We start from the raw sequence: 110,665 nt of genomic DNA on the forward strand, positions 1-110,665 counted from the left end.
GGGGTGGGGGGGGGGTCTTTGGGGGGGGCGGGGCGGGGGGCGGGCCCCCCCGGCCGGCCCCCCCGACGGCGCCCGGCCGGCCAGGTGGCGGTGCGCTCATGCGCGCCCCGAGCACGGCACCGCGGACCGCCACCCTTCCCGGCTCCCCACCGGGGCCACCGGCCGGGCAACGACCCGCGCTCACCAAGGCCCGGACCGGCTTTCCGGTCCCCCGCGACCTCGGCGTCCCCTCGCGGCGAATCGCCTCACCCAAGAGTGATCAACTGGGCACACTACGTCAACGCCTGGTCTGGACTAAATCCGTTACACCCGATTTGCCGTATCCGGCGAGGAGCGACGGTGAATACCCATCGGCTCGACTACGCCTGATGTGTCACGGTGCGTGATGCCGCGCGCGGGTGCTCATACGTCCCCAGATCGGCCCCCGCCGCCATGAGAAGGGGCCGGCTGCGGTCCACTTCGCACCAGATCCGCTTGCCGGCGCCCTCCGGCTGCCAGCCCCAGCGGTCGGCCAGACCGTCGACCAGCTCCAGGCCGCGGCCGTTGGTGTCGTCGCCGTCGGCGTGCCGCTGGCGCGGCGGGCGGCCACTGGCGTCCACCACTTCGACCCGGACCGTCCCCACCACGGCACCCGAGCCGGAGAAACACATCCGCAGCTCGGCCGCCGCGCCGGTGTGCACCACGGCGTTGGTGACGAGCTCGGAGATCAGCAGGATCAATGTCTCCGCCAAAGGCTCATCGGCCCCTATACCCGAGCCCACGAGCCGCGACCGGGCCCACCGCCGGGCCCGCCCCACCTCCGCGGGATCGGGCCGTACGTCCAACTGCACCTGAAGCACCTGCACCGCTCACACCATCCGAACCGGCGGAAACATCGCCTCGCGCCTCCACGAGGTCACGGTGCGTGACCCCGGCGAAGCACAGCATGGTTGACGTTGAGTCACCCCAACAAGCGCTTCGGGCATATTCCAGCGCAAGGGAGTATGCGTCCCGCATACTGTGCGACGCACTTTTCGGGGAGTCGAACAAGGGGGGCGACCGGGCCCCGGCCTTGGGCGAGCGGCGCGCAGTCCGTACCCCGGAGCCGTCCTTCCGACGGCACCGGGTTCGTTGCGCATCGGAACCACTCGCACCCAACGGAGAGTACCCGAGCGGAACGCCGACTCCCGCCTGTGACGAGTCACGCCTAGGACACAACCCGATATCGACACTCCGTGACCGCTTCTGCGTAGTGAGGCCGACATTCCGTACACGGGCTGCCTGAGTCTGACATCACCGGTCACCGCTCACCTCCGCACCGGCCCGCGCGCCCGGACCGTCAGTCGAGCAGGCCCGCGGCCAGCAGTTCCTCCGCCTCGCCCGCCGTGCCCCAGCGTTCGGCGTGCAGCCAGGCCCGCTTGAGGTGCAGATGGACGTCGGCCTCCCATGTGAAGCCCATTCCGCCGTGGACCTGCAGACAGTCCCGTGCGTTGCGCACCGCGGCCTCGTCGGCGAGCAACTTCGCGCCCGCGATGTCGAGAGCACGCTCCGTGACCGACGCCGCATAGACCGCACTCCGGGCCATTTCCGCCCGTACCAGCATTTGCGCGCAGAGCTGTTTGACCGCCTGGAAGGAGCCGATGGGAGCGCCGAACTGCTCGCGCTCGCGGGCGTGACCCACCGCCGTCTCCACCGTGCGGACGGCGCTGCCGAGCTGCTGGGCCGCGGTGAGCAGCGCGGCCTCACGCCGGAGCCGGGCGACGTCCACGGCGACGGGGTCGGTGCGCGGCAGGTCCAGGACGCGGGCGAGCGGGGTGAGGGGATCGACGGAAGCAAAGGGGGCGCAGGCCACCCGGTCCGGTGTGCTTCGGCACGCACCGGCCGTGCGCCCCCGCGCGCCCTCGGCCCCGTCCCCGGTCGCGTCGCCGTCGCCCTCCAGCAAGATCAACTCATCGCAGCCGGCCGGGTGTTCCCACAGCACCGGCTCCCGCGCCGCCTCGCACAGCCCGACGATCCGTTCGCCGGACGCGACACCGTCCACCACCCCGGCCAGCAGCTGGCACGCCACCAGCGGCCCCGGCAGCAGCGCCCGCCCGGCCTCCTCCAGGACCAGCACCGCCTCCGGCAGCCCCAGCCCCACCCCGCCGTCCGCCTCCGGCAGCCGCAGCGCGAAGAACCCGGCCGCGCCCAGCTCGCGCCACAGCGCACGGTCCGGCGCGGGGTCCCCGACGGCCGCCCGCAGCCGCTCCCGGCCGAACCGCCCGGCCAGCAGCTCCCGCGTCCCGCCCTGCAACGCCCGCTGCTCCTCGGAGAGTTGGAAGTCCACCGCCGTTCACCGCCCCTTCGGCAGGCCGAGAATCCGCTCGGCGACGATGTTCTGCTGGATCTGCGAGGTGCCGGCCGCGATGGTGTACGAGAGGGACGACAGCCGGTCCGCGACCCAGGTGTGGTCCGCGTCCAGCGCCCCGGCGCCCAGCACCTCGGCCGCGGTGTCGTACAGCTCCTGGCGGGCGTGCGAATAGCGCAGCTTGAAGACCGAGCCGCCGGTCCCCGGGACACCGCCGCCCGGCCGCCCGCCGCGTGCCGGCCCCCGCATCGCCTCGCTCACATTCCACTGGGTCAGCCGCCACAGCGCCGTGAACTCCGCGCTCAGCCTGCCCAGTCTGCGGCGCAGCACGGCGTCGTCCCAGCGGCCGTTGGCGCGGGCGGCGCGGGCCAGTTCGCCGAGCACCCGGCGGCAGGCCACCACCTCGCCGACGAAGGCGGTGCCGCGCTCGAACGACAGCGTCACCATCGTCACCCGCCAGCCGTCGTTCTCCGCCCCGACCCGGTTGGCGACCGGGACCCGCACGTCGTCGAGGAACACCTCGGCGAACTCCGCCGAACCGGCCAGGGTGCGCAGCGGCCGGACCGTCACCCCCGGCGCGTCCATGGGCATCGCCAGCCAGCTGATGCCGCGGTGCCGGGGCGCGTCCGGGTCGGTGCGGACGAGGAGTTCGCACCAGTCGGCGACCTCGGCGTGCGAGGTCCAGATCTTGGCGCCGTTGACGACGTAGGTGTCCCCGTCGCGGACCGCCCGGGTGCGCAGCGCGGCGAGGTCGGAGCCGGCATCCGGTTCGCTGAATCCCTGGCACCAGATCTCCTCGCCGCGCAGGATCGGCGGCAGCCAGCGGGCTCGCTGTTCGGCGGTGCCCTCGGCGGCGAGGGTGGGGCCCGCGTGCAGCAGCCCGACGAAGTTCGCGCCGACGTAGGGGGCCCCGGCGCGCTCGGTCTCCTCCAGGAAGATCAGGTGCTGGGCGGGGGTGGCCCCCTGCCCGCCGGCGTCCCGCGGCCAGTGCAGGCCGGCGTATCCGGCGTCGTACAGCATCCGCTGCCAGGCCGTGTCGTACGCCCGGCGGCCGGGCCAGTCGGTCGCGGCGGGCGGCACGGGGAGCCGTGGCAGCACCTCGCCGAGCCACCGGCGCAGCCGGGCCCGGAAGTCCTCCTCCTCCGGTGTGCAGCCGAGGTCCATGGCGGCTATCCGGCGGGGAGGGGGCCGGGGAGCGCCGGACCGCGCCCCGGAGGGTGTGCCGCCCGGCCGTCGAGGCCCTCGTCCGGGTCCGCCATGTCCCGCCCCCTCAGCCACATCTGATAGCCCGTCAGAAACAGGCTAGCCGCGCCCCTCTGGACCGACAAGGTCGCCGGCCTCTACTCTCGGCAGGCGAACTGACGCTCCGTCAGTCACGGGAGGGCAGATGACCGGCACCACCCTCTGGGACCTGGTCGCCTGGCGCGCCGCCCGTACGCCCGAGGCGCTCGCCCTCGTGCAGGGGGCCGAGTCCGCTGGGCAGGAACGGCGGATCACCTTCGGCGGACTGCACCGGCAGGCGGAACGGGTCGCGGCCGGGCTGTACGAGCGCGGTGTCCGGCCCGGCAGCCGGGTGGTCTGGCAGCTGCCGACCCGGATCGAGACCGTGCTGTTCAGCCTGGCGCTGGCCCGGATCGGTGCCGTCCAGAGCCCGGTCGTGCCGCTCTACCGCGCCCACGAGACCGGCCAGGTGCTGCGCCGCACCCGCGCGGAGTTCTTCGCGGTCCCCGGCGTCCGGGGCGGCTTCGGCCACCGCGCGACGGCGGAGCGGCTGACCGCCGGTCTGCCCGGTCCGCCCACCGTCATCGAGGCCTACGACACCCTGCCCGACGCCGACCCTGCCGTGCTGCCGCCGCCCCCGGCCGACGCCGACGCGGTCCGCTGGATCTACTGGACCTCCGGGACGACCGCGGCCCCCAGAGGCGTGCTGCACACCGACCGCAGTCTGCGGACGGCCGGCCGCTGGCTGGGCACCGCACTGCGCCTCGGCCCGTCGGACATCGGCTCGATGGCCTTCCCGTACGCCCATGTCGCCGGGCCCGACTACACCGTCATGCTGCTGGAGCACGGCATCCCCGCCGTCCTCCTGGAACACTTCGCGCTGCCCGCCGCGCTCTCCCCCTACCGCCGGCACGGCGTCACCGTCGCCGGCGGCTCCACCGCCTTCTACGCCCTCTTCCTCGCCGAGGCGCGCGCCCTGCCGCCCGGCCGCCGGCTGCTGCCGTCGCTGCGGCTGCTGGCCGGCGGCGGCGCGCCCAGACCTCCCGCGCTGTACCACGAGGTCGTCGCCGGACTCGGCTGCCAACTCGCCCACGGCTACGCCCTGACGGAGGCCCCCATGGTCACCATGGGCGACCCGGACGACAGCCCCGAGCACCTGGCCGGCACCGACGGCCGGCCCCCGGCGGGCATGGAGATCCGGATCGCCCCCGGCAGCGGCGAGATCCTGCTGCGCGGCCCGTGCGTCTGCCGCGGCTACCTCGGCGAGCCCGCCCCGTTCGACGCCGACGGCTTCCTCCGCACCGGCGACCTCGGCCACCTCACCGCCACCGGGCACCTCGTCGTCACCGGCCGCCTCAAGGACATCATCATCCGCAAGGGCGAGAACATCTCCGCCCAGGAGGTCGAGGCGCTCCTCCACCGCCACCCGGACATCGCCGACGCCGCCGTCATCGGCCTGCCGGACCCGGCCCGCGGCGAACGCGTCTGCGCGGTCGTCGAACAGCCCCCGCACGCCCGGGAGCTGACCCTCGCCGCCGTCTCCGCACACCTCCTCGCGCACGGCCTGGCCCGGCACAAGGTCCCCGAACAGCTGGAGGTGCTGCCCGCGCTGCCCCGTGGGGCGACGCTGCGCAAGGTCCTCAAACAGGAGCTACGGGAGCGGTTCGGGGCCGGCGGGGCGGCGGGCTGACTCCCCGCGGGACCGGCGGCCGCCGTCTCAGCCCGGCTGGTAGGCGCTCGTCGCCTGCGCGTAGAGCTGGTCCACCTCGTGCCGGCCGCGGTCCGGGCCGATGACGAGGACCAGGTGGTAGCGGCCCTTGTGGATCATCGCGAGGTTCCGTACGTACACCTCGCGGCCGCTGCTGTCCCGCCAGGAGAAGGTGCCCTCGGCCATCGCCGTCTTCCCGACGTCGATCCGCTGGAGGCCGGAGGCCGAGGCCCAGCCGGACGAACGGTAGGGCGCCAGCTCGGCCTCCTTGTTCTGGAGGTACGCCATCGGGTCGGTGCCGAAGCGCGCCGTGGTGTCCCGGCCGGGCACCACCACCAGCTCGTAGTCCCCGCCGACGTACCGCACCTGGCCGCGGTCGTTCGCACCGCGCCGCTGCCAGCCCTTGCGGACCGCGACCTGGAAGCCCTCCGGGTCGCTGCGCACCTCGAAGCCCTTGGCGACCCCGGCGGGCGTGGTGGTCTGCGGTGCGCCCGGGCCGGCCGAGGCGCGGTCGCCCTCCTGGTCCCCGGACGGCGCGGGGCTCGCACCGGCCTCCGCACCCGAGCTGCCCGTACGGTCCGCACCGCGGCCCGCCTTGGAATCCGGACCGGACCCCGGCAGGAACGCCAGTACGTAGACGACCGCGCCGACGAGCAGCAGCAGGACGGCGGTGAGCAGCAGCCGGCCGAGGTACCGCGGCGCACGCGCCGGGCGGGACGCGGCGGACGGACCGGCCGGAACCTGCGCCTGCTGGTCGTACGGGTCCCGGTCCGCGGGCCCGCTCCCGCCGGGCGGCGGGGCCGTCTTGCCGGGCCGGGCCGGGCGCGCCGGTCTGGACTGGCGCAGCGGCTTCGGCTGCTTCGGGGGGCGGGGCGGGCGGGTGGTCGAGACGAGCGGGACGGGCTGTTCGGGGGCCGGCTGTTCGGGGACGGTCCGCTCCGGGGCCGGGGCACGGGGAACGGGTGGGGCGGGCGGGGCCTGCGCGGCGGCGCCCACGGCGGCCGGGGCCGGCTGCGGCCGGGTGCGGCGCGTCGGCCGGGGCTTCTTGTGCCGCCCCTTGCGGACGAGTTCGCCGCGCCGCCGCACGATCGGCAGCCGCCGCGGATCGCCCCCCTCCGCCGGCATCGTCACCAGCCGGCTGCCCACCTCCGGCTCCGGAGCCGTACGGATCAGCGAGCGCAGCCAGCCGTTCAGCTCCTCGGCATCCGGGCGGTCGGCCGGGTCCGCACGGAGCAGCGACTCGACGACCGGCCGCAGCGCCCCGCACTCCTCGGCGACCGCGGGCGGCTGCGAACAGACCAGCTGCGCCAGCTCGACGGCGCTGTCCTCGGGAAACGGCGGCTGTCCCTGCACACTCCGGTAGAGCAGCGCGCCGACCGCCCACAGGTCGGTGGCCGGGCCGACCGGCGGCGCCAGCTGCCAGTTCTCGTGCACCGGTCCGGCCTGCTCCGGCGCCCAGCGCTCGGTGACCGGGCCGATGACGGTCAGCCGCGCCTGCCGGGCCCGCTCGGCGGCGAGCCCGGCGCTGGGCCGGCCGTACGCGGGAGCCGTCGCGGCATCCGCGGGCGCGGTGGTGTCGTCCGCGGGCGCGGTGGTGTCGTCCGGCGTCGCGGGCTTGGTCAGCGAGGTCTTGGCGGCCGGTGCGTCCGGCGCGGAACCGTCCGGCGGCTCTCCGGCCCCGATGACGGGCGGCTCCACTCCGCAGAGCGCCTCCTGGGCCGCGCCCGCCGCCAGCCCGGTCAGCATGGCCCGGCCGTCGTCGCAGATCAGGACCGTACGGGCGGTGATGTTGCGGTGCAGCAGGCCCCCCGCGTGCAGCACCCGCAGCACGGTGAGCAGATCCGCGGCGATCTCCGCGGCGCGGTGCGGGGACAGCGGCCGCTCGGCGAGCAGCGCGGACAGCGGCCGGGCGACGAGGAGTTCGGCGACGATCCACAGGCTGCCGTCCTGCGCGAAGACGTCGAAGACCTGCTCCAGCCGGGGGTGGTCGGCCAGCTGGGCCGCGGTCGTCGCGGCGTCCAGCGCGCGGCGTACGGCGGGGTCGCGGGGGCTGCGGTCGGCCGCCCCCGGCCCGCCGGCCGCCCGTGCGGCACCGTAACGGCCGCCGCCGGTACCCCGTTCGGCGGGCCCGGCCGGCTCCGCCCCCACGACCTCCGCGTCGACGACCTCCGGCAGCGGCACCTGGCGGACCAGGACCTGCTGTCCGCTGAACGTGTCGAACGCCCGGGACTCGGTGAAGTCGTCGTCGCCGAGGGGCCGCAACGGCAGGCGGTATCGCTCGGCGAGCACCCTTCCCGCGTACTCGTCCACGACGCCTCCCCGCAGCGCGCGCTGTGTCTACCGTCGCGCCGGACGCCATCGGCGCAGGCGCCTTTGGTCACTTCCGGTCGTATTCCCGCCGATTGCGGATGCGTACGGTCTGAGCGGTCTCACGATACGTGCCCGCACGGGAGCGTGCGGGCCGGTCCGGCCAACGACGCGCACTCTGTCCGCCCATCGCCCGGCCCGGGCCCCGGCCCCGCACTCAGTCCTTGATGGCGAAGGTCCTGAACGCGGTCTTCACCACGTCCTGGCACTTCTTGTCCGGCCAGGCACTCTTCTTGCACGTGATCATGATGGCGTAGCCGTGCTGGTCATCGGCCCGGAAGCCGCGGTCGAGGACCCGGACCTGCTGGCCGCTCTGCCGCCGGGTGAAGGACCAGTCGGCGACCGTCGGATAGCCGCGCCACTTCACCGACTTGATGCCGATGAGGTGGTAGTCCTCGCTGGAGCCGCGCACCGCCGGCTCCAGGCTGCGCCAGGAAGCCGCCGCGTCGTCGCCGGGCTTGGCGTTGTAGTCCACCTGGACGCGGGGGAAGCCGCCGGAGGCGCTGTAGATGACGCCGGAGCCCTCGCCCGCGGTGCCGGTCTGCCTGAAGCCCTTGGGCATCGCCATACCGAAGTGGAACCGGCCGTTGGAGACCTTGGCGAAGCCCTCCGGCACCGCCTTGCCCCCCTTGCCGCCCCCGCCGCCGGCGTCGCCCTTCTCCTCGGCCGGGGAGACCCCGCCCGGCGACTCCACCGGGGCCGGCGACGCGGCGCCGTCCTGCGCCGCGTCCTCGCCGTCGTCGGCCGATTCCGTGGAGGGCTTCGCCTTCGCCGCGGACGACGCCTTGTCCGGCTTGCCGGCCGGCTTGCCGCCGTTGTTCGCGGTCTCGTCACCGCTCAGCGCGACGGCCAGGACCGTGCCCAGCACGGCCAGGACGACGACCACGGCCACGAGGACCAGCGTCCGGCGCGGGACGACATCGGTCACCGAGGCACGCGTCGCCGGACGGTTGCCGTCGTCGGGTCTGGAGTCCGTACGGGTCTTCGCCGCGGCGGCGGCCGCACGCACCGTCCGCAGGGCGCCGCGCAGCCGCTCCTTGGCGGCCTCGCTGTCGAACCCGGGGCGGGTGAGCGTCGGACGGGCCGCGCCGGAGTCCGTACGGTCCGGGCCGGCCGCTGCACCGGCGGCCGGGGTGGCCTCCGGCCGCGGGCGCCCGGTCCGCTCCGGGGCGCTCGTCGCGGCGGCCCCGGCGGCAGCGGCACCGGCACCGGCCTTCGCGGCACCGGCCTTGCTCTTGCCCGCCGTCACGGACGTCTGCGCGTCACCGGCCGCCGGCTCCGCCACCGGGGCGGCGGCCGGCTTCGGCTTGCGCACCGGCCGCGACTTCGCGGCGGGCTTGGGCTTCGGCGTGCTCTCGGGCTTCGCCTTCGACCGCTCCTTGGGAGCCGTCGGCAGCACCATCGCCCGGGTCTCGTCCAGCGGGGGCTCGGGCTTCTGCGGCTCGGGGGCGTGCACCACGTCCAGCAGCAGCGCCCGCGCACCGGCGTCGTCCAGCCGGGCGTCCGGGTCCTTCACCAGCAGGCCGTAGATGACCTCTTCCAGCGCACCGGCGCTCTTCGGCGGCTCGACCGGCTCGGTCATCACGGCCGTCAGGGTGGCGATCGCCGAGCCCTTGTCGTACGGCGGCACGCCCTCGACACAGGCGTACAGCAGGCCGCCCAGCGACCACATGTCGGCCGGCGGGCCCGGCTTCTGGCCGCGGGCGCGCTCGGGGGAGATGTAGGAGGGGGCGCCGACGAGCATGCCGGTCGAGGTCACGGAGGGGTCGCCCTCGACCTGGGCGATACCGAAGTCGGTCAGCACGACCCGGCCGTCGTCGGACATCAGGACGTTGGACGGCTTCACATCGCGGTGCAGGATGCCCTCGGCGTGGGCGGCGCGCAGCACGTCGAGCACCGCCAGGCCGACCTCACCGGCCCGCCGCGGGCTGAGCGCGCCGTCGTCACGGATGACCTCGGCGAGCGAGCGGCCCTCGACCAGCTCCATCACGATCCACGGGCGGTCGTCCTCGTCGACCACGTCATAGACCGTCACCGCGCCGTTGTTCCGGATCCGGGCGATCGCCTTGGCCTCGCGCAGCGTGCGGGTGATCAGCCGCCGCTTCTCGTCCTCCTCGACCCCGCCCGGGAAGCGCAGTTCCTTGACTGCGACCGTACGGCCCAGGACCTCGTCGCGTGCCCGCCAGACAGTGCCCATGCCGCCCCGGCCGAGAACATCGGCGAGCCGGTACCGGCCGGCGAGCAGCCTGCCCTCCTTGCCGTCCATCTCGACCTCGTCGCCCACTGAATCCCCTCTGCAATCCAGCCGAGTTGGCAGCTTCGACGTCCCATCGATCACCAAACTGGCCCAACTCGGACAACCCACCCTGGCAGAGCCTTCATTCTCTCTCATCCGCGGCCGTGCGGAAGGCCCGGGTAGGAGCTGGACGACACCGTAATCCCGTCATGATGGCCCCGACGAAGGGGAGTCCCCATGACGAAGCATCCGCGCCGCCCGGACGGGGCCCGCGCCCTCCGCCCGGCGCCGCGCCCGTCCGGCCGCCGGGCCGCCGCGGTCCGCAGCCGCGCCCTGACCGGCCCGGCCGCCCTCGCCGCCCTGGCCGCCGTGTCCCTGACGGCCTGTTCCGGGCTGCTCCGCTTCGCCCCCGCCACCCAGCCGCCCGGACGGCCTCCCGTACGGACGTCCGCCGCACTGCACCGCCTGGTGGCCGACGGGGCCCCGGGCGCGGCCGCCCTCGTCACCCGCCCCCGGTCCGCCGCCGCTTTCACCACGGCCGGGGTGGCGGACCTGCGCAGCGGCCGCACCATCCGGCGCGGGGACCACTTCCGGGCCGGCAGCCTCACCAAGACCCTGGTCGCCACGGTCGTCCTGCAACTGGCCGCCGAGCACCGGCTGACCCTGCACGACAGCGCCGCCCGGCACCTCCCCCGGGGCGTGCCGGCCACCGGGGACGGCGGCCGCAGCGACCTGCGCAGAGTGACGATCCGCCAGCTGCTGGAGCACACCACCGGCTTGTTCAACTACACCGACGACCCCCGGCTCGCGTACCAGCTCTTCGGCAACGGCTTCGGCGCCCACCGCTACGACCACCACACCCCCGCCGAGCTGCTGCGGACCGCCCTCGGCCATCCCCCGGTGGCCGCCCCGGGCACCCGGTACTCCTACTCCAACACCAACTACCTCGTCCTGGGCCTGGTGATCGAGGCCGTCACCGGACACCCGTACGCCACGGAGATCCGCCGCCGTCTCCTCGTCCCCGCCCGGCTCGGCCACACCTCGTTCCCCGGCACCGACCCGGTCCTGCCGGACCCGCACGGCCGCGCGTACACCCGCGTCGGCGACCGGCGGGTGGACGCCACCTCCCTGGACCCCAGCCGGGCGGGCCCGGCCGGCGAGATGGTCACCACCCTGGGCGATCTCAACCGCTTCTTCTCCGCGCTCCTCGGAGGACGGTTCCTGGCCCCCCGCCAGATGGCGGAGCTGCGCGACGCCCGGCCCACCGGCGGCCACGGCCTCGGCCTGCACACGACCGAACTGCCCTGCGGCGTCACGGTCTGGGGCCACAGCGGCCACATCAACGGCTCCTACGTCCGCACCGCCGCCACCGCCGGCGGCCGCCACGTCCTCAGCTACCGCGTCAACACCGACGCGGTGCCCGCCCCGGCCCCCGACAAGGCGGTCCTGACAGCGGAGTTCTGCGCCCCGCACCAGGACGGCCCCCGGCCGCCCCGGCGTACGGACACCGGGCCGGCGCGGCACACCGGGGACAGCTAGCGGGGACGCCTGGACGGGGCTTCGCGGACACGTCCTAGAGCGGCACGATGTCCGGCGCTCCCAGCCGCGCCGCGTCCGCCGTCAGATCGTCCGGCTGCCGCTGGGATTCACGCTCCGCCTCGACCCGCTTGCGGTAGTGCGCGATCTCCTTCTCGACCTGGTCGTCGTCCCAGCCCAGCGCGGGCGCGATCAGTTCGGCCACCTCGCGGGCGCTGCGGGTGCCCCGGTCGAAGGTCTCGATGGAGATCCGGGTGCGCCGGGTCAGCACGTCATCGAGGTGCCGGGCGCCCTCGTGGGTGCAGGCGTAGACCGCCTCGGCCCGCAGATAGTCGTCCGCGTGCGCCAGCGGTTCACCCAGCGACGGATCGGCCACCACCAGCTCCAGCAGCTCCTCGGTCAGCGAGCCGTAGCGGTTCAACAGATGCTCTATACGGGCCACATGCAGTCCGGTGCGCGCCGCGGTCCGGGCGCGCGCGTTCCACAGCGCCTTGTAGCCCTCCGCCCCGACCAGCGGGACGTCCTCGGTCACACAGTCCGCGACCCTCTGGTCGAGCCCGTGCACCGCCTCGTCCACCGCGTCCTTCGCCATCACCCGGTACGTGGTGTATTTGCCGCCCGCCACCACGACCAGCCCCGGCAGCGGATGTGCGACGGTGTGCTCCCGCGACAGCTTGCTGGTGGCGTCCGACTCCCCGGCCAGCAGCGGCCGCAGCCCCGCATACACGCCCTCGACGTCGTCCCTGGTCAGCGGAGTAGCGAGGACCTCGTTCACATGCTCCAGCAGATAGTCGATGTCCGCGCTGGAGGCCGCCGGATGCGCCTTGTCCAGATCCCAGTCGGTATCCGTCGTCCCGACGATCCAGTGCCGCCCCCAGGGGATGACGAACAGGACGCTCTTCTCCGTCCGCAGAATCAGTCCGGTCGTCGAATGGATCCGGTCCTTCGGGACGACCAGATGGATTCCCTTCGACGCCCGGACGTGGAACTGCCCGCGCTCCCCGATCAGCGCCTGGGTGTCATCCGTCCACACCCCGGTGGCGTTGACGATCTGCTGCGCCCGGATCTCGTAGTCGCCGCCCCCCTCGACGTCCTCCACCCGCACGCCGACCACCCGCTCGCCCTCGCGCAGAAAGCCCACCACCCGGGCCCGGTTGGCGACCTGCGCCCCGTAAGCGGCGGCGGTGCGCACCATCGTCGCGACATAGCGCGCGTCATCCATCTGCGCGTCGTAGTACTGCAACGCCCCGACCAGCGCGTCCCGCTTCAGACAGGGCGCCACCCGCAGCGCCCGCTTCTGCGAGAGATGCCGGTGCACGGGCAGTCCGCGGCCGTGCCCCGAAGAGACCGACATCGCGTCGTACAGCGCCACTCCGGAGCCCGCGTACCAGCGCTCCCAGCCCTTGCGCTGGAGCGGATACAGGAACGGCACCGGCTTGACCAGATGCGGCGCGAGCCGCTCCAGCAGCAGCCCGCGCTCCTTCAACGCCTCTCTGACCAGCGCGAAGTCCAGCATTTCCAGATACCGCAGACCGCCGTGGATCAGCTTGCTCGACCGGCTGGACGTGCCCGAGGCCCAGTCCCGCGCCTCGACCAGCCCGGTGGCCAGCCCGCGGGTCGCCGCGTCCAGTGCCGTCCCCGCGCCGACGACTCCGCCGCCGACCACGAGAATGTCCAGCTCCCGCTCCGCCATTCGGGCGAGCGCCTCGGCCCGCTGCGCCGGTCCCAGTATCGCTGTCTTCACCGCTGCCTCCCGCTGTGATCGGGGCCACACCCCCCGTCCGTCGATTCTGTCCACGCCGCGTGCCGGTATCCACCCTCCGCTCGTGACGGCAACACCCCGCCGCCTTGATCCACCAATCCCTATTCTGGGTCAAATATCCGCTTAGTGTATTTATGCGCCCACCGCACACGTCATGCCGCACACGCCATTCGCAGTCGCTCGGGAAGGACGGCCGCAGCATGCCCGCAGACCTCGCCGTCATCGGACTCGGTCACCTCGGCCTCCCACTCGCCCAGGCCGCCACCGCCGCCGGCATCGGCACCATCGGCTACGACCCCGACCCGGACGCCGCCGCGCTCTCCGGCGCCGACGGGCCGCTGTCCGCCACCGAACTCCGCCGGCTGCTCTCGGCCGGCTTCCGCACCACCACCGACCCCACCGCGCTCGGCCGGGTCCGTACGGCCGTCCTCTGCGCGCCCACACCCCTCGGCACGGACCGCGCCCTGGACCTCAGCGCCCTCGCCGACGCGGCCCGCACCCTGGCGGCACATCTGCGCCCGCACACCACGGTGATCCTCGAATCCATCGCCTACCCGGGCACCACCGAGGAATTCCTGCGCCCCCTCCTGGAGGAGGGATCGGGCCTCACCGCCGGACGGGACTTCCACCTCGCCTGCTCCCCCGGCCGCCACGACCCCGGCAACCGCACCCACCACTACGCCAACACCCCCAAGGTCATCGCCGGCCTCACCCCCGCCTGCACGGAAGCGGCCGCCGCCTTCTACGGCCGGCTCACCGACAAGGTCGTCCGCGCCCGCGGTCCCCGCGAGGCCGAGACCACCAAGCTCCTGGAGACCAACTACCGCCACATCAACATCGCCCTGATGAACGAGATGGCCGTCTTCTGCCATGAGATCGGCGTCGACCTGTGGGACGTCATCCGCTGCGCCGAGACCAAACCGTTCGGCTTCCAGGCCTTCCGCCCCGGCCCCGGAGTCGGCGGCCACGCCGCCCCCATCGACCCCAACTACCGCTCCCCCAAAGGCCGTTCACCAGGCCACCCGCTCCGCATGGTGGAACTGGCCCAAGAGGTGAACGACCGCATGCCGCGCTATGTCATCCAGCGCTGCGCCACCCTCCTCAATGAGCACGGCAAGTCCGCCCGCGGCGCGCGCATCCTGCTGCTCGGCGTCACCTACAAGCCGGACATCGGCGACCAGGCGGGCTCGCCGTCCCACGAGATCGCCTCCCGCCTCACGGAGCTGGGCGCACACCTCACGTACCACGACCCCTACGTCCCCCACTGGCACGTCCTCGGCCGCCCCGTCCCCCGCGCCGACTCACTCTACGAGGCCGCAGCCGCCGCGGACCTGACCGTCCTGCTGCAGCCGCACCGCACGTACGACCTCCAGGGTCTCGCCGTCAAAGCACAGCTGCTCCTCGACACGAGGGGCGCCACTCCTTCGGGCGCCGCCCACCGCTTGTAGCCCGCACGATTCGTCCGTAGCCGCGCGTCGGCGCCTGCGACGCCGCGTGTGCCCGCCCGTCGGCGGCGGTGGACGGCTGGGCGGGGGGAGTTGTGAAAGACCAGTAGCTCGGCCGCATCGTGCTGCGGGCCGAGCTACTGGTCTTTGACTTCATCACCCCACCCCACAAACCCCTCCCGCCGCCAGGCGAAACAGAAGAGGTACGGCGGGGTCACCGGACAACGTGGGAAGCGGGGCTACGAGCCCAAATCAGCGCCGAGGCGCGACCGTCACCTCAACCCGCTGGAATTCCTTCAGCTCGGAGTACCCGGTCGTCGCCATGGCCCGTCGCAGCGCACCGAAGAAGTTCATCGAGCCGTCGGGGGTCGTGGACGGCCCGAGCAGCACCTCCTCCGTCGTGCCGACCGCCCCGAGGTCCATCCGCTTGCCGCGCGGCACGTCCTCGTGGACCGCCTCCATGCCCCAGTGGTGGCCGCGGCCCGGCGCGTCCGTGGCGCGGGCGAGGGGGGAGCCCATCATCACGGCGTCGGCGCCGCAGGCGATCGCCTTGGGGAGGTCGCCGGACCAGCCCACCGCGCCGTCGGCGATGACGTGGACGTAGCGGCCGCCGGACTCGTCCATGTAGTCGCGGCGCGCGGCGGCGACATCGGCGACCGCCGTCGCCATCGGGACCTGGATGCCGAGGACGTTACGGGTGGTGTGCGCGGCACCGCCGCCGAAGCCGACCAGCACCCCGGCCGCGCCGGTCCGCATCAGGTGCAGCGCCGCGGTGTACGTGGCGCAGCCGCCGACGATGACCGGGACGTCCAGCTCGTAGATGAACTGCTTGAGGTTCAGCGGCTCGGCCGCGGAGGAGACGTGCTCGGCGGAGACGGTCGTGCCGCGGATGACGAAGATGTCGACGCCGGCGTCCACGACGGCCTTGGAGAACTGCGCCGTGCGCTGCGGGGAGAGCGCGGCGGCGGTGACGACGCCCGCGTCCCGCACCTCCTTGATGCGCTGTCCGATCAGCTCTTCCTTGATCGGCGCGGCGTAGATCTCCTGGAGCCGCTTGGTGGCCGTGGCCCCGTCCAGCTCCGCGATCTCGGCGAGCAGCGGCTCCGGGTCCTCGTACCGGGTCCAGAGACCCTCCAGGTTGAGGACGCCCAGGCCGCCCAGCTCACCGATGCGGATCGCGGTCTCCGGCGAGACCACCGAGTCCATGGGAGCGGCCAGGAAGGGCAGCTCGAAGCGGTAGGCGTCGATCTGCCAGGCGATCGAGACCTCCTTCGGGTCGCGGGTGCGGCGACTGGGTACGACGGCGATGTCGTCGAATGAATATGCCCGGCGGCCGCGCTTGCCGCGTCCGATCTCGATCTCAGTCACGTGTGTGGCCTTTCCTCTACGTCTGCGGTTCCAGTATCCCCGACACGCCGGAGCCCGCGGCCGGGGTGCGGCCGCGGGCTCCACGGTAGGGCCGTGCTAGGGCGTCTCCAATGGAACGGCGCCTAGCGTCGTGAGTAGTTCGGCGCCTCGGTGACCATCTGGACGTCGTGCGGGTGGCTCTCCTTGAGGCCCGCGGAGGTGATCCGGACGAAGCGGCCCTTCTCCTTGAGCTCGGGGATGTCGGCGGAGCCGACGTAGCCCATGGAGGCGCGCAGACCGCCGACGAGCTGGTGGGCGACCGAGGCCAGCGGGCCGCGGTAGGGCACCTGGCCCTCGATGCCCTCGGGGACCAGCTTGTCCTCGGAGAGCACGTTGTCCTGGAAGTAGCGGTCCTTGGAGAAGGACCGGCCCTGGCCGCGGGACTGCATCGCGCCCAGCGAGCCCATGCCGCGGTACGACTTGAACTGCTTGCCGTTGATGAAGACCATCTCGCCGGGCGACTCCTCGCAGCCGGCCAGCAGCGAGCCCAGCATCACGGTGTCCGCACCGGCCGCGATGGCCTTGGCGATGTCACCGGAGAACTGCAGGCCGCCGTCACCGATCAGCGGCACACCCGCGGCGTGCGCGGCCTGCGCCGCCTCGTAGATCGCGGTGACCTGCGGAACGCCGACACCGGCGACGACGCGGGTGGTGCAGATGGAGCCGGGGCCGACGCCGACCTTGATGCCGTCGGCGCCCGCGTCGATCAGCGCCTGGGCGCCGTCGCGGGTGGCGACGTTGCCGCCGACGACATCGACGCTGATGTTGGACTTGACCTTGGCGATCATGTCGAGGATGCCGCGGCTGTGGCCGTGCGCGCTGTCGATCACCAGGAAGTCGGCACCGGCCTCGACCAGCGCCTGCGCCCGGTCGTACGCCGCGTCGCCGACACCCACCGCGGCACCGACGACCAGCCGGCCCTCGGCGTCCTTGGCGGCGTTCGGGTACTTCTCGGCCTTCACGAAGTCCTTGACCGTGATCAGGCCCTTGAGCACGCCCGCGTCGTCGACCAGCGGAAGCTTCTCGATCTTGTGGCGGCGCAGCAGCTCGATGGCGTCCTCGCCGGAGATGCCGACCTTGCCGGTGACCAGCGGCATCGGCGTCATGACCTCGCGGACCTGACGGCTGCGGTCCATCTCGAAGGCCATGTCGCGGTTGGTCACGATGCCCAGCAGCTTGCCCGCCGCGTCGGTCACCGGGACACCGCTGATCCGGAACTTGGCACAGAGCGCGTCGGCCTCGGCGAGGTCGGCGTCCGGACGGACCGTGATCGGGTCGGTGACCATGCCGGACTCGGAGCGCTTGACCAGGTCGACCTGGTTGGCCTGGTCCTCGATGGACAGGTTGCGGTGGAGCACGCCCGCGCCGCCCTGCCGCGCCATGGCGATGGCCATCCGCGCCTCGGTGACCTTGTCCATCGCCGCGGAGAGCAGCGGGATGTTCACCGAGACGTTGCGCGAGACCCGGGAGGCCGTGCTCACCGCGTTCGGCAGCACCTCGGAGGCGCCCGGCAGCAGCAGCACGTCGTCGTATGTCAGCCCGAGCATGGCGAATTTGGCGGGCATACCGTCGACGTTGTCACTCATGACACCTTCCCCAATGCTCTTGCCTCAGCGCGGACTCCCATGCTAACGGCCCAATGAGGTGGCCCATTCCACGAGCGATGAGGGCCTCGTCACTTGTGTATTTCTACGGCGGCTTCCGGCCGGTTTCGCCGGGAGTCGCTACTGTTCGGCCAGCGCCCGCAGCCTGCTCAGCGCACGGTGCTGGGCGACCCGGACCGCACCGGGCGACATCCCCAGCATCTGCCCGGTCTCCTCCGCCGTCAGCCCGACGGCGACCCGCAGCAGCACCAGCTCGCGCTGGTTCTCCGGAAGGTTCGCCAGCAGCTTCTTGGCCCACTCGGCATCACTGCTCAGCAGCGCCCGCTCCTCGGGGCCGAGGGAGTCGTCGGGCTGCTCGGGCATCTCGTCGGACGGCACGGCCGTACTGCCCGGATGCCGCATCGCGGCCCGCTGGAGATCGGCGACCTTGTGGCCGGCGATGGCGAAGACGAAGGCCTCGAAGGGCTTGCCGGTGTCGCGGTAGCGCGGCAGCGCACAGAGCACCGCGACACACACTTCCTGCGCCAGATCCTCGACGAAGTGCCGGGCATCACCCGGCAGCCGGGACAGCCGGGTGCGGCAGTAACGCAGGGCGAGGGGGTGGACATGGGCCAGAAGGTCATGGGTGGCCCGCTGGTCCCCTTCCACTGCGCGTGCGACGAGATCGCCGATTTCCTGCTTCCCGTCATCACGCATCGGACCATGGTGCCTTGGCGCCGCGCGATCCGCGGCATCAGGTCCGCACTTGTGCACTGAAGCGTTATGAGCGGCAGGTGCGCCGGCTGTTGTCATGTCCTGCGCCCTCCCCTCGTGCCCGACCGGCCCGTCCCCGAGGAACTCCATACCTCCAAGGATGCGGCACCGCGCGGCGAATCGGACCGCCGTCGTACGCCGACGGCTGCGGGGCGCCATGGCACCCCGCCCGCCACAGGGCGGGCGGGGATCTTCACTCCCCCGCGTCGCTGCACGTCACAACGCCTTAGCGGACCAGTCCCCAGCGGAAGCCCAGGGCCACCGCATGCGCCCGGTCCGAGGCGCCCAGTTTCTTGAAGAGCCGCCGGGCGTGGGTCTTGACCGTGTCCTCCGAGAGGAACAGCTCACGGCCGATCTCGGCGTTCGAGCGGCCGTGACTCATGCCCTCCAGCACCTGGATCTCGCGCGCGGTCAGCGTCGGTGCGGCACCCATTTCGGCGGACCGCAGCCGGCGCGGGGCGAGCCGCCACGTCGGGTCGGCGAGCGCCTGGGTCACCGTCGCCCGCAGTTCCGCGCGCGAGGCGTCCTTGTGCAGATAACCGCGGGCGCCGGCGGCGACCGCGAGCGCGACCCCGTCGAGGTCCTCGGCCACCGTGAGCATGATGATCCGGGCGCCCGGGTCCGCGGACAGCAGCCGGCGCACGGTCTCGACACCGCCGAGACCGGGCATCCGTACGTCCATCAGAATCAGATCCGAACGATCGGCACCCCAGCGGCGGAGGACTTCCTCGCCGTTGGCCGCGGTCGTCACGCGCTCGACGCCGGGCACGGTCGCAACCGCCCGACGGAGCGCCTCTCGGGCAAGCGGGGAGTCGTCGCAGACGAGGACGGATGTCATGACCGCCCTCCGCAGCTGATGCGCGTCACCTTGAGCCTCCAGGCTGGTACGTATCGTCACCTGTGCGATTGACGGCCTCGGACATTTGCCCGCGGTCTACCTCAGCCAACCGCCTCCGCACTCTCAACGACGGTCACTCGAAAGAGTTACGGCTTCGGCGACCGAGTTCAGCACGCTCCGTGAGGAGCCGGATACGCAGACGACTCATCGGGCGACCGGCATCCGCGCGTGCACCCTATGCCCTATTTGGCTCTCTTTCTTCCATTTTCATGGCGACTATGACTAGATTCGCAATGAGTCATATTTACATCTACTTCGACAGTAGATGTACCGTCGTGAGCACCGAGCCCGAATCAGCATCGCTTCGAGGGGACAAGCAATGGCAGATTTCTCCCGCCTCCCGGGCCCGAACGCAGACCTCTGGGACTGGCAGCTGCTGGCTGCCTGCCGTGGCGTGGACAGCTCGCTGTTCTTCCATCCCGAAGGCGAGCGCGGAGCGGCCCGCAGCGCGCGTGAGACATCGGCGAAGGAGGTCTGCATGCGCTGCCCGGTACGGGCCGAGTGCGCGGCGCATGCGCTGGCCGTCCGTGAGCCCTACGGGGTGTGGGGCGGTCTGACGGAGGACGAGCGCGAGGAACTGATGGGCCGGGCCCGGCACCGTCTGGTCCCCGCCTCTTCCATGACCGGCCACGCGGGCGTCCCCGGCTCCTGAGACGCCGGGAGCGGATCGCTCCTGAAGAAACGTTCCTGCACGACGGCGCGGCCGCCCGTCGGCAGGGCTGTGGCGGGGTTGTTGCCGCCGCCAGGGTTCGGTGCGGCCGTTTTTGCCGCGGACTGCGCTCCGCTCGGGCCGTCAGCGGCGCGCGGCGTCCACCAGCTTTCCGAGGGTGGCCTCGACGGCGGGGACCTGCGCCAGATCCGGCAGCGTGAGCGCGACGATCTCGCGGTGCACGGCGGGTTCGAGGCGTACCGCCGTCGCTCCCTTGGGGCGGACCGACGCCAGGGTGAGTTCGGGCAGCGCGGCCACCCCCAGGCCGGCCCCGACCAGGCCGATGACCGCCGGGTAGTCGTCCGTCGCGAAGTCGATGCGCGGAGTGAAGCCCGCGCTCTCACAGACCTCCACGAGGTGCCGGCGGCAGCGGGGGCAGCCCGCGATCCACGGCTCGCCGGCCAGCTCGGCGAACCGTGCGACACCGGTCCGCGCCAGCCGGTGGGCGTCCGGCACCAGCCCGACGAGGCGGTCCGCCAGGATCGGGCGCACCACCAGGTCGTCCCACTCCGCCCCGGCCGCCGGGTCCGCACCGCGCACCTCGGGGTAGCGGAAGGCCAGCGCGATCTCGCAGTCGCCATTGCGCAGCATCTCGATCGAGCGGGGCGGCTCGGCCTCGACGAGCGAGACCCGGGTGCCGGGGTGGGCGGCGCGCATCGTCGCCAGGGCGGTCGGCACCAGCGTCGAGCTGCCGGAGGGGAAGGACACCAGCCGCACCCGGCCCGCGCGCAGGCCCGCGATGGCGGCGATCTCCTCCTCGGCGGCGGTGAGCCCGGCCAGGATGCCGACGGCATGGCGGACCAGCGCCTCGCCCGCCTGGGTCAGCCGCATCTCGCGGCCCGCGCGGACCAGCAGCGGGGTGCCGGCGGACTGTTCCAGCGCCTTCATCTGCTGGCTGACGGCCGGCTGGGTGCAGCCCAGTTCGCGCGCGGCGGCGGAGAACGAGCCGCTCCGGGCGACGGCGCGCAGCACACGGAGATGACGGGCCTCGATCATGACCCAAGCATAAGCGCGCCTTGGGTTGACCGGGAAAAAAAGCGTCGATGCTTTGGGTAAGGATGGCTAGCGTGGAGTGGATCGAAGAGACACTCCTGAGGGCACACGGGAGGCGGGACGCCCTCGACACGGGCCATTCCCCTGCACGACGTCGATCGAGCAACGGAGCACCACATGAAACTGCTGACCGTGAACCTGGGGCGGCCCACCCCGTCCGAGCACACCGACGCCGAGGGCGGCACGGGCATCGACAAGCGGCCCGTGGACGGCCCGGTGGCGGTCACTGCCCCCGGCCCCCACGGCACGGCCGGCAGCGGGCTGGCCGGTGACGCGGTCGTCGACCTGCGCTATCACGGCGGTGACGACCAGGCCGTCTACGCCTACGCGCGCGAGGACCTGGACGAGTGGCAGCGGGAGCTGGGCCGTGAGCTGCCCAACGGGTGCTTCGGAGAGAACCTCACCACATCGGGCGTCGAGGTCACCGGCGCCCTCATCGGCGAACGCTGGCGGGTCGGCCCGCGGCTGCTGCTGGAGGTCACCGGACCGCGTACCCCCTGCCGTACGTTCAACGGGTGGATCGGCGAGCGCGGCTGGATCAAGCGGTTCACCCAGGCCGCGGTGCCCGGCGCGTATCTACGGGTGATCGAGCCGGGCGAGATCCGCGCGGGGGACGCCGTCGACGTGGTGTACCGCCCCGGTCACCAGGTGACGATCGGGCTGACGTTCCAGGCCCTGACCCTCCGACGGGAGCTGATGCCCCGGCTGCTGGAGACGGGCGAGGCCCTCCACACGGAGGCACGGCGCAAGGCGCTGAAGTACGTGGCGCGACAGGGGAGTTGAGCCGGGGGCGTTGCGGGCCGGCGCCGGGGCCGGGCGGGGCGGCCCCGCGGTGGCCGGGTGGCGACGGGTGGTGCGGGCAGCGGGGCCGGTGGGCCCTGCGGTCCGGTTGCCGGAGTGCCAGACGGCCGTCTTCCGCGGGCGGCCGCGTCACCGGGGGTTGGGACGCGGGCGGTGTGCCCCGGGCGGATAGCGTGCCCGTATGACGACTGCATTGATCACGGGAGCGACGGCGGGCATCGGGGCGGCGTTCGCCCGGCGGCTCGCGAGCGACGGCCACAGCGTGGTGCTGGTGGCCCGCGACGAGAAGCGACTGCACGAGCAGGCCACCGAGTTGCACGACCGGCACGGCATCGAGGCGGAGGTGCTGAGCGCCGATCTGGCCACCGAGGACGGCATCGCGGCCGTCGAGGCCCGGCTCTCGGACCCGAAGCACCCGGTGGACCTGCTGGTGAACAACGCCGGCTTCGGCAACAAGGGCGAGTACCTCGAAGTCTCCATGGCCGACGAGCTGGCGATGCTCAAGGTGCACTGCGAGGCGGTGCTGCGGCTGACCACGGCCGGGGTGCGCGGGATGCGGGACCGGCGCCGGGGCGCGGTGGTCAATGTGGCCTCGGTGGCGGCGTTCGTCCCGCGGGGCACATACGGCGCGAGCAAGGCGTGGGTCGTGCAGTTCACCCAGGGCGCGGCGCGCGATCTGGCGGGGAGCGGCGTGCGGTTGATGGCGCTGTGCCCGGGGTTCGTACGGACCGAGTTCCACCAGCGCGCCGGAATGGGCACGGACAACATCCCCGGGTGGATGTGGCTGGACGCGGACAAGCTGGTGGACGCCGCGATGAAGGACCTGACGCGGGGCAAGTCGCTGTCCGTTCCCGACCCGCGGTACAAGGCGCTCATGGGCGCCGTGAAGCTGACGCCCCGCGGGGTGCTGGGCGGTGTGACGTCCCGTACCGGCCGTAAATACGGGCCACGCTGACGCCGGGTCACCCGCCCCGTTGCCGGGGGCGGGCCCGTGGTGGTGCCATGGCCGTGGTGACGCGAGAGCCGTGACGGTGTGCTCACCGGGGCGGGCCGATGGGGTGCGGGGACGGGCGACGCACCCCACGGGCCGTCCCGGCGCACGCACGGGACGCGCCACCACGGCACGGGACGCACCACAACGGGCAACCCTGCCGGCCGGCGGGCGCCGGGCCGGCAACCGCGAAGGAGGGCCGTTCCGCATCATGCACCCCACCTCTGGCAGTCCCCCGGGGCCCGCGGACCCGCCGCCGGTCCGGCCCGCCCTGTTGCTGGCGATGGGGCCGGGCATCGCGGACCGGCTCCTCGGCGCCCGCCACCGCACCCGCCTCGTGGCCCTCGCCCGTACCGATCCGCACCTCGTCGCCCACGACCTGGCCGACCCCGCCCCCGGGATCGCCGCCGCCCTCGCCGGGGCCGAGGTGCTGCTCACCTGCTGGGGCGCCCCGCCGCTCACCGAGCGGGTACTGGCCGCCGCCCCCCGGCTGCGGGCCGTCGTTCACGCCGCCGGATCGGTCAAGCACCACCTCACCGACGCCTGCTGGGACCGCGGGATCGCCGTCACCTCGGCCGCCGGCGCCAACGCCCTCCCGGTCGCCGAATTCACCCTCGCCGCGATCCTCTTCGCCAACAAGCGCGTGCTGCACGCCGCCCACCGCTACCGCGGCCTGCGCGCGCCCCACGACTGGCCGGCCGAACTCGACGGTGCCGGCAACTACCGCCGCACCGTCGGCGTCATCGGCGCCTCCCGCACCGGCCGCCGCGTCATCGAGCTGCTGCACCCGTTCGACCTGCGGGTCCTGCTGTACGACCCGTACGTGGACCGCGCCGAGGCGACCCGGCTCGGCGCGGTCCCGGTGCCGCTCGACGCCCTCTGCGCCGACAGCGACCTCGTCACCGTGCACGCCCCGCAGCTGCCCGCCACCCGCCATCTGCTCGACGCCCGGCGGCTGGCGCTGATGCCCGACGGCGCGACCCTGATCAACACCGCCCGCGGCTCGCTGGTCGACCCGGCGGCGCTGCTCCCCGAGCTGGTCACCGGCCGGCTGCACGCCGTCCTCGACGTCACCGAGCCCGAACTCCCGCCGCCCGGCTCGCCGTTGTACGACCTGCCGAACGTGCTGCTGACCCCGCATGTGGCGGGCTCGCTGGGCACCGAGCTGCACCGCCTGGCCGACCACGCCCTGGACGAACTCGAACGCTACGGCCGGGGCCGCCCGTTCCGCTCCCCCGTACGCCGCGAGGAGCTGCACCACTCGGCGTGAACCGCGCCCCGGCAGCGGCGAGTCCGGCGCCGGTACGGGTGTGCCGCACTCCCGCGCCCGGCAGGAAAAGCCGGAGACCCGGCCCCCGCCGAAGCGGGACCCGGGTCTCAGGTGCAGCGGGCCGACGCGGTGCGCCGGCGGAGACGACGGACCGGGTCCGTCGCGCGGCTCGCGTCAGTGCGCGTGGCCGTGGCCGTGACCGGCCTCGGCCGCGTCCTCCTCAGCGGGCTTCTCGACGACCAGGGTCTCGGTCGTGAGCAGCAGCGAGGCGATCGACGCGGCGTTCTCCAGGGCGGAACGGGTGACCTTGACCGGGTCGATGACGCCGGCCTTGACCAGGTCGCCGTACTCGCCGGTGGCGGCGTTGAAGCCGTTGCCCTTGTCCTGCTCGGCGACCTTGGCGGTGATGACGTAGCCCTCCAGGCCCGCGTTCTCCGCGATCCAGCGCAGCGGCTCGACGACGGCGCGGCGGACGACGGCGACACCGGTGGCCTCGTCGCCCTCCTTGCCGAGGGAGCCCTCCAGCACCTTGCCGGCGTGCACCAGCGCGGAGCCACCACCGGAGACGATGCCCTCCTCGACCGCGGCGCGGGTCGCGGAGATGGCGTCCTCCAGACGGTGCTTCTTCTCCTTGAGCTCGACCTCGGTGGCCGCACCCACGCGGATGACGCAAACGCCACCGGCGAGCTTGGCGAGGCGCTCCTGGAGCTTCTCGCGGTCCCAGTCCGAGTCGGTGGTCTCGATCTCGGCCTTGATCTGGGCCACGCGGCCGGTGACGTCCTCGGCCTTGCCGCCACCGTCGACGATGGTGGTGTCGTCCTTGGTGACGGTCACCCGGCGGGCGGTGCCGAGCACGTCCAGACCGGCCTGGTCGAGCTTGAGGCCGACCTCCTCGGCGATGACGGTGGCACCGGTGAGGGTGGCCATGTCGCCGAGCATCGCCTTGCGGCGGTCACCGAAGCCGGGGGCCTTGACGGCCACGGCGTTGAAGGTGCCACGGATCTTGTTGACGACCAGGGTCGACAGGGCCTCGCCCTCGACGTCCTCGGCGATGATCAGCAGCGGCTTGGAGGCACCGGCCTGGATGACCTTCTCCAGCAGCGGCAGCAGGTCCTGGATCGAGGAGATCTTGCCCTGGTGGATCAGGATGTACGGGTCCTCGAGGACGGCCTCCATACGCTCCTGGTCGGTGACCATGTACGGCGAGAGGTAGCCCTTGTCGAAGGCCATGCCCTCGGTGAAGTCCAGCTCCAGGCCGAAGGTGTTGGACTCCTCGACGGTGATGACGCCGTCCTTGCCGACCTTGTCCATCGCCTCGGCGATCAGCTCGCCGACCTGCTTGTCCTGCGCGGACAGGCCGGCCACGGCGGCGATGTCGGACTTGTCGTCGATCGGGCGGGCGGTCGCCAGCAGCTCGTCGGACACGGCCTTGACCGCGGCGTCGATGCCCTTCTTCAGGGCGGCCGGGGAGGCGCCGGCGGCGACGTTGCGCAGACCCTCGCGGACCAGCGCCTGGGCCAGCACGGTGGCGGTGGTGGTGCCGTCACCCGCGATGTCGTTGGTCTTGGTCGCCACCTCCTTGACGAGCTGGGCGCCGAGGTTCTCGTACGGGTCGTCGACCTCGACCTCACGGGCGATGGTGACACCGTCGTTGGTGATCGTCGGCGCGCCGAACTTCTTGTCGATGACGACGTTGCGGCCCTTGGGACCGATGGTCACCTTGACGGTGTCGGCAAGCTTGTTGACGCCGCGCTCAAGGGCGCGACGGGCGTCCTCGTCGAACTTCAGGATCTTCGCCATGGGTTGCTTCAAGTCCTCTCAATGCGATCCTCGGCCACGACGTGGGGACCGCTGTCGCTCAAACGAACTGCGCCCCTGCCCCGGGTTGTTTAGACGCGGGAACCAGGGGCGCAGATCACGGCAAAACTGGGTGACTTACTTCTCGACGATCGCGAGCACGTCGCGGGCCGAGAGAACGAGGTAGTCCTCGTTGTTGTACTTCACCTCGGTGCCGCCGTACTTGCTGTAGAGCACGACGTCGCCGACCTTCACGTCGAGCTCGACGCGCTTGCCGTCCTCGACCCGGCCCGGGCCCACGGCCAGGACGACGCCCTCCTGGGGCTTCTCCTTGGCGGTGTCCGGAATGACCAGGCCGGAGGCCGTGGTCTGCTCGGCGTCGAGCGGCTGGACCACGATGCGGTCCTCAAGCGGCTTGATGGCAACCTTGGAGCTGGTGGTCGTCACGATCCGACCTCCCCCTTCGGAGATCTCACGGGGTTAACTGTCTGAGGTGGCGACCAGGTGGATCCGTCGTCGCGGGTGCCGGACCTGCCCGTCGCTGTGTCTGGCACTCCCCACTGGAGAGTGCCAACGCTGAGACTATGACGCGGTTAGCACTCGGTCAAGCGGAGTGCCAGCGCGGCGGGTGGCTTCCCCCGACACCGGCCGACCGGCCGCGGGGAAGCGCGGTTCCCCGGCCGCCCGGATTCGGCGATCATGGTCATTCACAGCGGGGGCGGGGCGGGTCATGAGACGGGGCGGGTTACGAGACAGCCGTGAGGCGGCTTCCCGTCATATCGGACACACCTCCCCCTGCCCTCGCAACCAGGCCACCGGCTGCCACGTCTACCTCCCCGACTGCCGGGTCGACGAACCGGGCCCGCGCCCGACCGGCCGGCGGCCCCGACCACCGATGGCGGAGGAAAACCCGTGCGTGCACCGATCAGAGTTCCCCGGCGGGCCAGGGTGCCGGAGAGCGATGTCGAACGCACCATGACCTTCGAGGCGCTGGCCCAGGCACCGGACCGGCGCAGGACCGAGGCCTGGCTGCTCGCCCTCGTCGCGCTGATCTCGGTCTTCGGCTACGCCTACACCGGCCTGTCGATGGAGGGCCGGCTGACCCTCGGACTGGCCGGCTTCGCCGCCGGCATGGTCCTCATGGCGCTGGTCCCGCACCTGGTCCTGCGCCGCTACGCGCCCCGCGCCGACCCGCTGATCCTGCCGCTGGCGAACCTGCTGACCGGCATCGGCCTGGTGCTGCTGCACCGCCTGGACCTCACCTACGCGCACACCTCACGACCGAAGATCGCCGCGGCGGCCAACGGCCAGCTGGTGTGGACCGCGATCGGGGTGGCGGTCTGCCTCGTCATCCTGCTGGTGCTGCGCGACCACCGCATCCTGCAGCGCTACATCTATCTGACGATGGTGATCGCGCTGGTGCTGCTGATGGCGCCGGCCTTCTTCGGTGCCGACATGTACGGCGCCAAGCGCTGGATCCTGCTGGGGCCGCTGTCGCTCCAGCCCGGCGAGTTCGTGAAGATCATGATCTCGGTGTTCTTCGCGGGCTATCTCACCGTCAACCGCGATGCGCTGGCGCTGGCCGGCCGCCGCGTCCTGGGCATGCAGCTGCCCCCCGGAAAGCAACTCGCCCCGATCTTCACGATCTGGGCGATCAGCCTGCTGGTGCTGATCTTCGAACGGGACCTGGGCACCTCGCTGATCTTCTTCGGGGTCTTCGTGGTCATGCTCTACACGGCCACCGACCGCACCAGTTGGGTGGTGTGCGGTCTGCTGATGGCCGTGGTGGGCGCGGCCGTCGTCGGCTCCCTCGAACCGCATGTCCACGGCCGGGTCACCGCCTGGCTGGACCCCATGCGGGCGTTCACGAAACAGGGCCAGGCGGAGCACATGTCCGACCAGCTCGCCCAGGCGCTGCTCAGCTTCGGCAGCGGCGGCATCACCGGCACCGGCCTGGGCCAGGGCCACCCCGAGCAGATCGGCTTCGCCGGCAACAGCGACTTCATCCTCACCACCGTCGGCGAGGAGTTGGGCCTGGCCGGGGTGATGGCCGTGATCATGCTGTACGTCCTGCTGGCCCAGCGCGGCCTGCGGGTCGGGCTGAGCGCCCGCGACCCCTTCAGCAAGCTGCTCGCCGCCGGGCTTTCCGGGGCGCTGCTGCTGCAGGTCTTCGTCGTCTCCGGCGGCGTGACGGGGCTGATCCCCCTCACGGGCAAGGCGCTCCCGTTCCTCGCCAAGGGAGGCTCCTCGCTGGTCGCGAACTGGGTCATGGTGGCGCTCTTGCTGCGCATCAGCGACCACGCGCAGCGGCGGCGTGAGCCGGTGTAGTTCTTCCCACGTTTTGTCATACCCGCCGTGGTTGTTGCGCGCCGTTTGTGGCCCGCTTCGCGGTGCCCCCGCCGTCTCGCTGCGCTCTGCCTCGGCCTGCGTTTTTGGCTTGCTCGCCGTTGCGCCTGCGGCGGGCCGGGTCCGGACACCCTGCCCCGGAGGCCCGTCACCGCACCCACAAACCACCTGGCCCGCCGCAGGCGCAACGGCGAGCAACAACCACGGCGGGCCGGCCGAAGACGTGGGAAGAAGGCAAGGGCGCAGCCCACGGCGGGCCGGCCGAAAACGCGGGAGGAGAATAAGCACCGTGAACGACCTCGACGCCTTCGCGACCCTCCTCACCCCGGAGGGGCAAGCCCTGCTGGAAACGTTGCGGGATCACGACCCGCAGGATGAGCTCGCGGCAGCGACCCGGCTGCGGCGGGAGCATCCCGCCGCACTCGTTTCCGCGGCGCTCGGGCAGGCTCGGCTCCGGCAGCGGGCGGTGGCGAAGTTCGGGGCGGACGCGGGGCGGATGTACTTCACGCCGAACGGGGTCGAGCAGTCCACCCGGACCGCGGTGGCCGCCCACCGCGCGGCCCGTCTCGCCGCGCTGGGCGTCCGTACGCTGGCCGATCTGTGCTGCGGGATCGGCGGTGACGCGCTCGCGCTGGCGCGGGCCGGTATCCGGGTACTGGCCGTCGACCGCGACCCGTTGGCGTGTGCGGCGGCACGGGCGAACGCCGAGGCGCTGGGGCTGGACGACCTGATCGAGGTGCGCTGTGCGGATGTGACGGAGGTGGACACCGCGGGGTATGACGCGGTGTTCGTCGATCCGGCGCGGCGGGGGAAGGCGCCGGCCAAGGGGGCGGCGCGCAGCGCCTCGGTGAGGGGCGGTGGCCGGGCGACGGGTGGGCGGATCTTCGATCCCGAGGCGTACTCGCCACCATTGTCGTGGGCCGTCGAGGCGGCCCGCCGGGCGCCGGTCGCGGCGTTGAAGATCGCGCCGGGGGTGCCGCACGAGGCGCTGCCGGAGGACGCCGAGACGGAGTGGATCTCGGACGGGGGCGATGTCAAGGAAGCCGTGGTGTGGTTCGGGGCCGGTGTGGGCGGCGGGTCCCGGCCGGTGCCGGGCGGGCGCCGGGCCACGCTGCTTCCCGGTGGGGAGTCGCTGCTCGGCGCCGCGCCACAGGCCCCGGTCGGGCCGGTCGGCGACTGGCTGTACGAGCCGGACGGCGCGGTGATCCGGGCCCATCTGGTCGCGGATGTCGCCCGGCAGGTGGAGGGGCGGCTGATCGATCCGACGATCGCCTACGTCACCGCGGACCGGCTGACGGAGACGCCGTACGCGACCGCCTATGCGCTCACCGATGTGCTGCCGTTCAACGTCAAGAAGCTCCGGGCGCTGCTGCGGGAGCGCGGGGTCGGGATCGCGGTGATCAAGAAGCGGGGCTCCGCGGTGGAGCCCGAGGAGCTGCGCAAGAAGCTGAAGCTCGGCGGCGGCCGCACGTCCTGCACGATCTTCCTCACCCGGGTCGCCGGCGCCCCCGTCATGCTGCTGGGGCACCCGGCCACGGACCGGCTCACGCCAGGTCGGTGAGGTCCTCGGCGTAGATCTGGGAGAGCGGCTGCGGTCCGATGTACTGCTGGCAGGTGCACTGGCCGGCCTCGTACTGCACCGGCCGGTGGTCGGCGTCCCAGGCGACCGCCATCTCCACCCGCTCATGACACTTGCCCTTTTTGTCATGCTTGGCGAGGTGATGGGTGCAGCCGCACACCGGCTCCGGCGGCTTCTGCGCGGCGGCCAGCTCCTGCCGTTCCTGACGGGCGGTCTCCAGCCGCTCCATCGTGCGTTCGTGGCGGGTGCGCAGCGCCGTACGGGCGGTGTCGGCGATCTTCGCGAAGCCGCCCGCCATGAAGAAGATGAAGACCCACCAGAACCAGTCCACGGGCTGCCGCCTCCCCACATGCGCACTCGGTGCTGCAAGTCAGGGTAAGACCTCGGGCCGGCGGGCGGGCCGGGGGTGGCGGCGAGGACTCGCGCTTGGACAAAACGAGCCCTCGCCGGCCGTTACGAGTAGAGGTTGTGCTTGCTCATCTCGTGGACGTGATCGTGGTCGTGGTGGTGCGCGGGGGCGTCCTCGGGGTCCTCGCCGGGCACATGGGGCTCGGTGACCGGGAGCGAGGAGTCCGCGGAGAGGTCCCAGGCGGAGGCCGGCCGGTTGCGGGCCACCATCTCCGCGCCCAGGGCGGCGACCATCGCGCCGTTGTCGGTGCACAGCTTGGGCCGCGGCACCCGCAGGGTGATGCCGGCGTCCTCGCAGCGGCGCTCGGCCATCGCCCGCAGCCGGGAGTTGGCCGCGACCCCGCCGCCGATCATCAGGTGGTCCACGCCGTTGTCCTTGCAGGCCCGCACGGCCTTACGGGTCAGTACGTCCACCACGGCCTCCTGGAACGACGCCGAGACATCCGCCACCGGCACCTCCTCACCGGCCGCCCGCTTGGCCTCGATCCAGCGGGCCACCGCCGTCTTCAGGCCGGAGAAGGAGAAGTCGTAGACCGGGTCGCGGGGGCCGGTCAGCCCGCGCGGGAAGCGGATCGCGTCGGGGTTGCCCTCGCGGGCGTAGCGGTCGATGACCGGGCCGCCCGGGAAGCCGAGGTGCAGCACCCGCGCGATCTTGTCGAACGCCTCCCCGGCCGCGTCGTCGATGGTCGAGCCCAGCGGACGTACGTCGGAGGTGATGTCGGGCGCGAGGAGGAGGGAGGAGTGGCCGCCGGAGACCAGCAGGGCCATCGTCGGCTCCGGCAGCGGGCCGTGTTCGAGCTGGTCGACGCAGATGTGCGAGGCGAGGTGGTTGACACCGTAGAGCGGCTTGCCGAGGGCGTAGGCGTACGCCTTGGCGGCCGAGACGCCGACCAGCAGCGCGCCGGCCAGACCCGGTCCGGCGGTGACCGCGATCCCGTCCAGGTCGGAGGCCGCGACCCCGGCGTCCTTCAGGGCGCGCTGGATGGTGGGGACCATCGCCTCCAGGTGGGCGCGGGAGGCCACCTCCGGCACCACGCCGCCGAAGCGGGCGTGCTCGTCGACGCTGGAGGCGACCGCGTCGGCCAGCAGCGTGTGGCCGCGGACGATGCCGACACCGGTCTCGTCGCAGGAGGTCTCGATGCCGAGGACGAGCGGTCCGCCGCGTGAGTCAGCCATGGTTCTCAAGTTCCTTGTACGGAGGGTGCTTCGGAGGAGGTCTGGGTGGTGCGGCGCATCACGAGGGCGTCGATGTTGCCGGGCTGGTAGTAGCCGCGGCGGAAGCCGATCGGCTCGAAGCCGAAGCGTTCGTAGAGGCGCTGGGCGCGGAGGTTGTCGACCCGGACCTCCAGCAGCACCTCATGGCACTCGAAGTCCGTTGCGGCGCCGAGGAGTTCGGTCAGCAGCCGGGCGCCGAGACCGGTGCCCCACCGGTCCCGTGCGGTGGCGATGGTCTGGATGTCGCCGGTGCCGTCGACGGCGGCCAGCCCGCCATAGCCGACCAGCCTGCCGTCCTGCTCGGCGACGAGATAGCGGCGGGTGGCGAACGGCCCGCGGGCATGCGCCAGCTCGGACCAGAACATGCCCCGCGACCAGGCGTCCTCGGGGAAGAGCGCGCGCTCCAGCTCCAGCACCGGCGCGATGTCCCACCAGCGCATCTCACGCAGCACGGGGTCCGGCCCGGCGGCGCCGCCGGGCGGCGGCGCCGGGGCGCGCTGGTCGGACGGCGGGCGGGAACTCACCGGGGAGTGACCACCTTGTAGTTGGCGGGGACCTGGGCGTCCGGGCGCCGCAGGTACAGCGGCTGCGGCGGCAGCAGCTCCTCGCCCGCCGCGAGCTTCCCGGCGGCCAGCGCGGCCAGCGCGGCGGCGGACTGGTGCTCGGGCGCCTCGCGCCGTACGCCGGTGAAGACCGTGTCGTAGAGCACCGCGCCCGCGCCCACGGCCGGGACGCCGGCCACCTGGTCGGCGAGGTCGGCGGGGCGGTCGACGGCCGGGTCGGTCAGCCGGGCGACCGAGCGGGGGGCGGCACCATCCCCGGATGCCGGGCCGCCCTCGTAGCGCGCCCAGTACACCTCTTTGCGGCGGGCGTCGGTGGCCACGACGAACGGCCCGGTCAGGCCGGAGGCGTAGGCAAGGCCGTCCAGCGTGCACAGCCCGTGGACGGGCACGCCGAGCGCGGCGCCGAAGGTGGCGGCCGTCACCAGGCCGACGCGCAGCCCCGTGTACGGCCCCGGGCCGACGCCGACCACGAGGTCGCTGACCGCGTCGAGCTTGAGGCCGGCCTCGGCCAGGACCCGGTCGACGGCGGGCAGCAGCAGTTCGCCGTGCCGGCGCGCGTCCACCTGGCAGGACTCGGCGAGGACGCGGGTGCCGTCATGGAGCGCGACGGTGACGGCGGGGGTGGCGGTGTCAAGAGCTAGCAGCAGCACGCCCTCAAGACTACGGCTCGGCGAGCGGTCCCCGTTCCCGGTGCTACCGTCGCCCCTGGCCCAGCAGCAAGCAGCCCGGCGCCCAGGCCCGGGGCTCCCCGCCGGTGGTGGGGAGAGGGAGGAAAGGTGGCACAGCGGTGCCCTCTAGGAGCAGCTCGATCGTCACCGCGCTGACCACGGCGGCCCTGGTCGCGGTCGGAGTGCTCGGCTACCAGGCCGCGGCGTCCGCCCCGGACACCCTGGCCGAGGCCCGCAAGGACACCCGCCATGCCCCCGGGAAGCACGCGCCCCGGCCCGGCAAGAAGGAGAAGACCCCCGCTCCGGCCCCGGTCCCGGCGGCGTCCGGCACGGGCCAGCGGATCGTCTACTCGCTGGGCGCCAAGCGGGTCTGGCTGGTCGGGGCGCAGGACAAGGCGCTGCGGACGTTCGCCGTCACACCCAGCACGGTCAGCCCGCCGCCCGGGACGTACGCGGTCGGCACGCGGTCGGTCAGCGTCACCGGCTCGGACGGGATCGCCATCGAGCACGTGGTGCGGTTCGCCACCGTCAGCGGTGTCACGGTCGGCTTCAGCGCGGCCGTCGACGGCTCCCGGCCCGACCCCGGCGCGGCGAAGAAGACCGGCGGTATCCGTGAGTCGCGCGCGGACGGCAAGGCGATGTGGGACTTCGCGCCCAGCGGCACCAAGGTCGTCGTGGTCTCCTGACCGCGCGGACGCCGGCCGGTCCGTTCTTCGCCCCTACGGGCTACGCCGCGTCGCGGCCTCCGGTGGACGCCGGCCCGGCCCCGGGCTCATCGTCCGCCTCCGGCTCGTCCGCCGGTGCCGGCCTGCCCTGCCGGCCTGCCCTGCCGGGCTTCCTCGGCGGCGTCGGGGGGCGTGGACACCGCGCTGGCCGCGGCGCCGGCCGCCAGCAGCTCGTTCATGCTCGGCGTCTCGGGCACCTCGCGGCCGGCCGCCGCGCCGGTGGTGTCCGCACGCCCTTCAGGCGTGGGGAAGGGCTGGTGGGCCGACATGGACGCCTCCCGGGGCTCCTGGGGCAAGCGACAGAAGCTAGGCTGGCTACTTAGGCACACCTAACTGGGGTCTCCACCCATGTCACCACGCCCGGCACCGGGTACGCAACATCTTACCGACGGCTTGTCGGAAACTACCGGACGCCCGGCCGCATCACCGGCCGGCGGAACCGCCGCCGCGGCCGCCCCGCCCAGCCGTCAGCAGGTCTCCAGCGCGGGCAGTCCGGCGTCCGCCCAGCGCGGGCCGAGGCCGGTGACCGTCACCTCGCGCACATCGTCGACGTCGGCCGCCAGGGCCTCTTCCGGGCCGTCGTCCCCCATGGCACGGCCGATGACCACATGCAGCCGGTCCTCGGACAGCTCCTCGACCTTGCCGTCGCCCCACTCCACGACCACCACCGACTCCGGCAGCGAGACATCGAGGTCCAGGTCCTCCATCTCGTCCAGCCCGCCGCCGAGCCGGTAGGCGTCGACATGCACCAGCGGGGGGCCGCCGGCCAGCGAGGGGTGCACCCGCGCGATGACGAAGGTGGGGGAGGTGACGGCGCCGCGTACACCCAGGCCCTCGCCCAGGCCGCGGGTCAGCGTCGTTTTGCCGGCGCCCAGCTCACCGGTGAGCAGTACCAGGTCGCCGGGGCGCAGCAGCGGGGCCAGACGGCGGCCCAACTCCTGCATCTGTTCGGGGGACTTGACGGTAACGTGCGCCATCGCGCCGGTGGTGCTCATGCCGCAAATGGTACGGCCTGCCCCTCCCCCGGCCACATCCCTCAATGACGCCGATGGGCGGCGGCCCCTGACCGCCACCCGGCCGCCACCCCTTCATCGACGCCTCTGCGCGGCGGCAGCCTGTCTCTCCCGCCCGCCAACCCCGCGGGACACCGTGAGAGACGGCCTGCCGGGCCCGGCGCCCGGCAGGCCGGGGGCTCAGGCGCGGGCGGTCCGGGAGCTGCGGGCCGCCGCGCTCGCCCGTTCCACCAGGGAGACCAGATGCTCATTGACCAGCTCGGGGCGCTCCAGCATCACCAGATGGCCGGCGTCGGGGACACACACCAGCGCCGCGTCGGGCAGCACCTCGGCGATCGTCCGGCTGTGGTCGGCCGGGGTGATCAGATCGCTCTCCCCGGCGAGCACCAGAGCGGGCACCGCGTCGTACGCGACCAGCGCCTCGGTCTTGTCGTGCACCGCGAACGCCGGGAAGAACTCGGCGACCACATCGATCGGGGTCGCCTCGATCAGCCGCTCGCCGAACCGCGCGATGCCCGGGTCCACCTTCTCCGGCGTCCCGAAGGAGTAGCGCTTGACCAGCCCCGCGAACAGATCGGCGGTGGCCCGCCGGCCGCGCTCGACGATCTCCCGCTGCCAGCCCAGCGCCTTCAGCACATTCGGCGCGAGCCAGTGGAAGGCCTTGACGCCCAGCGACGGCAGCCCGAAGCCGACCTCGCTGAGCCGGCCCGCCGAGGTGCCGATCAGGGCCACCCCGACCACCCGCTCCGCGACGTACTCGGGGAACTGGTCGGCCAGCGCCATCACCGTCATCCCGCCCATGGAGTGCCCGACCAGCACGATCGGCCCCTCGGGCACGGCGGCGTCCAGCACCGCCTTCAGGTCCCGGCCCAGCAGGTCGATGGTGACCGGTTCCGTGCCGTCGATCTGGCCGTGGCCGCGCGAGGAGCGACCGTGGCTGCGCTGGTCCCAGTGGACGGTGCGGACCGTGCCGCGCAGTGCGGAGCGCTGGAAGTGCCAGGAGTCCTGGCTGAGGCAGTAGCCGTGGCTGAAGACGACCGTGGGGGCCGCGGCGCGGCGGCCCAGCGCCGCCGACAGCCGCTTGCGCAGCCCGCCCTGGGCCTCCTGCGCGGCCCGCGCCTCCTTCCCGCGGACCGGCTTGGCGGACCCGTCGGCCTTGCCGCCCTTGCCGTTCCTGGCCTTGCCCGTCCGGTCGTCCTTCTCCGGCCGGGCCGACTCCACGCCCGGCTCGTCGACCTCGTAGTACAGCTCGGTGCCGTCCTCGGCGATCGCCGCGCCCGGTGTGCCGCGCAGCGTGCCGTACGGACCGGCGGCGTCCAGCGCGAGCCGGGCCCGGCGGCGCATCCCGCGGCCGACCGTCATCCGCTCTATCGCCACGCCGGCCGCGGCGCCCGCCGCGACCACCCCGATCGCGGCACCGGCCACACCTGCGTGCCGGCCCGCCCGTGCCCAGTTCCCGGCCGCCTCGACGGCCGTCTCGACCGCCTCCGCGGCGGCGTCCTGTCCCTCGGTCATGCCGTACCCCCCGTGAGCGCGCTGTCTCCTTCGGCTTCGTTCCGTATGCCGCTGTCCACGTAGACGCGCGGGACCCGGGTTCCGATCCGGGTGACGATCTCGTAGCCGATGGTTCCGGCCACCCTGGCCCAGTCCTCGGCGGTCGGCTCACCGCGGTCCCCGGGGCCGAAGAGCACCGCCGGGTCGCCCGGCTCGGCGCTGTCCCCGCCCAGGTCGACCACGAACTGGTCCATCGCGATCCGCCCGGCGACCGTCCGCCACTTGCCGGCGACCAGCACCGGGCCGGTGCCGGAGGCGTGCCGCGGGATGCCGTCGGCGTAGCCGAGCGGGACCAGCGCGAGCGTGGTCTCGCCGGGCGTCGTGTACTGATGCCCGTACGAGACGCCGTGGCCGCCCGGGACGCGCTTGACCGAGGCGAGCGAGGCCTCCAGCGTCATCACGGGGCGCAGCCCCAGCTCCTGGGAGGTGCCGACCTCGGGGCTGGGCGAGATGCCGTAGATGCCGATGCCGGTGCGGACCAGGTCGAAGTGCGCCTCGGGGAGGGTGAGCAGCGCCGGGGTGTTGGCGATGTGCCGCACCTCGGGGCGCAGGCCGGCCCGCTCGGCCGTCCTCAACGCCTCTTGGAAGGCGGCCAGCTGGGCGGCGATCGACGGGTGTCCTGGCTCGTCGGCGCAGGCGAAGTGCGACCAGACGCCGGTGACCGTCAGCACGCCCTCGGCCTCGGCGGCCCGGGACGCGGCGGTCAGCTCCGGCCAGTCGGCGAGCGCGCAGCCGTTGCGGCCCAGCCCGGTGTCGACCTTGAGCTGGATGCGGGCGGTCCGGCCGCACCGCTTCGCCGCGGCCGTCACCTCGCGCAGCGCCCACAGCCCGCTCACCGAGATGTCGATGTCCTGCTCGACGGCCCGGCGCCAGGGGCCGCCCGGGGTCCACAGCCAGCACATCAGCCGCCCGGTGTCACCGGCCGCACGCAGCGCGAACGCCTCCTCGGGCAGCGCCGTGCCCAGCCAGCCGGCACCGGCCTCACGGGCGGCGCGCGCACAGCGCACCGCCCCGTGTCCGTAGCCGTCGGACTTGACCACGGCCATCAGCTCTGCCCGGGGTGCGCGGGCCCGCAGCGCACGGACATTCGACCGCACGGCGGCGAGGTCGATGGCGGCACGGGCGCGCTTCGCTGTCTCGTTCATCCCCCTCAGTGTCGCAGGCGACGCCGCGGGGCCCCGGGGGACGGGCGGGGAAACCGTGCTCACACGCCGGGCTTCCGCCCCCAGACGTACACGGTGTCGCCCTTACTGAGCACTTCCCAGGCCCTGCGCGCGTCCGTCATCGTGAGGTTGACGCAACCGTGCGAACCCGCCCCCGAGAAGAGGTCCTCGTAGACGCCGTGCAGCGCCTCCCCGCGGTCGAAGAACTGGGCGTACGGCATCCGCGTGCCGTACAGGTTCGAGATGTGCCGCCGGTGCCGCAGATAGATCCGGTACGAGCCGGTGCGGGTCTCCATCGTCGGCGCACCGGAGCGGATCACCACCGGGTCGAGGAGCACCCGGCCGCTCTGCTGCACCCACATCAGCTGCCGGTTCAGGTCGACGCACGCGGTCCGCTGCGCGAGGTCGGGGCAGTGGCCGGCCCGGTTGGGGTCCTTCCTGGCCTGCATCATCCGCACCGTCGCCCCCGTGACCGGGCCCGCGAAGCCGGTGGCCGGCGCGATGCGGTGGGCCTGCTGGAACCGCCGGATCGCCCGGCAGTCCGCCGTGCTCTGCCGCCCGTCCACCTGCCGTCCCAGGTAGTCCTCCGCCAGCCGCTGGTAGGGGCCGGTGGCGGCGCTGCACCGCGGCGTCCGGACGCCGGCCGGCGCCACCTCGGACCGCGGTACGTACTCGGTGTACCGGGGCCGGACGGTCTCGCGTGCCGCACGCGGGAGTCCGGGGACCAGGGCGGGCAGCCGGGACGGGGACGCCACGGCCGCCGGGGCCACCACGGGCGACGGCGCCACGGCCACCGCGGGCGGCCCGGCGATGACGAGGAGCGAGGCGCAGGCCAGCAGCGCCGGAAGGGTGCGTTTCATGACCTCACGCATGCCGTGGGCGCGCGGCCGTACCGCCCGCCGGGCGGCAGGTTCGCCCTGGTGCCCGCGGCATTCCCCCGCGGGGCGTAACGGCTGCCCCGTCAGCTGTCAGCCCGTCACATCACGCCAGGCGGCGCCCAGATGGGCGGCCACCTCGGAGGCCAGGATCGGCGCGCCGGCCGGCCCGGCCGCCCGGCGGGCCGCCAGCCCGTGCAGATACGCGCCGATGGACCCGGCGTCCCGCGCCGTGAGCCCCGCGGCCAGCAACGACCCGGTCACCCCCGACAGCACGTCCCCGCTCCCGGCCGTCGCCAGCCAGCTGGTCCCGGTGGGGTTGACCCGCACCGGGCCGTCCGCCTCCGCCACCAGCGTCGTCGAGCCCTTGAGCAGCACCGCGGCGCCGTACCGCGCCGCCAACTCCCGTACCGAGGACAGCCGCGCCGCCTCGATCTCCTCGCGCCGGCGGCCGAGCAGCGCGGCGGCCTCCCCGGCATGCGGCGTCAGCAGCGTCCCGGCCGTACGCGCCCGCACCCGCTCCGGCGTCAGGAACCGCAGCCCGTCCGCGTCCACCAGCACCGGCACGTCCGCCGAGAGCACGTCCTCCAGCGCCTCCGCCTCCTCACCGATGCCGGGCCCGATCACCCAGGCCTGCACCCGGCCCGCCTTGTCCGGCGGCCCGGGATGCACCAGCGTCTCCGGGAAGTGCGCCAGCACCGCGTCGGCGGCCGGCCCGACGTACCGCACGGCCCCCGCGCCGCCCCGCAGCGCCCCCGCCACCGCCAGCACGGCCGCCCCCGGGTACCGCGCGGAACCGGCGACCACCCCGACCACGCCCCGCCGGTACTTGTCGCTCTCCGGCACCGGACGCGGCAGCAGCTCCGCCACGTCCGCGTGCTGCAGCGCCTCCAGCGCGGCGTCCGCCGGCAGCGTCAGCCCGATGTCCACCAGCCGCAGCGCCCCGGCCCGTTCCCGCGCCGGATCGATCAGCAGCCCCGGCTTGTACGCCCCGAACGTCACGGTCGCATCGGCCCGTACGGCGTCCCCGTGCACCTCACCGCTGTCCGCGTCCACCCCGCTGGGCAGGTCGACGGCCAGCACCCGCGCCGACTCCCGTGCCGCCCGGGCGAGTTGGGCGGCCTCCGGGCGCAGTCCGCCGCGTCCGCCGATCCCGACGATGCCGTCCACGACGAGACCGGCCCGTGCGATGTCGCGCTGCGCGTCGTCCGACACCCGGCCCCCGGCCGCCCGCAGCGCGGCCAGCCCGCCTCGGTGGGCCCGCTCGGGCGACAGCAGCACCGCCGCCACGCCGGCCCCGCGCCGGGCCAGCCGGGCTCCCGCGTACAGCGCGTCCCCGCCGTTGTCGCCGCTGCCCACCAGCAGCACCACCCGGCTGCCGTACACCGTGCCCAGCAACTGCGCGCAGGCGACGGCCAGTCCGGCCGCCGCCCGCTGCATCAGGGCCCCTTCGGGCAACCGGGCCATGAGCTCCTGCTCGGCAGCCCGTACGGTCTCCACGCTGTAGGCAGTCCTCATGCCCCCAGTCTCACCCCTCGGCGATCACCACGGCGGAAGCGACCCCGGCGTCATGGCTCAGCGAGAGGTGCCACGACCGCACCCCCAGCTCCACGGCCCGCGCCTCGACCGTCCCCCGGACCCGCAGCCGCGGCTGCCCGCTGTCCTCGACGAACACCTCGGCATCGGTCCAGTGCAGCCCGCCCGGCGCCCCGAGCGCCTTGGCCACCGCCTCCTTGGCGGCGAACCGCGCCGCCAGGGAGGCGATGCCGCGCCGTTCACCGCTCGCGAGTATCAGCTCCTCATCGAGGAACAGCCGCCGCGCCAGCTCCGGCGTCCGCTCCAGCGCCGCCCCGAAGCGGTCGATCTCGGCGACGTCGATCCCGACCCCGATGATCATTCCACCGTCACCGACTTGGCGAGGTTGCGCGGCTGGTCGACCTCGTTGCCCCGGGCGGTGGCCAGCTCACAGGCGAAGACCTGGAGCGGGACGGTGGACACCAGCGGCTGCAGCAGCACCGGCGTCCGCGGAATCCGTACGAGGTGGTCCGCGTACGGCACCACCGCCTCGTCCCCCTCCTCCGCGATCACGATGGTCCGCGCGCCCCGGGCCCGGATCTCCTGAATGTTCGACACGATCTTGTCGTGCAGCACCGACCGCCCACGCGGCGACGGCACGACCACCACCACCGGCAGATCCTCCTCGATCAACGCGATCGGCCCGTGCTTGAGCTCCCCGGCCGCGAAGCCCTCCGCGTGCATGTACGCGAGCTCCTTGAGCTTCAGCGCGCCCTCCAGCGCCACCGGATAGCCCACGTGCCGCCCGAGGAACAGCACCGTGTTCTTGCCGGCGAGGGAACGCGCCAGCTCCCGCACCGGCTCCATCGTGCCCAGCACCTGTTCCACCTGGGTCCCGATGGCCGCCAGTTCACGCACCACGGCCCGGATCTCGTCGCCCCACTTCGTGCCCCGCACCTGCGCGACGTACAGCGCCACCAGATAGCAGGCCACCAGCTGCGTCAGAAACGCCTTGGTCGACGCCACCGCCACCTCGGGCCCGGCGTGCGTGTAGAGCACCGCGTCCGACTCCCGCGGGATGGTCGACCCGTTGGTGTTGCAGATGGCGAGCACCTTCGCGCCCTGCTCACGGGCGTGCCGCAGCGCCATCAGCGTGTCCATGGTCTCCCCGGACTGGCTGATCGCGATCACCAGTGTGTGCCGGTCCAGGATCGGATCGCGGTAGCGGAACTCGCTGGCCAGCTCGGTCTCGCACGGAATCCGCGTCCAGTGCTCGATCGCGTACTTGGCGATCATCCCCGCGTGGTACGCCGTCCCGCAGGCCACGATGACGACCTTGTCGACCTCCCGCAGCACCTCCGGCGGAATCCGCACCTCGTCCAGGGACAGCACCCCCGACCCGTCGATCCGCCCCAACAGCGTGTCCGCGACGGCCTTCGGCTGCTCGGCGATCTCCTTCAGCATGAAGTAGTCGTAGCCGCCCTTCTCGGCGGCCGAGGCGTCCCAGTCGACGTGGTACTCCCGCACCTCGGCGGGCGCCCCGTCGAAGTCGGTGACCGTCACACCGTCCCGCCGCAGCTCCACGACCTGGTCCTGCCCCAGCTCGACGGCCTCCCGCGTATGCGCGATGAACGCCGCCACATCCGACGCGAGGAAGGCCTCACCATCCCCGACGCCCACCACCAGCGGCGAGTTCCGGCGCGCCCCGACCACCACATCCGGCTCGTCGGCATGCACCGCGACCAGCGTGAACGCCCCCTCCAGCCGCCGGCACACCTGGCGCATCGCCTCGGCCAGCTCCCCGCAGGACGAGTAGGCCTCGGCGAGCAGATGCGCCACCGCCTCGGTGTCCGTCTCGGACGTCAACTCGTGCCCGCGGTCGGTGAGTTCGGCGCGCAGCGCGGCGAAGTTCTCGATGATGCCGTTGTGCACCACCGACACCCGCCCGGCGTTGTCCAGATGCGGATGGGCGTTCGCATCGGTGGGCCCGCCGTGCGTGGCCCACCGGGTGTGCCCGATCCCCGTCGACCCCGCCGGCAGCGGACGGTCCGCCAGCTCCTTCTCCAGATTGGCGAGTTTCCCGGCCTTCTTCGCCGCCGCCAGCCCCCCGTCCGCCAACACGGCCACCCCCGCGGAGTCGTACCCGCGGTACTCCAGCCGCTTCAGCCCGGCCAGCACGACATCAAGGGCGCTCTGCCCGCCCACGTATCCCACGATTCCGCACATGGGGGCAGGGTACGCCGTGGGCCTGCGCAGGGTCCGCGGCGTACCGCGCGTACGGCGGATCAGCGGCCGAGGCGGCCACTCTTCAGCGCGCCCAGGAAGGCGCCCCAGGCCTCCGGCCCGTGGAACTGCGTCCCCGCAGCACGATCCTTACTGTCCCGCACGGCCCGACCGCCACCGGCGGTGTGTGCGACCTCGACGCACTCATTGGCCGACCCGCCCCCGGAGTACGAGGACACCACGAAGTGACTGACGATCTCCTGGCCGCTCATGCCTCTTCCTTCTCTTCGGCGATGCCGTTCATGGTTTTCTTGATGAAGGTGATGCTTTGGCTCGGCGTGAGAGCAGCGGACCGCAGCGCGTCGAAGGCATGCACGTACCCGGCCATGTCTTCCTGACCATCGAGGATGACACTGGTGACCATCGTGTCCTGCACGATGACGTCAGGAGCAGCTTCGTTCGCGTACGAGAGTGCCACGAAGGCTGGGGCAACCCTGGCGGCGGCCCATTCACTCTGCGGCAAAACCTGGATCGTTTTCCGAGGCTGCTCGGCGGTCTCCATCAGATGGGCGAGCTGCGCCCGATGAGCAACAGCCGACGGCATAGGGCTGGTGAGCGCCGGTTCCCAGATCACCGCCGCGAACCGGGCTCCGGAGTTTTCGAAGACCCGGCGACGCTCTTGCCGGACCGTGACAATCGCATCCGCCGCCCCTTCGTCAAGTGATTCCGGATTCGCCTCGGTCAACGCCCGGGTGTATTCAGGCGTCTGAAGCAATCCAGGAATGAAGACCGGCTGCCAGGTCCGGATGTAGGTCGCGTCCGTCTCCAACGAGAGGTAGTCCCCCAGGCGCTCCATGCTCGGCGCCTGGAAGTCGAAGTCGAGCCACCAGCCCCGCTTGCTGCTGTTACGGGCAAGCGTCTCCAGCCGCCGACGCTCCTCCGCGCTCTCGACCCCGTACAGGTCGAGCAACATCCGTACGTCGCCGACACGGGCGCTGACAGCACCCGACTCGATCCGACTGATTTTTGCGGTCGAACACACCACCGCTTCCGCCGCATGCTCCTGGTCGAGGTGCGCGTCCAACCGGAGCCGCTTGAGCGCCTGCCCGAGCCGCCGGCTGTGGACAGTGGGCTTCCCACCTGCGGGCATGCCACCCCCCTCTTTCGTCAGGCCCAGTCTGCACGGCAACTTCCCACAGATGCCACCCACTTGAACACGGGACGTAGCTGCAATTCTTGCACTACGTTCTTCTTGCATTCCGCCGAAGCCCGGGTCTAGCGTGGCCTTCGTCACAGCATGTCGCCAGCCAAAGACACTCTGTGACCGCAACTTCGCCTGCCCAACACCCTTGGGGGACCCATGTCCGGGCGCACATGCATCAAGAGGTTCCGGGTCCGCGCACGTTCCGTCTCCGCCGTACGGCGGCACGTCACAGCGACCCTCACCGACTGGAAACTCGGCGGTCTCATCGAGGACGCCGTCCTCATCGCCAGCGAACTGACCACCAACAGCATCCGCCACACCAAGGGCACGGGCGACTACTTCGAACTGGCCTTACGCCGCCGCAACGGCATCCTGGTCCTGGAGGTGACCGACTCCTACCAGTGGCGGATGCCGGAACTCCACAAGCCCGCCCCGGACGACCTCTCCGGCCGCGGCCTGTTCCTCGTCGACGCGCTGTCCGAGAACTGGGGCGTACGACCACGCGACCCCGGCAAGACGGTGTGGGCCCACCTTCCAGTGCCCCAGACCGGGCAGCCATGAGCCGGCCCCACCACCCCAACTCCCCTGTCCGGATGGCGTGGGTGGTGCGAGTTCACACGCTCACCGTGAGCCCCGGCGGAACGGGGTCACCCTCCGGTTCCGGCTCCGGTGTCGGTGCCAGCTCCGGTACCGACACCGGCACCGGCACCGGCATCCGGAAGGAAGCCCTTCAGATACCGCGCACGGCTGTCGTTGATCACCATGCGCGCTATGAACAGCACGCCGTACGCGACGACGCCCAGAGCGAGCGACACCCAGCGCCCCACACCGAAGGCGACAACGCCTAGCGCGAGCACCCCCGCCATCACCCAGCACAGCCCCTCGGCGTGCAGCGCCCGGTCCCAGGCCGGGTACGTCCGGATCGCCCGCAGACGGTCTCCCTCGGGGAGGGACCCGGCGGCCGGCACGACGGTGCCCTCCGGTCGGTCTGAGGCCCGGCCGGCCATGAGATCACCCCGCAGACACCGCTGCCCCTCCAGCACCACCATCGCGCGCGCCCCGAGCGGGCCGGGGTGCTCTGCCGCCCGTTGCCCCCAATAGAGCTGCGCGGGAAGGCCGTTGATGTCCCGGGACAGGTGCAGCGGATCGATCACCGGGGCGAGCAGGACATCCAGCCGCTCCCCGTCGGCCCCTTCGAGCTTCAGCACGGGCCTCAGCTGGCGGGAGACCACCCCCTGGTGACCGGTGGTCCGGTGCTCCACCACCGCCACGCTTCGCACGGTGACAGATGCGACGCGGCACCAGCCCTTCTTCAGCGGACGCCGCAGCCCCCGGGGCGCCCGGGAAAAGCCGCCGAAGACGACAGCCAGGCACAGCCCCACGCCCGCCGCCACCAGGACAAAGACGAGGACGTCACCTTGCGCGGGCCCGCCCGCCTTCGCCCGAAGGTCGTCCCGGTCGCTGTCGACGAGCACACCGAGCTCCGCCGAGGCCGGCGCGAAGAGGGCCCACACCGTGTCACCGCGCCCCGTACGGTGCTCCGAGGTGAAGGCTGCCCTCTCGGGCCTGGTTCCGGTGTCGAACGGTACGGCGACCCGGGCGACCACCTCGTAGTAACCGGAGTTCTTCCTCCGCACGTACTCGGCGGAGAGCACCTTGCGGACGGACACCTCTCGGATACCGCCGCCGGCCTCGGTGATCCGAGCGGCTTCGGGTGAGTAGGCAAGGGACCCGTACAGGAAAAGCACCACGGGCACGGCCGCCGCCCAGAGGCCGGCGACGGACCACCCGTAGTTCCGGGCAGGCCACCAGAACCGGCTGCTCCCCACCCCCGCGCGCGGAACCGGGCCGCGCCGCAGGCACCGCAGCGCACCCATGAGTCCCACCACGGTCAGCGCGAGACAGCCGAGCAGATCCCACCGCGGCAGCGCCGCGGCGGGCCTCATCAACACCCGCACCACAACGGCCAGTACGCCCGCACCGGCCGCCGTGAGGCAGGCATGGATCACGCGGGTCCGAGTCATCTGAAAGTCCTTCACGCTGCGCTCACGAGGAGCCGGCCGGGCTGCGAGGCTCACTCTTTCCGGTCATGAGCATGACCGATGGCCTCGCCCTCCGGGGACGCGTCCCGTACAGCGTGGCAGGGCTCACGTACCCGGGTGCCTCAGTACCCCCGCGCTATCCGCTCCTGCGCCTCCCGCACCGCCTCCAAAGACTCCTCGTCCGCCTCCACGTCCGCGCCGGGCCCGCTGCCCGGCTCGAAGCGTTCCAGGAAATCGGCGAGATCCTCGCCCAGGTCCTCGTCCGGCAGTTCCTCGGTCAGCTCGGCGTGCACCAGGGCGGCAAAGCCGTCCGCGGTGCCGTCGGCTCCGTCGGGGTCCGTGCCGGCGGTCCTCCCCCATGGCCGCTGTCGCAGCCGACCGGCCTTACGCGTGCGCACCTGCACCCCCTGGTTCGTCCCCGGCCCGGCGTCCGGGCCCTTCCCCGCCGCCGACCGTACCGGGCAAAATCTGCCCGGTACAGACAGGGTGGCTGAGAAACACCCAAGCCCACCCCGACATCCACAAGACCACCTACGGACCACCGGCCGGGCACCCCGAGATGAACGGCGGGTGTCGGCTGCGCACAATGGGCGCGTGCCCTTGACGACCGATCCGCAGCAACGACGCCGCGCCGACAGCTCCCCGTACGTCGACCTGACGCGCGCGCAGTGGAGCGCCCTGCGCGAGAAGACCCCGCTGCCCCTGACGGCCGACGAGGTCGAGGAGCTGCGGGGCCTGGGTGATGTCATCGACCTCGACGAGGTACGCGATGTCTATCTCCCGCTGTCCCGGCTCCTCAACCTCTATGTCGGTGCCACCAGCAATCTGCGCGGTGCGCTGAACACCTTCCTCGGTGACGTGGGCGGCGGCCCCCAGCCCGGAACCCCGTTCGTCATCGGGGTCGCGGGCAGCGTGGCGGTCGGGAAGTCGACCACCGCCCGGCTGCTGCAGGCGCTGCTGGCCCGCTGGCCCGAGCATCCGCGCGTCGAGCTGGTCACCACCGACGGCTTCCTCTTCCCCAACGCCGAGCTGCACCGGCGCGGCCTGATGTCCCGTAAGGGCTTCCCGGAGTCCTACGACCGGCGGGCGCTGACCCGCTTCGTCGCGGATGTGAAGTCCGGCCGGGCGGAGGTCACCGCACCGGTCTACTCGCACCTGATCTACGACATCGTGCCGGGCGAACAGCTCACCGTGCAGCGCCCCGACATCCTCATCGTCGAGGGCCTGAACGTCCTCCAGCCGGCGCTGCCCGGCAAGGACGGCCGCACCCGCCTCGGGCTCGCCGACTTCTTCGACTTCTCCGTCTACGTCGACGCCCGCACCGAGGACATCGAGAAGTGGTACCTCGGCCGCTTCCGCAAGCTGCGCGAGACCGCCTTCCAGAACCCGTTCTCGTACTTCCGCAAGTACACCCAGGTCTCCGAGGACGAGGCCCTCGACTACGCCCGCATGATCTGGCGCACCGTCAACAAACCCAACCTCCAGCAGAATGTCGCCCCGACCCGCGGCCGCGCCAACCTGGTGCTGCGCAAGGGGCCGGACCACAAGGTGCAGCGGCTGTCGCTGCGGAAGCTCTGAGGAGTGCGAACACTGTGCTGCATCTGCGCCTGATCGTCCCCACGGACCGTACGGACGAGGTGCTCCAGCTGCTGGAGAAGACCGTCGGGACGACCCATCTCGTGGTGCTGGACGGGGCGGCCCGTGAACCGCGGGGCGATGTCGTGCTGTGCGACGTCGCGCGGGAGGCCGGTGACGGACTGCTGGCCCGGCTCCGGGAGATGGGCCTCGACAGGACCGGCTCGATCGCGCTCGAACACATCGATCTGTCGGTGTCCCGGCGGGCCGACCGGGCGGAGGACGAGGCGCCCGGCGAGGGCGCGGACGCCGTGCTGTGGGAGTCGCTGGCCGACGCCACCCACGAGGAGTCGACGCTCTCGGCCACCTACCTCGCGTTCCTGACCCTGGCGACGATGATCGCGGCCTGCGGTGTGGTCCTGGACAACGCCATTCTGATCGTCGGCGCGATGGCGGTCGGCCCCGAGTTCGGCCCGTTGGCGGGCATCTCCACGGCCCTGGTCCAGCGTGTCCCGCGGCAGGCCTGGCGCTCGCTGGTGGCGCTGGTCGTGGGCTTCGCCGTGGCCATGGTTCTCACCTGCGGGTTCAGCTACTTCATGGACGCGGTCGGGTTGTTCACCAAGCACCAGGTGAAGGGACCGCGGCCCAACACGTCGTTCATCTGGCAGCCGGACTTGATGTCGTTCGTGGTGGCCTTCCTCGCCGGTGTCGCCGGCACCCTCTCGCTGACCTCGGCGAAATCCGGTGCTCTGGTGGGGGTGGCCATCTCCGTGACCACCGTCCCCGCCGCCGCCAACGCCGCCGTCGCCTTCACCTACGGCGACTACGCGCAGACCTGGGGCTCCTCCACCCAGCTGGCGCTGAATCTGGTGGGCATCGTGGTGGCAGGCACCCTCACCCTGGCCACCCAGAAGCTCCTGTGGGCCCGGCACGGCACCGTTCCGGTCGCGCGGTAGCACACGGGCAGCACGGGGCGCCGCCACGACCACGGCCCCGCCCCGGAGCGGCACGGTGGCCACCCGGGGCGGGGCCGCAGATCCGCGGAACCCGTGGTGCGGTCCGGTGCGCTCAGCGTCCGCTGTGCCAACGGCCGCCGCCCAAGCCGCTCAGCCCAGCGCCGACTTGACCGCGTCCGCCAGCCGCTCGGCCACCGCGCGGGCCTGCTCGATGTCCGCGGCCTCGACCATCACCCGCACCAGCGGCTCGGTGCCGGACGGCCGCAGCAGCACCCGCCCGGTGGCGCCCAGCTCCCGCTCCGCCTCGGCGACCGCCGCGGTCACCTCGGGCGAGGTCGCCACCCGGGACTTGTCGACGTCCGGGACGTTGATCAGGATCTGCGGCAGCCGCTCCATGACACCCGCCAGCTCGGCCAGCGTCTTGCCGGTCGCGGCGACCCGGGCGGCCAGCATCAGACCGGTCAGCGTGCCGTCGCCGGTGGTGGCGTGGTCCAGCACGATGACGTGCCCGGACTGCTCACCGCCCAGCGCGAAGCCGTGCGCCTTCATCTCCTCCAGGACGTACCGGTCACCGACCGCGGTCTGGACGAGGTCGATGCCCGCGCGCTCCATGGCCAGCTTGAAGCCGAGGTTGGACATCACGGTGGCGACGACGGTGTTCTTGCGCAGCGCGTCCGCCTCGCGCATGCCGAGCGCCAGGACGGCCAGGATCTGGTCGCCGTCGATCTCGTTGCCCTCGCGGTCCACGGCCAGGCAGCGGTCCGCGTCGCCGTCGTGGGCGACGCCCAGGTCGGCGCCGTGCTCGACGACGGCGGCGCGCAGCAGCTGGAGGTGTGTGGAGCCGCAGCCGTCGTTGATGTTCAGGCCGTCGGGGTCGGTGCCGAGTGTGATGACATCGGCGCCGGCCCGCGCGAACGCCTCGGGCGAGACCCGCGCCGCCGCACCGTGCGCACCGTCGATGACGATCTTCAGCCCGTCCAGGCGGTTGGGCAGCACGCCGACGAGGTGCGCGACATAGTTGTCGAAGCCCTCGTCATAGACGGTGACCCGGCCCACGCCGGCGCCGGTCGGCCGCTCCCAGGGCTCCCCGGAGCTGTGCGCGCGATAGGTCTGCTCAATACGGTCCTCCAGCTCGTCGGCGAGCTTGTGGCCGCCGCGGGCGAAGAACTTGATGCCGTTGTCGGGCATCGGGTTGTGGCTGGCGGAGAGCATCACACCGAGGTCAGCGCCCAGCGAGCCGGTCAGATACGCAACCGCCGGCGTGGGCAGCACGCCGACCCTCAGAACGTCCACGCCGGCACTGGCGAGGCCCGCGACGACCGCCGCCTCCAGGAACTCCCCCGAGGCCCGTGGGTCCCGCCCGACCACGGCCACCGGCCGGTGACCCTCGAATGTGCCCGCTTCCGCGAGCACATGCGCCGCAGCGACCGACAGACCGAGCGCCAGCTCCGCCGTCAGATCCGCATTGGCGACACCGCGCACACCGTCCGTGCCGAAGAGTCGTCCCACTGGTGTCCTCCGAGTAGATGAGCTTGGACCAGAGCATTAAGTCCAGGTATACGCCCCTGGTCCCGGATAGCCGAACGCCCCGGCAGCACGGAGGTGCCACCGGGGCGTTCGCCAAGATGCTGCACGCTGCAGCGAGCGATTAACGCTTGCTGTACTGCGGCGCCTTGCGGGCCTTCTTGAGACCGGCCTTCTTGCGCTCGACCGCACGGTCGTCACGCTTGAGGAACCCGGCCTTCTTCAGCGCGGGGCGGTTGTTGTCGACGTCCGCCTCGTTCAGCGCACGGGCCACGCCCAGGCGCAGCGCACCGGCCTGGCCGGAGATGCCGCCACCGGCGATGCGGGCGACAACGTCGTAGCGGTTGTCGAGCTCGAGCACCTTGAAGGGCTCGTTGACTTCCTGCTGGTGCACCTTGTTGGGGAAGTAGCCCTCAAGGGTGCGACCGTTGATCTTCCACTGGCCGGTGCCCGGAACGATCCGGACGCGGGCGATGGCGTTCTTGCGACGGCCCAGGCCGGCCGCCGGCTGCGGGTCGCCGAAACGGGACGCGAGGGACTCGGAGGTGTACTCCGACTCCACGACCTCGGTCTCGGTGGTGTACTCCTCGACCTCGACCTCGTCCAGCGGGGTCTCGGGGGTGGTCTCAGCCACGATGCTCCTCAGATTCTCTGTCGTCTTAGGGGGTGGCCGGACTTACTGCGCGACCTGGGTGATCTCGAACGGGACCGGCTGCTGCGCAGCGTGCGGGTGCTCGGCGCCCGCGTAGACCTTCAGCTTCGAGAGCATCTGACGGCCGAGGGTGTTCTTGGGGAGCATGCCCTTGATGGCCTTCTCGACGGCCTTCTCGGGGTTCTTGTCGAGCAGCTCGTCGTAGCGGACCGAGCGCAGACCACCCGGGAACCCGGAGTGGCGGTAGGCCATCTTCTGGGTCCGCTTGTTGCCCGACAGGTGCACCTTGTCGGCGTTGACGATGATGACGAAGTCACCCATGTCAACGTGCGGCGCGTAGACCGGCTTGTGCTTACCCCGCAGGAGGGTCGCGGCCTGGCTGGCCAGACGGCCCAGGACAACGTCCTGCGCGTCAATGATGTGCCACTGGCGCTGGACATCGCCGGGCTTGGGGCTGAACGTACGCACGTCTTAGCCTTCGCTTCTTAAGTGAATGGGTCCTGTACTGGTCGCCGTGACCGGTCCCGCAGCAGTGCGGCACTACGGGTGACGCAACCCGATCGTCCGCCGCTGGTTACCGGCCCAGGAACCGGCGTAAGGGCCCCTCACGTGAGATAGAGCAAGCCAATACGCATAACGAACCAGTAGAATACCGGGCCGTCCCCAGCGGGGTCAAAACGCGCCCCGAACCGGCGTGCGGTTCCGCCCGGGGCCGCCGCCGGGCCACCGGCCCGGTCACCGCCCCTCCGCCGGGCCGCGTCCGGCAGCCGCCCGCCCGGCTACCGCGCCCGCTCCACCCGCCGCTCGTCCCACACCGGCTCCGCCGTCTCCCGCACCCGCCCGTCCGACCCGAAGACCAGGTACCGGTCGAAGGACCGGGCGAACCAGCGGTCGTGGGTGACCGCCACCACCGTCCCCTCGTACGCCTCCAGCCCCTCCTGGAGCGCCTCCGCCGACTCCAGGTCCAGGTTGTCGGTCGGCTCGTCGAGCAGCAGGGCGGTGGTGCCGGACAGCTCCAGCAGCAGGATCTGGAAACGGGCCTGCTGGCCGCCGGAGAGCCGGTCGAAGGGCTGCTCGGCCTGCCTCTCCAGCTCGTAGCGGCGCAGCGCGGACATCGCCTGTCCCTTGTCCTTGGCGTGCTCGGTCCACAGCACGTCGAGCAGGGTGCGGCCCATCAGCTCGGGGTGGGCGTGCGTCTGCGCGAAGTGGCCGGGGACGACCCGGGCGCCCAGCTTCCAGGCGCCGGTGTGCGCGACGGGGTTCGCGGCGGGGTCGTCGCCCCCGGCCAGCAGCCGCAGGAAGTGCGACTTGCCGGAGCCGTTGGAGCCGAGGACCGCGACCCGCTCGCCGTAGAAGATCTCCAGCGAGAAGGGCTTCATCAGCCCCGTCAGCTCCAGGTCGTGGCAGGTCACCGCCCGTACGCCGGTGCGCCCGCCGCGCAGCCGCATGGTGATCTCCTGCTCGCGCGGCGGCTCCGGCGGCGGCCCGGCCTCCTCGAACTTCCGCAGCCGGGTCTGCGCCGCCTGATAGCGGGAGGCGAGACCGTCGTTGAACGCCGCTTTGTTCTTGAGCGTGTTCACCAGCTGCTTCAGCTGCGCATGCCGCTCGTCCCAGCGCCGCCGCAGCTCCTCGAAGCGGGCGAAGCGCTCCTTGCGGGCCTGGTGGTAGGTGGCGAAGCCGTCGCCGTGCACCCAGACGTCGGAGCCCGCCGGCCCCGGCTCGACGCTGATGATCTTCTCCGCGGCGCGGGCCAGCAGCTCCCGGTCGTGCGAGACGAACAGCACCGTCTTACGGGTCTGCCGCAGCTGCTCCTCCAGCCAGCGCTTGCCCGGCACGTCCAGGTAGTTGTCCGGCTCGTCCAGCAGCAGCACCTCGTCCGTGCCGCGCAGCAGCGACTCCAGCACCAGCCGCTTCTGCTCGCCCCCGGACAGCGTGCGCACCTTGCGCCACTGCGCCTTCTCGTACGGCATCCCCAGCGCCGCCGTCGTGCACATGTCCCAGACGGTCTCGGCCTCGTAGCCGCGGGCCTCGGCCCAGTCGCTGAGCGCCTGGGCGTAGGCCATCTGCGCGGCCTCGTCGTCGTCCTCGGCGGTCATGATCGCCAGCTCGGCGGCGTCCACCGCCGCCGCGGCCTCCCTGATCCGCCGCTGCGCCACCGAAACCAGCAGGTCACGCACCGTGCGCTCATCGCGTACGGACCCCACGAACTGCGGCATCACGCCCAGCCCGCCGCTGACCGTCACCGCCCCGCCGTGCGGTGACAGCTCCCCGGCGATCAGCCGCAGCAGCGTCGTCTTGCCGGCGCCGTTGGCACCCACCAGCGCGACCGACGTGCCCTCCCCCACCCGGAAGGACACATCCCCCAGCAGGACCCTGCCGTCCGGCAGGTAGTACTCCAGATGTCCGGCCTCAAGATGTCCCATGAACGGGATTGTGACCGGCTGCCAGGGCTTCCACCAACCGCATTAGGATGCGCGGCATGAGCTTTGGGCAAGGCGGGCCGTTCGACGGCCCCGGGGGTTCTTCGTCGTCCACGCCGGACTGGGGCGCACTCGCCGAGGAGACCGAGGCGGAGACCCGACGCAAACGGTGGTTCTGGATCGGCGGCGGGGTGCTGGCCGCCCTCGCGGTGGCCGGCATCGTCACCGCCGCCGTCATGAACAGCGGCGGCTCCCGGGGCGGCAAGCCCACGGCGGCGCCCACCGCCTCCGAGGAGGCCGTCCCGGACGACAAGCCGTCCTTCCCCGACGTCTCCGTGCCGCCCCCACCCAACCCGCGGGATTACATCTCCGACCCGAAGAAGGACAAGGCACCGCTGACCCCCGCCACCCTCTTCCCGCAGAAGAGCATGGTCGTCGGCGGGCACTCCTACCCGCGCGCCAAGACCGCCACCACCAAGGACTGCACCGCCGCCGCCCAGGGTGCGCTGGTCTCCTCGCTGTCCCACAACGGCTGCCGGCAGCTGCTGCGCGCCACGTACGCCAAGGGCGGCGTCGCGGTCACCGTCGGCATCGCGGTCTTCGACTCGCCCGCCAAGGCCGCCAAGGTCATGAACGAGAACAAGGCCAACCTCATGCCGCTGCCCGGCGGCGGGGTCCCCGCGGACTTCTGCCAGGGCACCAAGTGCCGGATGGCGACCAACGCCACCGGCCGCTACGCCTACTTCACCATCGCCGGCTACCTCAACGGCAAGGACGTCACCGACGCCGAGACCAAGGCGCAGCAGATCGCCCGGGACGGCGGCGCCTACGCGTTCAGCCGGATCACCCAGCGCGGCCGGGACCAGGCCGCCAAGGCCGGTGAGCAGCAGCTCAAGGACGCGCAGAAGAAGGCCGGCCGGTCCTGACGCCCGCGGGCGCCGCCCCTTCGGACGGCGGCGCCCCGGCCGCACCCGCCACTCCTCAGCAGCAGCCGCCCGCCGGCAGCGTCCGCCTGTTCCGCGCCTCCTGGTTACGCGCCATCAGCAGGTCATCGGCCGGATAGCCGACCTCTTCCAGCGTCAGCCCGTGCGGCCGTACGACATGCACCGCGGAGTCCCGCACCCCGGCGGCCAGCACCTTGCCGGGCCACTCCACCGGCCGGTGCCCGTCCCCGACGAACAGCATCGCGCCCACCAGCGACCGCACCATGTTGTGGCAGAAGGCGTCCGCCCGCACGGTCGCCGTGATGATCCCGTCCGCCCCGCGCACCCAGCTCAGCTCCTGAAGGGTCCGGATCGTCGTCGCGCCCTCCCGCCGCTTGCAGTACGCCGCGAAGTCGTGCTCGCCCAGCAGCGGCCGGGACGCCTCGTTCATCGCCTCGACGTCCAGCGCCCAGTCGTGCCACAGCACATGGCCGCGCAGCAGCGGGTCCACCCCGCCGTGGTGATCGGTCACCCGGTACGCATAGCGCCGCCAGATCGCCGAGAACCGCGCGTTGAACCCGTACGGCGCCTCGTCCAGCCGCCACACCCGGACGTCCTTGGGCAGCCGCCCGGCCAGCCGCCGCAGCAGCTTGTCCCGGTGCTCGGCCCACAGCTCCGCGGGCAGATCCACATGCGCCACCTGGCCGCGCGCATGCACCCCCGCGTCCGTCCGCCCGGCGACGGTGAGCTCGTACGTCTCCGCGGACCGCGTCACCGTCCGCAGCGCGTCCTCGATCTCCCCCTGGACGGTCCGCCGCCCGCCGGCCTGCTTCGCCCACCCGGAGAAGTCCTTTCCGTCGTAGGAAAGGTCCATCCGTACCCGGACCGCGCCCGGCTTCACTTCGTCACTCACACCGCAATCCTCTCAACCCCGCGCGGCCCGACCCGCACCCGAATGCGAAAAGCGGGCCCGCCCCGGAGGGCGGACCCGCTCACGCGTCGGTCGGGACTCAGGCGTCCTTCGACTCCTCGGTCGCCTCGGCAGCCGCGGCCGCCTCCGCGTCCTTGGCCGCACGCTTGGTCGCGGCCTCGGCCTCACCGGTGGCCTGCTGGGCCACGGTCAGCGCCTCCACCAGCTCGATGACGGCCATGGGAGCGTTGTCGCCACGGCGGTTACCGATCTTGGTGATACGGGTGTAGCCACCCGGACGGTTCTCGAACCGCGGGGCGATCTCGGTGAAGAGCGTGTGGACGACGCTCTTGTCCGAGATCAGCTGCATGACCTGACGGCGGTTGTGAAGGTCGCCCTTCTTCGCCTTGGTCACCAGACGCTCCGCGTACGGACGCAGACGACGGGCCTTGGCCTCGGTCGTCGTGATGCGGCCGTGCTCGAAGAGCGAGGTGGCCAGGTTGCGCAGCATGAGGCGCTCGTGCGCAGCGCTGCCGCCCAGACGGGCACCCTTGGCGGGCTTCGGCATTTTTTTCTCCTCGGTATCTGCCCCGGCCGTATCAGGTACCGGGGTCAGGACCCGGTGAGCGGTTGCTCACCGGCAACAACCAGCGCCCCCGTAAGGGGCGCGGGGAACTGCGCGACCAGCCAGAGCGGCCGCGCAGTCACAATCCAGCCGTCTCGACCGAGCTCTCAGTACTGCTCGGTCTCGACGAAGCCCGCGTCCGCGTCGTCGTCCGCGCCGAAGGCGTCGGCGGCGGCGGTCGGGTCGAATCCGGGCGGGCTGTCCTTGAGGGCCAGGCCCATGCCGGCCAGCTTCGCCTTGACCTCGTCGATCGACTTCGCACCGAAGTTGCGGATGTCGAGCAGGTCGGCCTCGGAGCGCGCCACGAGCTCACCCACGGAGTGGATGCCCTCACGCTTGAGGCAGTTGTACGACCGAACGGTGAGCTCCAGCTCCTCGATCGGCAGCGCCAGGTCGGCGGCGAGGGCGGCGTCCGTCGGGGACGGGCCCATGTCGATGCCCTCGGCGTCGATGTTGAGCTCACGCGCCAGACCGAACAGCTCGACCAGGGTCTTACCGGCCGACGCCATGGCGTCGCGCGGACGCATGGCCTGCTTGGTCTCGACGTCGACGATCAGCTTGTCGAAGTCGGTGCGCTGCTCGACACGGGTCGCCTCGACCTTGTAGGTGACCTTGAGCACCGGCGAGTAGATGGAGTCGACCGGGATACGGCCGATCTCCTGGCCCACCTGCTTGTTCTGGACGGCGGAGACATAGCCGCGACCGCGCTCGACGGTCAGCTCCATCTCCAGCTTGCCCTTGCCGTTGAGCGTGGCGAGGACCAGGTCTGGGTTGTGCACCTCGACACCGGCCGGGGGCGCGATGTCAGCGGCGGTGACCAGCCCGGGGCCCTGCTTGCGCAGGTACATCACGACGGGCTCGTCGTGCTCGCTGGAGACGACCAGCTGCTTGATGTTCAGGATGAGGTCGGTGACGTCCTCCTTGACGCCCGGCACGGTGGTGAACTCGTGCAGGACACCGTCGATGCGGATGGACGTGACCGCCGCACCCGGAATCGAGGACAGGAGGGTACGGCGCAGGGAGTTGCCGAGGGTGTAGCCGAAGCCCGGCTCCAGCGGCTCGATCACGAACCGGGAGCGGTATTCGTCGACGACCTCTTCGGTCAACGAGGGACGCTGAGCAATCAGCATGTTCTTCGATCCTTCAGTCGTGGACGCCCGCTATTTGACGCCCGCTGTACTGACAAGGGTACGGGCGGCACGGCGCCATCGGCTCCGTACCGCCCCCACCGGTCAGCTCTTACTTGGAGTAGAGCTCAACGATCAGCTGCTCCTGCACCTGGGTGTCGATCACCTGGCGCTCGGGCATGCTGTGCACGAGAATCCGCAGGTTCGACGGAATCGCTTCCAGCCAGGCCGGAACCGTCTTCTCGCCGGCCTCGGCCTTGGCCACCTCGAAGGGGGTCAGGTTCCGAGAGCCCTCGCGGACCTCGACGATGTCGTTCACGGCCACGCGCGCCGACGGGATGTCGGTCTTGCGGCCGTTCACGTTGATGTGTCCGTGACGGACCAGCTGACGGGCGTGATCACGGGACTTGGCAAAGCCGGCCCGGTAGACCACGTTGTCGAGGCGGGTCTCAAGGATGCGCAGAAGGTTCTCACCGGTCTTGCCGGTCTTCTGGTTCGCTTCCTTGTAGTAGTTCACGAACTGCTTCTCCAGGACACCGTAAATACGGCTGCACTTCTGCTTCTCACGAAGCTGGAGCAGGTACTCGCTGTCCTTGGTGCGCCCGCGACCGTGCTCACCCGGGGGGTAAGGACGGATCTCGATCGGGCACTTTGCGCTCTCGCACTTGCTCCCCTTGAGGAAGAGCTTCTGCTTCTCCCGACGGCAACGCTTGCAGTCGGCCCCGGTGTAACGCGCCATTTTCCAGTTGTCTCCGTTACCTCAGTGCGTCAGACGCGCCGGCGCTTGGGCGGGCGGCATCCGTTGTGCGGGGTGGGGGTGACGTCCTGAATGGAGCCGACCTCGAGGCCGGTCGCCTGGAGCGAACGGATCGCGGTCTCACGACCGGAACCCGGGCCCTTGACGAAGACGTCAACCTTGCGCATGCCGTGCTCCTGCGCGCGGCGGGCGGCCGACTCGGCGGCCATCTGCGCGGCGAAGGGGGTGGACTTGCGCGAGCCCTTGAAGCCGACGTGGCCGGCAGAGGCCCAAGAGATCACGTTGCCCGTGGGGTCGGTGATCGAGACGATCGTGTTGTTGAACGTGCTCTTGATGTGAGCGTGCCCGTGGGCGACGTTCTTCTTCTCCTTGCGGCGCACCTTCTTGGCGCCGGCCGTACGGCCCTTCGGAGGCATTCAAATTCTCCCGTGGAGGTGGTCGGTCCTACAGCGAAGACCGCTGGTGAGCGTCCTGCTGAGGACTACTTCTTGCCCGGCTTCTTCTTGCCGGCGATCGCGCGACGCGGGCCCTTGCGGGTACGGGCGTTCGTGCTGGTGCGCTGGCCGTGCACCGGCAGACCGCGGCGGTGACGCAGACCCTGGTAGCAGCCGATCTCGACCTTGCGGCGGATGTCGGCCTGGATCTCGCGACGGAGGTCACCCTCGGTCTTGAGGTTGTTGTCCACGTACTCGCGGATCTTGACGAGGTCTTCCTCGGCCAGGTCGCGAACGCGGGTGTTCGGGTTCACGCCGGTGGCGGCGAGAGTCTGCTGAGACAGCGTCCGCCCGATACCGAAGACGTAGGTGAGGGCGACCTCCACACGCTTTTCGCGCGGGAGATCAACGCCTGCGAGGCGTGCCATTGATGTGGCTCCTGATGGCTATTCGGAGGTCTTCCGCAGCACCGTTCCCGTAAGACTCTGCAGAATTACGAGCCGGGTCCCCGGCCTCCGAGCCGGGGGTGTCGTCCCACGCGATGATGCGGGGGTCGGGTGACTGCGTATGTACGTATGTGCTTGCGTCGCGCGAAATCTGCGTAATGCAGGTGGTCGGCGTGCGTCAGCCCTGGCGCTGCTTGTGGCGCAGGTTGTCGCAGATGACCATGACCCGGCCGTGGCGGCGGATCACCTTGCACTTGTCGCAGATCTTCTTGACGCTCGGCTTGACCTTCATGGGATGTGAGGTTCTCCGGGTCAGTGCCGTCACCCCACGGGAGCGGGGCGCCGACAAGATCTACTTGTAGCGGTAGACGATCCGGCCACGCGTCAGGTCGTACGGAGAAAGCTCCACGACGACCCGGTCATCCGGGAGGATACGGATGTAGTGCATCCGCATCTTGCCGCTGATGTGCGCGAGGACCTTGTGACCGTTCTGGAGCTCCACCTTGAACATGGCGTTCGGGAGGGACTCGATCACGGTGCCCTCGATCTCGATGGCACCTTGCTTCTTGGCCACGCTTCGCCCTTCGAATCGGCTACCTTGATCGACTATCCCGCACCACGCCCTCAAACAAGAGGGCATAGGGATGCACGAGAGCCGACGCGTCAGTCTACGCCAGCGTCCAGGAAAAGACGAATCCAGGATTATTGCCCATCGGGCGTGATCCTTACGCCAGGGCGACGGGCCCGGCTCAGGCCAGAGGGTCCGGCGCCGCCGTGATCCCCAGCTCGGCGAGCTTGGCCTTGCCGCCGTCCGGCGCGGTCAGCACCAGCGGGCCCTCCTCGGTCAGCGCAACCGAGTGCTCCCAGTGCGAGGACCAGCTGCCGTCGTTCGACTTGACCGTCCAGTCGTCGTCGAGGACATGGGTCTTGGCCGTGCCGAGGTTCACCATCGGCTCGATCGCGATGCAGAAGCCGGGCACCAGCTTCGGGCCGCGGCCGCGCTTGCGGTCGACGTAGTTCAGCAGATGCGGGTCCATGTGCATCTGCGAGCCGATGCCGTGGCCGCCGTAGTCCTCGACGATGCCGTACTTGCCGCTCGCCGGGCGCGGCTGGCGGCGGATGTAGCCCTCGATCGCCCGGGAGATGTCCACCAGGCGGTTGCCCTTGGCGACCGCCGCGATGCCCGCCCACATCGACTCCTCGGTGACCCGGCTCAGCTCGACCAGCTCCGCGGAGTGACCGGAGCCGACGAAGGCGGTGTACGCCGCGTCGCCGTGCCAGCCGTCGATGATCGCGCCGCAGTCGATGGAGATGATGTCGCCGTTCTGCAGCACCGTGCCGTCGGGGATGCCGTGGACCACGACATCGTTGACCGAGGTGCAGATCGTCGCGGGGAAGCCGCCGTATCCGAGGAAGTTCGACTTCGCTCCGTGTTCGGCGAGCACCTTGCGTGCCGCGTCGTCCAGGTCCTTGGTCGTGGCGCCGGGCACCGCGGCCTTCCGGGTCGCCGCGTGAATGGCGGCGACCACCAGCCCCGCCTCGCGCATCTTCGCGATCTGCTCGGGGGTCTTGATCTCCACCATGCGGGCTGGCGCCTTCCTGAACCGACTACAACGCTTTTGCGGCGGCCGTCACGACCACCCCGTACACGATACGGCCGCGGTACCCGTTGCGGGCACCGCGGCCGTAGGCACGCCGTTCTTACTGCTACGCGTCCCGGGACGGCAGCGCCGCCATCGCACGCTTGGTGACCTCGTCGACCTTGCCCATCGCGGGGATGGTCACCACCAGGCCCTGGGCCTTGTAGTAGTCGATGATCGGCTCGGTCTCCGTGTGGTAGACCTCCAGGCGCTTGCGGACGGTCGCCTCACGGTCGTCGTCGCGCTGGTACAGCTCGCCGCCGCAGACGTCACAGACGCCCTCGGCCTTCGGCTTGTTGTACTCGGCGTGGAAGACATGGCTGCTGTCGTTGCGGCAGATACGCCGGCCGGCGATCCGCTTGACGACCTCGTCCTCGGGGACCTCCAGGTCCAGGACGGCATCCAGCTTGAGGTTGTTGTCCTTGAGGTACTCGTCCAGCGCCTTGGCCTGGCCAAGGTTGCGGGGGAAGCCGTCCAGGAGGAAGCCGTCGGCTGCGTCGGGCTGCTCCATGCGGTCCTCGGCCATGCCGATCGTGACCGAGTCGGGCACCAGGTTGCCGGCGTCCATGTACGACTTCGCCTCGACACCCAGGGGCGTGCCCTGGCTGATGTTGGCGCGGAACAGGTCCCCCGTGGAGATGTGCGGGATCGCGAGGTTCTTGGCAAGGTACGCAGCCTGCGTACCCTTGCCGGCCCCCGGGGGTCCGACGAGGACGATTCGCATCAGCGGAGGAACCCTTCGTAGTTGCGCTGCTGAAGCTGGCTCTCGATCTGCTTCACGGTCTCCAGACCCACACCCACGATGATGAGGATGCTTGTCCCGCCGAACGGGAAGTTCTGGTTCGCGTTGAAGAGCACCAACGCCACTGTTGGTACGAGCGCGATCAGCCCCAGGTACAGCGAGCCCGGCCACGTGATCCGGTTGAGCACGTAGCTGAGGTACTCGGCCGTCGGGCGACCAGCCCGGATACCCGGGATGAAGCCACCATACTTCTTCATGTTGTCGGCAACTTCTTCGGGGTTGAAGCTGATGGCCACGTAGAAGAAGGCGAAGAACACGATCAGGAGGAAGTACGTAACGATGTAAACCGGGTGATTTCCCTTGGTGAAGTTGGTGGCGATCCACGTCGCCCATTCCGCCTTCGACCCGCTGAACTGTGCGATGAGGGCCGGAATGTAGAGCAGCGATGACGCGAAGATGACAGGAATCACACCTGCCTGGTTCACCTTGAGCGGGATGTAAGTGGACGTACCGCCATAGGACCGGCGGCCGATCATCCGCTTCGCGTACTGCACCGGAATGCGCCGCTGAGCCTGCTCGACGAAGACCACCAGGGCCACCATCGCCAGGCCCACCGCGATCACCGCGAAGAACTCGATCCAGCCGTCGGCCAGCTTGCCGGTGAGCTTGATCTGCCACAGCGCGCCCGGGAAGCCGGCGGCGATCGAGATGAACATCAGGATCGACATGCCGTTGCCGATACCGCGGTCGGTGACGAGCTCACCGAGCCACATGATCAGGCCGGTGCCGGCGGTCATCGTGATGACCATGGTGATCGTGGTGAAGATCGACTCGCTCGGCACGATCTGGCTGCCGACCGAGCAGTTCTGGAAGAGCGCACCGCTGCGGGCGGTGGCCACCAGGCCCGTCCCCTGCAGGATGGCGAGCGCCACGGTCAGATAGCGGGTGTACTGGGTGATCTTCGCCTGGCCGGTCTGCCCCTCCTTCTTCAGGGCCTCCAGCCTCGGGATCACCACGGTCAGCAGCTGGAGGATGATGCTCGCCGTGATGTACGGCATGATCCCCAGCGCGAAGATCGTGATCTGCAGCAGCGCACCACCGCTGAACATGTTCACCAGGGCGAACAACCCGCTGTTACCGCCGGCCTGCTTCATGCAGGTCTCGACGTTCGCGTAATTCACCCCGGGGACCGGGACATGCGCGCCGATCCGGTAGAGCACGATGATGCCCAATGTGAACAGCAGCTTCTTGCGCAGGTCGGGCGTCTTGAACGCTCGGGCGAACGCGGTGAGCACGGTGCCTCCTGCGCCTCCCGCCTGTGCGAGAGGTGACGGTCTTGAGGATCGACGAAATAGTTAGCGGCCAAAACCGCACGGGCACGGCCCGTGCGGCGAACGTCCGGGCTGGTCCCGGACAAAACAACACTGCCTGCCACCTTACCGGCGACCGTACCCCCGTGGAACGACCAACCGGGGATGCCCCAATCGATGGGCATCCCCGGTCAGTTGAACCAGCGAACTCAGATGAGCTCGGTGACGGTGCCGCCGGCAGCGGCGATCTTCTCCTTGGCGGAGCCGGAAACGGCGTCAACCGAAACCTGCAGCGCCACGGAGACCTCGCCCTGGCCCAGGACCTTGACGAGCTCGTTCTTGCGCACCGCGCCCTTGGCGACCAGATCGGCCACCGTGACCTCGCCACCCTGCGGGTAGAGCTCGGCCAGCTTGGCCAGGTTCACGACCTGGAACTGCTTGTGGGCGGGGTTCTTGAAGCCCTTCAGCTTCGGGAGGCGCATGTGGAGGGGCATCTGCCCACCCTCGAAGCGCTCCGGAACCTGGTAACGGGCCTTCGTGCCCTTGGTACCACGACCAGCGGTCTTACCCTTGGACGCCTCACCACGACCGACACGGGTCTTGGCGGTCTTGGCGCCCGGGGCGGGCCGGAGGTTGTGGACCTTCAGCGGGTTGTTCTCCGCCATGTCAGTCGACCTCCTCAACCGTCACGAGGTGGCGGACGGTGTGCACCATGCCGCGGAACTCGGGGCGGTCCTCCTTGACAACCACGTCGTTGAGCCGCTTGAGGCCCAGCGAACGGAGGGTGTCGCGGTGGTTCTGCTTGCTACCGATGTAGGACTTCGTCTGCGTGATCTTGAGGTGCGCCATTACGCGGTCACCCCGGCACGCGCCCGCAGCAGAGCGGCGGGAGCAACGTCCTCCAGCGGCAGACCACGACGGGCGGCGATCTCCTCGGGCCGCTGCAGGCCCTGGAGCGCCTCCACCGTGGCGTGCACGATGTTGATCGGGTTCGACGAACCGAGCGACTTGCTCAGCACGTCGTGGATGCCCGCGCACTCCAGAACGGCACGCACGGGGCCACCGGCGATCACACCGGTACCGGGGGAAGCCGGCTTGAGCAGGACGACGCCCGCAGCCTTCTCGCCCTGGATGGGGTGAGGGATGGTGCCCTGGATACGGGGGACCTTGAAGAAGTTCTTCTTGGCCTCTTCCACGCCCTTGGCGATGGCAGCCGGAACTTCCTTGGCCTTGCCGTAACCGACACCTACGGTGCCGTCACCGTCGCCCACCACGACCAGCGCGGTGAAGCTGAAGCGACGGCCACCCTTGACAACCTTGGCGACACGGTTGATCGCGACAACGCGCTCAACGTATGCGGTCTTCTCGGCGGCAGCGCCACCGTCGCGACCCTTCCGGTCCCGCCGCTCGCCGCCACCGGCACCGCTCCCGCGGCGCTGGGGTCCAGCCATTGGATTTACCTCTCTCTGTTACGTCCGCTAGCTCCGGAACCGGGGCTTAGAACTTCAGCCCGGCTTCGCGGGCGGCGTCGGCCAGAGCGGCAATCCGCCCGGCGTACTGCTTGCCACCACGGTCGAACACGACGGCCTCGACACCGGCGGCCTTGGCACGCTCGGCGACCAGGGAGCCGACCTTCTGGGCCTGAGTGCTCTTGTCGCCCTCGCCACCGCGAATCGACGCGTCCAGGGTCGACGCGGAGGCCACGGTGTGGCCCTTGATGTCGTCGATGACCTGAGCGGTGATGCCACGGTTGGTCCGCGTCACCACCAGACGCGGGCGCTCCGGCGTACCCGAAATCCGCTTACGGATGCGGATGTGGCGACGCTTCGCGGCGGCGCGCTTGTAGGCGTCGCCCTTAGCGATCTTCACACCGTATGCCATGGCTTACTTACCAGCCTTTCCGACCTTGCGGCGGATGACCTCGCCGGCGTACTTGACGCCCTTGGCCTTGTACGGGTCAGGCTTGCGCAGCTTGCGGATGTTCGCCGCCACCTCGCCGACCTTCTGCTTGTCGATGCCCTCGACGCTGAGCTTGGTGGGCGACTCGACCTTGAAGGAGATCCCCTCGGGGGCCTCGATCAGGATCGGGTGGCTGTAGCCCAGGGAGAACTCCAGGTTGGAGCCCTTCGCCTGGACGCGGTAACCAACACCGCTGATCTCGAGCGCCTTGCTGTAGCCCTGGGTCACGCCGGTGATCATGTTCGCCACCAGCGTGCGGGACAGGCCGTGCAGGGCCTTGTTCTGACGCTCGTCGTTCGGGCGGGAGACGCTGATGGCGCCGTCCTCACCCTTGGCGACCTCGATGGGCGCCGCGACGGTGTGCGAGAGGGAACCCTTGGGGCCCTTCACCGCGACCGTCCGGCCCTCGATGGTGACGTCCACACCAGCGGGAACCTGGATGGGCAGCTTGCCAATGCGCGACATTAGCTATTCCTCCGTTCCCTGGTTACCAGACGTAGGCGAGGACTTCCCCACCCACGCCCTTCTTGCTGGCCTGCTGACCGGTCAGGAGACCGTGGGACGTGGAGATGATCGCCACGCCCAGGCCGCCGAGGACCTTCGGCAGGTTGGTGGACTTTGCGTAGACCCGGAGGCCCGGCTTCGAGATCCGCTTGATGCCGGCGATCGAGCGCTCGCGGTTCGGGCCGAACTTCAGCTCGAGGACGAGGTTCTTGCCAACCTCGGCGTCCTCGACGCGCCAGCCGGTGATGTAACCCTCCTGCTGGAGGATCTCCGCGATGTGCGACTTGATCTTGCTGTGCGGCATCACGACGGTGTCGTGGTACGCCGAGTTCGCGTTCCGCAGACGGGTCAGCATGTCTGCGATGGGATCAGTCATGGTCATGAATTGGCCTTCGGCCTCTCTCGCCGGGGTTTCCTATGTGCGCCATCCCTCTCCCCGATCAAGGTCGGGACGGGTGCGGCGCGGGGACCTACGGCGTAGTAAGCGACGTTATGCGGGCTCGGCCCGCGGTCGGTCTCGGGCGGCGGGGCGCCCAAACCCTTCTACCCTACGGGAAAAAGGGGGTGGGTGCGCCCGCCGGCCGATTGCTTACCGAGAGCCCCGGTCATCCCTACCCAAAATTCCTGCCGCCTGCCAAGGCGCCCTTGAGGGGCGGTGGTTGGGCGACGGGTGGGCGGAATTACCAGGAGCTCTTGGTCACGCCCGGCAGCTCGCCACGGTGAGCCATCTCACGAAGGCACACGCGGCACAGGCCGAACTTGCGGTAAACGGAGTGCGGACGGCCGCAGCGCTGGCAGCGGGTGTACGCGCGCACACCGAACTTCGGCTTGCGAGCAGCCTTGGCAATCAGAGCCTTCTTCGCCATCTCGCTCACGCCTCCTTGAACGGGAAGCCGAGGTGACGAAGGAGAGCGCGGCCCTCATCGTCGTTGGTCGCCGTGGTGACCACGGTGATGTCCATACCCCGGGTACGGTCGATCTTGTCCTGGTCGATCTCGTGGAACATGACCTGCTCGGTGAGACCGAAGGTGTAGTTGCCCCGACCGTCGAACTGCTTCGGGGACAGACCACGGAAGTCGCGGATGCGCGGCAGCGCGAGCGACAGCAGGCGGTCCAGGAACTCCCACATGCGGTCACCGCGGAGGGTGACGTGGGCACCGATCGGCTGGCCCTCACGCAGCTTGAACTGGGCGATGGACTTACGGGCCTTGGTGACGGCCGGCTTCTGGCCGGTGATCGTGGTGAGGTCGCGGATGGCGCCCTCGATCAGCTTGGAGTCGCGGGCGGCGTCGCCCACACCCATGTTGACCACGATCTTGGTCAGACCGGGGATCTGCATGACGTTCTCGTAGGAGAACTCGTCCTTCAGCTTCCCGGCGATCTCTTCGCGGTAGCGCGTCTTGAGACGCGGCGCGTTGGTGGTGGCAGTCATCAGATGTCCTCACCGGTCCGCTTGGCAACGCGGATCTTGTTGCCCTCGTCGTCGAAGCGGTATCCGACGCGGGTGACGACCTTGTTGCCGTCCTTCTCCACGACCAGCTGAACGTTGCTGACGTGGATGGGGGCCTCGGTCGTCACGATGCCGCCGGTCTTCGACCCACGAGCGGTCTGTCCGGCCTTGGTGTGCTTCTTGACCCGGTTGACACCCTCGACCAGGACGCGGTCCTCGCGGGGGAAGGCCTGGATGACCTTGCCCTGCTTGCCCTTGTCCTTACCGGTGATGACCTGGACCAGGTCGCCCTTCTTGATCTTCATCGGTTACAGCACCTCCGGCGCGAGCGAGATGATCTTCATGAACTTCTTCTCGCGCAGTTCCCGGCCCACGGGGCCGAAGATGCGGGTGCCGCGGGGGTCGCCATCGTTCTTGAGGATGACGGCCGCGTTCTCGTCGAAGCGGATGTACGAGCCGTCCGGACGGCGGCGCTCCTTGACGGTGCGAACGATGACCGCCTTGACGACGTCACCCTTCTTCACGTTGCCACCGGGGATCGCATCCTTCACGGTGGCGACGATGACGTCACCGATGCCCGCGTAGCGGCGACCGGAACCACCGAGAACACGGATGCAAAGGATCTCCTTCGCACCAGTGTTGTCGGCGACACGCAGTCGCGACTCCTGCTGGATCACGTCTATCTCCTGAATGTCTGCCGGTTCCCGGCGAGAAGCGCGAGTGCTTCGCGCTTCTCGCCGAGCCTGGCGGAACTGTTCCTAGGGCGTCCCCCTAGGAGGGATTACTTGGCCTTCTCGAGGATCTCGACGATGCGCCAGCGCTTGGTGGCGGACAGCGGCCGGGTCTCCATCAGGAGGACGCGGTCGCCGACGCCGGCAGCGTTCTGCTCGTCGTGCGCCTTGAGCTTGTTGGTACGGCGGATGACCTTGCCGTACAGCGCGTGCTTGACGCGGTCCTCGACAGCGACGACGACGGTCTTGTCCATCTTGTCGCTGACGACGAGACCCTCACGGGTCTTGCGGAAACCGCGCTCGTTCGTCTCAGTCACATTCTTCTCGCTCATCAGGCGCTCTCCACCGTCTCGATGCCCAGCTCGCGCTCACGCATCAGGGTGTAGATCCGGGCGATGTCCTTGCGGACGGCCTTCAGCCGGCCGTGGTTCTCGAGCTGTCCGGTCGCCGCCTGGAAGCGGAGGTTGAACAGCTCCTCCTTGGCCTCACGCAGCTTGGCAACGAGGTCCTCGTTGTTCAGCTCGCGCAGCTCGGTCGCCTTGGTACCGGCCGCCATCACGACTCACCTGCCTCGCGCCGCACGATGCGGCACTTCATCGGAAGCTTGTGGGCGGCGCGGGTCAGCGCCTCCTTGGCAACCTTTTCGTTCGGGAAGGACAGCTCGAACATCACCCGACCGGGCTTGACGTTCGCGACCCACCACTCCGGAGAACCCTTACCGGAACCCATGCGGGTCTCGGCCGGCTTCTTCGTGAGCGGGCGGTCCGGGTAAATGTTGATCCAGACCTTGCCGCCACGCTTGATGTGACGGGTCATGGCGATACGAGCGGACTCGATCTGCCGGTTCGTCACGTAGGCCGGGGTGACGGCCTGGATTCCGTACTCACCGAAGGCCAGCTCGGTGCCACCCTTGGCCATGCCGTTGCGCTTCGGGTGGTGCTGCTTGCGGTGCTTGACCCTGCGAGGGATCAGCATGTCGGTCAGGCCTCCGTTCCGGGGGTCTCCGCCGGAGCAGCGGCAGCGGCCTCGGCCTTGGGGGCCTCGGCAGCGGCGGACTGCTGCGGCTTGCGGCCGCGGCCGCCACGCTCGCCACCACGGCGCGGGCGGTCGTTGCCACCACGGGCCGGGCGGTTGCCCGCACGGGCGGCGGCGTTCTCGGCGCGAACCTCGGCGATGTTCTTGACGTCGCCCTTGTAGATCCAGACCTTCACGCCGATGCGGCCGAAGGTGGTCTTGGCCTCGAAGAAGCCGTAGTCGACGTTCGCACGGAGCGTGTGCAGGGGCACACGGCCCTCGCGGTAGAACTCCGAGCGGGACATCTCGGCGCCGCCGAGACGGCCACCGCACTGGATCTTGATGCCCTTGGCGCCGGCCTTCATCGTCGACTGCATGCTCTTACGCATGGCGCGACGGAAGGAGACGCGGGAGGACAGCTGCTCGGCGACGGCCTGGGCCACCAGCTGAGCGTCGGTCTCGGGGTTCTTGACCTCGAGGATGTTCAGCTGAACCTGCTTGCCGGTCAGCTTCTCCAGCTCGCCGCGGATGCGGTCCGCCTCGGCGCCGCGGCGGCCGATGACGATGCCCGGACGAGCGGTGTGGATGTCAACGCGGACGCGCTCACGGGTGCGCTCGATCTCCACCTTGGAGATACCGGCGCGCTCCATGCCCTTCGTCATCATGCGACGAATGGCGACGTCTTCCTTGACGTAGTCCTTGTACAGCTTGTCGGCGTACCAGCGGGACTTGAAGTCCGTCGTGACGCCGAGCCGGAACCCGTGCGGGTTTACCTTCTGGCCCATTACCGGGTTCCTTCCTTGCTGCTGACGACCACGGTGATGTGGCTGGTCCGCTTGCGGATCCGGTAGGCACGGCCCTGAGCACGCGGACGGAACCGCTTCAGGGTCGGGCCCTCGTCGACGTACGCCTCGCTGATAACCAGCGTGGAGGCGTCCGTGTGGTCGTAGTTGTGCGCGGCGTTGGCAATGGCGCTGTCCAGCACCTTGCCCACGGGCACGCTCGCGGCCTGCGGGGCGAAACGCAGGACCGCCTGAGCCTCCGTGGCATCCATGCCACGGATAAGGTCCACCACGCGGCGGGCCTTCATGGGCGTGACGCGGATGTACCGCGCCTGGGCCCTGGCTTCCATGGTTGTCCCTTCGGTGTCAGTCATAGTCTTCGCACTCCGGTCGATCAGCGACGACGCGACTTGCGGTCGTCCTTCTCGTGGCCGCGGAAGGTGCGGGTCGGCGCAAACTCGCCGAGCTTGTGGCCGACCATCGACTCGGTGACGAACACCGGGACGTGCTTGCGGCCGTCGTGCACCGCGATCGTGTGGCCGAGCATGGCCGGGACGATCATGGAGCGGCGGGACCAGGTCTTGATGACGTTCTTGGTGCCGGCATCGTTCTGAACATCCACCTTCTTGGAAAGGTGGTCGTCGACGAAGGGCCCCTTCTTGAGACTGCGCGGCATCTAAACCCGCTCCTAGCGCTTCTTGTTCGTCTTGCGGCGGCGGACGATGTACTTGTTGCTCGCCTTCTTCGGCGAACGAGTACGACCCTCCTTCTGACCCCACGGCGAGACCGGGTGGCGACCACCGGAGGTCTTGCCCTCACCACCACCGTGCGGGTGGTCGACGGGGTTCATCACGACACCACGCACGGTCGGGCGGACGCCCTTCCAGCGCATACGGCCGGCCTTACCCCAGTTGATGTTCGACTGCTCGGCGTTGCCGACCTCGCCAACGGTGGCGCGGCAGCGGACGTCGACCAGGCGGATCTCACCGGACGGCATACGAAGGTGAGCCATGCGGCCCTCCTTCGCCAGCAGCTGCACGGAGGCACCGGCCGAGCGGGCGAACTTCGCACCGCCGCCCGGACGCAGCTCGATCGCGTGGATCGTCGTACCCACGGGGATGTGACGCAGCGGCAGGTTGTTGCCCGGCTTGATGTCGGCGCCAGGGCCGTTCTCAATCCGAGCACCCTGGACCAGGCCACGGGGCGCGATGATGTAGCGCTTCTCGCCGTCTGCGTAGTGCAGCAGCGCGATGCGCGCGGTGCGGTTCGGGTCGTACTCGATGTGCGCGACCTTGGCCGGCACGCCGTCCTTGTCGTGACGACGGAAGTCGATCACGCGGTAGGCGCGCTTGTGGCCACCGCCCTGGTGGCGAACGGTCACACGACCGGCGTTGTTACGGCCGCCCTTGCTGTGCAGCGGGCGGACCAGCGACTTCTCCGGCGTGGACCGCGTGATCTCGACAAAGTCGGCGACGCTGGAGCCACGACGGCCCGGGGTCGTCGGCTTGTACTTGCGGATACCCATTTCTCAGTCCTCGTCCGATTCCGGACGACTCGGACTCCGTTAGGAGACCGGGCCGCCGAAGATGTCGATACGGTCGCCCTCGGCGAGGGTCACGATGGCGCGCTTGGTGTTGGCGCGCTTGCCGTAACCGGTGCGGGTGCGCTTGCGCTTGCCCTGCCGGTTGATCGTGTTGACCCCGGTGACCTTGACCGAGAAGACCGCCTCGACGGCCTGCTTGATCTGGGTCTTGTTCGCGCCGGGCGCGACGATGAACGTGTACTTGTTCTCGTCCAGCAGCGCGTAGCTCTTCTCCGAGACAACCGGCTTGACGAGAACGTCGCGCGGGTCCGAGAAGGTCTTGCTGGTGACGACGGCCTCAGTCATCAGGCGTCGCTCCCTTCGGTCTCAGCGGCCTTGGGGCCAGACACGAAGGACTCGAAGGCGGCCTTGGTGAAGACCACGTCGTCGGAGACGAGCACGTCGTACGTGTTCAGCTGGCCCGGCTCCAGGATGTGAACCTGGGGCAGGTTGCGGGCGGACAGCCACGCGGCCTCGTCGCTGCGCTCGGCGACCAGGAGCACGTTCTTGCGCTCGCTGACCTTGCCGAGAAGAGCCTTGGCGGCCTTGGTGGAAACCGCGCCCTCGACCACGCCGGAAACGACGTGGATGCGGCTGTTGCGGGCCCGGTCGGTGAGGGCACCGCGCAGGGCGGCGGCCTTCATCTTCTTCGGGGTCCGCTGGCTGTAGTCACGCGGCACGGGGCCGTGGACGATGCCACCGCCGGCGAACTGCGGCGCACGGGTCGAACCCTGACGGGCGCGGCCGGTGCCCTTCTGGCGGTACGGCTTCTTGCCACCGCCGCGGACCTCGCCGCGGGTCTTGGTCTTGTGCGTGCCCTGACGGGCAGCGGCCAGCTGCGCGACAACGACCTGGTGGATCAGCGGAACGCTGACCTTGGCGTCGAAGATCTCCGTGGGGAGCTCGACGGACCCGGCCTTGTCGCCTGCCGGCGAAAGGATGTCAATGGTGCTCATCGGTTACCTCAGGCCCCCTTGGCCGCGGTACGGACCAGGACGAGGCCGCCGTTCGGACCAGGAACTGCGCCCTTGATGAGCAGCAGACCCTTCTCCGCGTCAACGGCGTGGACGGTCAGGTTCTGGGTGGTGACCCGCTCATTGCCCATACGGCCGGCCATCCGCATGCCCTTGAACACGCGGCCCGGGGTGGCGCAGCCACCGATGGAGCCCGGCTTGCGGTGCACACGGTGGGCACCGTGGGACGCCTTGCCGCCGTGGAAGCCGTGACGCTTCATGACACCGGCGAAGCCCTTGCCCTTGCTCTTGCCGGTCACGTCCACCTTGACGCCGGACTCGAAGGTCTCAGCGGTCAGCTCCTGGCCGAGGGTGTACTCACCGGCGTCGGGAGTACGGACCTCGACGAGGTGACGACGGGGGGTGACGTCGGCCTTCGCGAAGTGGCCCTTGAGGGGCTTGTTCACCTTGCGCGGGTCGATCTCGCCGAAGGCGATCTGGACGGAGTCGTAACCGTCCTGGTCATTGGTGCGCACCTGGGTAACGACACAGGGGCCGGCCTTCACCACGGTCACCGGGACGACACGGTTGTTCTCGTCCCAGACCTGGGTCATGCCGAGCTTCTCGCCCAGGATGCCCTTGATCTGCTTAGCCATCTCTTCCGCGCCTCTCAGAGCTTGATCTCGATGTCAACGCCGGCCGGAAGGTCCAGGCGCATCAGCGAGTCAACGGTCTTGGGCGTCGGGTCGAGGATGTCGATCAGGCGCTTGTGCGTGCGCATCTCGAAGTGCTCGCGCGAGTCCTTGTACTTGTGCGGCGACTTGATGACGCAGTACACGTTCTTTTCAGTGGGCAGCGGCACCGGGCCCGCGACCGACGCACCAGTGCGGGTCACCGTCTCGACGATCTTCTTCGCCGAGGAGTCGATGACCTCGTGGTCGTAGGCCTTGAGCCGGATGCGGATCTTCTGTCCCGCCATGGCTACTTCGTAGTCCTGTCTCTCGTAACGCTCTGGGACCCGGTGTGCTGTGCTTCATCGAAAAGCACCGCTCTTCTCCGACCCACGCGGTCGGGCGTGTCGCACCCCTTCTCGTAAATCCCCCGAAAGGGGATCCTTCAAGAAGGAGATGGCAGGGGAAGAACACCCACCGGGCGCCTGGCCGAGGCACCCCGCTGACGCTTCCCGGAAGATTCCCGTATTTCCGGCCCTGAGAAGGGACGACGAATACCTGGGACTCGCTTCCAGTCCTCCCGGCGGGAGGCGCGCAGCATCGGCACTCAACCGAGCAACCTGGACAGTGTGCCATACCCGGGACGCTCAAGGCCAATCGGGCCCCAACTGTCAAGGAGCCCCGCCCACCTGATGGTGAGCGGGGCTCCTTGTGAGCTCCGTGGAGCTACGACCGGATCAACCGGATCAGCGAATTACTTCGTGATCTTGGTGACCTGGCCGGCGCCGACGGTCCGGCCACCCTCACGGATGGCGAACTTCAGGCCCTCTTCCATCGCGACGGGCTGGATGAGCTCAACGGTCATCTCAGTGTTGTCGCCCGGCATGACCATCTCGGTGCCCTCGGGGAGGGTCACGACGCCGGTCACGTCCGTGGTACGGAAGTAGAACTGCGGGCGGTAGTTGTTGAAGAACGGGGTGTGACGGCCACCCTCGTCCTTCGACAGGATGTACGCCTGGGCCTCGAAGGAGGTGTGCGGCGTGACCGAACCCGGCTTGATGATGACCTGGCCGCGCTCGACGTCCTCGCGCTTGATGCCACGGAGGAGCAGACCGACGTTCTCACCGGCCTGGCCCTCGTCGAGGAGCTTCCGGAACATCTCGATACCGGTGACCGTGGTGGTGGTCTTCTCGGTCTTGATGCCGATGATGTCGACGGTCTCGTTGACCTTGAGGACACCACGCTCGATACGACCGGTGACAACGGTGCCACGGCCGGTGATCGTGAAGACGTCCTCGATCGGCATCAGGAACGGCTTGTCGACGTCGCGCTCGGGCTGCGGGATCGACTCGTCGACGGCGGCCATGAGCTTGAGGACGGAGTCGCCCCACTCCTTGTCGCCCTCGAGCGCCTTGAGCGCCGAGACCTTGACGACCGGAACGTCGTCGCCGGGGAACTCGTACTCGGAGAGGAGCTCACGGACCTCGAGCTCGACGAGCTCCAGGATCTCCTCGTCGTCCACCATGTCGGCCTTGTTCAGGGCGACAACGATGTACGGAACGCCGACCTGGCGGGCCAGGAGCACGTGCTCCTTGGTCTGCGGCATCGGGCCGTCGGTCGCGGCGACCACGAGGATGGCGCCGTCCATCTGCGCCGCACCCGTGATCATGTTCTTGATGTAGTCCGCGTGACCGGGGCAGTCGACGTGGGCGTAGTGACGGTTCTCCGTCTGGTACTCGACGTGCGCGATGGAGATGGTGATACCGCGCTGGCGCTCCTCAGGAGCCTTGTCGATCTGGTCGAACGCCGAGGCCTCGTTCAGCTCCGGGTACGCGTCGTGCAGCACCTTGGTAATGGCGGCCGTGAGGGTCGTCTTACCGTGGTCGATGTGACCGATGGTGCCGATGTTGACGTGCGGCTTAGTCCGCTCGAACTTCGCCTTCGCCACTGGGGTCCTCCTGTGGAGTGGTTCTGTACGCCTTACTCATCGGCGCCAGGTGATCTTTGCTGGGGTGCCGGCTGACGGGGCAATCCTCACGGTTGCGGGGATTACCCCATCAGACGGTGTCAAGCCTAAAGCGTGTTCCGACTCAGCGGAGACGGGACTACTCGCCCTTGGCCTTCGCGATGATCTCCTCGGCGACGTTCCGGGGAACCTCGGCGTAGGAGTCGAACTGCATCGAGTAGCTTGCGCGACCCGACGTCTTGCTGCGGAGGTCTCCGACGTAGCCGAACATCTCCGACAGGGGAACCAGGCCCGTGACGAGCTTGGCGCCGCTGCGGTCCTCCATGGACTGGATCTGACCGCGGCGGGAGTTGATGTCGCCGATCACGTCGCCCATGTAGTCCTCGGGCGTGGTGACCTCGACCTTCATCATCGGCTCGAGCAGGGCCGGGGAGGCCTTGCGGGCGGCCTCCTTGAAGGCCATCGAACCGGCGATCTTGAACGCCATTTCCGACGAGTCGACCTCGTGGAACGCACCGTCGAGCAGGGTGACCTTGACGCCCGTGAGCGGGTAGCCGGCGAGAACACCGAACTCCATGGCCTCCTGGCAGCCCGCGTCCACCGACGGGATGTACTCCCGCGGGATACGGCCACCGGTGACCTTGTTCTCGAACTCGTACCCGTCGCCCTCGAGCGGCGCGATCGCGATCTGCACCTTGGCGAACTGACCGGAACCACCGGTCTGCTTCTTGTGCGTGTAGTCGAGACGCTCGACGGCCTTGCGCAGGGTCTCGCGGTACGCGACCTGCGGCTTGCCGACGTTGGCCTCGACCCGGAATTCACGCTTCATACGGTCGACCAGCACATCGAGGTGCAGCTCGCCCATACCCGCGATGATGGTCTGGCCGGTCTCCTCGTCGGTGTGCACCTGGAACGAGGGGTCCTCTTCGGCGAGACGCTGGATGGCGACACCCAGCTTCTCCTGGTCGCCCTTGGACTTGGGCTCGATGGCGACCTGGATGACCGGGGCCGGGAACTCCATCGACTCCAGGATGACCTGGTTCGACGCGTCGCAGAGGGTCTCACCGGTGGTGGTCTGCTTCAGACCCATGACGGCGACGATGTCACCGGCACCCACCGACTCGATCTCCTCACGCTTGTTCGCGTGCATCCGGTAGATCTTGCCGATGCGCTCCTTCTTGCCCTTCACCGAGTTCTGCACCTGCGAGCCGGCCTCAAGGCGGCCCGAGTACACCCGGATGAAGGTGAGCTTGCCCAGGTGGGGGTCGCTCGCAATCTTGAACGCCAGAGCGGAGAGCGGCTCGTCCTCGGACGGCTTGCGCTTGATGACCTCTTCCGGGTCGTTGACCGCGTGGCCCTCAATGGCCTCGACGTCCAACGGGGAGGGGAGGTAGCGCACGACCGCGTCGAGCAGCGGCTGCACACCCTTGTTCTTGAACGCGGTACCGCAGAACACCGGGGTGACGGTGGTGTTCTCGGCCTTGCCCGAAGCGATCGTGATCCGGCGGATCGCCGCGTAGAGCTGCTCCTCGGTGGGCTCCTGGCCCTCCAGGTAGAGCTCCATGATCTCTTCGTCGTTCTCGGCGACGGCTTCGAGCAGCTTGCCGCGCCACTCGTCGGCCGCCTCGATGTGGGTGTCCGGGATGTCGACGGTGTCGTACATCTCGCCCTTGGCGGCCTCGGCGGACCAGACCAGGGCCTTCATCTTCACGAGGTCGACGACGCCCTTGAAGTCCGCCTCGGTGCCGATCGGCAGCTGCATCACGATCGGGGTCGCGCCCAGGCGGTCCACGATCATGTCGACGCAGCGGTGGAACTCGGCACCCGTGCGGTCGAGCTTGTTGACGAAGCAGATACGCGGCACGCCGTAGCGGTCCGCCTGACGCCAGACGGTCTCGGACTGCGGCTCGACACCGGCAACGCCGTCGAACACCGTCACCGCACCGTCCAGGACGCGCAGCGAGCGCTCCACCTCGACCGTGAAGTCGACGTGGCCCGGGGTGTCGATGATGTTGATGGTGTTGTCGACGTCTTCCAGCGGCCAGTGGCAGGTCGTCGCGGCAGACGTGATCGTGATGCCGCGCTCCTGCTCCTGCTCCATCCAGTCCATCGTGGCAGCGCCGTCGTGGACCTCACCGATCTTGTACGAAACACCGGTGTAGAACAGGATCCGCTCGGTGGTGGTCGTCTTGCCCGCGTCGATGTGGGCCATGATCCCGATGTTGCGGACCTTGGCCAGGTCAAGCGAAGTGGTGGCCATAGTGGCTCAATCTTCTCTCGGTCTCGATGTGGGTTGCGACTACCAGCGGTAGTGCGCGAAGGCCTTGTTGGACTCGGCCATCTTGTGCGTGTCCTCACGCTTCTTGACCGAAGCGCCGAGGCCGTTGGAGGCGTCGAGCAGTTCGTTCATGAGGCGCTCGGTCATGGTCTTCTCGCGGCGGGCGCGGGAGTAGCCCACGAGCCAGCGGAGCGAGAGGGTGGCGGCACGGCCGGGCTTGACCTCGACCGGAACCTGGTAGGTCGCGCCACCGACGCGGCGGGACTTGACCTCAAGGGTCGGCTTGATGTTCTCGAGCGCGCGCTTGAGCGTGATGACCGGGTCGTTGCCGGTCTTCTCGCGCAGACCCTCCATGGCGCCGTAAACGATGCGCTCAGCGGTGGAGCGCTTTCCGTTCAGCAGCACCTTGTTGATGAGGGAGGTCACCAGAGGAGAGCCGTAGACCGGGTCGATGATGACCGGGCGCTTCGGGGCGGGGCCCTTACGAGGCATTCTTACTTCTCCTTCTTGGCGCCGTAGCGGCTGCGAGCCTGCTTGCGGTTCTTGACGCCCTGCGTGTCGAGGGAGCCGCGGATGATCTTGTACCGAACACCCGGCAGGTCCTTCACACGGCCGCCACGCACGAGCACGATCGAGTGCTCCTGGAGGTTGTGGCCCTCACCCGGAATGTAAGCGGTGACCTCGATCCCGCTGGTCAGACGCACACGCGCGACCTTACGCAGGGCCGAGTTCGGCTTCTTCGGGGTGGTGGTGAAAACACGCGTGCAGACGCCACGGCGCTGGGGCGAACCCTCGAGCGCGGGCGTCTTGTTCTTCTCGACCTTGTCCTGCCGGCCCTTGCGGACCAGCTGCTGGATCGTAGGCACCGTTTCTCCGGTTTCTGTGTGCCAGTCTCGGTAAAGCTAACCTGGAACATCCCCGACCCACGCGGTCGGGTGTGTCGAATACTGCAGTCCGGTCCCTCGCTGGAACGAGTGAGGCGGCAGATTGCGGTGTCAAAACCCGGCTTCCGCGCTGCTTGCCCTCCGACAGCAGCTCCCTGTGGGCCTCGCGACCCGGCGGGAACTCCGGTGGGAGAATGCGCGCACGGCAGCCCAGGGACACCCCAGGCACAAGGTCAGAGCGTACCTACCGCATTGGCTGCGGTCAAAACAAATGCACACGCGAAGGACACGCCGGACTCCACACGGCGTTGCGGTCACCGTAGTGCGATCCACGGCCGTACGGAAGAAGGCGCCACGCCCTCTGCACCGGCCCTCCCCGGCGCCACCGGGAACCCCGGACGACCGCCGGCCAGTCCCTAGAGGCCGACCGCGGCGGTCAGGATGAACACCAGCAGGAACAGCGCCCAGCCGCCGATCGCCAGCCAGCCCAGGATCAGACCCGTCAGCGCCTGCCCGTCGCCGCGCTCACCGGACCGCCGGATCTCGGCCCGCGCCTTGTGCCCCAGGATCACCGCCGGGAGGGCCGTCAGGCCCCACGTCACCGGCGTCATGATCCCGCAGACCAGCGCACCCGTCGCCGAGCTGTTCGTCGACACCGGCATCGGCATCTGCATCGGCATGAAGGTCGCCGGCACCACCGGCCGCTGCGGCACGAACTGCGCCTGCGGCACCGGCCCCTGCGGCAGATCCGCGACCAGCATCTGGAGCTCGGCATGCGTCTGCGCCTTGTAGGCGCGCGCGATCCGCTGCTCGTACTCCGGCTGCTGCAGCCGCCCTTCGGCGAATCCCGCCTTGAGCACATCGATCGCCCGCTCACGATCGGCGTGCGAGGCACGCATGGCAGGCACCTGATGCGACGGCTGAGCCGGCTGACCACCCTGCCACGGCTGGAATGCCACTTCGCGCCCCTCCCCCAGCTCGACAGTTCTCCCCATCTTCTCATCACAGACGCAGGGATGGGAGGACAAGTTCCCCCGCGCGGCCCTCTACTCGAAGAGACCCGCCCCGCGCGGGGTTTCGCGGCAACGCCGCAGGGCGGCCACCCCAAGGGGTGACCGCCCTGTTGCTGTCGTACGGACTGCCGTCGTACGGACCAGGATTACTGGTTGTACGGGCCGTAGTCGTAGTCCTCCAGCGGGACCGCCTGGCCGGAGCCGGTGCCGAAGGGCGAGTAGTCGATGTCGTCGTAACCGACGGCCGAGTACATCGCGGCCTTGGCCTCCTCGGTGGGCTCCACCCGGATGTTGCGGTAGCGGGACAGGCCCGTACCGGCCGGGATGAGCTTACCGATGATGACGTTCTCCTTGAGGCCGATGAGCGAGTCGGACTTGGCGTTGATCGCCGCGTCCGTCAGGACTCGGGTCGTCTCCTGGAAGGAGGCGGCCGACAGCCAGGATTCCGTCGCCAGCGAAGCCTTGGTGATACCCATCAGCTGCGGACGGCCGGAGGCCGGGTGGCCGCCTTCCGCCACGACCCGACGGTTCTCACCCTCGAACTTCGTGCGCTCCACGAGCTCGCCCGGCAGCAGCTCCGCGTCGCCGGACTCGATGATCGTCACACGGCGCAGCATCTGCCGGATGATGATCTCGATGTGCTTGTCGTGGATCGCCACGCCCTGGCTGTTGTAGACCTTCTGGACCTCGCCGACCAGGTGGACCTGGACGGCACGCTGGCCGAGGATCCGCAGCACGTCGTGCGGGTTGACGGCACCCACGGTCAGCGGCTGGCCGACCGTGACGTGGTCGCCCTCGCCCACCAGGAGACGGGCACGCTTGGAGACGCCGTAGGCGGTCTCGTCGCTGCCGTCGTCCGGGGTGACGATGACCTTCTTGGTCTTCTCGGTCTCCTCGATCCGGACGCGGCCGGCCGCCTCCGAGATCGGGGCGACACCCTTGGGCGTACGGGCCTCGAAGAGCTCGACGACTCGCGGCAGACCCAGGGTGATGTCGTCACCGGCCACACCACCGGTGTGGAAGGTACGCATCGTCAGCTGGGTGCCGGGCTCACCGATGGACTGGGCGGCGATGATGCCGACCGCCTCACCGATGTCGACCAGCTTGCCGGTGGCCAGCGAACGGCCGTAGCAGAAGGCACAGGTGCCGACCGCGGACTCACAGGTCAGGACCGAGCGGGTCTTGACCTCCTCGACACCCGCGTTGACCAGCGCGTCGATGAGCACGTCACCGAGGTCGACGTTCGCCGGGGCGACGACCTTGCCGTCGACGACGACATCCTCGGCCAGCATGCGGGCGTAGACGCTGGACTCGACGTCGTCCGCCTTGCGCAGGACACCCGCGGCGTCCTTCGAGGCGATCCGCAGCTTGAGGCCACGCTCCGTGCCGCAGTCCTCCTCGCGAATGATGACGTCCTGGGAGACGTCGACCAGACGACGGGTGAGGTAACCGGAGTCGGCGGTACGAAGGGCGGTGTCCGCCAGACCCTTACGGGCACCGTGCGTGGAGATGAAGTACTCCAGCACGGACAGACCCTCGCGGAACGACGCCTTGATCGGACGCGGGATGGTCTCGTTCTTCGCGTTCGACACCAGACCACGCATACCGGCGATCTGCCGCATCTGCATCATGTTTCCTCGGGCACCCGAGTCAACCATCATGAAGATGGGGTTCGTCTTGGGGAAGTTCTCGTTCATCGCCTCGGCGACCTCGTTGGTCGCCTTGGTCCAGATGTTGATCAGTTCCTGAGTGCGCTCGTCCTTGGTGATCAGACCGCGCTCGTACTGCTTCTGGACCTTCTCGTCCTGGGCCTCGTAGCCCGCGACGATGGCCTTCTTGGCCTCCGGGACGACGATGTCCGAGACGGCGACGGTGACGCCGGAACGGGTCGCCCAGTGGAAACCGGCCGCCTTCAGGTTGTCGAGCGTCGCCGCCACGATGACCTTCGGGTAGCGCTCGGCCAGGTCGTTGACGATCGCGGAGAGCTGCTTCTTGCCCACCGAGTAGTCGACGAACGGGTAGTCCTCGGGCAGCAGCTCGTTGAAGAGCGCACGGCCCAGGGTCGTCCGCAGCCGGAAGCTGTCACCCTGCTGCCACTCGGGCTCGCCCTCCTCGGGAACCGGCGGGGTCCAGCCGCGGGGCGGGACGGTGCCGATCGGGAAGCGGATGTCGACCTTCGCCTGCAGCGAGAGCTCACGGGCGTCGAAGGCCATGATGGCCTCGGCGACCGAGCCGAAGGCCCGGCCCTCGCCCTTGACCTCGCGCTCCTCCTCATCCGTGGTGAGGAAGAAGAGGCCGAGCACCATGTCCTGGGTCGGCATGGTGACCGGACGGCCGTCGGCCGGCTTGAGGATGTTGTTCGAGGACAGCATCAGGATGCGGGCCTCGGCCTGGGCCTCCGCGGACAGCGGGAGGTGGACGGCCATCTGGTCACCGTCGAAGTCCGCGTTGAACGCGGTGCAGACGAGCGGGTGAATCTGAATGGCCTTGCCCTCGACCAGCTGCGGCTCGAAGGCCTGGATGCCCAGACGGTGCAGCGTGGGTGCACGGTTCAGCAGCACCGGGTGCTCGGCGATGACCTCTTCGAGCACGTCGTAGACGACCGTGCGGCCGCGCTCGACCATGCGCTTGGCGCTCTTGATGTTCTGCGCGTGGTTCAGGTCCACCAGGCGCTTCATCACGAACGGCTTGAAGAGCTCCAGCGCCATGGCCTTGGGCAGACCACACTGGTGCAGCTTGAGCTGCGGGCCGACGACGATGACGGAACGCGCCGAGTAGTCGACTCGCTTACCGAGCAGGTTCTGACGGAAGCGGCCCTGCTTGCCCTTGAGCATGTCGGACAGCGACTTCAGCGGACGGTTGCCGGGGCCCGTCACCGGGCGGCCACGACGGCCGTTGTCGAAGAGCGCGTCGACGGCCTCCTGGAGCATGCGCTTCTCGTTGTTCACGATGATCTCGGGCGCACCGAGGTCGAGAAGCCGCTTCAGGCGGTTGTTGCGGTTGATGACGCGGCGGTACAGGTCGTTCAGGTCGGAGGTCGCGAAGCGGCCACCGTCCAGCTGCACCATCGGACGCAGGTCCGGCGGGATCACCGGGATGCAGTCCAGCACCATGCCCTTGGGGCTGTTGCGGGTCTGCAGGAAGGCGGAGACGACCTTGAGGCGCTTGAGCGCACGGGTCTTCTTCTGGCCCTTGCCGGTACGGATGATCTCGCGGAGGCGCTCGGCCTCCTCGTCGAGGTCGAAGGTCTCCAGGCGCTTCTGCAGGGCAGCCGCACCCATGGAACCGTCGAAGTAGGTGCCGAAGCGGTCCCGCAGCTCGCGGTAGAGCAGCTCGTCGCCCTCCAGGTCCTGGACCTTGAGGTTCTTGAAGCGGTTCCAGACCTCGTCGAGACGGTCGATCTCGCGCTGCGCACGGTCACGCAGCTGCTTCATCTCACGCTCGGCGCCCTCACGCACCTTGCGGCGGACGTCCGCCTTGGCGCCCTCGGCCTCCAGCTCGGCCAGGTCGGTCTCGAGCTTCTTGGCGCGGGCCTCCAGGTCGGAGTCGCGGCGCTGCTCGATCTGCTGACGCTCGACGGAGACGTGCGCCTCCAGCGAGGGCAGGTCGCGCGTACGGCGCTCCTCGTCCACCCACGTGATCATGTAGGCGGCGAAGTAGATGACCTTCTCGAGGTCCTTGGGGGCGAGGTCCAGCAGGTAGCCCAGCCGGCTCGGCACGCCCTTGAAGTACCAGATGTGGGTCACGGGAGCGGCCAGCTCGATGTGGCCCATCCGCTCACGCCGCACCTTGGCGCGAGTGACCTCGACGCCGCAGCGCTCGCAGATGATGCCCTTGAAGCGGACGCGCTTGTACTTACCGCAGTAGCACTCCCAGTCCCGGGTCGGACCGAAGATCTTCTCGCAGAAGAGTCCGTCCTTTTCGGGCTTGAGCGTGCGGTAGTTGATGGTCTCGGGCTTCTTGACCTCGCCGTGGCTCCACTGACGGATGTCGTCAGCGGTGGCCAGACCGATCCGGAGCTCATCGAAGAAGTTGACGTCGAGCACTATGCGTCAATCCCTCTCAGGGTTGTAAGTCTTGGGGTCTGAAACGGGGGTCCTGGGGCCGGCCGGGGGAGCCATCGCTGACTCCCCGGCCGGACTCCCGTCAGACCTCTTCGACGCTGCTCGGCTCGCGCCGGGACAGGTCGATGCCGAGCTCCTCCGCAGCGCGGAAGACGTCCTCGTCGGTGTCGCGCATCTCGATGGACATGCCGTCCGAGGACAGCACCTCCACGTTGAGGCACAGGGACTGCATTTCCTTGATGAGCACCTTGAAGGACTCGGGAATGCCGGGCTCGGGGATGTTCTCGCCCTTGACGATGGCCTCGTAGACCTTCACGCGGCCGGTCACGTCGTCGGACTTGATCGTCAGCAGCTCCTGGAGGGCGTACGCGGCGCCGTAAGCCTCCAGCGCCCACACCTCCATCTCACCGAACCGCTGGCCACCGAACTGAGCCTTACCACCCAGCGGCTGCTGGGTGATCATCGAGTACGGACCGGTCGAGCGCGCGTGCAGCTTGTCGTCGACCAGGTGGTGCAGCTTGAGGATGTACATGTACCCGACCGAGATCGGGTCCGGGAACGGCTCACCGGAGCGGCCGTCGAAGAGCTGGGCCTTGCCGGAGGACTTGACCATCCGCTCGCCGTCGCGGTTGGGGAGCGTCGAGTCGAAGAGACCCGCCAGCTCGTCCTCGCGCGCACCGTCGAAGACCGGGGTCGCGACATTGGTGCGCGGCGCGACATCGTCGGCGCCGATCGCCTGCAGCCGGCGCTGCCAGTCCTCGCCGCCCTCGACCTTCCAGCCCTGGCTGGCGAGCCAGCCGAGGTGGATCTCCAGGACCTGTCCCGGGTTCATTCGGGACGGGACACCCAGCGGGTTGAGGATGATGTCGACCGGGGTGCCGTCCTCCAGGAACGGCATGTCCTCGACCGGCAGGATCTTCGAGATGACGCCCTTGTTGCCGTGACGGCCGGCGAGCTTGTCACCGTCGGTGATCTTGCGCTTCTGCGCGACGTAGACGCGGACCAGCTGGTTCACGCCCGGGGGCAGCTCGTCGCCCTCTTCGCGGTCGAAGACACGGACGCCGATGACCTTGCCGATCTCACCGTGCGGCACCTTCAGCGAGGTGTCGCGCACCTCGCGCGCCTTCTCGCCGAAGATCGCGCGGAGCAGGCGCTCCTCGGGGGTCAGCTCGGTCTCACCCTTGGGCGTGACCTTGCCGACGAGGATGTCGCCGGCGACGACCTCGGCACCGATCCGGATGATGCCGCGCTCGTCGAGGTCGGAGAGGACCTCCTCGGAGACGTTCGGGATGTCCCGGGTGATCTCCTCGGGGCCCAGCTTGGTGTCACGGGCGTCGACCTCGTGCTCCTCGATGTGGATCGAGGAGAGGACGTCGTCCTGCACGAGGCGCTGCGACAGGATGATCGCGTCCTCGTAGTTGTGGCCCTCCCACGGCATGAACGCCACGAGCAGGTTCTTGCCGAGCGCCATCTCGCCTTCGTCCGTGGACGGACCGTCGGCGAGGACCTGGCCCTCGATGACCCGCGCGCCCTCGTCCACGACGACCTTCTGGTTGAAGGAGGTGCCCTGGTTGGAGCGGGTGAACTTGGCGACGCGGTACGTGGTGTACGTGCCGTCGTCGTTGGCGACGGTGATGTAGTCCGCGGAGACCTCCTGGACCACACCGTCCTTCTCGGCCTTGATGACGTCACCGGCATCGACCGCGCAGCGGTACTCCATGCCGGTGCCGACCAGCGGCGACTCCGCCTTGATCAGCGGAACGGCCTGGCGCATCATGTTCGATCCCATGAGCGCGCGGTTGGCGTCGTCGTGCTCGAGGAACGGGATCATGGCGGTCGCGGCCGACACCATCTGGCGCGGCGAGACGTCCATGAAGTCGACCTCGTCGGCGGGGACCAGGTCGACCTCGCCGCCACGACGGCGGACCAGGACACGCTGCTCGGCGAAGCGCATGTCGTCGGTCAGCTTCGCGTTGGCCTGGGCGATCAGGAAGCGGTCCTCCTCGTCAGCGGTGAGGTAGTCCACCTCCTCCGTGACCTGGCCGTCGACGACCTTGCGGTACGGCGTCTCGATGAAGCCGAAGACGTTGACCCGGCCGTACGACGCGAGCGAACCGATCAGACCGATGTTGGGACCTTCAGGGGTCTCAATCGGGCACATGCGGCCGTAGTGCGAGGGGTGCACGTCACGGACGTCCAGGCCGGCCCGCTCGCGGGAGAGACCACCCGGGCCCAGCGCCGACAGACGACGCTTGTGGGTCAGACCCGACAGCGGGTTGGTCTGGTCCATGAACTGGGACAGCTGGCTGGTGCCGAAGAACTCCTTGATGGAGGCGACGACCGGCCGGATGTTGATCAGGGTCTGCGGCGTGATCGCCTCGACGTCCTGGGTGGTCATGCGCTCGCGGACGACGCGCTCCATACGAGCCAGACCCGTGCGGACCTGGTTCTGGATGAGCTCGCCGACGTTGCGCAGACGACGGTTGCCGAAGTGGTCGATGTCGTCGGTCTCGACAACGATGGAGTTGCCGTTCTCGCCGATCGTCTCGGTCTCACCGGCGTGCAGCTTGACCAGGTACTTGATCGTCGCGATGACGTCATCGGTGGTCAGCACACCGGCGTCGAGCGGCTCGTCGCCACCGAGCTTCTTGTTGACCTTGTAGCGGCCGACCTTCGCGAGGTCGTAGCGCTTGGGGTTGAAGTACAGGTTCTCCAGCAGCGTCTGCGCGGCCTCGCGCGTCGGCGGCTCGCCCGGACGCAGCTTGCGGTAGATGTCGAGCAGCGCGTCGTCCTGGCCCTGGGTGTGGTCCTTCTCCAGGGTGGCGCGCATCGACTCGTACTCGCCGAACTCCTCGAGGATCTGCTCGGTGGTCCACCCGAGCGCCTTGAGCAGGACGGTCACGGACTGCTTGCGCTTGCGGTCGATACGGACACCGACCATGTCGCGCTTGTCGATCTCCATCTCCAGCCACGCACCCCGGGAGGGGATGATCTTGGCGGAGAAGATGTCCTTGTCGGACGTCTTGTCGATGGAGCTGTCGAAGTACACGCCCGGCGAGCGCACCAGCTGCGAGACGACGACACGCTCGGTGCCGTTGATGCAGAAGGTGCCCTTGTTCGTCATGAGCGGGAAGTCGCCCATGAAGACCGTCTGGGACTTGATCTCGCCGGTCTCGTTGTTGGTGAACTCAGCGGTGACGAAGAGCGGAGCCGCGTACGTGAAGTCGCGCTCCTTGCACTCGTCGATGGAGTTCTTCGGGGGCTCGAAGCGGTGGTCGCGGAACGTCAGCGACATCGACCCGGAGAAGTCCTCGATCGGGGAGATCTCTTCGAAGATCTCCTCAAGACCGGACTTGGTGGGGACTTCCTGCCCACTCTCCAGCGCAGCCTCGACGCGACCCTTCCATGCGGCATTGCCGAGCAGCCAGTCGAAGCTTTCGGTCTGCAGCGCAAGGAGGTTCGGAACCCCGAGGGGCTCCTTGATCTTCGCAAAAGAGATGCGCAGCGGGGCGGTGCTGTCGCCGTTGTTCGTATTGGCAGTCGAGGCGTTGCGCGAGGCGGCCAAGAGGGGGTCCTTCCGAGGGCTCGGACTCACTACGCGCGTACCGGTCCCGAATCGAGCAGACTGAGGGAAAGCCCAGATCAGGGCGGATCATTCAGCTTTGCTCGGGCTCGGGTATGCCCCTGGTGACGGGCAGGGAGCAGCTAACAGGCAGCGCAAAGGGTCAGTGTAGCCACTTGGCACACTGATGTCCAGAGCGAGTTTCCGGAGACCGGTTCAGCACCGTGATACCGATCTTCTCCCTCCGGGAAGTCACGTCCTCCGCACCGGAGGAAGACCTCGTCATTTGTTCTGCTCAATGCCATGCGCCTGCCGAAAGCCCTGCGCCAGTGGCGCACACCGATGCTTCCCTCTTCGTCCGCGATCCATGCCTCGAACCCTGGATCGCTTCTGCGTCGCGTCCCGAGAATTGCGCGCCGCGTCCGGTTCGTCAAGGCCCCCCACCTCTGGGAGATCGTCACATGGGGGCACGTCCGGGCAACGAAGATCACCATACTCGCACTCAGGCGCGAGGCAATGCAGCCGTGGCGAGTACGCCGAAGGGCGACCACCCGCATGGGTGATCGCCCTTGGCTGATGTCCGGCGCGCCCGAGGCGCTGTGGACGTGAGTCAGAGACTCAGTGGGGTCACTTGACCTCGACGGAGGCGCCGGCGCCCTTGAGGGACTCGGCGGCCTTCTCGGCGGCGTCCTTGGCGACCTTCTCGAGGACGGGCTTCGGGGTGCCGTCGACGAGGTCCTTGGCCTCCTTCAGGCCCAGGGAGGTCAGCTCACGCACGACCTTGATGACCTGGATCTTCTTGTCGCCCGCACCGGTGAGGATGACGTCGAACTCGTCCTTCTCCTCCTCGGCGGCGGCGGCCGGGGCGCCCGGGGCACCGGCGGCGGCAACGGCGACGGGGGCGGCGGCCTCGACGTCGAACTTGTCCTCGAACGCCTTCACGAACTCGGAGAGCTCGATGAGGGTCATCTCCTCGAACTGCGCGAGCAGGTCTTCCTGGCTGAGCTTCGCCATGGTGGCGGTCCTTCCACTAATTCGGCTGGTGCCGGATGTACATGTCTGGCGGGCGTACTACGGGCCCGCTGGGCGTCCGAGTGATTACTCGGCAGCCTCGGCGGGAGCCGGCGTACCGGCACCGCCCTGCTCGACCTTGCTGCGAAGGGCGTCCGCGGTGCGGGCGAACTTCGTGAGCGGGGCCTGGAAGGTCGCCGCGGCCTTGGCCATGGACGCCTTCATGCCACCCGCCAGCTTGGCGAGCAGAACCTCACGGGACTCGAGGTCCGCAAGCTTCTTGATCTCGTCGGCGGACAGCGCCTTACCCTCAAGGACACCGCCCTTGATGACGAGAGAGGGGTTTTCCTTGGCGAAGTCACGAAGACCCTTCGCCGCCGTGACCGGGTCACCGGTCACGAAGGCAACAGCGGTCGAGCCCTTGAGGTGCTCGTCCAGCTGGATCCCGGCCTCCTTGGCCGCGATCTTGGTCAGCGTGTTCTTCACCACACGGTACTGAGCGTTCTCGCCGAGAGAACGACGCAGCTCCTTGAGCTGCGCCACAGTCAGTCCGGTGTAAGAAGTCACAACAGCTGCGTTGGAGTCACGGAGCTTCTCAGTGATCTCCTCAACGGCTGCGATCTTGTCAGACGTCGCCATGAGCCTCGGCCTCCTTCCGGGTGATGAGGACCGCGCAGAAGGGGCTGGGCAAAACAAACGCCCCGGCGCAGGCGCACGGGGCGTACTCGACCAGGACGGAAATCCGCCCGGGAGTTTCTTCCATACACACCTGCGCAGGCCGTCCGCAGCTAGCGGATCCTTCGGCCACTACACGCCCGGGTTCGGACGCGCAGAGACAACCAGCGGTCTTTGGCTTCCGCATACGGTACGGGAGAGCCCCGCGTCAGGCAAATCGGCCGAGAGGGGGCGCCGACCGCGCTCCCGGGCCGTAGGAGCGCGCCCCCGAACCCGCCCGCCCCGGAGGGGACATGGGGCCCGGAGAGGCGCCACAACAGGCGTCAGGCCCCGCCCTCCGTGCGGGAGGGCGGGGCCTGACGGCAGTCACACGCTATGAGGCGTCGATCCGGGAGATCAGACGGCCTCGTCCTCGACGAGGAGGTTGCGGGTGCGGTTGGAGTCAACCGGGATGCCGGGGCCCATCGTGGTGGTGATGGTGGCCTTCTTGATGTAGCGGCCCTTGGCGGCGGACGGCTTGAGGCGGGTGATCTCCTCGAGCGCGGCGGCGTAGTTCTCCACCAGCTTGGCCTCGTCGAAGGAGACCTTGCCGATGATGAAGTGGAGGTTCGCGTGCTTGTCCACGCGGAACTCGATCTTGCCGCCCTTGATGTCGGTGACAGCCTTGGCGACATCCGGGGTGACCGTGCCGGTCTTCGGGTTCGGCATCAGACCACGCGGACCGAGCACGCGGCCGAGGCGGCCGACCTTGCCCATGAGGTCCGGGGTGGCGACGACGGCGTCGAAGTCCAGACGGCCCTTGGAGACCTCGTCGATCAGTTCGTCCGAGCCGACGATGTCGGCGCCGGCGGCTTCCGCGGCCGCAGCACGGTCACCGGTCGCGAAGACCAGGACCCGGGCGGTCTTACCGGTGCCGTGCGGGAGGTTCACGGTGCCACGGACCATCTGGTCGGCCTTGCGCGGGTCGACACCCAGACGCATGGCGACCTCGACGGTCGCGTCGAACTTGACGGACGCGGTGTCCTTGGCGAGACGGACGGCCTCGAGGGGGGCGTACAGACGCTCCCGGTCGATCTTCGCGTCCGCGTTGCGAAGAGTCTTGCTGCGCTTCACTTCTGCTCCTGATGCAGTGGGGTGGAGTCGTGGTGCGGACCAGCGCCTGGTCCTGCCACGTGTGGTGCCTGAAGGGCTGGGATCAGCCCTCGACCGTGATGCCCATGGAACGGGCGGTGCCGGCGATGATCTTCTCGGCGGCGTCCAGGTCGTTGGCGTTCAGGTCGGGCATCTTGGTGGTGGCGATGTCACGGACCTGGTCACGCGTGATCTTCGCGACCTTGGTCTTGTGCGGCTCGCCGGAGCCCTTCTCCACGCCCGCGGCCTTCAGGATGAGCTTCGCGGCCGGCGGGGTCTTGGTGATGAAGGTGAAGGAACGGTCCTCGTAGACCGTGATCTCCACCGGCACGACCATGCCACGCTGCGACTCGGTCGCGGCGTTGTAGGCCTTGCAGAACTCCATGATGTTGACGCCGTGCTGACCCAGCGCGGGGCCGACCGGCGGAGCCGGGTTTGCGGCACCGGCCTGGATCTGGAGCTTGATAAGCCCCGTGACCTTCTTCTTCTTGGGAGGCATGCTCTCTCCGGGTCCTAGTGAGAGGTGTTTCGCCATTCCACCCGGTCATCCGGATGGAGGCATACCGCACAACGATAACGGGTATGGTCGTGCGGCCAAAAACCGAGCAGGTCAGACCGGCAGTGAGCCCGTCTGACCTGTGCGGTGGCTGCTGTTCCGGAAGAACCTAGTTCTTCTGGATCTGGTCGAAGCTCAGCTCGACCGGGGTCTCGCGGCCGAAGATCTCGACGAGGCCCTTGACCTTCTTCGAGTCGGCGTTGATCTCGTTGATGGTGGCCTGCAGCGTCGCGAACGGGCCGTCGGTGACGGTGACGGAGTCGCCCACCTCGAAGTCCAGCACCTGGACCTCGACCTTGCGGGACGGCGCCGGCTTGCCCTCGGCCGCGGCGGCCTCCTTGGCGGCCTTCTCCTCGGCCTCCGGGGCGAGCATCTTGACGATCTCGTCCAGGGTCAGCGGGTAGGGGTCGTAGGCGTTGCCGACGAAGCCCGTGACGCCCGGCGTGTTGCGGACGACGCCCCAGGACTCGTTCGTCAGGTCCATGCGCACCAGCACGTAGCCCGGGAGCTTGTTCTGGCGGATGGTCTTGCGCTCGCCGTTCTTGATCTGGGCGACCTCTTCCTGCGGCACCTCGGCCTGGAAGATGTAGTCCTCGACGTTCAGCGAAACGGCACGCTGCTCGAGGTTGGTCTTCACGCGGTTCTCGTAACCCGCGTAGGTGTGGATGACGTACCACTCACCGGGGAGGCCGCGGAGTTCGTCACGGAGGGCGGCCACCGGATCGACCGGCTCCTGCTCCTCTTCCTCGGCGGCTTCGCCGGCGATCTCGTCCTCGGCGTGCACCGCGGCTTCCTCGGCGGGCTCGCCGGCGGCGGCTTCCTCGGCGTCCGGCTCGTCGACCTCGTCGGCGGCCTGGACGATCTCGAGTTCGGTGTCGTCGCCCTGGACCTCGGCCGAGGCAGCCGCGTCCACGTCGGCCGCTGCCGTCTCGGCGGAGTCGGCGGCGTCGTTCAGGTTCGGGTCAGACACGGTGGCTGCTTCTTCCTGGCTTCAAGGGGTTGAACATGCGAAATGGGCGCCCGCTGAGGCGCCCTCCGCGGGATCAGCCGAAGACGTACCCGACGACTCGGTTGATTCCCAAGTCAATCACGGTTACGAGACCGATGATGATGACAACGAAGACGATCACCACGGTGGTGTACGTCGACAGCTGGCTGCGCGTGGGCCAGACGACCTTGCGGAGCTCCGCCACGATCTGGCGGTAGAAGAGCGCGAGACGCGCGAAAGGGCCCTTCTTGCCGCGCTTGCCGCCACGACGGGGCTTCTTCTGGGATTCCGCGGTCTCGTCCTCGGAACGACCGCGCTCAGGCATGTCGATGGAGCCCAGGGCGTCCGTCACTCGTCCTCACCTGAATCCGGGTCGTGGCCGTGCCGCGCCCGGTTGAGCCGCACGGCGGTGCATTTCATACGTACGCGTGCACGCACTGTGGTGACGAAGTGCGTGTAGCAGGGCCGGAGGGACTTGAACCCCCAACCGCTGGTTTTGGAGACCAGTGCTCTACCAATTGAGCTACGACCCTTTGTGGTTCCCCCAACCTACCGCATGCGGCCGACTGCACTACGTGCGTGACCGCGGCGACCTGTCGGAAGCCAACGATCAGCGAGTGTACGTGCTTCGGAGCCAGGCGTCGAACAGAAACGTCCCGGGTGGTGCCCGCCGAGCAATGTGCCGGGGTCCTCGGGGGTCTGGGACGATGCAGGTATGAGCGCTGCCACTCCTCCCGCTTCGTCCCCCCGTGACCGCCGGGTATCGGCCCGCGTCGGTGCGATCTCCGAGTCCGCGACCCTCGCCGTGGACGCCAAGGCGAAGGCCCTCAAGGCCGCCGGGCGCCCGGTGATCGGCTTCGGCGCCGGTGAGCCCGACTTCCCCACGCCCGACTACATCGTCGAGGCGGCGACCGAGGCCTGCCGCAACCCGAAGTTCCACCGCTACACCCCGGCCGGCGGCCTCCCCGAGCTGAAGACCGCGATCGCCGCGAAGACGCTGCGTGACTCCGGCTACGAGATCGAGGCCGCGAACGTCCTGGTGACGAACGGCGGCAAGCAGGCGATCTACGAGGCGTTCGCAGCGGTCCTCGACCCGGGCGACGAGGTCATCGTCCCGGCGCCGTACTGGACCACCTACCCCGAGTCGATCCGTCTGGCCGGCGGTGTGCCGGTCGATGTGGTCGCGGACGAGACCACCGGCTACCGCGTGACGGTGGAGCAGCTGGAGGCGGCCCGTACGGACCGCACCAAGGTGCTGCTGTTCGTCTCGCCGTCGAACCCGACCGGCGCGGTGTACACCCGCGAGCAGGTCGAGGCGGTCGGCCGCTGGGCCGCCGAGCACGGGCTGTGGGTGCTGACCGACGAGATCTACGAGCACCTGGTCTACGGCGAGGCCGCGTTCTCGTCGCTGCCGGTGGTGGTGCCCGAGCTGCGCGACAAGTGCATCGTGGTCAACGGCGTGGCGAAGACGTACGCGATGACCGGCTGGCGGGTGGGCTGGGCGATCGGCCCCAAGGACGTCATCAAGGCCGCCACGAACCTCCAGTCGCACGCCACGTCCAACGTCTCCAACGTCGCGCAGGCCGCGGCCCTCGCGGCGGTCTCCGGCGATCTGACGGCCGTCGAGGAGATGAAGGTCGCCTTCGACCGGCGCCGCAAGACGATCGTGCGGATGCTCAACGAGATCGACGGGGTGCTGTGCCCGGAGCCGGAGGGCGCGTTCTACGCCTACCCGTCGGTGAAGGAGCTCCTGGGCAAGGAGATCCGCGGCAAGCGCCCGCAGTCCAGCGTCGAGCTGGCCGAGCTGATCCTGGAGGAGGCGGAGGTCGCCGTCGTCCCGGGTGAGGCCTTCGGCACGCCCGGCTATCTGCGGCTGTCGTACGCGCTGGGCGACGAGGACCTGGTCGAGGGCGTGTCGCGGATCCAGAAGCTGCTGGCGGAGGCCAAGTAGGCCCAGGCCCTCAGGTCGCGCCCGTACGGGCCCCGGAAGCGGTTCCGGGGCCCGTACGGGCATTCCCCCGGACGCCCCTTCGGGAAAGGCCCTACCGGCGTCCGCTCCGATACGGCAAGATCTTCGGATGGAGAGCGTTCGTGCCCGCGGCGAAGCCGCTGTTCGAGATCTGCGCCGACTGCCGAAGGCCCATCTGCATCTGCACTTCACCGGGTCGATGCGGTCCGCGACCCTGCTGGACCTGGCCGACAAGTACGGCGTCCATCTGCCGGAGGCGCTGCGGAGCGGTGAGCCGCCCCGGCTGCGGGCCACGGACGAGCGCGGCTGGTTCCGCTTCCAGCGGCTGTACGACATCGCGCGGTCGTGCCTGCGGACGCCGGAGGACATCCAGCGGCTGGTGCGCGAGGCCGCCGAGGAGGACCTCCGCGACGGTTCCCGCTGGCTGGAGATCCAGGTCGACCCGACCTCGTACGCGCCGCGGCTGGGCGGGCTCATCCCGGCCCTGGAGATCATCCTGGACGCGGTGCACAGCGCCTCCCGCGACACCGGTCTCGGCATCCGTGTCCTGGTGGCCGCGAACCGTATGAAGCACCCCCTGGACGCCCGTACGCTGGCGCGTCTCGCGGTGCGCTACGCCGACCACGGCGTGATCGGCTTCGGGCTCTCCAATGACGAACGCCGGGGTTTCGCCCGGGACTTCGACCGTGCCTTCGCCATCGCCCGGGAGGGCGGCCTGCTGGCGGCGCCGCACGGCGGGGAGCTGTCGGGGCCGGCCAGCGTCCGGGACTGCCTGGACGATCTGCACGCCGGCCGGGTGGGGCACGGCGTACGGGCCGCGGAGGACCCCGTGCTGCTGCGCCGGCTGGCCTCGCGCGGGGTGACCTGCGAGGTGTGCCCCGCGTCGAATGTGGCGCTGGGGGTCTACGAGAAGCCGGAGGACGTGCCGCTGCGGGCGCTCTTCGACGCGGGCGTGCCGATGGCGCTGGGCGCGGACGACCCGCTGTTGTTCGGCGCGCGGCTGGCCGCGCAGTACGAGATCGCCCGCACCGCGCACGGCTTCAGCGACGACGAACTGGCCGAACTGGCCCGGCAGTCGGTCCGCGGCTCGCGCGCCCCGCAGGACGAGCAGCGGCGGCTGCTGACGGAGATCGACGCCTGGCTGGCCGGCTGAGGGGCCGGTCGGCGCGCGGTGGGGCGAGGCGTCTCAGAGGCTGACGCCGACCGTGACCGGTTCGTTGACGAGCGTGACGCCGAAGGCCGCGTGCACCCCGTCGCGGACCTCGCGGGCCAGGGCGAGCAGGTCCTCGGTGGTGGCCGCGCCGCGGTTGGTGAGCGCGAGGGTGTGCTTGGTGGAGATGCGGGCGGGGCCGCTGCCGTAGCCCTTGGTGAAGCCGGCCCGGTCGATCAGCCAGGCCGCCGAGGTCTTCACCAGGCCGTCGCCGGCCGGGAAGGCGGGCGGGGCGGTGTCGGTGCCGAGGCGGTCCCGGACGCGGCCGAGGAAGGCGGCGTGCTCGGCCTCGGTGAGGATCGGGTTGGTGAAGAACGAGCCGGCCGACCAGGTGTCGTGGTCCTCGGGGTCCAGCACCATGCCCTTGCCCGCGCGCAGCGCCAGCACGGTCTCCCGGGCGACGGCGGCCGGGACCCGGTCCCCGGCCTCCACGCCGAGGGCCCGGGCGGTCTCGGGGTACTTCAGGGGCGCGGAGAGGCCTCCGGCGTCCTCCAGGGCGAAGCGCACCCGCAGCACCACGAACCGGTCGGGGTGCTCCTTGAAGCGGCTGTGGCGGTACGAGAAGCCGCACTCCGCGTTCGGGATCGTGACGGTCTCGCCGCGGCGGCGGTCGTAGGCGACGACCTCGGTGATCGTGGTGGCGACCTCCTGGCCGTACGCGCCCACGTTCTGGATCGGGGTGGCGCCCGCGGAGCCGGGGATGCCGGCCAGGCACTCGACACCGGCCAGCCCCGCCTCGACCGTGCGGGCGACCGCATCGGACCAGTTCTCGCCCGCGGCGAGGGTGAGGGCCGTGCCGTCGAGCGCGAAGCCGCGGGTGGCGATGCGCAGGGCCGTGCCGTCGAAGCCCTTGTCGCCGATGACGAGGTTGCTGCCGCCGCCGATGATCAGCAGCGGGGTCCCGGAGTCATCGGCCGCGCGGACGGCCGCGATCACCTCGTCGTCGGTCGTGGCCGTGACGAGGCGGGTGGCCGGGCCGCCGAGGCGGAAGGTGGTCAGCGGGGCGAGGGGGGCGTCGTGGAGTTCCTGCACGCGCCCCAGGGTACGGGGGCGGTCCGGCGGCTCTCGGCCGGACGCCCCCGTCGGGCCCGGCTCAGGCCAGGCGGACCACGGCGCGGGACATGCCCAGCACCTTCTGGCCGGCGCTCATCGCGGTGAGGTCGACGCGGACCGTACGGTCGTCGTCGTCCAGCTTGGCGGCGACTTTGGCGCTGACCTCGATCAGGGCGCCGGTGTCGTCGTTGGGGACGACGACGGGCTTGGTGAAGCGCACCCCGTACTCCGCGACCGCGCCCGGGTCGCCGGCCCAGTCGGTGACCACCCGGATCGCCTCGGCCATCGTGAACATGCCGTGCGCGATGACGTCCGGCAGCCCGACCTCCTTGGCGAACTTCTCGTTCCAGTGGATCGGGTTGAAGTCACCGGAGGCACCCGCGTACCGCACGAGCGTGGCGCGGCTCACGGGGAAGGACTGCGCCGGGAGTTCCGTGCCGACCTCGACGTCGTCGTAGGAAATCTTGGCGGTCATCTCAGGCCTCCTTCGCGGCGCGGGACACCAGCTTGGTGAAGGCGGTCACGACGTGCTCGCCCGCCTCGTCGTGCACCTCGCCGCGGATGTCGATGATGTCGTTGCCGGCCATGGTCTTGACGGCCTCGATGGTGGAGGTCACCGACAGCCGGTCGCCGCTGCGGACCGGCCGGGTGTAGGCGAACTTCTGGTCACCGTGCACCACCCGGCTGTAATCCAGGCCGAGTTGGGGGTCCTCGATGACCTGTCCCGCGGCCTTGAAAGTGATGGCGAACACAAAAGTCGGCGGGGCGATCACATCGGAGTACCCGAGTGCCTTGGCCGCTTCGGCGTCCGTATAAGCGGGGTTGGGGTCACCGATCGACTCGGCGAATTCGCGGATCTTTTCCCGGCCGACCTCGTACGGGTCGGTGGGCGGGTACGTGCGTCCGACAAAAGACTGGTCGAGCGCCATGGGCTCGCAACCTCCCTGTACTGATGGTGACAACGCCGTGAGGCCGCCCCCACGAATGGGGACGGCCTCACGGTCGAGCCTGTGTTATCGCGTCTCGCGGTGCGCGGTGTGCGAGTTGCAACGGGGGCAGTGCTTCTTCATCTCAAGACGGTCCGGGTCGTTACGCCGGTTCTTCTTGGTGATGTAGTTCCGCTCCTTGCACTCCACGCAGGCCAGCGTGATCTTCGGGCGGACGTCGGTGGCAGCCACGTGAGTGCTCCTTGACGGACGGATGGTCGGATTAACGCATAGAAGAGTAGCCGATCGGAGGACCGACCCCACAATCGGCTACTGTCAGTAGCGGTGACCGGACTTGAACCGGTGACACAGCGATTATGAGCCGCTTGCTCTACCGACTGAGCTACACCGCTGTGATGCGAGGGGACCCCGCCCGAAGGCGGGAACCTCACACATCAGAGCCCCAATACGGAATCGAACCGTAGACCTTCTCCTTACCATGGAGACGCTCTGCCGACTGAGCTATTGGGGCGAGCGATGAAGACATTACACGGCCCGCCGCCAAACGTGAAATCCGTATCCGGGCCGTGCCCCGGCGGCCTCGCGCACCACACCGGTACGACTATTTCGCGCCTGCGCAACGCTCTCCCGGCAGCGGCCTAGGCTCGGAAGATCGCTGCGTGATCTTGCACGCCGGGTGCCTTCGAGGAGCGCGATGTCCGACAGCAGTTCGCCGCAGCCGCAGCCGGGAAAACCCGGCGGGCCCGGCCGGTTCGCCAGGCCGGAGAGCGGGGCGCTGGTGCTGTGCGGCGCCCGGCTCGCCGACGGGCGGACGGTGGACGTGCGGCTCGGCGGCGGACGCATCGAGGCCGTCGGGACGGCCGGCAGCCTCGCCCCGCAGGGCGCCCGTGTCGACCTCGCCGGCTACCTCCTGCTCCCCGCCCCCGCCGAACCCCACGCGCACTGCGACACCGCCCTGACGGCCGACTCCGACGGGCCCGCCTCCAGTTCGCCCGAAGACGTCCAGCGGCGGACGACCGAGGCCGCGCTGCTCCAGTTGGGGCACGGCGCCACCGCCTCGCGCAGCCACGTACGGATCGGTGACGTCCAGGGACTGCGCTCGCTGGAGGCGGTCCTGCAGGCCCGCCGGTCGCTGCGCGGGCTGGCCGACCTGGCGGCGGTCGCGGTGCCGCGGGTGCTGACCGGGGTGGCCGGGGCGGACGGGCTGGCGATGCTGCGGGACGCGGTGAAGATGGGCGCCTCGGTCATCGGCGGCTGCCCGGACCTCGACCCCGATCCGGCCGGGTACGTCGAGACGGTGCTGGAGCTGGCCGGGGAGCACGGCTGTCCGGTGGATCTGCACACCGACGGCGACGATCCGGCGCGGCTGGCGCGGGTCGCGGCGATGTCCGGCGGGCTGCGGCCGGGCGTCGCGCTCGGGCCGTGCGCCGGGATGGCGCGGATGCCGCGGAGCGTGGCGGCGCGGGTCGCCGAGCAGCTGGCGGCGGCCGGGGTCGCGGTGGTCTGTCTGCCGCAGGGCGACTGCACGGGCCTGGAGCGGTACGGCTCGCGGGTGTCGCGCCCGGCGCCCGTACGGCTGCTGCGGGCGGCCGGGGTCCGGGTGGCGGCGGGCAGCGGGGCGCTGCGGGACGTGGCGAACCCGGTGGGACGCGGCGACCCGTTGGAGGCCGCGTATTTGCTGGCCTCCCTCGGAGAGGCCACGCCGGAGGCGGCCTACGGGACGGTGAGTTCGGCGGCGCGGGCGACGCTGGGGCTGCCGGAGGTACGGGTCGAGGCGGGGTTCCCCGCGGAGCTGCTGGCGGTGCGTGGGGAGCGGATCGCGGGGGTGCTCTCGCTCGCGTACAGCCGGATCGTGATCCACCGCGGGCGGGTGGTCGCCCGGACCAGCGCGGTGCGGGAGTACTGCGACTCGGCGGCGGACGTGGCGCTGGAGCTGCCGCGGCAGTCGCAGCGCTGAGCCGCGGCGGGGAGAAGGGCCGCCCTCCCCGGCCGGTCCCGTGCTCCGCGGCGGTGCTTCGGCGTACGGTCGGGATCATGCGCATTGTCATCGCAGGTGGACATGGTCAGATCGCGCTGCGGCTGGAGCGGTTGCTCGCCAAGCGCGGGGACGAGGTCGCGGGCATCATCCGCCGGCCGGAACAGGCCGGTGACGTGCTGGCCGCGGGGGCCGAACCGGTGGTCTGCGACCTGGAGTCGGCGTCGGTGGAGGATGTCGCCCGGCACATGGACGGCGCCGACGCGGCCGTCTTCGCGGCGGGCGCCGGGCCGGGCAGTGGCATCGAACGCAAGGACACCGTGGACCGCGGCGCGGCGGCGGTCTTCGCCGACGCGGCCGAGGCGGCCGGGGTGCGGCGCTTCCTGGTCATCTCGTCCATGGGCGCGGACCGCGAGCCGCCCGAGGGCACCGACCCGGTCTTCGCCGCGTACCTGCGGGCCAAGGGCGCCGCGGACGCGGACGTACGGGCCCGTGCCGGGCTGGACTGGACGATCCTGCGGCCGGGCCGGCTGACCAACGACCCCGGTACGGACCTGGTGGCGCTGGCCGACGCGACCGGCCGCAGCGAGGTGACCCGGGACGATGTGGCGGCCGTCCTGGCGGAGCTGCTCGACGAGCCGGGCACCATCGGCCGGACGCTGGAGCTGATCGGCGGGGACGTGCCCGTGAAGGAGGCGGTGCGGGCGGTGGCGGGGCGCTGAGGGCGCGGCGCTCCGGGCCTCTCCGGCCGTGGCTGCGCCCCGGGGCGACGGCGTGGGCCGCGGGTTCCGCTCGCGGCCGCGCGGTCGAGGCGAAAGCGCATGACAAAGGGCCCCTGGTCTGCGGAAATCGCAGACCAGGGGCCCTTGTACTCCTGTGGCGGCGCCAGGATTCGAACCTGGGAAGGCTGAGCCGGCAGATTTACAGTCTGCTCCCTTTGGCCGCTCGGGCACACCGCCAAGGTTTGCTGCCGGGAGATCCGCTCTGGGGCGGTGCTCCGTGGCAACGACGTAAACCATACCCGATGGCTGGGGGTGGTTCGCCACTCGATTCGTGAGCGCTGGATCTTGGCCGGGTGGCTAGGCTTGGCAGGCGGTCCGGGGACGGGCCGCACCCCTGATGGATCTACGTACGAGGAGCCAACTCAACATGGCCGACTCCAGTTTCGACATCGTCTCGAAGGTAGAGCGGCAGGAGGTCGACAACGCGCTCAACCAGGCCGCCAAGGAGATCTCGCAGCGCTACGACTTCAAGGGCGTGGGCGCGTCGATCGAGTGGTCGGGCGAGAAGATCGAGATGCGGGCCAACGCCGAGGAGCGGGTGAAGGCGGTACTCGACATCTTCCAGTCCAAGCTGGTCAAGCGCGGGATCTCCCTGAAGGCGCTGGACGCCGGCGAGCCGCAGGCCTCGGGCAAGGAGTACAAGATCTTCGCCTCGATCGAGGAGGGGATCTCGCAGGAGAACGCCAAGAAGGTCGCCAAGATCATCCGCGATGAGGGCCCGAAGGGCGTCAAGGCGCAGGTGCAGGGCGACGAGCTGCGGGTCAGCTCGAAGAGCCGGGACGACCTGCAGGCCGTGCAGCAGCTGCTGAAGGGCAAGGATCTGGACTTCGCGCTGCAGTTCGTGAACTACCGCTAGGAGCCCGGTTTCCGGGTGCCACAGGATGGGGCGGCGCGCTTCGGCGTGCCGCCCCACCTGTGTGCCGGGCGGCGAAGTGGGCGTCCCGGTAGGAGGCTTGACCTCAATCGTGGCTGAGCTTGCCGGGTCGTGGCACGAAGCGGCCCGGGGGCTCGTCGACGGGGCTGAGGCGGGGCCGGGTGCGGCGGGCGGTCAGCGCGTCGCGAAAGGCTCGTCCGTGGGGACGATGTCGCGGCCCAGGGGCATGAGGGAGATCGGGATCATCTTGAAGTTGGCGATGCCGAAGGGGATGCCGATGAGCGTCACGCACAGGGCGATGCCGGTGATGATGTGCCCGAGGGCCAGCCACCAGCCCGCGAAGATGATCCAGATGACATTGCCGATCATCGAACCCGCGCCGGCGTCCTGGCGCACGACGGTGGTCCGGCCGAAGGGCCACAGGGCGTAGCCGGCGATCCGGAAGGACGCGATGCCGAACGGGATGCTTCTCTGACGGGCAGGATCGCGTAACAAAGCCGATCCGGTTCTCCGTCACGGTCTGACCAGGGGATTTGCCAGTGAGGGCGGGTGCACCGGGCACCCACCCTCACCCATTCAGCGGGTCGCGAAGGGCTCGTCCGTCGGGACGATGTCGCGGCCCAGCGGCATCAGGGAGACCGGGATCATCTTGAAGTTGGCGATGCCGAAGGGGATGCCGATGATCGTCACGCACAGGACGAGGCCCGTGACGATGTGCCCGAGAGCCAGCCACCAGCCCGCGAAGATGATCCAGATCACGTTGCCGATCAACGAGCCGGCGCCAGCATCGCGGCGCTCCACGGTCGTCCGACCGAACGGCCACAGCGCGTAGCCCGCGATGCGAAAGCTGGCAATGCCAAATGGAATGGTAATGATCAAGACGCAGCAGATGATGCCCGCGAGGACGTAGCCGAGCGCCAGCCAGAAGCCGCTGAGGACCAGCCAGATGACGTTGAGGACGGTTTTCATGATCGGCAGCCTTCCACGGGCACATCGGAGAAACGATCTGCCCTGCTAGACGCACCCACACCGGTAAACCGTTGCGGGCGGTGACCCCCATCTCGAATGTCTCGCATCCCTGTGGGCGCGGCCACTCGCTGCCCGGTCACGTGACGCCAGCGGTCGCCCTCAGCTCGCGGGGAGCTGGCCGTGCTCAAGGTACTGCGGGTGTGCCTGCGCACGCGCTGCGATCGCTGCCTTCACTCGGCGGGCGAGACGAGGGATCAAGAGGTCGTCGAGCTCTTCGGCCGGGTGGAACTCAGCGGCCAGCAGTTCGTCAGGTGCAAGGGTGATCGCGGCCGCCTCGTCTGCGAGGAGCTGGCCGCCGTTGAAGACGTACAGAACCTTGTCACCCTCGGCATCGCTCGGCGCCCAGTCGACTACCAGCAACGGGCCGATGCCGGGACTGATGCCCAGCTCTTCCTTGACCTCACGACGGCAGGCGGCCAGCGGGGACTCGCCGTGCTCGATGTACCCGCCTGGAATCTCCCACTTCGGCTTGTACGACGGCTTGACCAACAGGACCTGGTCCTGGCCGTCGAAGAACAGCGCGCCCGCTGCCATCCGAGGGGTTGCCATGCGCTGTTCCTGCTCGTTCTCGGCCATGTCGCCGACCCTATCGGCCGTCGTCTGGCGGTCGAGAGATGCCTTGACCTCTGTCATTCGTTGTGCACAACGTGTGACACTCGGTTGGGCAGAGTGAGGGGAGCGCAGCCATGCGCGGCATGACTGACCATCTTGAGTTCGGCAAACGCGTGAAGTTCTACCGCAAGCGTCGGGGGCAGAGTCAGCTGCAACTCGGCGAACTGGTGAGGCGATCCGAAGACTGGGTGTACCGGGTCGAGTCCGGCCGGATTCCCGTGAACAACGTAAAGATGCTGGCTGATCTGGCCGATGCACTGCGCGTTCCCATCGAAGATCTGCAAGGTGTGCCAGTGCTGCTGGAGGACCACGACGGGTTCGCCGGCAGCGTGCCCGCCATACGAGCCGCGCTGATGCAGTCCCGGCGATTGGCCGGGTCGCTGGTCGCCGACCGGGAACCGATGCGGCTGGAACGGCTGGCGGTGGAGGTCGCAGACGCATGGGAGCGGTATCAGGCCGGGGAATTCGCCGCGCTGGCCGAGCGGCTGCCCGGATTGCTGGCTGATGCGCGGCTCGCGATGAATGAGCGGGGGTCTGGGAACGAACGCGTTCAAGCGCTTCGACTGTTCGCGCTGACGTGCCATGTGGCGACGGCGGTACTGAGGAAGCTGGGCGAGACCAACTTGGCGTGGACGGCTGCGGATCAAGGTGAAATCGCGGCGCTTGAGTCGGGCGATCCCGCAGTCCTCTTGTCTCTGAGGAGGGCAATCGCCCACGTCCAGCTCGGGGCGAGCATGGCGGCGGAAGCGGTGAACAGCACTCTGGACAGTACTGACGACCTGGAGCAGCACTGGTGGAAGTCCTCGCCGACGGCGTTGTCGTTGTACGGCTCACTATTCCTCAACGGCTCCATTGCTGCCGCCCGGATGGGGAATCGGTCGATGACCGACTACATGATCGGCAAGGCTCAGGAGGCGGCCGACCGGCTGGGCACTGACGCGAATGAGATGTGGACTGCCTTCGGCCCTGCGAACGTGGGGATTCATCGGCTGGCGACCGCTCTTGAGTTCCAGGACGTACAACTGGCCGTGGACATAGCGCCCACAGTGCGGGCGGTCGGTCTTCCCAAGGAGCGGCGGGCTCGGCTACGACTGGACGTCGCTCGTGCCTACGGGGAAGCTGGCCAGACCGATGACGCGGTGGACAATCTGAAGCGCGCATACGCCACTGCTCCGGAGCAGATGAGGGCCCATGAGTTCGCGCGGGACCTGGCGCGTAGGCTGCGCAAGCGCACCCGGCGACGGGATGCGCAGCAACTCGCCGTCGCCCTCGGGGCGATCGCGTAGCGCGACACCGAAGAAGAATCACGGACCCGGAATTTCCTTCCGGGTCCGCTCCTGTTTGAGGGCTTACCGTCACGCCATTCGATGTCCCGTTGGCGTCTGGAAGGCGGTGAGCGACGGTGAATCGCGGGGTGACGGTCGCCCGAAGCAGCACAACTTGCGCCGGGAGCCGGCCGGTGGTGAGCCGCTGGGCTCGGCATCCGCGCTGCGTCGCACTGGCACGGGCTGAGTTGCGCAAACTGCTGGCTCGTTGGGGCCTGGCCATCGTTACCGACGATGCCCTCTTGGTGCTGTCCGAGCTGCTGACCAATGCCGTGCGCCATGCATGTGTCTCCCGCGGTCGGGAGATCGAGACGCGGTTTTCCCGGGAGCCACAAGGCGTTCGTATCGAGGTGCATGACGCTGCCGAGAACTGGCCGCAACCGCGTATGCCCGACGACTGCGGCGGCCGGGGCCTGACGATCGTCGCCGAGCTGGCTGCTTGCTGGGGCACGGAAGTGCGGGATGGCGGCATCGGGAAAGCAGTATGGGCCGTTGTCGCGGCCCGCGGCGGAGGTGAGGCGTGATGGCGCGGTTGTCGGTGCTGAGGGTGCGGGATGGCGACATGGTGCGCGTCGGCGGTCGGTGGCGAGAGGTCAGGGGCGTCCGTTCCGGCCTTCGTGCGTCGGGGCGTCCTGCGGTGGTGCTGAGTTTCAAGGACGGGCCGTCGCTCCGTTTCGATGCCAGGGAAGAACTGGCCGTGTGTCGTGACGGACGGAGGCGGCGGTAATGGCGCTCACCAAGATCTGGCGCTTCGCGGACTGGGTGCTGAAGCTGGAGACGTCCCACAGCGTGCCCATGTACGAGATGGAGTGCGTGTCGTGTGACGAAACCTCGGAGGTGGCGGAGGAGCCGGGCGACCCGCAGGACTGGGCGCTTAAGCACGCCGGGCGCACCCACCACAAACTGTTCCGCGCCGTGCACACCTGCTTCTTCCACGCCGTTCCGAAGGCATTGCGGGAGTGAGCACGCGCGCTCTGTCCGGCGCGTCGCGGCCGGGCTCGTAGATCTGTGACCGGACCACCCCTCGAACCTTGGCCGGCGGGGGTGGTCCGGCGTGGAGTCCCTGTTCAGGACCCCGGTGCCGATGCTACCGGGGCCGTCGCCATGCGTTCACCCCACGGGCGTTGGTGGTCGGTCTTCTGCCAGCGAACAGCGAAGGGACTTAAAGCGAATGGACAACCCGGGGGATGCGGAGTTCGAGGGTGCGCAGTTCGACCCTGACGCGGTGCTGTGGGTGCGTGGGGTGGACTACGTGACCGGCTGGCGTGAAGCGTCGCAGGCGGCGGGGGAGTTGGGCGACGCGCTGACTGAGGCTGGTGTGGATGTGGCGCGAGCGAAGCTTCGGGCCAGCACGACCACAGACGGTTCCGGGGTGGTACGGCTGGAGCTGTCACCCGCGACTGCGCGCGAGGTGGCCAAGTTGGTGCACGTGGCGGCGACTCGGTGGCGTGAGGCGGGGTGACGGGGTAGGGCTGCCACGGGGCGAGAGAACCGGGGGCCTTGCGCTGGCCGCGACTCGGGCTGGCTCCTCTGATGGAGACACTGCTGCCGCACTGCACCCTTCTACCCACGCCCCTCAGCCGAACGCGTCACCACGACGACGCCGCGCTGAGCGGAGCGCCCACGACGGGCTCAACCACAGCGCGGCAGCTGCCCGCTCCCCCGCAGCCACAGCCGGGCCGTTCGGTCTCCTCGCGCGCCTGCATCGGTGACGGCGGGAGTACGGTGCCCAGCTTTCACGGCCGGGGCAGTGCGATCTCCGGACCCGCGCCCCCCACCTCTCCCCTCGTAGCCGGCCTCTTTGATGCGCGCAACGATGAAAGCGGCACTCGGCAGAGCACCCGCCATGTGAGCCGCTCGATGGTTCCGCCGTGCCTGAGGCGAGAAGGCGCTTCAGACGTTAAGGGCCGTGCCGGCGCGGGCGGTGGGGCGTCCGCCGGGACCGGCCGGCAGGCCGCAGCCCGGCGGGGCGGCCGGACCGCCCGGCGCGCCAGGGGCGCGCCCTTGAGTAAGTGAAGACAGGTTTCGACAGTTGCCGGGCGGCGGGCTCAGACGGCGTGGAGGGCGCGGGGGCTGTCGGCGGTGAGGTGGTAGGCGAGTTGGGCGCGGTCGGCGCCGGTGCGCAGCTCTTCGAGGATCAGGGGGCGGCGGTCGGTTCCGAGGGTGACGCGTGAGGCTTGGAGGATCGGAGTGGCGTCGGGGACCCGCAGCGTGTTGCGCTCGTCGGGCAGGGGCATGCGGGCGCTCACGGTCTCGTCCCAGGTGAGCTTGTGCCCGGCCGCGGTGAGAAGGGCGTAGATCTGCTCCGGTTCGGTGTCCGGTGCTTCGCCTAGCTGGTCGGCCTCGTCGGCGGCCGTAGCGAACGGGATGAGCACGCGGTGCAGGGCGCGCGTGTCGGTGTGCGGGTCGGACAGCAATCGATCGACGGCGAACAGTGCTTCCCCTTCGGCGAGTTTGAGCAGCGGGCCCGTGGTCGCCGTGGTCGTGGTGCGGTAGACGGTGGGGTCCTCGATCTGCTGCCAGCTGTGGTGGCCGGTGCGGAAGTTCTTGCCGCTGCGGGTGATGGTCCGCTCGATGTTCACCGCCGGAGCGGGGAGCGCGCGGACGTAGCTGCCCTTGCCGTGGATCACCTCGATCAGTCCTTCAGCGCGAAGTGCGGAGATGGCCTTGCGCACGGTCGGGCGGCTGACCCCGTACCGCTCGATGAGCTGGGCTTCGGAGGGGAGAGGGGCACCGGCCTTGTACTCGCCTTCGACGATGCCGTTACGGATCTCGGCGGCAACCTGCTGGTACAGCGCGCCGGGTCGCTGGATCTCTCCCATGGCGGGTCTCCTCATCAACTGTTGTCGTCTTCCATGACGTTATCTGACGTCACTCGTAAGCATAAGTTCTTGCCCTGGCGGGTCAAGAGATGCATAGTGGAGGCAACTCGTAAGCACGAGTGACGTCACGTGACGTCTAATCTCTGAGTGCCCAAGGAGGCCCAGACTCATGCAGTCCATCCCTGTGGACACCTCTCGACTCGGCGTACTGCGGTGCGCCGTCGGGCCTGAACCGAAGATCGGGAACTTCGAGACCAAGGAGGTCAAGAAGGACCGGGACGGAAACACCATCTACACCGTCGGTGTGACGGTTCGTCAGGACCGGCGGCGGGTCTCGGTGATCGAGATCGCCGTTCCCGGCGAACCCAAGGGCATCGTGGAAGGCACCGAAGTGCGCGTGACCGGCATGGAAGCCTTCGCGTGGGCCATGGGCGACCGGCACGGAATCAGCTTCCGAGCATCCGCCATCACCCCCGTACCTGCTGCGTCTGCTGCGACTGCCGGTTCCGCCGGCAAGGGCGGTGGCGCCTGATGGAGTCGATCCTGTTCACCTGTGCCCTCGCGCTGCTGATCTGGGTGCTGGTTTTCGGCAACGAGCTGCAACGGCGGCGGCCGCAGTGGCACTGGTACCTCGTCGGCTACCCCCTCACCGCGCTGCGCCTGGTGATCACCTGGCACCGGGTCGCCTATCTCAACGGCCTGACCGTCTCCCACAAACCGAACAGGCGCGTCCTGGGTGACCTGGAGGTCAAGGGCGAGCCGCTGCGCACGCGCACCCCGCGCCTGTCGTTCCCGCGTGCCACACCGTATGGGCTGGAAGTGCGCGTCCGGCTGCATGCTGGGCAGACTCCGGCACCCTTCCTCGCGTCGTCCGACGCCTTCGCGCACGCTTGGCGGGTCCATTCGGTGCGCGTCGTCTCCCCGGAACGCGGCGTCGTGTTGATCACGGCAACGGCTCGCGACCCGCTGGAGAGCACGGACAGCCCTGCGGCGGGGTCGGCGGAGCTGTTGTCGGCGATCGTCGGCACGCTGGAGAGCGGCCGTGCCTGGGGGATGGACTTCAGGCGGGTGCCGCACTGGTTGATCGTCGGCGCGACGCAATCGGGGAAGTCCACGTTGGTGGCGCGGCTGGTCACCGAACTTGCTCCGCAACCGGTCGCCCTGGTCGGTGTCGACTGCAAGGGCGGTATGGAACTGGGGCTGCTGGAAATGCGGCTCTCGGCTCTGGCCACCTGCCGCAGCGAGGCGGTCACCGTGCTGGCTGCGCTGGTCGCCGAAATGCAGGACCGCATGAGGAAGTGCCGCTTCGCTGGAGCCCGCTCGATCTGGGAACTGCCCGAGAAGGCGCGACCCGTCCCGGTCGTCGTGATCGTCGATGAACTGGCGGAGCTGTACCTGACCAACGGCAGCAAGGAACAGCGCGCCGAAGCCGAGGAGTGCACGACCTACCTCCTGCGGCTTGCGCAGCTTGGTGCAGCCCTGGGCATGCACCTGGTGGTGGCCGGCCAACGCGTGGGCTCGGACCTCGGGCCCGGCGTCACCGCACTACGGGCACAACTGAGCGGCCGGATCTGCCACCGGGTCAACGACCCCGGTACCGCCGAGATGGCGCTGGGCGACTTGAACAAGGACGCGGTAGTGGTCGCGCAGTCCATCGGTGAGGCGGAACGCGGAGTCGCTGTCACCACTGGCGACATGGGCGGCTGGATGCGTGGCCGGTCCCATCTGACCACGCCGGCTGAAGCACGAGCGGCGGCGGCAGAGTTCGCCAGGATGACGCCTCGCCCGCCGTTCCTGGCACACACACCTGGAGGGGGGACGCTCGTATGAGTGAGCAGTCAGCCGTACTGCTGGCCCTGGTCTTCGGGATCATCACCGTGCTCCTCGTCCGCTCCCGCGACGTCAAGTGGTGGGAGGCGGCCCTGATCGCCCTGTTCGGCATGTACGTGGGCCAGACCCCCTTGGTCTTCGCCGCAGACGGCCTCGTGCACTGGTTCATCTCCGTCGTCACCCGCACCTGACAACCAGAAAGACGCCAAGCCATGCCCATGCGCCGCGTCCGCTGCCCCGTCTGCAAGGGGCAGCGCTCCTGCAAAACCCGCTCTGGCCGCCGACAGCGCTGCCGCTGCTGCCGGGGCACCGGAACCATCCGCTAACCACCCGTCCAACCGAGCCCAAGGAGTGACCGCCGTGGACCCATCCCACCCAACCGCCAGCATCCGTGCCGCTTCGGCGGCCCACCCCGGGAGGTCCCCACCATCACCGCCGAGATCACCTCGGCTGACCGGCGCGCCGCACTCAACCGCGCGGCGCGCCTCCGTCAGCTCTCAGAAGTCGACCAAGACCTGATCCGCCTCGTCCAAAACCCTGACTTCGGCCGCTGGATGGCACAGATCACCGCTACCGGCGGCTGTGCCCACCCGATCCACCTCAAGGGCGCCACCACCACCCGCGACGGCGTGACCAGCGAGATCCTGCACCACTACGACACCGCCCATGAACCCGGCGAACGGCTGCTCGTCCGGTGCCGAAACCGCCGAGCAACCGTCTGCGCCCCCTGCTCTCGGCTACACGCGGGCGACACCTTCCACCTGGTCCGCGCGGGACTGGTCGGCGGCAAGGCAGTACCGGTGGATGTACGGGAGCGTCCCCGGCTGTTCGTGACCCTCACCGCCCCCTCATTCGGGCCCGTGCACCGCGTCACCACAGACAACGAGCGGTGCCACCCCCGCCGTAAAACCGGCCGCTGCGAACACGGTCGGCCGCTCGGCTGCCCGGCCACCCACGACCCCGCCGATCCGCTCGCCGGACAACCCCTGTGCCCGGGCTGCTACGACTACCCGGCACACGTCCTGTGGCACGCGCACGCTGGACGGCTATGGAAGGCATTCACGGACAACCTCTACAACCACCTCGCCGCCCGCACTGGACGCACCCGCACTGGCCTGCGCCGCACGCTCCGCATCTCCTACGCCAAAGTCGCCGAGTACCAAAAGCGCGCCGCCCTCCACGTACACGCGGTCGTACGTCTCGACGGCGCGGAGGGGCCTGGTGATCCGCCGCCGGCGTGGGCGACGGCTGATGTCCTCGGCACCGCTGTACGAACTTCCGCCGCAGCGGTCAACCTGCGCACTCCGTACAGCCGGGCTCTGGGAGAACACGAACTGCGCTGGGGCTCCCAACTCGATGTCCGGCCGCTCCGCGCTTTCGGCGGACATGAGGGCCTGGCCGACGACGCCGTAGCCGCTTACGTCGCCAAGTACGTCACCAAGGGAGCAGCCGACACCGCCATCGGCCTCGACCACCCGATCACCAGCCCGGATGACATCCCCACCGGCCGGTTTTCAGCTCACGTCCGGACCCTCATCCACACCTGCTGGCGGCTCGGCGGCCTCCCCGAGTCGGCGCCGTTGCGCTTGCGCGCTTGGGCTCACACCCTCGGCTACCGGGGACACATCCTCACCAAATCCCGTGTCTACTCCACGACTTATGCAGCTCTGCGCGCCGAGCGTGCCGAGTACCAGGGTGCCACCGCCAGGGAGGGCGCCGCCGGAATTCCCGATGCCATAACTGATGCGCACTGGCGCTATGCCGGCTCCGGCCACTCCCCCGGTGCGGCCCTCATCGCCGCCGGTGTCGCCGAAGACCTCGCCCGCAGTCGCGAGATAGCGCGAGAGGAACGCCTTCCAGACCGGCATGGACGGTGCGGAGCGGTTGACGGGGGTCGGCATGCAACGAGTTGAGGTAGTGGTCAAGAAGGGACAGAAGCTCACTCCAGCTGAGTGGCAGCGACTTTTGCGGTTGCTCTTCGGCTCCAGCACACGCAGCGCGGGCAATGTCCGATAGTCCCAACTCAGCGTCAGTTCTTGGCGATACGCTGTCGTACAACAACGCGCCCCGGCGACGGCTGCAACCGTCCCGGGGCTGGCCGACTGGTAGGAGTCGACATGGCCAATAGAACCACATTGAAGCGCGGAGCAACCGATGTAGCCTCCCGCGCGATCGCCGGGCGTACTCTCAGGGCGGTTGACTACCTCCGGGTGTCGACCGAAGAACAGCGGAAGGGTTACGGCGTCGCGAGCCAAGGCCGCAAGACCGCCAAGTACATTGCGAGCAAGCAATGGGAGCACATCGACACATACGTCGATGACGGCGTCAGCGGAAGCCTGGCGGCGGAAGACCGCCCGCAACTCAACCAGCTAATGGCAGAGGCCCGAGAAGACGCTTTTGACGTAGTGGTCGTTAAAGAAGGGCGCGCGATCGGACGTAACGGGCGCGCCTTCTGGCGGTGGGTCTGGGCGCTCGAAGATATCGGCATCTTCGTCGCCATCGCGGAAGACGACATCGACAACACCACTGCCGGTGGCCGCAAGGAAATGCGGCGGCAAGCGGACTACGCCGAAACCGAGTGGGAAACGATCCGCGCGCGCACGCAGGGCGGCCTTCAGGAAAAGGCGGAAGATCCGAACTCCCCGCACATCGGGGGGCGGCCTCCTTACGGCTACCGAATCGAAGATCAAGGAAAGGTCGGGCTCTCACGCCTCGTCATCGACTCGGCGGAGGCAGCGGTAATCGGCCGTGTTCATGATCTGGTGGTGAACGACGGACTGAACTTGCGGCAGGTCGCGATCCGGCTGAACGCCGAGGGTGTCACTACTCGCTCCGGGCGACCGTGGTCCCACGCAAATCTCCGCGATCGGATCATGTCGCGCCCGGTGCTCGACGGGGTGGTGCTATTCCGCGGCAATCACGCGGCGACCGACGCCGAGGGCGACACCGTGTGGGGCGACCGTGTCGTCATCCCCCTCCCCCGCATCCTCTCCGAGGAGGAAGCGGCGGCGCTGCGTCGAGGGGTGGCTTCGACAGCCAAGAAGAGTTCCGGGAACCGTGCCTTCTACCCCGTGTCCGGCCGGGTCATCGGCCTGTGCGGGTCTCCTTATACCGGGCACAGCCGCGAATCGATGGAGCCGAGAGGTCGCTTCTACCGGTGCAGCGGGAAGAAGGACAAGGACCTCACGGCTGAGGTGTGCGACTGCTCGTACATCGACGCCCCGGCCCTGGAATCCGCAGTGTGGGCCGCGATCGTGAAAGCACTCGGTGACTCCAACCAGCTGGAAGAGCTGGCTGCTGAATGGGTGGGGATGGCCGACGGCGACGTCTCGGCACACGGACAGCGCATCGCTGACCTGGATCAGCAGATCGCGCGTCTTGACTCCTCCATCACGGCGGTGATCGTCGCCACCGCCAAGAGCACGGCCGGGCAGGACGACGCTCCCCAGGCCATCCAGGCTGCTACCGCTGCCCTGCAAACCGAGCGTGCGCAGTTGCAGGCCATGCGCGACGATGCGGCCGACTGGCTGGCGGAGAAGGAGGCCGCGGGAAACAGGGCTCGTGAGCTGGCAGAGATCGCCAAGATGGCTCGCGAAGAACTCGCCGCAGTGGACGCATACCGGCAAGCGGACTACATGTCGCTGCTCAAAGTGCAGGTGTTCATCAAGGGGCCGGTACCCGTGCGCAAGGGCGGCGTGCCCTGCCCCGTCCAGCGGTGGTACCGATCGGCCGGCTTCACCACGGTTCCGGACGCCGACCTCTCCGACGCCGACTGGGAACGGATCGCGCTTCTGCTGCCGAAGGGACGCCGGGACACCGTCCGCCGTTCGGTGAACGCGATCTTCTGGAAGGCCCGTACCGGGAAGTCGTGGAACGCACTTCCCTCCGAGATCGCCCGCCCGCACTCGGCCGCCAGTCACTTCCTGGCCTGGTCCAAGAACGGCATCTGGGCCCGAGTCTCAGCAGCGCTCAGCGGGACCACCCAATGCCCGCTACCCGCCGATGAGTTGCTGCCTCCTATGCGGGTAAAGGTGGAGCTCGACCCGCGTCTGATGCTGCTACCCGAGGAACTATCCCGAACGGGATCGTGATGATGAGGATGCAGCAGATGATGCCCGCGGCGACATAGCCGAGCGCCAGCCAGAAGCCGCTGAGGACCAGCCAGAGGATGTTGAGGATGAACTTCATGATCAGCAGCCTTCCACGGGCGCAGCGGAGAACGTAACTGCCGGGCAAGACGCCCTGGACCGGGTGAAGCGTTGCGTTCATGATGCGGCGGACGGGCAGCGGCGGCCACCGCTCCCCGCGGCGGACGGCCCTTCAGGGCCGGTGGTGGCCCGCCATCCGCTCCAGACGGGCGATGCGCTCGCGCATCGGGGGGTGGGTGGAGAACAGCCGGGACATGCCGTCGCCCGTCCGGAAGGGGTTGGCGATCATCATGTGGCCGGCGGTCTCCAGCCGCGGCTCCGGCGGGAGCGGCAGCTGCTGGGTGCCCGCCTCCAGCTTGCGCAGGGCGGAGGCCAGGGCCAGCGGGTCGCCCGTGAGCTGGGCGCCCGAGGCGTCCGCCTGGTACTCGCGCGAGCGGCTGACGGCGAGCTGGATAAGCCCGGCCGCCACCGGCCCGAGGATCATGATCAGCAGCATGCCCAGCAGGCCGGGGCCCTCGTCGTCGTCGGAGCGGCCTATGGGGATCAGCCAGGCGAAGTTGACGAGGAACAGCACGACGGAGGCCAGGGCGCCCGCGACGGAGGAGATCAGGATGTCGCGGTTGTAGACATGGCTGAGCTCATGGCCGAGGACGCCGCGCAGCTCGCGTTCGTCGAGCAGCTGGAGGATGCCGTCGGTGCAGCAGACCGCGGCGTTGCGGGGGTTGCGGCCGGTGGCGAAGGCGTTGGGCGCCTGGGTCGGGGAGAGGTACAGGCGCGGCATGGGCCGGCGGGCCGTGGTGGAGAGTTCGCGGACCATGCGGTAGAGCTGCGGGGCCTCGAACTCGCTGACCGGGCGGGCGCGCATGGCCCGCAGGGCGAGCTTGTCGCTGTTCCAGTACGCATAGGCGTTGGTGCCCAGGGCGACGACGACGGCGATGATCAGGCCCGTACGGCCGAAGAAGCTGCCGATGACGATGATGAGGGCGGACAGTCCCCCGAGGAGTACGGCGGTCCTGAGCCCGTTGTGCCGGCGGTGCACGGTACGCCCTCCAAGCGGTGCGGCAGGGGAACCCTGTGCTGCGTGTCTCCACTGTCCAGTGGACCCTTACTCACTGGTCAACGCGGGATGAACGAGCCTGGTTCCCCGGTGCACGCGCGGCGGGGCCGGGCGCGGCAGGAACCGCGCCCGGTGGGGTCCGCCGCCGTAGGGGCGGGCCGGGAGCCGCTGTCGGCGGCCGGGGCGTGCGGGGACCGTCCCCGGCCTGTTTCGACCGGCCCGTCAGAGCAGCGCCCCGGA

Annotated in this window: 116 protein-coding genes, 4 tRNA genes and 1 pseudogene (1 of these 121 cut by a window edge); 28 read left to right on the forward strand and 93 right to left on the reverse strand. The window is 69.9% G+C overall.

The features are described from left to right. Nucleotides 1–359: 359 nt before the first annotated feature. From ACFW5B_RS06100 to ACFW5B_RS06110, 3 genes are all read right to left on the reverse strand, one after another. Nucleotides 360–845 (reverse strand): ATP-binding protein, encoded by a 486-nt coding sequence (locus ACFW5B_RS06100; RefSeq protein WP_386433973.1) that lies wholly within the window; start codon nt 843–845, stop codon nt 360–362. Between the two features lie 473 nt (nt 846–1,318). After that, the gene (locus ACFW5B_RS06105; RefSeq protein ID WP_386433976.1) at nt 1,319–2,305 is read right to left on the reverse strand and encodes an acyl-CoA dehydrogenase family protein; all 987 of its coding nucleotides are present in this window, start codon (nt 2,303–2,305) and stop codon (nt 1,319–1,321) included. 6 nt (nt 2,306–2,311) lie between these two features. After that, nucleotides 2,312–3,490, reverse strand: a complete 1,179-nt coding sequence (locus ACFW5B_RS06110; protein WP_386433979.1) for an acyl-CoA dehydrogenase family protein — start codon at nt 3,488–3,490, stop codon at nt 2,312–2,314. A gap of 223 nt (nt 3,491–3,713) precedes the next feature. Between ACFW5B_RS06110 and ACFW5B_RS06115 the strand changes: the two genes are divergently transcribed. Continuing rightward, nucleotides 3,714–5,237 (forward strand): class I adenylate-forming enzyme family protein, encoded by a 1,524-nt coding sequence (locus ACFW5B_RS06115; RefSeq protein WP_386433982.1) that lies wholly within the window; start codon nt 3,714–3,716, stop codon nt 5,235–5,237. 27 nt (nt 5,238–5,264) lie between these two features. On the opposite strand, the gene ACFW5B_RS06120 is transcribed toward ACFW5B_RS06115, so the two are convergent. Both ACFW5B_RS06120 and ACFW5B_RS06125 read right to left on the reverse strand, forming a co-directional pair. After that, complete coding sequence (locus ACFW5B_RS06120; protein WP_386433986.1) at nt 5,265–7,565, reverse strand: protein kinase; 2,301 nt, start codon at nt 7,563–7,565, stop codon at nt 5,265–5,267. 214 nt (nt 7,566–7,779) lie between these two features. Further along, a complete protein-coding gene (locus tag ACFW5B_RS06125) occupies nt 7,780–9,906 on the reverse strand; it encodes a serine/threonine-protein kinase (RefSeq protein ID WP_386433989.1) in 2,127 nt (708 codons plus the stop codon). Between the two features lie 189 nt (nt 9,907–10,095). Between ACFW5B_RS06125 and ACFW5B_RS06130 the strand changes: the two genes are divergently transcribed. Beyond that, nucleotides 10,096–11,397, forward strand: coding sequence for a serine hydrolase domain-containing protein (locus tag ACFW5B_RS06130; protein WP_386433992.1), 1,302 nt, complete (start codon nt 10,096–10,098; stop codon nt 11,395–11,397). A 34-nt stretch (nt 11,398–11,431) separates the two neighbouring features. Here the strand turns inward: ACFW5B_RS06130 and ACFW5B_RS06135 are convergent, their stop codons facing one another. Further along, the gene (locus tag ACFW5B_RS06135) at nt 11,432–13,138 is read right to left on the reverse strand and encodes a glycerol-3-phosphate dehydrogenase/oxidase (protein ID WP_386433995.1); all 1,707 of its coding nucleotides are present in this window, start codon (nt 13,136–13,138) and stop codon (nt 11,432–11,434) included. Between the two features lie 218 nt (nt 13,139–13,356). Between ACFW5B_RS06135 and ACFW5B_RS06140 the strand changes: the two genes are divergently transcribed. Beyond that, entirely contained in the window at nt 13,357–14,604 is a 1,248-nt protein-coding gene (locus tag ACFW5B_RS06140) for a nucleotide sugar dehydrogenase (protein WP_386434000.1), read from the forward strand. 249 nt (nt 14,605–14,853) lie between these two features. Here the strand turns inward: ACFW5B_RS06140 and ACFW5B_RS06145 are convergent, their stop codons facing one another. The 4 genes from ACFW5B_RS06145 to ACFW5B_RS06160 all read right to left on the reverse strand — a co-directional run bounded on the left by ACFW5B_RS06145 (nt 14,854) and on the right by ACFW5B_RS06160 (nt 19,203). Then, on the reverse strand, nt 14,854–15,969 hold the full coding sequence (locus tag ACFW5B_RS06145; RefSeq protein WP_386434002.1) for a GuaB3 family IMP dehydrogenase-related protein: 1,116 nt from the start codon (nt 15,967–15,969) through the stop codon (nt 14,854–14,856). A 122-nt stretch (nt 15,970–16,091) separates the two neighbouring features. Continuing rightward, nucleotides 16,092–17,594, reverse strand: coding sequence for an IMP dehydrogenase (gene guaB / locus ACFW5B_RS06150; RefSeq protein ID WP_386434006.1), 1,503 nt, complete (start codon nt 17,592–17,594; stop codon nt 16,092–16,094). A 138-nt stretch (nt 17,595–17,732) separates the two neighbouring features. Beyond that, complete coding sequence (locus ACFW5B_RS06155) at nt 17,733–18,308, reverse strand: sigma-70 family RNA polymerase sigma factor (RefSeq protein ID WP_018090849.1); 576 nt, start codon at nt 18,306–18,308, stop codon at nt 17,733–17,735. A gap of 283 nt (nt 18,309–18,591) precedes the next feature. Next, the gene (locus ACFW5B_RS06160) at nt 18,592–19,203 is read right to left on the reverse strand and encodes a response regulator transcription factor (protein WP_003948568.1); all 612 of its coding nucleotides are present in this window, start codon (nt 19,201–19,203) and stop codon (nt 18,592–18,594) included. A gap of 379 nt (nt 19,204–19,582) precedes the next feature. On the opposite strand from ACFW5B_RS06160, the gene ACFW5B_RS06165 reads away from it, so the two are divergent. After that, complete coding sequence (locus ACFW5B_RS06165) at nt 19,583–19,915, forward strand: WhiB family transcriptional regulator (RefSeq protein ID WP_386434009.1); 333 nt, start codon at nt 19,583–19,585, stop codon at nt 19,913–19,915. A 141-nt stretch (nt 19,916–20,056) separates the two neighbouring features. On the opposite strand, the gene ACFW5B_RS06170 is transcribed toward ACFW5B_RS06165, so the two are convergent. Then, nucleotides 20,057–20,968 carry a LysR family transcriptional regulator gene (locus ACFW5B_RS06170; protein WP_386434012.1) on the reverse strand — a complete coding sequence of 304 codons (912 nt, stop codon included), beginning with the start codon at nt 20,966–20,968 and terminating at the stop codon, nt 20,057–20,059. A 174-nt stretch (nt 20,969–21,142) separates the two neighbouring features. Between ACFW5B_RS06170 and ACFW5B_RS06175 the strand changes: the two genes are divergently transcribed. The 3 genes from ACFW5B_RS06175 (at nt 21,143) to ACFW5B_RS06185 (ending at nt 24,087) form a co-directional block, all read left to right on the forward strand. Next, nucleotides 21,143–21,808, forward strand: coding sequence for an MOSC domain-containing protein (locus ACFW5B_RS06175; protein WP_386434015.1), 666 nt, complete (start codon nt 21,143–21,145; stop codon nt 21,806–21,808). Between the two features lie 199 nt (nt 21,809–22,007). Next, the gene (locus ACFW5B_RS06180; protein WP_386434019.1) at nt 22,008–22,781 is read left to right on the forward strand and encodes an SDR family NAD(P)-dependent oxidoreductase; all 774 of its coding nucleotides are present in this window, start codon (nt 22,008–22,010) and stop codon (nt 22,779–22,781) included. Nucleotides 22,782–23,028: 247 nt separating this feature from the next. Continuing rightward, complete coding sequence (locus tag ACFW5B_RS06185; RefSeq protein ID WP_386434022.1) at nt 23,029–24,087, forward strand: hydroxyacid dehydrogenase; 1,059 nt, start codon at nt 23,029–23,031, stop codon at nt 24,085–24,087. 174 nt (nt 24,088–24,261) lie between these two features. Here the strand turns inward: ACFW5B_RS06185 and groL are convergent, their stop codons facing one another. Beyond that, nucleotides 24,262–25,887, reverse strand: coding sequence for a chaperonin GroEL (gene groL, locus ACFW5B_RS06190; RefSeq protein WP_386434025.1), 1,626 nt, complete (start codon nt 25,885–25,887; stop codon nt 24,262–24,264). 135 nt (nt 25,888–26,022) lie between these two features. Further along, on the reverse strand, nt 26,023–26,331 hold the full coding sequence (groES, locus tag ACFW5B_RS06195; protein ID WP_018090856.1) for a co-chaperone GroES: 309 nt from the start codon (nt 26,329–26,331) through the stop codon (nt 26,023–26,025). A gap of 528 nt (nt 26,332–26,859) precedes the next feature. Between groES and ACFW5B_RS06200 the strand changes: the two genes are divergently transcribed. Next, entirely contained in the window at nt 26,860–28,212 is a 1,353-nt protein-coding gene (locus ACFW5B_RS06200; RefSeq protein WP_386434573.1) for an FtsW/RodA/SpoVE family cell cycle protein, read from the forward strand. 307 nt (nt 28,213–28,519) lie between these two features. Further along, on the forward strand, nt 28,520–29,791 hold the full coding sequence (locus ACFW5B_RS06205; RefSeq protein ID WP_386434028.1) for a methyltransferase domain-containing protein: 1,272 nt from the start codon (nt 28,520–28,522) through the stop codon (nt 29,789–29,791). Here the strand turns inward: ACFW5B_RS06205 and ACFW5B_RS06210 are convergent. From ACFW5B_RS06210 to tsaB, 4 genes are all read right to left on the reverse strand, one after another. Beyond that, nucleotides 29,775–30,140 (reverse strand): hypothetical protein, encoded by a 366-nt coding sequence (locus tag ACFW5B_RS06210; protein ID WP_386434031.1) that lies wholly within the window; start codon nt 30,138–30,140, stop codon nt 29,775–29,777. The genes ACFW5B_RS06205 and ACFW5B_RS06210 overlap by 17 nt on opposite strands. A 122-nt stretch (nt 30,141–30,262) precedes the next feature. Further along, nucleotides 30,263–31,393: a tRNA (adenosine(37)-N6)-threonylcarbamoyltransferase complex transferase subunit TsaD gene (tsaD, locus tag ACFW5B_RS06215; RefSeq protein ID WP_386434034.1), complete on the reverse strand. Its 1,131-nt coding sequence runs from the start codon at nt 31,391–31,393 to the stop codon at nt 30,263–30,265. A 5-nt stretch (nt 31,394–31,398) separates the two neighbouring features. Next, entirely contained in the window at nt 31,399–31,956 is a 558-nt protein-coding gene (rimI, locus tag ACFW5B_RS06220) for a ribosomal protein S18-alanine N-acetyltransferase (protein ID WP_386434037.1), read from the reverse strand. Next, nucleotides 31,953–32,645 carry a tRNA (adenosine(37)-N6)-threonylcarbamoyltransferase complex dimerization subunit type 1 TsaB gene (gene tsaB, locus ACFW5B_RS06225; protein WP_386434040.1) on the reverse strand — a complete coding sequence of 231 codons (693 nt, stop codon included), beginning with the start codon at nt 32,643–32,645 and terminating at the stop codon, nt 31,953–31,955. Before tsaB ends, rimI begins: the two co-directional genes overlap by 4 nt. A 137-nt stretch (nt 32,646–32,782) precedes the next feature. Here tsaB and ACFW5B_RS06230 point away from each other — a divergent pair, with 137 nt between their 5' ends. Then, nucleotides 32,783–33,349 (forward strand): hypothetical protein, encoded by a 567-nt coding sequence (locus tag ACFW5B_RS06230; protein ID WP_386434043.1) that lies wholly within the window; start codon nt 32,783–32,785, stop codon nt 33,347–33,349. 86 nt (nt 33,350–33,435) lie between these two features. Here ACFW5B_RS06230 and ACFW5B_RS06235 read toward each other — a convergent pair whose 3' ends face one another. The 10 genes from ACFW5B_RS06235 to ACFW5B_RS06280 form a co-directional block, all read right to left on the reverse strand. Next, entirely contained in the window at nt 33,436–33,657 is a 222-nt protein-coding gene (locus tag ACFW5B_RS06235) for a hypothetical protein (protein WP_386434046.1), read from the reverse strand. A gap of 198 nt (nt 33,658–33,855) precedes the next feature. After that, nucleotides 33,856–34,383: a tRNA (adenosine(37)-N6)-threonylcarbamoyltransferase complex ATPase subunit type 1 TsaE gene (gene tsaE / locus ACFW5B_RS06240; protein ID WP_386434049.1), complete on the reverse strand. Its 528-nt coding sequence runs from the start codon at nt 34,381–34,383 to the stop codon at nt 33,856–33,858. 198 nt (nt 34,384–34,581) lie between these two features. Further along, nucleotides 34,582–35,916 (reverse strand): alpha/beta fold hydrolase, encoded by a 1,335-nt coding sequence (locus ACFW5B_RS06245; RefSeq protein ID WP_386434052.1) that lies wholly within the window; start codon nt 35,914–35,916, stop codon nt 34,582–34,584. After that, the gene (alr, locus tag ACFW5B_RS06250; protein WP_386434055.1) at nt 35,913–37,100 is read right to left on the reverse strand and encodes an alanine racemase; all 1,188 of its coding nucleotides are present in this window, start codon (nt 37,098–37,100) and stop codon (nt 35,913–35,915) included. The genes ACFW5B_RS06245 and alr overlap by 4 nt, the downstream gene beginning before the upstream one ends. 59 nt (nt 37,101–37,159) lie before the next feature. Then, the gene (locus ACFW5B_RS06255; protein WP_386434058.1) at nt 37,160–37,978 is read right to left on the reverse strand and encodes a L,D-transpeptidase family protein; all 819 of its coding nucleotides are present in this window, start codon (nt 37,976–37,978) and stop codon (nt 37,160–37,162) included. Between the two features lie 108 nt (nt 37,979–38,086). After that, nucleotides 38,087–39,511 (reverse strand): NAD(P)H-hydrate dehydratase, encoded by a 1,425-nt coding sequence (locus tag ACFW5B_RS06260; RefSeq protein WP_386434060.1) that lies wholly within the window; start codon nt 39,509–39,511, stop codon nt 38,087–38,089. Between the two features lie 10 nt (nt 39,512–39,521). Then, nucleotides 39,522–39,890, reverse strand: a complete 369-nt coding sequence (locus ACFW5B_RS06265; protein ID WP_386434063.1) for a holo-ACP synthase — start codon at nt 39,888–39,890, stop codon at nt 39,522–39,524. Further along, entirely contained in the window at nt 39,887–41,734 is a 1,848-nt protein-coding gene (gene glmS / locus ACFW5B_RS06270; protein ID WP_386434066.1) for a glutamine--fructose-6-phosphate transaminase (isomerizing), read from the reverse strand. Before glmS ends, ACFW5B_RS06265 begins: the two co-directional genes overlap by 4 nt. A 59-nt stretch (nt 41,735–41,793) precedes the next feature. After that, complete coding sequence (locus tag ACFW5B_RS06275) at nt 41,794–42,003, reverse strand: DUF397 domain-containing protein (protein WP_386434069.1); 210 nt, start codon at nt 42,001–42,003, stop codon at nt 41,794–41,796. After that, a complete protein-coding gene (locus ACFW5B_RS06280) occupies nt 42,000–42,881 on the reverse strand; it encodes a helix-turn-helix domain-containing protein (protein WP_386434072.1) in 882 nt (293 codons plus the stop codon). The genes ACFW5B_RS06275 and ACFW5B_RS06280 overlap by 4 nt, the downstream gene beginning before the upstream one ends. Before the next feature lie 210 nt (nt 42,882–43,091). Here ACFW5B_RS06280 and ACFW5B_RS06285 point away from each other — a divergent pair, with 210 nt between their 5' ends. Continuing rightward, the gene (locus tag ACFW5B_RS06285) at nt 43,092–43,496 is read left to right on the forward strand and encodes an ATP-binding protein (protein ID WP_386434075.1); all 405 of its coding nucleotides are present in this window, start codon (nt 43,092–43,094) and stop codon (nt 43,494–43,496) included. 86 nt (nt 43,497–43,582) lie between these two features. On the opposite strand, the gene ACFW5B_RS06290 is transcribed toward ACFW5B_RS06285, so the two are convergent. Both ACFW5B_RS06290 and ACFW5B_RS06295 read right to left on the reverse strand, forming a co-directional pair. After that, entirely contained in the window at nt 43,583–44,959 is a 1,377-nt protein-coding gene (locus ACFW5B_RS06290) for a hypothetical protein (protein WP_386434078.1), read from the reverse strand. Nucleotides 44,960–45,099: 140 nt separating this feature from the next. Continuing rightward, entirely contained in the window at nt 45,100–45,375 is a 276-nt protein-coding gene (locus tag ACFW5B_RS06295) for a hypothetical protein (protein WP_386434080.1), read from the reverse strand. 196 nt (nt 45,376–45,571) lie between these two features. Between ACFW5B_RS06295 and coaA the strand changes: the two genes are divergently transcribed. Then, entirely contained in the window at nt 45,572–46,555 is a 984-nt protein-coding gene (gene coaA / locus ACFW5B_RS06300; RefSeq protein WP_386434083.1) for a type I pantothenate kinase, read from the forward strand. 14 nt (nt 46,556–46,569) lie between these two features. Continuing rightward, entirely contained in the window at nt 46,570–47,508 is a 939-nt protein-coding gene (locus ACFW5B_RS06305) for a DUF389 domain-containing protein (protein WP_386434086.1), read from the forward strand. Nucleotides 47,509–47,658: 150 nt separating this feature from the next. Here ACFW5B_RS06305 and glmM read toward each other — a convergent pair whose 3' ends face one another. The 4 genes from glmM to ACFW5B_RS06325 all read right to left on the reverse strand — a co-directional run bounded on the left by glmM (nt 47,659) and on the right by ACFW5B_RS06325 (nt 52,107). Next, nucleotides 47,659–49,017 (reverse strand): phosphoglucosamine mutase, encoded by a 1,359-nt coding sequence (glmM, locus tag ACFW5B_RS06310; protein WP_386434089.1) that lies wholly within the window; start codon nt 49,015–49,017, stop codon nt 47,659–47,661. Between the two features lie 139 nt (nt 49,018–49,156). After that, nucleotides 49,157–49,666, reverse strand: coding sequence for a 30S ribosomal protein S9 (gene rpsI / locus ACFW5B_RS06315; protein ID WP_386434092.1), 510 nt, complete (start codon nt 49,664–49,666; stop codon nt 49,157–49,159). A gap of 42 nt (nt 49,667–49,708) precedes the next feature. Continuing rightward, a complete protein-coding gene (gene rplM / locus ACFW5B_RS06320) occupies nt 49,709–50,152 on the reverse strand; it encodes a 50S ribosomal protein L13 (RefSeq protein ID WP_128507178.1) in 444 nt (147 codons plus the stop codon). A 311-nt stretch (nt 50,153–50,463) separates the two neighbouring features. Further along, entirely contained in the window at nt 50,464–52,107 is a 1,644-nt protein-coding gene (locus ACFW5B_RS06325; protein ID WP_386434097.1) for an ABC-F family ATP-binding cassette domain-containing protein, read from the reverse strand. 56 nt (nt 52,108–52,163) lie between these two features. Between ACFW5B_RS06325 and ACFW5B_RS06330 the strand changes: the two genes are divergently transcribed. Continuing rightward, nucleotides 52,164–53,030 (forward strand): hypothetical protein, encoded by an 867-nt coding sequence (locus ACFW5B_RS06330; protein ID WP_386434100.1) that lies wholly within the window; start codon nt 52,164–52,166, stop codon nt 53,028–53,030. Nucleotides 53,031–53,085: 55 nt separating this feature from the next. On the opposite strand, the gene truA is transcribed toward ACFW5B_RS06330, so the two are convergent. The 46 genes from truA to ACFW5B_RS06560 form a co-directional block, all read right to left on the reverse strand. Then, nucleotides 53,086–53,940, reverse strand: a complete 855-nt coding sequence (gene truA, locus ACFW5B_RS06335) for a tRNA pseudouridine(38-40) synthase TruA (RefSeq protein ID WP_386434103.1) — start codon at nt 53,938–53,940, stop codon at nt 53,086–53,088. 97 nt (nt 53,941–54,037) lie between these two features. After that, nucleotides 54,038–54,505 carry a 50S ribosomal protein L17 gene (gene rplQ / locus ACFW5B_RS06340; protein WP_386434106.1) on the reverse strand — a complete coding sequence of 156 codons (468 nt, stop codon included), beginning with the start codon at nt 54,503–54,505 and terminating at the stop codon, nt 54,038–54,040. Nucleotides 54,506–54,669: 164 nt separating this feature from the next. Then, nucleotides 54,670–55,692 carry a DNA-directed RNA polymerase subunit alpha gene (locus ACFW5B_RS06345; RefSeq protein WP_003956430.1) on the reverse strand — a complete coding sequence of 341 codons (1,023 nt, stop codon included), beginning with the start codon at nt 55,690–55,692 and terminating at the stop codon, nt 54,670–54,672. A gap of 109 nt (nt 55,693–55,801) precedes the next feature. Continuing rightward, the gene (gene rpsD / locus ACFW5B_RS06350; protein ID WP_093483803.1) at nt 55,802–56,428 is read right to left on the reverse strand and encodes a 30S ribosomal protein S4; all 627 of its coding nucleotides are present in this window, start codon (nt 56,426–56,428) and stop codon (nt 55,802–55,804) included. Nucleotides 56,429–56,457: 29 nt separating this feature from the next. Further along, entirely contained in the window at nt 56,458–56,862 is a 405-nt protein-coding gene (gene rpsK, locus ACFW5B_RS06355; RefSeq protein WP_004571845.1) for a 30S ribosomal protein S11, read from the reverse strand. A gap of 65 nt (nt 56,863–56,927) precedes the next feature. Next, nucleotides 56,928–57,308: a 30S ribosomal protein S13 gene (gene rpsM / locus ACFW5B_RS06360; RefSeq protein ID WP_018090888.1), complete on the reverse strand. Its 381-nt coding sequence runs from the start codon at nt 57,306–57,308 to the stop codon at nt 56,928–56,930. Nucleotides 57,309–57,504: 196 nt separating this feature from the next. Next, nucleotides 57,505–57,618, reverse strand: a complete 114-nt coding sequence (rpmJ, locus tag ACFW5B_RS06365) for a 50S ribosomal protein L36 (RefSeq protein WP_003956441.1) — start codon at nt 57,616–57,618, stop codon at nt 57,505–57,507. A 60-nt stretch (nt 57,619–57,678) separates the two neighbouring features. Further along, nucleotides 57,679–57,900 (reverse strand): translation initiation factor IF-1, encoded by a 222-nt coding sequence (gene infA / locus ACFW5B_RS06370; protein WP_003956442.1) that lies wholly within the window; start codon nt 57,898–57,900, stop codon nt 57,679–57,681. 175 nt (nt 57,901–58,075) lie between these two features. Continuing rightward, nucleotides 58,076–58,909 (reverse strand): type I methionyl aminopeptidase, encoded by an 834-nt coding sequence (gene map, locus ACFW5B_RS06375; RefSeq protein WP_386434112.1) that lies wholly within the window; start codon nt 58,907–58,909, stop codon nt 58,076–58,078. 124 nt (nt 58,910–59,033) lie between these two features. After that, entirely contained in the window at nt 59,034–59,690 is a 657-nt protein-coding gene (locus ACFW5B_RS06380; RefSeq protein ID WP_386434115.1) for an adenylate kinase, read from the reverse strand. Then, the gene (gene secY / locus ACFW5B_RS06385) at nt 59,690–61,003 is read right to left on the reverse strand and encodes a preprotein translocase subunit SecY (protein WP_386434118.1); all 1,314 of its coding nucleotides are present in this window, start codon (nt 61,001–61,003) and stop codon (nt 59,690–59,692) included. Before secY ends, ACFW5B_RS06380 begins: the two co-directional genes overlap by 1 nt. A gap of 224 nt (nt 61,004–61,227) precedes the next feature. Next, on the reverse strand, nt 61,228–61,683 hold the full coding sequence (gene rplO, locus ACFW5B_RS06390; protein ID WP_006604890.1) for a 50S ribosomal protein L15: 456 nt from the start codon (nt 61,681–61,683) through the stop codon (nt 61,228–61,230). A 1-nt stretch (nt 61,684) separates the two neighbouring features. Continuing rightward, nucleotides 61,685–61,867: a 50S ribosomal protein L30 gene (gene rpmD, locus ACFW5B_RS06395; protein WP_006604889.1), complete on the reverse strand. Its 183-nt coding sequence runs from the start codon at nt 61,865–61,867 to the stop codon at nt 61,685–61,687. Then, a complete protein-coding gene (gene rpsE / locus ACFW5B_RS06400; RefSeq protein WP_042155878.1) occupies nt 61,867–62,469 on the reverse strand; it encodes a 30S ribosomal protein S5 in 603 nt (200 codons plus the stop codon). Before rpsE ends, rpmD begins: the two co-directional genes overlap by 1 nt. A 46-nt stretch (nt 62,470–62,515) precedes the next feature. After that, nucleotides 62,516–62,899, reverse strand: a complete 384-nt coding sequence (rplR, locus tag ACFW5B_RS06405) for a 50S ribosomal protein L18 (RefSeq protein ID WP_386434123.1) — start codon at nt 62,897–62,899, stop codon at nt 62,516–62,518. A gap of 3 nt (nt 62,900–62,902) precedes the next feature. Then, nucleotides 62,903–63,442 carry a 50S ribosomal protein L6 gene (rplF, locus tag ACFW5B_RS06410; protein ID WP_386434126.1) on the reverse strand — a complete coding sequence of 180 codons (540 nt, stop codon included), beginning with the start codon at nt 63,440–63,442 and terminating at the stop codon, nt 62,903–62,905. A gap of 22 nt (nt 63,443–63,464) precedes the next feature. Beyond that, nucleotides 63,465–63,863: a 30S ribosomal protein S8 gene (gene rpsH / locus ACFW5B_RS06415; protein ID WP_006604885.1), complete on the reverse strand. Its 399-nt coding sequence runs from the start codon at nt 63,861–63,863 to the stop codon at nt 63,465–63,467. Between the two features lie 298 nt (nt 63,864–64,161). Then, entirely contained in the window at nt 64,162–64,347 is a 186-nt protein-coding gene (locus ACFW5B_RS06420; protein WP_003956452.1) for a type Z 30S ribosomal protein S14, read from the reverse strand. Nucleotides 64,348–64,352: 5 nt separating this feature from the next. Further along, the gene (gene rplE / locus ACFW5B_RS06425) at nt 64,353–64,913 is read right to left on the reverse strand and encodes a 50S ribosomal protein L5 (protein ID WP_016571061.1); all 561 of its coding nucleotides are present in this window, start codon (nt 64,911–64,913) and stop codon (nt 64,353–64,355) included. Continuing rightward, nucleotides 64,913–65,236: a 50S ribosomal protein L24 gene (rplX, locus tag ACFW5B_RS06430; RefSeq protein ID WP_030062892.1), complete on the reverse strand. Its 324-nt coding sequence runs from the start codon at nt 65,234–65,236 to the stop codon at nt 64,913–64,915. The genes rplE and rplX overlap by 1 nt, the downstream gene beginning before the upstream one ends. Before the next feature lie 3 nt (nt 65,237–65,239). Beyond that, nucleotides 65,240–65,608 carry a 50S ribosomal protein L14 gene (rplN, locus tag ACFW5B_RS06435; protein WP_003998823.1) on the reverse strand — a complete coding sequence of 123 codons (369 nt, stop codon included), beginning with the start codon at nt 65,606–65,608 and terminating at the stop codon, nt 65,240–65,242. Nucleotides 65,609–65,712: 104 nt separating this feature from the next. Beyond that, entirely contained in the window at nt 65,713–65,994 is a 282-nt protein-coding gene (gene rpsQ, locus ACFW5B_RS06440) for a 30S ribosomal protein S17 (protein ID WP_006604882.1), read from the reverse strand. After that, a complete protein-coding gene (rpmC, locus tag ACFW5B_RS06445; protein WP_004950453.1) occupies nt 65,994–66,218 on the reverse strand; it encodes a 50S ribosomal protein L29 in 225 nt (74 codons plus the stop codon). Before rpmC ends, rpsQ begins: the two co-directional genes overlap by 1 nt. Beyond that, a complete protein-coding gene (gene rplP / locus ACFW5B_RS06450; RefSeq protein ID WP_004571829.1) occupies nt 66,218–66,637 on the reverse strand; it encodes a 50S ribosomal protein L16 in 420 nt (139 codons plus the stop codon). The genes rpmC and rplP overlap by 1 nt, the downstream gene beginning before the upstream one ends. Nucleotides 66,638–66,642: 5 nt before the next feature. After that, complete coding sequence (rpsC, locus tag ACFW5B_RS06455; RefSeq protein ID WP_361318379.1) at nt 66,643–67,461, reverse strand: 30S ribosomal protein S3; 819 nt, start codon at nt 67,459–67,461, stop codon at nt 66,643–66,645. Beyond that, nucleotides 67,461–67,808: a 50S ribosomal protein L22 gene (gene rplV, locus ACFW5B_RS06460; protein WP_009997296.1), complete on the reverse strand. Its 348-nt coding sequence runs from the start codon at nt 67,806–67,808 to the stop codon at nt 67,461–67,463. Before rplV ends, rpsC begins: the two co-directional genes overlap by 1 nt. Before the next feature lie 44 nt (nt 67,809–67,852). After that, a complete protein-coding gene (gene rpsS / locus ACFW5B_RS06465) occupies nt 67,853–68,134 on the reverse strand; it encodes a 30S ribosomal protein S19 (protein ID WP_018090899.1) in 282 nt (93 codons plus the stop codon). 12 nt (nt 68,135–68,146) lie between these two features. Further along, complete coding sequence (gene rplB / locus ACFW5B_RS06470; RefSeq protein ID WP_042155863.1) at nt 68,147–68,983, reverse strand: 50S ribosomal protein L2; 837 nt, start codon at nt 68,981–68,983, stop codon at nt 68,147–68,149. A 39-nt stretch (nt 68,984–69,022) separates the two neighbouring features. Then, nucleotides 69,023–69,346: a 50S ribosomal protein L23 gene (gene rplW / locus ACFW5B_RS06475; RefSeq protein WP_033269707.1), complete on the reverse strand. Its 324-nt coding sequence runs from the start codon at nt 69,344–69,346 to the stop codon at nt 69,023–69,025. Next, nucleotides 69,346–69,996, reverse strand: coding sequence for a 50S ribosomal protein L4 (rplD, locus tag ACFW5B_RS06480; RefSeq protein WP_386434136.1), 651 nt, complete (start codon nt 69,994–69,996; stop codon nt 69,346–69,348). The genes rplW and rplD overlap by 1 nt, the downstream gene beginning before the upstream one ends. A gap of 8 nt (nt 69,997–70,004) precedes the next feature. Continuing rightward, on the reverse strand, nt 70,005–70,649 hold the full coding sequence (gene rplC / locus ACFW5B_RS06485) for a 50S ribosomal protein L3 (RefSeq protein ID WP_006604873.1): 645 nt from the start codon (nt 70,647–70,649) through the stop codon (nt 70,005–70,007). A 14-nt stretch (nt 70,650–70,663) separates the two neighbouring features. Further along, nucleotides 70,664–70,972, reverse strand: a complete 309-nt coding sequence (gene rpsJ, locus ACFW5B_RS06490) for a 30S ribosomal protein S10 (RefSeq protein WP_003948644.1) — start codon at nt 70,970–70,972, stop codon at nt 70,664–70,666. Between the two features lie 446 nt (nt 70,973–71,418). Further along, nucleotides 71,419–72,612 carry an elongation factor Tu gene (gene tuf, locus ACFW5B_RS06495; protein ID WP_367799082.1) on the reverse strand — a complete coding sequence of 398 codons (1,194 nt, stop codon included), beginning with the start codon at nt 72,610–72,612 and terminating at the stop codon, nt 71,419–71,421. 157 nt (nt 72,613–72,769) lie between these two features. Continuing rightward, a complete protein-coding gene (gene fusA / locus ACFW5B_RS06500; protein WP_386434140.1) occupies nt 72,770–74,890 on the reverse strand; it encodes an elongation factor G in 2,121 nt (706 codons plus the stop codon). Between the two features lie 39 nt (nt 74,891–74,929). Next, complete coding sequence (gene rpsG / locus ACFW5B_RS06505) at nt 74,930–75,400, reverse strand: 30S ribosomal protein S7 (protein ID WP_004571813.1); 471 nt, start codon at nt 75,398–75,400, stop codon at nt 74,930–74,932. A 2-nt stretch (nt 75,401–75,402) separates the two neighbouring features. Beyond that, nucleotides 75,403–75,774, reverse strand: coding sequence for a 30S ribosomal protein S12 (gene rpsL, locus ACFW5B_RS06510; protein WP_003948652.1), 372 nt, complete (start codon nt 75,772–75,774; stop codon nt 75,403–75,405). Between the two features lie 434 nt (nt 75,775–76,208). Then, entirely contained in the window at nt 76,209–76,691 is a 483-nt protein-coding gene (locus ACFW5B_RS06515) for a DUF1707 and DUF4190 domain-containing protein (protein ID WP_386434147.1), read from the reverse strand. A gap of 260 nt (nt 76,692–76,951) precedes the next feature. Continuing rightward, nucleotides 76,952–80,851, reverse strand: coding sequence for a DNA-directed RNA polymerase subunit beta' (locus ACFW5B_RS06520; protein WP_042155846.1), 3,900 nt, complete (start codon nt 80,849–80,851; stop codon nt 76,952–76,954). 100 nt (nt 80,852–80,951) lie between these two features. Further along, on the reverse strand, nt 80,952–84,434 hold the full coding sequence (gene rpoB / locus ACFW5B_RS06525; RefSeq protein WP_386434150.1) for a DNA-directed RNA polymerase subunit beta: 3,483 nt from the start codon (nt 84,432–84,434) through the stop codon (nt 80,952–80,954). 624 nt (nt 84,435–85,058) lie between these two features. Next, nucleotides 85,059–85,445: a 50S ribosomal protein L7/L12 gene (rplL, locus tag ACFW5B_RS06530; RefSeq protein WP_086717591.1), complete on the reverse strand. Its 387-nt coding sequence runs from the start codon at nt 85,443–85,445 to the stop codon at nt 85,059–85,061. Nucleotides 85,446–85,529: 84 nt separating this feature from the next. Further along, a complete protein-coding gene (gene rplJ / locus ACFW5B_RS06535) occupies nt 85,530–86,081 on the reverse strand; it encodes a 50S ribosomal protein L10 (RefSeq protein ID WP_386434154.1) in 552 nt (183 codons plus the stop codon). 432 nt (nt 86,082–86,513) lie between these two features. Beyond that, on the reverse strand, nt 86,514–87,230 hold the full coding sequence (gene rplA / locus ACFW5B_RS06540) for a 50S ribosomal protein L1 (RefSeq protein WP_386434157.1): 717 nt from the start codon (nt 87,228–87,230) through the stop codon (nt 86,514–86,516). Between the two features lie 82 nt (nt 87,231–87,312). Next, nucleotides 87,313–87,747 carry a 50S ribosomal protein L11 gene (gene rplK / locus ACFW5B_RS06545; RefSeq protein WP_009715899.1) on the reverse strand — a complete coding sequence of 145 codons (435 nt, stop codon included), beginning with the start codon at nt 87,745–87,747 and terminating at the stop codon, nt 87,313–87,315. A gap of 166 nt (nt 87,748–87,913) precedes the next feature. After that, entirely contained in the window at nt 87,914–88,774 is an 861-nt protein-coding gene (nusG, locus tag ACFW5B_RS06550; protein WP_386434161.1) for a transcription termination/antitermination protein NusG, read from the reverse strand. A 73-nt stretch (nt 88,775–88,847) separates the two neighbouring features. Next, entirely contained in the window at nt 88,848–89,144 is a 297-nt protein-coding gene (secE, locus tag ACFW5B_RS06555; protein ID WP_386434164.1) for a preprotein translocase subunit SecE, read from the reverse strand. A gap of 108 nt (nt 89,145–89,252) precedes the next feature. Beyond that, nucleotides 89,253–89,325 (reverse strand) — tRNA-Trp (locus ACFW5B_RS06560). A 182-nt stretch (nt 89,326–89,507) separates the two neighbouring features. On the opposite strand from ACFW5B_RS06560, the gene ACFW5B_RS06565 reads away from it, so the two are divergent. Both ACFW5B_RS06565 and ACFW5B_RS06570 read left to right on the forward strand, forming a co-directional pair. Beyond that, nucleotides 89,508–90,743: a pyridoxal phosphate-dependent aminotransferase gene (locus ACFW5B_RS06565; RefSeq protein ID WP_386434167.1), complete on the forward strand. Its 1,236-nt coding sequence runs from the start codon at nt 89,508–89,510 to the stop codon at nt 90,741–90,743. 127 nt (nt 90,744–90,870) lie between these two features. Then, nucleotides 90,871–91,914: an adenosine deaminase gene (locus tag ACFW5B_RS06570; RefSeq protein WP_386434170.1), complete on the forward strand. Its 1,044-nt coding sequence runs from the start codon at nt 90,871–90,873 to the stop codon at nt 91,912–91,914. Between the two features lie 33 nt (nt 91,915–91,947). Here ACFW5B_RS06570 and ACFW5B_RS06575 read toward each other — a convergent pair whose 3' ends face one another. The 6 genes from ACFW5B_RS06575 to ACFW5B_RS06600 form a co-directional block, all read right to left on the reverse strand. Then, nucleotides 91,948–93,003, reverse strand: coding sequence for a UDP-N-acetylmuramate dehydrogenase (locus ACFW5B_RS06575; RefSeq protein ID WP_386434172.1), 1,056 nt, complete (start codon nt 93,001–93,003; stop codon nt 91,948–91,950). 61 nt (nt 93,004–93,064) lie between these two features. Beyond that, a complete protein-coding gene (locus ACFW5B_RS06580) occupies nt 93,065–93,499 on the reverse strand; it encodes a MaoC family dehydratase (protein WP_386434175.1) in 435 nt (144 codons plus the stop codon). Nucleotide 93,500: 1 nt separating this feature from the next. Then, complete coding sequence (locus ACFW5B_RS06585) at nt 93,501–93,953, reverse strand: MaoC family dehydratase N-terminal domain-containing protein (RefSeq protein WP_386434178.1); 453 nt, start codon at nt 93,951–93,953, stop codon at nt 93,501–93,503. A gap of 84 nt (nt 93,954–94,037) precedes the next feature. Then, entirely contained in the window at nt 94,038–94,202 is a 165-nt protein-coding gene (gene rpmG / locus ACFW5B_RS06590) for a 50S ribosomal protein L33 (protein ID WP_006604855.1), read from the reverse strand. An 88-nt stretch (nt 94,203–94,290) separates the two neighbouring features. Further along, a tRNA-Met gene (locus tag ACFW5B_RS06595) sits at nt 94,291–94,363 on the reverse strand. 46 nt (nt 94,364–94,409) lie between these two features. Next, nucleotides 94,410–94,482 (reverse strand) — tRNA-Thr (locus tag ACFW5B_RS06600). 183 nt (nt 94,483–94,665) lie between these two features. Between ACFW5B_RS06600 and ACFW5B_RS06605 the strand changes: the two genes are divergently transcribed. Then, complete coding sequence (locus tag ACFW5B_RS06605) at nt 94,666–95,928, forward strand: amidohydrolase family protein (protein ID WP_386434182.1); 1,263 nt, start codon at nt 94,666–94,668, stop codon at nt 95,926–95,928. Between the two features lie 77 nt (nt 95,929–96,005). Beyond that, nucleotides 96,006–96,668: an NAD(P)H-binding protein gene (locus ACFW5B_RS06610; protein WP_386434185.1), complete on the forward strand. Its 663-nt coding sequence runs from the start codon at nt 96,006–96,008 to the stop codon at nt 96,666–96,668. Nucleotides 96,669–96,823: 155 nt separating this feature from the next. On the opposite strand, the gene ACFW5B_RS06615 is transcribed toward ACFW5B_RS06610, so the two are convergent. Further along, nucleotides 96,824–96,905 (reverse strand) — tRNA-Tyr (locus ACFW5B_RS06615). Between the two features lie 190 nt (nt 96,906–97,095). Between ACFW5B_RS06615 and ACFW5B_RS06620 the strand changes: the two genes are divergently transcribed. Next, nucleotides 97,096–97,584, forward strand: a complete 489-nt coding sequence (locus tag ACFW5B_RS06620; protein ID WP_030262720.1) for a YajQ family cyclic di-GMP-binding protein — start codon at nt 97,096–97,098, stop codon at nt 97,582–97,584. 192 nt (nt 97,585–97,776) lie between these two features. Here the strand turns inward: ACFW5B_RS06620 and ACFW5B_RS06625 are convergent, their stop codons facing one another. The 3 genes from ACFW5B_RS06625 to ACFW5B_RS06635 form a co-directional block, all read right to left on the reverse strand. Beyond that, nucleotides 97,777–98,097, reverse strand: coding sequence for a YccF domain-containing protein (locus tag ACFW5B_RS06625; RefSeq protein WP_386434189.1), 321 nt, complete (start codon nt 98,095–98,097; stop codon nt 97,777–97,779). A gap of 81 nt (nt 98,098–98,178) precedes the next feature. Continuing rightward, on the reverse strand, nt 98,179–98,571 hold the full coding sequence (locus ACFW5B_RS06630; RefSeq protein ID WP_386434192.1) for a YccF domain-containing protein: 393 nt from the start codon (nt 98,569–98,571) through the stop codon (nt 98,179–98,181). A 159-nt stretch (nt 98,572–98,730) separates the two neighbouring features. Further along, nucleotides 98,731–99,207: an NUDIX domain-containing protein gene (locus tag ACFW5B_RS06635; protein WP_386434193.1), complete on the reverse strand. Its 477-nt coding sequence runs from the start codon at nt 99,205–99,207 to the stop codon at nt 98,731–98,733. Between the two features lie 110 nt (nt 99,208–99,317). On the opposite strand from ACFW5B_RS06635, the gene ACFW5B_RS06640 reads away from it, so the two are divergent. The 4 genes from ACFW5B_RS06640 (at nt 99,318) to ACFW5B_RS06655 (ending at nt 102,030) form a co-directional block, all read left to right on the forward strand. Further along, entirely contained in the window at nt 99,318–100,529 is a 1,212-nt protein-coding gene (locus tag ACFW5B_RS06640) for a helix-turn-helix domain-containing protein (RefSeq protein WP_386434195.1), read from the forward strand. Nucleotides 100,530–100,702: 173 nt separating this feature from the next. Then, on the forward strand, nt 100,703–101,092 hold the full coding sequence (locus tag ACFW5B_RS06645) for an ATP-binding protein (protein WP_386434197.1): 390 nt from the start codon (nt 100,703–100,705) through the stop codon (nt 101,090–101,092). Nucleotides 101,093–101,294: 202 nt separating this feature from the next. Continuing rightward, nucleotides 101,295–101,531 carry a hypothetical protein gene (locus ACFW5B_RS06650; protein ID WP_386434200.1) on the forward strand — a complete coding sequence of 79 codons (237 nt, stop codon included), beginning with the start codon at nt 101,295–101,297 and terminating at the stop codon, nt 101,529–101,531. A gap of 208 nt (nt 101,532–101,739) precedes the next feature. Next, nucleotides 101,740–102,030, forward strand: coding sequence for a hypothetical protein (locus ACFW5B_RS06655; protein WP_386434202.1), 291 nt, complete (start codon nt 101,740–101,742; stop codon nt 102,028–102,030). Between the two features lie 586 nt (nt 102,031–102,616). On the opposite strand, the gene ACFW5B_RS06660 is transcribed toward ACFW5B_RS06655, so the two are convergent. After that, nucleotides 102,617–103,390: a GntR family transcriptional regulator gene (locus ACFW5B_RS06660; RefSeq protein ID WP_386434205.1), complete on the reverse strand. Its 774-nt coding sequence runs from the start codon at nt 103,388–103,390 to the stop codon at nt 102,617–102,619. A 169-nt stretch (nt 103,391–103,559) separates the two neighbouring features. Between ACFW5B_RS06660 and ACFW5B_RS06665 the strand changes: the two genes are divergently transcribed. The 5 genes from ACFW5B_RS06665 (at nt 103,560) to ACFW5B_RS06685 (ending at nt 109,311) form a co-directional block, all read left to right on the forward strand. Further along, entirely contained in the window at nt 103,560–103,922 is a 363-nt protein-coding gene (locus tag ACFW5B_RS06665; protein ID WP_386434208.1) for a hypothetical protein, read from the forward strand. Next, on the forward strand, nt 103,922–105,220 hold the full coding sequence (locus tag ACFW5B_RS06670) for an FtsK/SpoIIIE domain-containing protein (RefSeq protein WP_386434211.1): 1,299 nt from the start codon (nt 103,922–103,924) through the stop codon (nt 105,218–105,220). The genes ACFW5B_RS06665 and ACFW5B_RS06670 overlap by 1 nt, the downstream gene beginning before the upstream one ends. Next, nucleotides 105,217–105,411, forward strand: coding sequence for a hypothetical protein (locus ACFW5B_RS06675; protein ID WP_386434214.1), 195 nt, complete (start codon nt 105,217–105,219; stop codon nt 105,409–105,411). Before ACFW5B_RS06670 ends, ACFW5B_RS06675 begins: the two co-directional genes overlap by 4 nt. A gap of 249 nt (nt 105,412–105,660) precedes the next feature. After that, nucleotides 105,661–107,133 carry a replication initiator gene (locus ACFW5B_RS06680; protein ID WP_386434576.1) on the forward strand — a complete coding sequence of 491 codons (1,473 nt, stop codon included), beginning with the start codon at nt 105,661–105,663 and terminating at the stop codon, nt 107,131–107,133. Nucleotides 107,134–107,337: 204 nt separating this feature from the next. After that, entirely contained in the window at nt 107,338–109,311 is a 1,974-nt protein-coding gene (locus ACFW5B_RS06685; protein WP_386434217.1) for a recombinase family protein, read from the forward strand. Here the strand turns inward: ACFW5B_RS06685 and ACFW5B_RS06690 are convergent. From ACFW5B_RS06690 to ACFW5B_RS06700, 3 genes and pseudogenes are all read right to left on the reverse strand, one after another. Next, nucleotides 109,292–109,408: pseudogene (locus ACFW5B_RS06690) on the reverse strand (YccF domain-containing protein); the annotation flags it as partial. The gene ACFW5B_RS06685 and the pseudogene ACFW5B_RS06690 sit on opposite strands and share 20 nt — an antisense overlap. A gap of 132 nt (nt 109,409–109,540) precedes the next feature. Next, nucleotides 109,541–110,407, reverse strand: a complete 867-nt coding sequence (gene htpX, locus ACFW5B_RS06695; RefSeq protein WP_386434219.1) for a zinc metalloprotease HtpX — start codon at nt 110,405–110,407, stop codon at nt 109,541–109,543. A 240-nt stretch (nt 110,408–110,647) separates the two neighbouring features. Continuing rightward, nucleotides 110,648–110,665, reverse strand: partial view of an NADH-quinone oxidoreductase subunit N gene (locus ACFW5B_RS06700; protein ID WP_386434222.1) — the end only. The gene runs 1,533 nt beyond the window's last position; only the last 18 of its 1,551 coding nucleotides appear in the window; the start codon falls outside the window, past its right edge; the stop codon is at nt 110,648–110,650.

Source organism: Streptomyces sp. NPDC058773 (assembly GCF_042746015.1).
Classification (GTDB): domain Bacteria; phylum Actinomycetota; class Actinomycetes; order Streptomycetales; family Streptomycetaceae; genus Streptomyces.

Coding starts and splice junctions, on each gene's coding strand:
- ACFW5B_RS06110 (WP_386433979.1), bottom strand. CDS start 3,490: ATGGACCTCGGCTGCACACCGGAGGAGGAGGACTTCCGGGCCCGGCTG.
- ACFW5B_RS06115 (WP_386433982.1), top strand. CDS start 3,714: ATGACCGGCACCACCCTCTGGGACCTGGTCGCCTGGCGCGCCGCCCGT.
- ACFW5B_RS06130 (WP_386433992.1), top strand. CDS start 10,096: ATGACGAAGCATCCGCGCCGCCCGGACGGGGCCCGCGCCCTCCGCCCG.
- ACFW5B_RS06140 (WP_386434000.1), top strand. CDS start 13,357: ATGCCCGCAGACCTCGCCGTCATCGGACTCGGTCACCTCGGCCTCCCA.
- guaB (WP_386434006.1), bottom strand. CDS start 17,594: ATGAGTGACAACGTCGACGGTATGCCCGCCAAATTCGCCATGCTCGGG.
- ACFW5B_RS06155 (WP_018090849.1), bottom strand. CDS start 18,308: ATGCGTGATGACGGGAAGCAGGAAATCGGCGATCTCGTCGCACGCGCA.
- ACFW5B_RS06160 (WP_003948568.1), bottom strand. CDS start 19,203: ATGACATCCGTCCTCGTCTGCGACGACTCCCCGCTTGCCCGAGAGGCG.
- ACFW5B_RS06165 (WP_386434009.1), top strand. CDS start 19,583: ATGGCAGATTTCTCCCGCCTCCCGGGCCCGAACGCAGACCTCTGGGAC.
- ACFW5B_RS06170 (WP_386434012.1), bottom strand. CDS start 20,968: ATGATCGAGGCCCGTCATCTCCGTGTGCTGCGCGCCGTCGCCCGGAGC.
- ACFW5B_RS06175 (WP_386434015.1), top strand. CDS start 21,143: ATGAAACTGCTGACCGTGAACCTGGGGCGGCCCACCCCGTCCGAGCAC.
- ACFW5B_RS06180 (WP_386434019.1), top strand. CDS start 22,008: ATGACGACTGCATTGATCACGGGAGCGACGGCGGGCATCGGGGCGGCG.
- ACFW5B_RS06185 (WP_386434022.1), top strand. CDS start 23,029: ATGCACCCCACCTCTGGCAGTCCCCCGGGGCCCGCGGACCCGCCGCCG.
- groL (WP_386434025.1), bottom strand. CDS start 25,887: ATGGCGAAGATCCTGAAGTTCGACGAGGACGCCCGTCGCGCCCTTGAG.
- ACFW5B_RS06200 (WP_386434573.1), top strand. CDS start 26,860: ATGACCTTCGAGGCGCTGGCCCAGGCACCGGACCGGCGCAGGACCGAG.
- tsaD (WP_386434034.1), bottom strand. CDS start 31,393: ATGGCTGACTCACGCGGCGGACCGCTCGTCCTCGGCATCGAGACCTCC.
- ACFW5B_RS06235 (WP_386434046.1), bottom strand. CDS start 33,657: ATGTCGGCCCACCAGCCCTTCCCCACGCCTGAAGGGCGTGCGGACACC.
- tsaE (WP_386434049.1), bottom strand. CDS start 34,383: ATGAGCACCACCGGCGCGATGGCGCACGTTACCGTCAAGTCCCCCGAA.
- ACFW5B_RS06245 (WP_386434052.1), bottom strand. CDS start 35,916: ATGACCGAGGGACAGGACGCCGCCGCGGAGGCGGTCGAGACGGCCGTC.
- alr (WP_386434055.1), bottom strand. CDS start 37,100: ATGAACGAGACAGCGAAGCGCGCCCGTGCCGCCATCGACCTCGCCGCC.
- ACFW5B_RS06255 (WP_386434058.1), bottom strand. CDS start 37,978: ATGAAACGCACCCTTCCGGCGCTGCTGGCCTGCGCCTCGCTCCTCGTC.
- ACFW5B_RS06260 (WP_386434060.1), bottom strand. CDS start 39,511: ATGAGGACTGCCTACAGCGTGGAGACCGTACGGGCTGCCGAGCAGGAG.
- ACFW5B_RS06265 (WP_386434063.1), bottom strand. CDS start 39,890: ATGATCATCGGGGTCGGGATCGACGTCGCCGAGATCGACCGCTTCGGG.
- glmS (WP_386434066.1), bottom strand. CDS start 41,734: ATGTGCGGAATCGTGGGATACGTGGGCGGGCAGAGCGCCCTTGATGTC.
- ACFW5B_RS06275 (WP_386434069.1), bottom strand. CDS start 42,003: ATGAGCGGCCAGGAGATCGTCAGTCACTTCGTGGTGTCCTCGTACTCC.
- ACFW5B_RS06280 (WP_386434072.1), bottom strand. CDS start 42,881: ATGCCCGCAGGTGGGAAGCCCACTGTCCACAGCCGGCGGCTCGGGCAG.
- ACFW5B_RS06285 (WP_386434075.1), top strand. CDS start 43,092: ATGTCCGGGCGCACATGCATCAAGAGGTTCCGGGTCCGCGCACGTTCC.
- ACFW5B_RS06290 (WP_386434078.1), bottom strand. CDS start 44,959: ATGACTCGGACCCGCGTGATCCATGCCTGCCTCACGGCGGCCGGTGCG.
- ACFW5B_RS06325 (WP_386434097.1), bottom strand. CDS start 52,107: ATGGGACATCTTGAGGCCGGACATCTGGAGTACTACCTGCCGGACGGC.
- ACFW5B_RS06330 (WP_386434100.1), top strand. CDS start 52,164: ATGAGCTTTGGGCAAGGCGGGCCGTTCGACGGCCCCGGGGGTTCTTCG.
- rplQ (WP_386434106.1), bottom strand. CDS start 54,505: ATGCCGAAGCCCGCCAAGGGTGCCCGTCTGGGCGGCAGCGCTGCGCAC.
- ACFW5B_RS06345 (WP_003956430.1), bottom strand. CDS start 55,692: ATGCTGATTGCTCAGCGTCCCTCGTTGACCGAAGAGGTCGTCGACGAA.
- rpsD (WP_093483803.1), bottom strand. CDS start 56,428: ATGGCGCGTTACACCGGGGCCGACTGCAAGCGTTGCCGTCGGGAGAAG.
- rpsK (WP_004571845.1), bottom strand. CDS start 56,862: ATGCCTCCGAAGGGCCGTACGGCCGGCGCCAAGAAGGTGCGCCGCAAG.
- rpsM (WP_018090888.1), bottom strand. CDS start 57,308: ATGGCACGCCTCGCAGGCGTTGATCTCCCGCGCGAAAAGCGTGTGGAG.
- rpmJ (WP_003956441.1), bottom strand. CDS start 57,618: ATGAAGGTCAAGCCGAGCGTCAAGAAGATCTGCGACAAGTGCAAGGTG.
- map (WP_386434112.1), bottom strand. CDS start 58,909: ATGGTGGAGATCAAGACCCCCGAGCAGATCGCGAAGATGCGCGAGGCG.
- ACFW5B_RS06380 (WP_386434115.1), bottom strand. CDS start 59,690: ATGCGAATCGTCCTCGTCGGACCCCCGGGGGCCGGCAAGGGTACGCAG.
- rplO (WP_006604890.1), bottom strand. CDS start 61,683: ATGGCGGAGAACAACCCGCTGAAGGTCCACAACCTCCGGCCCGCCCCG.
- rpmD (WP_006604889.1), bottom strand. CDS start 61,867: ATGGCGCACCTCAAGATCACGCAGACGAAGTCCTACATCGGTAGCAAG.
- rpsE (WP_042155878.1), bottom strand. CDS start 62,469: ATGGCTGGACCCCAGCGCCGCGGGAGCGGTGCCGGTGGCGGCGAGCGG.
- rplR (WP_386434123.1), bottom strand. CDS start 62,899: ATGGCATACGGTGTGAAGATCGCTAAGGGCGACGCCTACAAGCGCGCC.
- rplF (WP_386434126.1), bottom strand. CDS start 63,442: ATGTCGCGCATTGGCAAGCTGCCCATCCAGGTTCCCGCTGGTGTGGAC.
- rpsH (WP_006604885.1), bottom strand. CDS start 63,863: ATGACCATGACTGATCCCATCGCAGACATGCTGACCCGTCTGCGGAAC.
- ACFW5B_RS06420 (WP_003956452.1), bottom strand. CDS start 64,347: ATGGCGAAGAAGGCTCTGATTGCCAAGGCTGCTCGCAAGCCGAAGTTC.
- rplE (WP_016571061.1), bottom strand. CDS start 64,913: ATGACTGCCACCACCAACGCGCCGCGTCTCAAGACGCGCTACCGCGAA.
- rplX (WP_030062892.1), bottom strand. CDS start 65,236: ATGAAGATCAAGAAGGGCGACCTGGTCCAGGTCATCACCGGTAAGGAC.
- rpsQ (WP_006604882.1), bottom strand. CDS start 65,994: ATGAGCGAGAAGAATGTGACTGAGACGAACGAGCGCGGTTTCCGCAAG.
- rpmC (WP_004950453.1), bottom strand. CDS start 66,218: ATGGCGGCCGGTACCAAGGCGACCGAGCTGCGCGAGCTGAACAACGAG.
- rplP (WP_004571829.1), bottom strand. CDS start 66,637: ATGCTGATCCCTCGCAGGGTCAAGCACCGCAAGCAGCACCACCCGAAG.
- rpsC (WP_361318379.1), bottom strand. CDS start 67,461: ATGGGCCAGAAGGTAAACCCGCACGGGTTCCGGCTCGGCGTCACGACG.
- rplV (WP_009997296.1), bottom strand. CDS start 67,808: ATGGAAGCCAGGGCCCAGGCGCGGTACATCCGCGTCACGCCCATGAAG.
- rpsS (WP_018090899.1), bottom strand. CDS start 68,134: ATGCCGCGCAGTCTCAAGAAGGGGCCCTTCGTCGACGACCACCTTTCC.
- rplB (WP_042155863.1), bottom strand. CDS start 68,983: ATGGGTATCCGCAAGTACAAGCCGACGACCCCGGGCCGTCGTGGCTCC.
- rplW (WP_033269707.1), bottom strand. CDS start 69,346: ATGACTGAGGCCGTCGTCACCAGCAAGACCTTCTCGGACCCGCGCGAC.
- rplD (WP_386434136.1), bottom strand. CDS start 69,996: ATGAGCACCATTGACATCCTTTCGCCGGCAGGCGACAAGGCCGGGTCC.
- rplC (WP_006604873.1), bottom strand. CDS start 70,649: ATGGCTAAGCAGATCAAGGGCATCCTGGGCGAGAAGCTCGGCATGACC.
- rpsJ (WP_003948644.1), bottom strand. CDS start 70,972: ATGGCGGGACAGAAGATCCGCATCCGGCTCAAGGCCTACGACCACGAG.
- fusA (WP_386434140.1), bottom strand. CDS start 74,890: ATGGCCACCACTTCGCTTGACCTGGCCAAGGTCCGCAACATCGGGATC.
- rpsG (WP_004571813.1), bottom strand. CDS start 75,400: ATGCCTCGTAAGGGCCCCGCCCCGAAGCGCCCGGTCATCATCGACCCG.
- ACFW5B_RS06515 (WP_386434147.1), bottom strand. CDS start 76,691: ATGCGTGCCTCGCACGCCGATCGTGAGCGGGCGATCGATGTGCTCAAG.
- rplL (WP_086717591.1), bottom strand. CDS start 85,445: ATGGCGAAGCTCAGCCAGGAAGACCTGCTCGCGCAGTTCGAGGAGATG.
- rplJ (WP_386434154.1), bottom strand. CDS start 86,081: ATGGCGACGTCTGACAAGATCGCAGCCGTTGAGGAGATCACTGAGAAG.
- rplK (WP_009715899.1), bottom strand. CDS start 87,747: ATGCCTCCCAAGAAGAAGAAGGTCACGGGGCTTATCAAGCTCCAGATC.
- ACFW5B_RS06565 (WP_386434167.1), top strand. CDS start 89,508: ATGAGCGCTGCCACTCCTCCCGCTTCGTCCCCCCGTGACCGCCGGGTA.
- ACFW5B_RS06570 (WP_386434170.1), top strand. CDS start 90,871: ATGGAGAGCGTTCGTGCCCGCGGCGAAGCCGCTGTTCGAGATCTGCGC.
- ACFW5B_RS06580 (WP_386434175.1), bottom strand. CDS start 93,499: ATGACCGCCAAGATTTCCTACGACGACGTCGAGGTCGGCACGGAACTC.
- ACFW5B_RS06585 (WP_386434178.1), bottom strand. CDS start 93,953: ATGGCGCTCGACCAGTCTTTTGTCGGACGCACGTACCCGCCCACCGAC.
- ACFW5B_RS06605 (WP_386434182.1), top strand. CDS start 94,666: ATGTCCGACAGCAGTTCGCCGCAGCCGCAGCCGGGAAAACCCGGCGGG.
- ACFW5B_RS06610 (WP_386434185.1), top strand. CDS start 96,006: ATGCGCATTGTCATCGCAGGTGGACATGGTCAGATCGCGCTGCGGCTG.
- ACFW5B_RS06620 (WP_030262720.1), top strand. CDS start 97,096: ATGGCCGACTCCAGTTTCGACATCGTCTCGAAGGTAGAGCGGCAGGAG.
- ACFW5B_RS06630 (WP_386434192.1), bottom strand. CDS start 98,571: ATGAAAACCGTCCTCAACGTCATCTGGCTGGTCCTCAGCGGCTTCTGG.
- ACFW5B_RS06635 (WP_386434193.1), bottom strand. CDS start 99,207: ATGGCCGAGAACGAGCAGGAACAGCGCATGGCAACCCCTCGGATGGCA.
- ACFW5B_RS06640 (WP_386434195.1), top strand. CDS start 99,318: ATGCGCGGCATGACTGACCATCTTGAGTTCGGCAAACGCGTGAAGTTC.
- ACFW5B_RS06650 (WP_386434200.1), top strand. CDS start 101,295: ATGGCGCTCACCAAGATCTGGCGCTTCGCGGACTGGGTGCTGAAGCTG.
- ACFW5B_RS06655 (WP_386434202.1), top strand. CDS start 101,740: ATGGACAACCCGGGGGATGCGGAGTTCGAGGGTGCGCAGTTCGACCCT.
- ACFW5B_RS06660 (WP_386434205.1), bottom strand. CDS start 103,390: ATGGGAGAGATCCAGCGACCCGGCGCGCTGTACCAGCAGGTTGCCGCC.
- ACFW5B_RS06665 (WP_386434208.1), top strand. CDS start 103,560: ATGCAGTCCATCCCTGTGGACACCTCTCGACTCGGCGTACTGCGGTGC.
- ACFW5B_RS06670 (WP_386434211.1), top strand. CDS start 103,922: ATGGAGTCGATCCTGTTCACCTGTGCCCTCGCGCTGCTGATCTGGGTG.
- ACFW5B_RS06675 (WP_386434214.1), top strand. CDS start 105,217: ATGAGTGAGCAGTCAGCCGTACTGCTGGCCCTGGTCTTCGGGATCATC.
- ACFW5B_RS06685 (WP_386434217.1), top strand. CDS start 107,338: ATGGCCAATAGAACCACATTGAAGCGCGGAGCAACCGATGTAGCCTCC.